Source organism: Halorientalis litorea (genome assembly GCF_023028225.1).
Taxonomy (GTDB): domain Archaea; phylum Halobacteriota; class Halobacteria; order Halobacteriales; family Haloarculaceae; genus Halorientalis; species Halorientalis litorea.
The window spans coordinates 1,319,927-1,427,333 of sequence record NZ_CP095482.1 but is presented as its reverse complement, the minus strand read 5'-3'; the positions used below and the strand labels follow the sequence as shown (position 1 = coordinate 1,427,333).

The 107,407-nt window shown below is 67.6% G+C and carries 122 protein-coding genes, 1 tRNA gene and 1 pseudogene (2 of these 124 cut by a window edge); 52 read left to right on the top strand and 72 right to left on the bottom strand.

Annotated features, from left to right (window positions below):
* Positions 1 to 715, top strand: partial view of a catalase/peroxidase HPI gene (gene katG / locus MUG95_RS07650; RefSeq protein WP_247005380.1) — the 3' end only. It extends 1,457 nt beyond the left edge of the window; the window shows 715 of its 2,172 coding nt (coding positions 1,458-2,172); its start codon lies off the left edge, out of view; its stop codon occupies positions 713 to 715.
* 162 nt (positions 716 to 877) lie between these two features.
* Entirely contained in the window at positions 878 to 1,321 is a 444-nt protein-coding gene (locus tag MUG95_RS07645; protein WP_247005379.1) for a DUF5518 domain-containing protein, read from the top strand.
* On the opposite strand, the pseudogene MUG95_RS07640 reads toward MUG95_RS07645, so the two are convergent.
* Both MUG95_RS07640 and MUG95_RS07635 read right to left on the bottom strand, forming a co-directional pair.
* Positions 1,227 to 1,439 (bottom strand): annotated as a pseudogene (locus MUG95_RS07640) (hypothetical protein); the annotation flags it as partial. The gene MUG95_RS07645 and the pseudogene MUG95_RS07640 overlap by 95 nt on opposite strands.
* Position 1,440: 1 nt before the next feature.
* Entirely contained in the window at positions 1,441 to 1,626 is a 186-nt protein-coding gene (locus MUG95_RS07635) for an FmdB family zinc ribbon protein (protein ID WP_247005378.1), read from the bottom strand.
* A 112-nt stretch (positions 1,627 to 1,738) separates the two neighbouring features.
* Here MUG95_RS07635 and MUG95_RS07630 point away from each other — a divergent pair, with 112 nt between their 5' ends.
* Together MUG95_RS07630 and MUG95_RS07625 are read left to right on the top strand one after the other, a co-directional pair.
* Positions 1,739 to 2,929 (top strand): inorganic phosphate transporter, encoded by a 1,191-nt coding sequence (locus MUG95_RS07630; protein ID WP_247005377.1) that lies wholly within the window; start codon positions 1,739 to 1,741, stop codon positions 2,927 to 2,929.
* Between the two features lie 30 nt (positions 2,930 to 2,959).
* Entirely contained in the window at positions 2,960 to 3,196 is a 237-nt protein-coding gene (locus MUG95_RS07625) for a hypothetical protein (protein ID WP_247005376.1), read from the top strand.
* Between the two features lie 35 nt (positions 3,197 to 3,231).
* Here the strand turns inward: MUG95_RS07625 and MUG95_RS07620 are convergent, their stop codons facing one another.
* Entirely contained in the window at positions 3,232 to 4,638 is a 1,407-nt protein-coding gene (locus tag MUG95_RS07620) for a hemolysin family protein (RefSeq protein ID WP_247005375.1), read from the bottom strand.
* 178 nt (positions 4,639 to 4,816) lie between these two features.
* Here MUG95_RS07620 and MUG95_RS07615 point away from each other — a divergent pair, with 178 nt between their 5' ends.
* The 4 genes from MUG95_RS07615 to MUG95_RS07600 all read left to right on the top strand — a co-directional run bounded on the left by MUG95_RS07615 (position 4,817) and on the right by MUG95_RS07600 (position 6,730).
* Positions 4,817 to 5,074 carry a glutathione S-transferase N-terminal domain-containing protein gene (locus MUG95_RS07615; protein WP_247005374.1) on the top strand — a complete coding sequence of 86 codons (258 nt, stop codon included), beginning with the start codon at positions 4,817 to 4,819 and terminating at the stop codon, positions 5,072 to 5,074.
* Positions 5,074 to 5,598, top strand: a complete 525-nt coding sequence (locus MUG95_RS07610) for a redoxin domain-containing protein (protein ID WP_247005373.1) — start codon at positions 5,074 to 5,076, stop codon at positions 5,596 to 5,598. Before MUG95_RS07615 ends, MUG95_RS07610 begins: the two co-directional genes overlap by 1 nt.
* Before the next feature lie 37 nt (positions 5,599 to 5,635).
* Positions 5,636 to 6,211, top strand: coding sequence for an L-threonylcarbamoyladenylate synthase (locus MUG95_RS07605; protein ID WP_247005371.1), 576 nt, complete (start codon positions 5,636 to 5,638; stop codon positions 6,209 to 6,211).
* Between the two features lie 135 nt (positions 6,212 to 6,346).
* The gene (locus MUG95_RS07600) at positions 6,347 to 6,730 is read left to right on the top strand and encodes a CBS domain-containing protein (RefSeq protein ID WP_247005369.1); all 384 of its coding nucleotides are present in this window, start codon (positions 6,347 to 6,349) and stop codon (positions 6,728 to 6,730) included.
* Positions 6,731 to 6,859: 129 nt separating this feature from the next.
* Here MUG95_RS07600 and citZ read toward each other — a convergent pair whose 3' ends face one another.
* Positions 6,860 to 7,996: a citrate synthase gene (gene citZ, locus MUG95_RS07595; protein WP_247005367.1), complete on the bottom strand. Its 1,137-nt coding sequence runs from the start codon at positions 7,994 to 7,996 to the stop codon at positions 6,860 to 6,862.
* A 201-nt stretch (positions 7,997 to 8,197) separates the two neighbouring features.
* On the opposite strand from citZ, the gene MUG95_RS07590 reads away from it, so the two are divergent.
* On the top strand, positions 8,198 to 9,421 hold the full coding sequence (locus MUG95_RS07590) for a potassium channel family protein (RefSeq protein ID WP_247005365.1): 1,224 nt from the start codon (positions 8,198 to 8,200) through the stop codon (positions 9,419 to 9,421).
* Here the strand turns inward: MUG95_RS07590 and MUG95_RS07585 are convergent.
* Positions 9,418 to 9,678 (bottom strand): DUF7536 family protein, encoded by a 261-nt coding sequence (locus MUG95_RS07585; RefSeq protein WP_247005364.1) that lies wholly within the window; start codon positions 9,676 to 9,678, stop codon positions 9,418 to 9,420. The genes MUG95_RS07590 and MUG95_RS07585 overlap by 4 nt on opposite strands.
* Positions 9,679 to 9,810: 132 nt before the next feature.
* On the opposite strand from MUG95_RS07585, the gene MUG95_RS07580 reads away from it, so the two are divergent.
* Complete coding sequence (locus tag MUG95_RS07580) at positions 9,811 to 10,767, top strand: succinylglutamate desuccinylase/aspartoacylase family protein (protein ID WP_247005362.1); 957 nt, start codon at positions 9,811 to 9,813, stop codon at positions 10,765 to 10,767.
* 6 nt (positions 10,768 to 10,773) lie between these two features.
* On the opposite strand, the gene MUG95_RS07575 is transcribed toward MUG95_RS07580, so the two are convergent.
* Positions 10,774 to 11,001 carry a hypothetical protein gene (locus MUG95_RS07575; RefSeq protein WP_247005360.1) on the bottom strand — a complete coding sequence of 76 codons (228 nt, stop codon included), beginning with the start codon at positions 10,999 to 11,001 and terminating at the stop codon, positions 10,774 to 10,776.
* Positions 11,002 to 11,165: 164 nt separating this feature from the next.
* On the opposite strand from MUG95_RS07575, the gene MUG95_RS07570 reads away from it, so the two are divergent.
* Complete coding sequence (locus tag MUG95_RS07570) at positions 11,166 to 12,452, top strand: binary toxin-like calcium binding domain-containing protein (RefSeq protein ID WP_247005358.1); 1,287 nt, start codon at positions 11,166 to 11,168, stop codon at positions 12,450 to 12,452.
* Between the two features lie 132 nt (positions 12,453 to 12,584).
* A complete protein-coding gene (locus MUG95_RS07565) occupies positions 12,585 to 13,865 on the top strand; it encodes an MFS transporter (protein ID WP_247005356.1) in 1,281 nt (426 codons plus the stop codon).
* On the opposite strand, the gene MUG95_RS07560 is transcribed toward MUG95_RS07565, so the two are convergent.
* Positions 13,843 to 14,592 (bottom strand): HEAT repeat domain-containing protein, encoded by a 750-nt coding sequence (locus MUG95_RS07560; protein ID WP_247005354.1) that lies wholly within the window; start codon positions 14,590 to 14,592, stop codon positions 13,843 to 13,845. The genes MUG95_RS07565 and MUG95_RS07560 overlap by 23 nt on opposite strands.
* Positions 14,593 to 14,707: 115 nt before the next feature.
* On the opposite strand from MUG95_RS07560, the gene MUG95_RS07555 reads away from it, so the two are divergent.
* Together MUG95_RS07555 and uvrB are read left to right on the top strand one after the other, a co-directional pair.
* Positions 14,708 to 16,015 carry an MFS transporter gene (locus MUG95_RS07555; protein WP_247005352.1) on the top strand — a complete coding sequence of 436 codons (1,308 nt, stop codon included), beginning with the start codon at positions 14,708 to 14,710 and terminating at the stop codon, positions 16,013 to 16,015.
* Positions 16,016 to 16,064: 49 nt separating this feature from the next.
* On the top strand, positions 16,065 to 18,119 hold the full coding sequence (gene uvrB, locus MUG95_RS07550; protein ID WP_247005351.1) for an excinuclease ABC subunit UvrB: 2,055 nt from the start codon (positions 16,065 to 16,067) through the stop codon (positions 18,117 to 18,119).
* A 38-nt stretch (positions 18,120 to 18,157) separates the two neighbouring features.
* Here the strand turns inward: uvrB and MUG95_RS07545 are convergent, their stop codons facing one another.
* Entirely contained in the window at positions 18,158 to 18,352 is a 195-nt protein-coding gene (locus MUG95_RS07545; protein ID WP_247005349.1) for a hypothetical protein, read from the bottom strand.
* 228 nt (positions 18,353 to 18,580) lie between these two features.
* On the opposite strand from MUG95_RS07545, the gene MUG95_RS07540 reads away from it, so the two are divergent.
* Together MUG95_RS07540 and MUG95_RS07535 are read left to right on the top strand one after the other, a co-directional pair.
* Positions 18,581 to 19,696 (top strand): sulfite exporter TauE/SafE family protein, encoded by a 1,116-nt coding sequence (locus MUG95_RS07540; RefSeq protein ID WP_372608165.1) that lies wholly within the window; start codon positions 18,581 to 18,583, stop codon positions 19,694 to 19,696.
* A 1-nt stretch (position 19,697) separates the two neighbouring features.
* Entirely contained in the window at positions 19,698 to 20,132 is a 435-nt protein-coding gene (locus MUG95_RS07535) for a universal stress protein (RefSeq protein WP_247005345.1), read from the top strand.
* Positions 20,133 to 20,147: 15 nt separating this feature from the next.
* Here MUG95_RS07535 and MUG95_RS07530 read toward each other — a convergent pair whose 3' ends face one another.
* Both MUG95_RS07530 and MUG95_RS07525 read right to left on the bottom strand, forming a co-directional pair.
* Positions 20,148 to 21,902 carry an excinuclease ABC subunit C gene (locus MUG95_RS07530; protein WP_247005343.1) on the bottom strand — a complete coding sequence of 585 codons (1,755 nt, stop codon included), beginning with the start codon at positions 21,900 to 21,902 and terminating at the stop codon, positions 20,148 to 20,150.
* 39 nt (positions 21,903 to 21,941) lie between these two features.
* The gene (locus MUG95_RS07525) at positions 21,942 to 22,709 is read right to left on the bottom strand and encodes a hypothetical protein (RefSeq protein ID WP_247005340.1); all 768 of its coding nucleotides are present in this window, start codon (positions 22,707 to 22,709) and stop codon (positions 21,942 to 21,944) included.
* A gap of 91 nt (positions 22,710 to 22,800) precedes the next feature.
* Here MUG95_RS07525 and MUG95_RS07520 point away from each other — a divergent pair, with 91 nt between their 5' ends.
* A complete protein-coding gene (locus tag MUG95_RS07520) occupies positions 22,801 to 23,070 on the top strand; it encodes a DUF7967 family protein (RefSeq protein WP_247005338.1) in 270 nt (89 codons plus the stop codon).
* Here the strand turns inward: MUG95_RS07520 and MUG95_RS07515 are convergent, their stop codons facing one another.
* Both MUG95_RS07515 and ligA read right to left on the bottom strand, forming a co-directional pair.
* A complete protein-coding gene (locus MUG95_RS07515) occupies positions 23,071 to 23,520 on the bottom strand; it encodes a MaoC family dehydratase (RefSeq protein WP_247005337.1) in 450 nt (149 codons plus the stop codon). It lies immediately after the preceding gene.
* Between the two features lie 77 nt (positions 23,521 to 23,597).
* Positions 23,598 to 25,682 carry an NAD-dependent DNA ligase LigA gene (gene ligA, locus MUG95_RS07510; protein ID WP_247005335.1) on the bottom strand — a complete coding sequence of 695 codons (2,085 nt, stop codon included), beginning with the start codon at positions 25,680 to 25,682 and terminating at the stop codon, positions 23,598 to 23,600.
* A 266-nt stretch (positions 25,683 to 25,948) separates the two neighbouring features.
* On the opposite strand from ligA, the gene MUG95_RS07505 reads away from it, so the two are divergent.
* Positions 25,949 to 27,034 carry a PAS domain-containing sensor histidine kinase gene (locus tag MUG95_RS07505; RefSeq protein WP_247005333.1) on the top strand — a complete coding sequence of 362 codons (1,086 nt, stop codon included), beginning with the start codon at positions 25,949 to 25,951 and terminating at the stop codon, positions 27,032 to 27,034.
* On the opposite strand, the gene MUG95_RS07500 is transcribed toward MUG95_RS07505, so the two are convergent.
* The 3 genes from MUG95_RS07500 to MUG95_RS07490 form a co-directional block, all read right to left on the bottom strand.
* Entirely contained in the window at positions 27,003 to 28,052 is a 1,050-nt protein-coding gene (locus MUG95_RS07500; protein WP_247005330.1) for a PAS domain-containing sensor histidine kinase, read from the bottom strand. The two genes, MUG95_RS07505 and MUG95_RS07500, sit on opposite strands and share 32 nt — an antisense overlap.
* A 132-nt stretch (positions 28,053 to 28,184) precedes the next feature.
* Entirely contained in the window at positions 28,185 to 29,294 is a 1,110-nt protein-coding gene (locus tag MUG95_RS07495) for a pyridoxal-phosphate-dependent aminotransferase family protein (RefSeq protein ID WP_247010446.1), read from the bottom strand.
* Positions 29,295 to 29,378: 84 nt separating this feature from the next.
* Entirely contained in the window at positions 29,379 to 30,062 is a 684-nt protein-coding gene (locus MUG95_RS07490) for a hypothetical protein (RefSeq protein ID WP_247010445.1), read from the bottom strand.
* Positions 30,063 to 30,196: 134 nt separating this feature from the next.
* On the opposite strand from MUG95_RS07490, the gene MUG95_RS07485 reads away from it, so the two are divergent.
* The 3 genes from MUG95_RS07485 (at position 30,197) to MUG95_RS07475 (ending at position 34,071) form a co-directional block, all read left to right on the top strand.
* Entirely contained in the window at positions 30,197 to 31,489 is a 1,293-nt protein-coding gene (locus MUG95_RS07485; RefSeq protein ID WP_247010444.1) for an O-acetylhomoserine aminocarboxypropyltransferase/cysteine synthase family protein, read from the top strand.
* Positions 31,489 to 32,694 carry a homoserine O-acetyltransferase MetX gene (gene metX / locus MUG95_RS07480; RefSeq protein WP_247010443.1) on the top strand — a complete coding sequence of 402 codons (1,206 nt, stop codon included), beginning with the start codon at positions 31,489 to 31,491 and terminating at the stop codon, positions 32,692 to 32,694. The genes MUG95_RS07485 and metX overlap by 1 nt, the downstream gene beginning before the upstream one ends.
* Positions 32,695 to 32,781: 87 nt before the next feature.
* Complete coding sequence (locus MUG95_RS07475) at positions 32,782 to 34,071, top strand: O-acetylhomoserine aminocarboxypropyltransferase/cysteine synthase family protein (protein WP_247010442.1); 1,290 nt, start codon at positions 32,782 to 32,784, stop codon at positions 34,069 to 34,071.
* Between the two features lie 15 nt (positions 34,072 to 34,086).
* On the opposite strand, the gene MUG95_RS07470 is transcribed toward MUG95_RS07475, so the two are convergent.
* The 3 genes from MUG95_RS07470 to serB form a co-directional block, all read right to left on the bottom strand.
* The gene (locus MUG95_RS07470) at positions 34,087 to 34,797 is read right to left on the bottom strand and encodes an SCP2 sterol-binding domain-containing protein (protein ID WP_247010441.1); all 711 of its coding nucleotides are present in this window, start codon (positions 34,795 to 34,797) and stop codon (positions 34,087 to 34,089) included.
* Between the two features lie 140 nt (positions 34,798 to 34,937).
* A complete protein-coding gene (locus tag MUG95_RS07465) occupies positions 34,938 to 35,276 on the bottom strand; it encodes a nuclear transport factor 2 family protein (RefSeq protein ID WP_247010440.1) in 339 nt (112 codons plus the stop codon).
* 56 nt (positions 35,277 to 35,332) lie between these two features.
* Positions 35,333 to 35,968, bottom strand: coding sequence for a phosphoserine phosphatase SerB (gene serB / locus MUG95_RS07460; protein ID WP_247010439.1), 636 nt, complete (start codon positions 35,966 to 35,968; stop codon positions 35,333 to 35,335).
* Positions 35,969 to 36,070: 102 nt separating this feature from the next.
* Here serB and serA point away from each other — a divergent pair, with 102 nt between their 5' ends.
* Complete coding sequence (gene serA, locus MUG95_RS07455) at positions 36,071 to 37,690, top strand: phosphoglycerate dehydrogenase (protein WP_247010438.1); 1,620 nt, start codon at positions 36,071 to 36,073, stop codon at positions 37,688 to 37,690.
* Here the strand turns inward: serA and MUG95_RS07450 are convergent, their stop codons facing one another.
* Both MUG95_RS07450 and thrC read right to left on the bottom strand, forming a co-directional pair.
* Positions 37,691 to 38,017: a hypothetical protein gene (locus MUG95_RS07450; RefSeq protein WP_247010437.1), complete on the bottom strand. Its 327-nt coding sequence runs from the start codon at positions 38,015 to 38,017 to the stop codon at positions 37,691 to 37,693. It abuts the gene before it with no gap.
* A 77-nt stretch (positions 38,018 to 38,094) separates the two neighbouring features.
* Entirely contained in the window at positions 38,095 to 39,414 is a 1,320-nt protein-coding gene (gene thrC / locus MUG95_RS07445; RefSeq protein WP_247010436.1) for a threonine synthase, read from the bottom strand.
* Positions 39,415 to 39,500: 86 nt separating this feature from the next.
* Between thrC and MUG95_RS07440 the strand changes: the two genes are divergently transcribed.
* On the top strand, positions 39,501 to 40,016 hold the full coding sequence (locus MUG95_RS07440) for a hypothetical protein (RefSeq protein ID WP_247010435.1): 516 nt from the start codon (positions 39,501 to 39,503) through the stop codon (positions 40,014 to 40,016).
* Positions 40,017 to 40,025: 9 nt separating this feature from the next.
* Here the strand turns inward: MUG95_RS07440 and MUG95_RS07435 are convergent, their stop codons facing one another.
* From MUG95_RS07435 to MUG95_RS07380, 12 genes are all read right to left on the bottom strand, one after another.
* Positions 40,026 to 40,412: a helix-turn-helix domain-containing protein gene (locus MUG95_RS07435; protein WP_247010434.1), complete on the bottom strand. Its 387-nt coding sequence runs from the start codon at positions 40,410 to 40,412 to the stop codon at positions 40,026 to 40,028.
* Between the two features lie 69 nt (positions 40,413 to 40,481).
* Positions 40,482 to 41,090 carry a stage II sporulation protein M gene (locus MUG95_RS07430; protein WP_247010433.1) on the bottom strand — a complete coding sequence of 203 codons (609 nt, stop codon included), beginning with the start codon at positions 41,088 to 41,090 and terminating at the stop codon, positions 40,482 to 40,484.
* Positions 41,091 to 41,212: 122 nt separating this feature from the next.
* Complete coding sequence (argF, locus tag MUG95_RS07425; RefSeq protein ID WP_247010432.1) at positions 41,213 to 42,112, bottom strand: ornithine carbamoyltransferase; 900 nt, start codon at positions 42,110 to 42,112, stop codon at positions 41,213 to 41,215.
* A 2-nt stretch (positions 42,113 to 42,114) separates the two neighbouring features.
* Entirely contained in the window at positions 42,115 to 43,200 is a 1,086-nt protein-coding gene (locus MUG95_RS07420; protein ID WP_247010431.1) for a [LysW]-lysine hydrolase, read from the bottom strand.
* Positions 43,197 to 44,336: an aspartate aminotransferase family protein gene (locus MUG95_RS07415; RefSeq protein WP_247010430.1), complete on the bottom strand. Its 1,140-nt coding sequence runs from the start codon at positions 44,334 to 44,336 to the stop codon at positions 43,197 to 43,199. Before MUG95_RS07415 ends, MUG95_RS07420 begins: the two co-directional genes overlap by 4 nt.
* Positions 44,333 to 45,226, bottom strand: a complete 894-nt coding sequence (locus MUG95_RS07410) for an acetylglutamate/acetylaminoadipate kinase (RefSeq protein WP_247010429.1) — start codon at positions 45,224 to 45,226, stop codon at positions 44,333 to 44,335. The genes MUG95_RS07415 and MUG95_RS07410 overlap by 4 nt, the downstream gene beginning before the upstream one ends.
* Before the next feature lie 99 nt (positions 45,227 to 45,325).
* Positions 45,326 to 46,381, bottom strand: coding sequence for an N-acetyl-gamma-glutamyl-phosphate reductase (gene argC, locus MUG95_RS07405; RefSeq protein ID WP_247010428.1), 1,056 nt, complete (start codon positions 46,379 to 46,381; stop codon positions 45,326 to 45,328).
* Positions 46,381 to 47,295 carry a lysine biosynthesis protein LysX gene (gene lysX / locus MUG95_RS07400; protein WP_247010427.1) on the bottom strand — a complete coding sequence of 305 codons (915 nt, stop codon included), beginning with the start codon at positions 47,293 to 47,295 and terminating at the stop codon, positions 46,381 to 46,383. Before lysX ends, argC begins: the two co-directional genes overlap by 1 nt.
* Before the next feature lie 107 nt (positions 47,296 to 47,402).
* Complete coding sequence (gene lysW, locus MUG95_RS07395) at positions 47,403 to 47,567, bottom strand: lysine biosynthesis protein LysW (protein WP_247010426.1); 165 nt, start codon at positions 47,565 to 47,567, stop codon at positions 47,403 to 47,405.
* Positions 47,568 to 47,762: 195 nt separating this feature from the next.
* A complete protein-coding gene (argH, locus tag MUG95_RS07390; protein WP_247010425.1) occupies positions 47,763 to 49,310 on the bottom strand; it encodes an argininosuccinate lyase in 1,548 nt (515 codons plus the stop codon).
* Between the two features lies 1 nt (position 49,311).
* The gene (locus tag MUG95_RS07385) at positions 49,312 to 50,559 is read right to left on the bottom strand and encodes an argininosuccinate synthase (protein WP_247010424.1); all 1,248 of its coding nucleotides are present in this window, start codon (positions 50,557 to 50,559) and stop codon (positions 49,312 to 49,314) included.
* A 243-nt stretch (positions 50,560 to 50,802) separates the two neighbouring features.
* Positions 50,803 to 51,483, bottom strand: a complete 681-nt coding sequence (locus tag MUG95_RS07380; protein ID WP_247010423.1) for a DUF4897 domain-containing protein — start codon at positions 51,481 to 51,483, stop codon at positions 50,803 to 50,805.
* Between the two features lie 95 nt (positions 51,484 to 51,578).
* Here MUG95_RS07380 and MUG95_RS07375 point away from each other — a divergent pair, with 95 nt between their 5' ends.
* The 4 genes from MUG95_RS07375 (at position 51,579) to MUG95_RS07360 (ending at position 53,428) form a co-directional block, all read left to right on the top strand.
* Complete coding sequence (locus MUG95_RS07375) at positions 51,579 to 51,770, top strand: DUF7554 family protein (RefSeq protein WP_247010422.1); 192 nt, start codon at positions 51,579 to 51,581, stop codon at positions 51,768 to 51,770.
* A gap of 70 nt (positions 51,771 to 51,840) precedes the next feature.
* Positions 51,841 to 52,395 carry an AAA family ATPase gene (locus tag MUG95_RS07370; RefSeq protein ID WP_247010421.1) on the top strand — a complete coding sequence of 185 codons (555 nt, stop codon included), beginning with the start codon at positions 51,841 to 51,843 and terminating at the stop codon, positions 52,393 to 52,395.
* Positions 52,392 to 52,823, top strand: a complete 432-nt coding sequence (locus MUG95_RS07365) for an RNA-binding domain-containing protein (protein ID WP_247010420.1) — start codon at positions 52,392 to 52,394, stop codon at positions 52,821 to 52,823. Before MUG95_RS07370 ends, MUG95_RS07365 begins: the two co-directional genes overlap by 4 nt.
* Positions 52,820 to 53,428: an HAD family hydrolase gene (locus MUG95_RS07360; RefSeq protein ID WP_247010419.1), complete on the top strand. Its 609-nt coding sequence runs from the start codon at positions 52,820 to 52,822 to the stop codon at positions 53,426 to 53,428. The genes MUG95_RS07365 and MUG95_RS07360 overlap by 4 nt, the downstream gene beginning before the upstream one ends.
* On the opposite strand, the gene MUG95_RS07355 is transcribed toward MUG95_RS07360, so the two are convergent.
* Positions 53,420 to 54,493, bottom strand: a complete 1,074-nt coding sequence (locus MUG95_RS07355) for a molybdopterin-dependent oxidoreductase (RefSeq protein ID WP_372608197.1) — start codon at positions 54,491 to 54,493, stop codon at positions 53,420 to 53,422. The genes MUG95_RS07360 and MUG95_RS07355 overlap by 9 nt on opposite strands.
* Before the next feature lie 64 nt (positions 54,494 to 54,557).
* The gene (locus MUG95_RS07350; RefSeq protein WP_247010417.1) at positions 54,558 to 55,487 is read right to left on the bottom strand and encodes a lamin tail domain-containing protein; all 930 of its coding nucleotides are present in this window, start codon (positions 55,485 to 55,487) and stop codon (positions 54,558 to 54,560) included.
* Positions 55,488 to 55,573: 86 nt separating this feature from the next.
* Between MUG95_RS07350 and MUG95_RS07345 the strand changes: the two genes are divergently transcribed.
* A complete protein-coding gene (locus tag MUG95_RS07345; protein WP_247010416.1) occupies positions 55,574 to 56,470 on the top strand; it encodes a CBS domain-containing protein in 897 nt (298 codons plus the stop codon).
* Here the strand turns inward: MUG95_RS07345 and MUG95_RS07340 are convergent.
* Positions 56,467 to 57,519 carry a nucleoside recognition domain-containing protein gene (locus MUG95_RS07340; RefSeq protein WP_247010415.1) on the bottom strand — a complete coding sequence of 351 codons (1,053 nt, stop codon included), beginning with the start codon at positions 57,517 to 57,519 and terminating at the stop codon, positions 56,467 to 56,469. The genes MUG95_RS07345 and MUG95_RS07340 overlap by 4 nt on opposite strands.
* Before the next feature lie 115 nt (positions 57,520 to 57,634).
* Between MUG95_RS07340 and MUG95_RS07335 the strand changes: the two genes are divergently transcribed.
* Together MUG95_RS07335 and MUG95_RS07330 are read left to right on the top strand one after the other, a co-directional pair.
* Complete coding sequence (locus tag MUG95_RS07335) at positions 57,635 to 59,350, top strand: PAS domain-containing protein (protein ID WP_247010414.1); 1,716 nt, start codon at positions 57,635 to 57,637, stop codon at positions 59,348 to 59,350.
* Between the two features lie 135 nt (positions 59,351 to 59,485).
* A complete protein-coding gene (locus tag MUG95_RS07330) occupies positions 59,486 to 61,591 on the top strand; it encodes a PAS domain S-box protein (RefSeq protein WP_247010413.1) in 2,106 nt (701 codons plus the stop codon).
* Here MUG95_RS07330 and MUG95_RS07325 read toward each other — a convergent pair.
* Positions 61,588 to 62,145: a magnesium transporter gene (locus MUG95_RS07325; RefSeq protein WP_247010412.1), complete on the bottom strand. Its 558-nt coding sequence runs from the start codon at positions 62,143 to 62,145 to the stop codon at positions 61,588 to 61,590. The genes MUG95_RS07330 and MUG95_RS07325 overlap by 4 nt on opposite strands.
* Positions 62,146 to 62,724 (bottom strand): magnesium transporter, encoded by a 579-nt coding sequence (locus tag MUG95_RS07320; protein WP_247010411.1) that lies wholly within the window; start codon positions 62,722 to 62,724, stop codon positions 62,146 to 62,148.
* A gap of 130 nt (positions 62,725 to 62,854) precedes the next feature.
* Here MUG95_RS07320 and MUG95_RS07315 point away from each other — a divergent pair, with 130 nt between their 5' ends.
* Both MUG95_RS07315 and MUG95_RS07310 read left to right on the top strand, forming a co-directional pair.
* Positions 62,855 to 63,868: an NAD(P)-dependent alcohol dehydrogenase gene (locus MUG95_RS07315; protein ID WP_247010410.1), complete on the top strand. Its 1,014-nt coding sequence runs from the start codon at positions 62,855 to 62,857 to the stop codon at positions 63,866 to 63,868.
* A 31-nt stretch (positions 63,869 to 63,899) separates the two neighbouring features.
* Positions 63,900 to 64,112: a YgaP-like transmembrane domain gene (locus MUG95_RS07310; protein ID WP_247010409.1), complete on the top strand. Its 213-nt coding sequence runs from the start codon at positions 63,900 to 63,902 to the stop codon at positions 64,110 to 64,112.
* Between the two features lie 75 nt (positions 64,113 to 64,187).
* Here the strand turns inward: MUG95_RS07310 and MUG95_RS07305 are convergent, their stop codons facing one another.
* From MUG95_RS07305 to MUG95_RS07295, 3 genes are all read right to left on the bottom strand, one after another.
* Positions 64,188 to 64,808, bottom strand: a complete 621-nt coding sequence (locus MUG95_RS07305; RefSeq protein WP_247010408.1) for a rubrerythrin family protein — start codon at positions 64,806 to 64,808, stop codon at positions 64,188 to 64,190.
* Between the two features lie 8 nt (positions 64,809 to 64,816).
* Positions 64,817 to 65,329 (bottom strand): HPP family protein, encoded by a 513-nt coding sequence (locus MUG95_RS07300; RefSeq protein WP_247010407.1) that lies wholly within the window; start codon positions 65,327 to 65,329, stop codon positions 64,817 to 64,819.
* Positions 65,330 to 65,424: 95 nt separating this feature from the next.
* Positions 65,425 to 66,288, bottom strand: coding sequence for a sulfurtransferase (locus tag MUG95_RS07295; protein WP_247010406.1), 864 nt, complete (start codon positions 66,286 to 66,288; stop codon positions 65,425 to 65,427).
* Between the two features lie 270 nt (positions 66,289 to 66,558).
* Here MUG95_RS07295 and MUG95_RS07290 point away from each other — a divergent pair, with 270 nt between their 5' ends.
* Positions 66,559 to 67,377 (top strand): sulfurtransferase, encoded by an 819-nt coding sequence (locus MUG95_RS07290; RefSeq protein WP_247010405.1) that lies wholly within the window; start codon positions 66,559 to 66,561, stop codon positions 67,375 to 67,377.
* A gap of 66 nt (positions 67,378 to 67,443) precedes the next feature.
* Here MUG95_RS07290 and MUG95_RS07285 read toward each other — a convergent pair whose 3' ends face one another.
* The gene (locus tag MUG95_RS07285) at positions 67,444 to 68,442 is read right to left on the bottom strand and encodes an AI-2E family transporter (RefSeq protein WP_247010404.1); all 999 of its coding nucleotides are present in this window, start codon (positions 68,440 to 68,442) and stop codon (positions 67,444 to 67,446) included.
* 132 nt (positions 68,443 to 68,574) lie between these two features.
* The gene (locus MUG95_RS07280) at positions 68,575 to 69,255 is read right to left on the bottom strand and encodes a class I SAM-dependent methyltransferase (RefSeq protein WP_247010403.1); all 681 of its coding nucleotides are present in this window, start codon (positions 69,253 to 69,255) and stop codon (positions 68,575 to 68,577) included.
* Between the two features lie 81 nt (positions 69,256 to 69,336).
* On the opposite strand from MUG95_RS07280, the gene MUG95_RS07275 reads away from it, so the two are divergent.
* Positions 69,337 to 69,774, top strand: a complete 438-nt coding sequence (locus tag MUG95_RS07275; RefSeq protein ID WP_247010402.1) for a DUF2391 family protein — start codon at positions 69,337 to 69,339, stop codon at positions 69,772 to 69,774.
* A gap of 157 nt (positions 69,775 to 69,931) precedes the next feature.
* On the opposite strand, the gene MUG95_RS07270 is transcribed toward MUG95_RS07275, so the two are convergent.
* The 5 genes from MUG95_RS07270 to MUG95_RS07250 form a co-directional block, all read right to left on the bottom strand.
* On the bottom strand, positions 69,932 to 71,167 hold the full coding sequence (locus MUG95_RS07270; protein ID WP_372608196.1) for an aminotransferase class V-fold PLP-dependent enzyme: 1,236 nt from the start codon (positions 71,165 to 71,167) through the stop codon (positions 69,932 to 69,934).
* Positions 71,168 to 71,304: 137 nt separating this feature from the next.
* Positions 71,305 to 71,706: an acyl-CoA thioesterase gene (locus MUG95_RS07265; RefSeq protein ID WP_247010400.1), complete on the bottom strand. Its 402-nt coding sequence runs from the start codon at positions 71,704 to 71,706 to the stop codon at positions 71,305 to 71,307.
* A gap of 68 nt (positions 71,707 to 71,774) precedes the next feature.
* Positions 71,775 to 72,872: a mandelate racemase/muconate lactonizing enzyme family protein gene (locus tag MUG95_RS07260; protein ID WP_247010399.1), complete on the bottom strand. Its 1,098-nt coding sequence runs from the start codon at positions 72,870 to 72,872 to the stop codon at positions 71,775 to 71,777.
* 72 nt (positions 72,873 to 72,944) lie between these two features.
* Positions 72,945 to 73,238 carry a DUF424 domain-containing protein gene (locus tag MUG95_RS07255; RefSeq protein WP_247010398.1) on the bottom strand — a complete coding sequence of 98 codons (294 nt, stop codon included), beginning with the start codon at positions 73,236 to 73,238 and terminating at the stop codon, positions 72,945 to 72,947.
* A complete protein-coding gene (locus MUG95_RS07250; RefSeq protein WP_247010397.1) occupies positions 73,238 to 73,972 on the bottom strand; it encodes a tetratricopeptide repeat protein in 735 nt (244 codons plus the stop codon). The genes MUG95_RS07255 and MUG95_RS07250 overlap by 1 nt, the downstream gene beginning before the upstream one ends.
* Before the next feature lie 119 nt (positions 73,973 to 74,091).
* Between MUG95_RS07250 and thpR the strand changes: the two genes are divergently transcribed.
* On the top strand, positions 74,092 to 74,649 hold the full coding sequence (gene thpR, locus MUG95_RS07245) for an RNA 2',3'-cyclic phosphodiesterase (protein ID WP_247010396.1): 558 nt from the start codon (positions 74,092 to 74,094) through the stop codon (positions 74,647 to 74,649).
* A gap of 1 nt (position 74,650) precedes the next feature.
* Here the strand turns inward: thpR and MUG95_RS07240 are convergent, their stop codons facing one another.
* Positions 74,651 to 74,911 (bottom strand): DUF7999 family protein, encoded by a 261-nt coding sequence (locus MUG95_RS07240; protein ID WP_247010395.1) that lies wholly within the window; start codon positions 74,909 to 74,911, stop codon positions 74,651 to 74,653.
* A 209-nt stretch (positions 74,912 to 75,120) separates the two neighbouring features.
* Here MUG95_RS07240 and MUG95_RS07235 point away from each other — a divergent pair, with 209 nt between their 5' ends.
* From MUG95_RS07235 to MUG95_RS07220, 4 genes are all read left to right on the top strand, one after another.
* Complete coding sequence (locus tag MUG95_RS07235; RefSeq protein WP_247010394.1) at positions 75,121 to 75,936, top strand: ZIP family metal transporter; 816 nt, start codon at positions 75,121 to 75,123, stop codon at positions 75,934 to 75,936.
* Between the two features lie 357 nt (positions 75,937 to 76,293).
* Positions 76,294 to 76,446 carry a 50S ribosomal protein L39e gene (locus MUG95_RS07230; protein WP_247010393.1) on the top strand — a complete coding sequence of 51 codons (153 nt, stop codon included), beginning with the start codon at positions 76,294 to 76,296 and terminating at the stop codon, positions 76,444 to 76,446.
* Positions 76,446 to 76,721 carry a 50S ribosomal protein L31e gene (locus tag MUG95_RS07225; protein WP_247010392.1) on the top strand — a complete coding sequence of 92 codons (276 nt, stop codon included), beginning with the start codon at positions 76,446 to 76,448 and terminating at the stop codon, positions 76,719 to 76,721. Before MUG95_RS07230 ends, MUG95_RS07225 begins: the two co-directional genes overlap by 1 nt.
* A 2-nt stretch (positions 76,722 to 76,723) precedes the next feature.
* Positions 76,724 to 77,389, top strand: a complete 666-nt coding sequence (locus tag MUG95_RS07220) for a translation initiation factor IF-6 (RefSeq protein ID WP_247010391.1) — start codon at positions 76,724 to 76,726, stop codon at positions 77,387 to 77,389.
* Between the two features lie 12 nt (positions 77,390 to 77,401).
* On the opposite strand, the gene MUG95_RS07215 is transcribed toward MUG95_RS07220, so the two are convergent.
* Entirely contained in the window at positions 77,402 to 77,887 is a 486-nt protein-coding gene (locus MUG95_RS07215; protein WP_247010390.1) for an MOSC domain-containing protein, read from the bottom strand.
* Positions 77,888 to 78,145: 258 nt separating this feature from the next.
* Positions 78,146 to 78,220 (bottom strand) — tRNA-Arg (locus MUG95_RS07210).
* Positions 78,221 to 78,273: 53 nt separating this feature from the next.
* Here MUG95_RS07210 and MUG95_RS07205 point away from each other — a divergent pair.
* Positions 78,274 to 78,558, top strand: a complete 285-nt coding sequence (locus MUG95_RS07205; protein WP_247010389.1) for a hypothetical protein — start codon at positions 78,274 to 78,276, stop codon at positions 78,556 to 78,558.
* Positions 78,559 to 78,597: 39 nt separating this feature from the next.
* The gene (locus MUG95_RS07200; RefSeq protein ID WP_247010388.1) at positions 78,598 to 79,107 is read left to right on the top strand and encodes a 2'-5' RNA ligase family protein; all 510 of its coding nucleotides are present in this window, start codon (positions 78,598 to 78,600) and stop codon (positions 79,105 to 79,107) included.
* Here MUG95_RS07200 and MUG95_RS07195 read toward each other — a convergent pair.
* Positions 79,104 to 81,332, bottom strand: coding sequence for an ATP-dependent DNA helicase (locus MUG95_RS07195; RefSeq protein WP_247010387.1), 2,229 nt, complete (start codon positions 81,330 to 81,332; stop codon positions 79,104 to 79,106). The two genes, MUG95_RS07200 and MUG95_RS07195, sit on opposite strands and share 4 nt — an antisense overlap.
* 78 nt (positions 81,333 to 81,410) lie before the next feature.
* Between MUG95_RS07195 and MUG95_RS07190 the strand changes: the two genes are divergently transcribed.
* On the top strand, positions 81,411 to 82,127 hold the full coding sequence (locus MUG95_RS07190; protein ID WP_247010386.1) for a hypothetical protein: 717 nt from the start codon (positions 81,411 to 81,413) through the stop codon (positions 82,125 to 82,127).
* A gap of 30 nt (positions 82,128 to 82,157) precedes the next feature.
* On the opposite strand, the gene MUG95_RS07185 is transcribed toward MUG95_RS07190, so the two are convergent.
* Positions 82,158 to 83,108, bottom strand: a complete 951-nt coding sequence (locus MUG95_RS07185; RefSeq protein ID WP_247010385.1) for a cation diffusion facilitator family transporter — start codon at positions 83,106 to 83,108, stop codon at positions 82,158 to 82,160.
* Positions 83,109 to 83,217: 109 nt separating this feature from the next.
* Between MUG95_RS07185 and MUG95_RS07180 the strand changes: the two genes are divergently transcribed.
* On the top strand, positions 83,218 to 83,727 hold the full coding sequence (locus tag MUG95_RS07180) for a metallophosphoesterase (protein ID WP_247010384.1): 510 nt from the start codon (positions 83,218 to 83,220) through the stop codon (positions 83,725 to 83,727).
* A 124-nt stretch (positions 83,728 to 83,851) separates the two neighbouring features.
* Here the strand turns inward: MUG95_RS07180 and MUG95_RS07175 are convergent, their stop codons facing one another.
* Positions 83,852 to 84,655 carry an ArsR/SmtB family transcription factor gene (locus tag MUG95_RS07175; protein WP_247010383.1) on the bottom strand — a complete coding sequence of 268 codons (804 nt, stop codon included), beginning with the start codon at positions 84,653 to 84,655 and terminating at the stop codon, positions 83,852 to 83,854.
* Between the two features lie 112 nt (positions 84,656 to 84,767).
* Between MUG95_RS07175 and MUG95_RS16865 the strand changes: the two genes are divergently transcribed.
* The 6 genes from MUG95_RS16865 to MUG95_RS07150 all read left to right on the top strand — a co-directional run bounded on the left by MUG95_RS16865 (position 84,768) and on the right by MUG95_RS07150 (position 89,739).
* Complete coding sequence (locus tag MUG95_RS16865) at positions 84,768 to 84,899, top strand: DUF7859 family protein (RefSeq protein WP_256463872.1); 132 nt, start codon at positions 84,768 to 84,770, stop codon at positions 84,897 to 84,899.
* 60 nt (positions 84,900 to 84,959) lie between these two features.
* The gene (locus MUG95_RS07170; protein WP_247010382.1) at positions 84,960 to 86,048 is read left to right on the top strand and encodes an aminopeptidase; all 1,089 of its coding nucleotides are present in this window, start codon (positions 84,960 to 84,962) and stop codon (positions 86,046 to 86,048) included.
* Between the two features lie 478 nt (positions 86,049 to 86,526).
* A complete protein-coding gene (rpl18a, locus tag MUG95_RS07165; protein WP_247010381.1) occupies positions 86,527 to 86,700 on the top strand; it encodes a 50S ribosomal protein L18Ae in 174 nt (57 codons plus the stop codon).
* Positions 86,697 to 87,170 carry a prefoldin subunit alpha gene (gene pfdA / locus MUG95_RS07160; protein WP_247010380.1) on the top strand — a complete coding sequence of 158 codons (474 nt, stop codon included), beginning with the start codon at positions 86,697 to 86,699 and terminating at the stop codon, positions 87,168 to 87,170. The genes rpl18a and pfdA overlap by 4 nt, the downstream gene beginning before the upstream one ends.
* Positions 87,171 to 87,176: 6 nt before the next feature.
* Positions 87,177 to 88,271, top strand: a complete 1,095-nt coding sequence (gene ftsY, locus MUG95_RS07155; protein WP_247010379.1) for a signal recognition particle-docking protein FtsY — start codon at positions 87,177 to 87,179, stop codon at positions 88,269 to 88,271.
* Positions 88,272 to 88,332: 61 nt separating this feature from the next.
* Positions 88,333 to 89,739 carry a signal recognition particle protein Srp54 gene (locus tag MUG95_RS07150; protein WP_247010378.1) on the top strand — a complete coding sequence of 469 codons (1,407 nt, stop codon included), beginning with the start codon at positions 88,333 to 88,335 and terminating at the stop codon, positions 89,737 to 89,739.
* Between the two features lie 51 nt (positions 89,740 to 89,790).
* Here the strand turns inward: MUG95_RS07150 and MUG95_RS07145 are convergent, their stop codons facing one another.
* The gene (locus tag MUG95_RS07145) at positions 89,791 to 91,098 is read right to left on the bottom strand and encodes a tRNA(Ile)(2)-agmatinylcytidine synthase (RefSeq protein ID WP_247010377.1); all 1,308 of its coding nucleotides are present in this window, start codon (positions 91,096 to 91,098) and stop codon (positions 89,791 to 89,793) included.
* Between the two features lie 147 nt (positions 91,099 to 91,245).
* Between MUG95_RS07145 and MUG95_RS07140 the strand changes: the two genes are divergently transcribed.
* Entirely contained in the window at positions 91,246 to 92,211 is a 966-nt protein-coding gene (locus MUG95_RS07140) for a transcriptional regulator (RefSeq protein ID WP_247010376.1), read from the top strand.
* On the opposite strand, the gene MUG95_RS07135 is transcribed toward MUG95_RS07140, so the two are convergent.
* The 17 genes from MUG95_RS07135 to MUG95_RS07055 all read right to left on the bottom strand — a co-directional run bounded on the left by MUG95_RS07135 (position 92,208) and on the right by MUG95_RS07055 (position 105,494).
* Complete coding sequence (locus MUG95_RS07135; RefSeq protein ID WP_247010375.1) at positions 92,208 to 92,636, bottom strand: CBS domain-containing protein; 429 nt, start codon at positions 92,634 to 92,636, stop codon at positions 92,208 to 92,210. The two genes, MUG95_RS07140 and MUG95_RS07135, sit on opposite strands and share 4 nt — an antisense overlap.
* A gap of 89 nt (positions 92,637 to 92,725) precedes the next feature.
* Positions 92,726 to 92,974 carry a glutathione S-transferase N-terminal domain-containing protein gene (locus MUG95_RS07130; protein WP_247010374.1) on the bottom strand — a complete coding sequence of 83 codons (249 nt, stop codon included), beginning with the start codon at positions 92,972 to 92,974 and terminating at the stop codon, positions 92,726 to 92,728.
* A gap of 81 nt (positions 92,975 to 93,055) precedes the next feature.
* Positions 93,056 to 93,583: an orotate phosphoribosyltransferase gene (gene pyrE / locus MUG95_RS07125; protein WP_247010373.1), complete on the bottom strand. Its 528-nt coding sequence runs from the start codon at positions 93,581 to 93,583 to the stop codon at positions 93,056 to 93,058.
* Positions 93,584 to 93,628: 45 nt separating this feature from the next.
* The gene (locus MUG95_RS07120) at positions 93,629 to 94,657 is read right to left on the bottom strand and encodes a lysylphosphatidylglycerol synthase transmembrane domain-containing protein (RefSeq protein ID WP_247010372.1); all 1,029 of its coding nucleotides are present in this window, start codon (positions 94,655 to 94,657) and stop codon (positions 93,629 to 93,631) included.
* A 1-nt stretch (position 94,658) separates the two neighbouring features.
* Entirely contained in the window at positions 94,659 to 96,191 is a 1,533-nt protein-coding gene (locus MUG95_RS07115) for a sulfatase (protein ID WP_247010371.1), read from the bottom strand.
* Between the two features lie 90 nt (positions 96,192 to 96,281).
* Positions 96,282 to 96,656 (bottom strand): NifU family protein, encoded by a 375-nt coding sequence (locus tag MUG95_RS07110; protein ID WP_247010370.1) that lies wholly within the window; start codon positions 96,654 to 96,656, stop codon positions 96,282 to 96,284.
* A gap of 85 nt (positions 96,657 to 96,741) precedes the next feature.
* Positions 96,742 to 97,062, bottom strand: coding sequence for a DUF5783 family protein (locus tag MUG95_RS07105; protein WP_247010369.1), 321 nt, complete (start codon positions 97,060 to 97,062; stop codon positions 96,742 to 96,744).
* A gap of 144 nt (positions 97,063 to 97,206) precedes the next feature.
* Positions 97,207 to 97,959, bottom strand: coding sequence for a crotonase/enoyl-CoA hydratase family protein (locus tag MUG95_RS07100; protein WP_247010368.1), 753 nt, complete (start codon positions 97,957 to 97,959; stop codon positions 97,207 to 97,209).
* Between the two features lie 145 nt (positions 97,960 to 98,104).
* Positions 98,105 to 98,872: an enoyl-CoA hydratase/isomerase family protein gene (locus MUG95_RS07095; RefSeq protein WP_247010367.1), complete on the bottom strand. Its 768-nt coding sequence runs from the start codon at positions 98,870 to 98,872 to the stop codon at positions 98,105 to 98,107.
* Between the two features lie 96 nt (positions 98,873 to 98,968).
* Positions 98,969 to 99,274, bottom strand: a complete 306-nt coding sequence (locus MUG95_RS07090; RefSeq protein WP_247010366.1) for a hypothetical protein — start codon at positions 99,272 to 99,274, stop codon at positions 98,969 to 98,971.
* Between the two features lie 112 nt (positions 99,275 to 99,386).
* Positions 99,387 to 100,157 (bottom strand): MOSC domain-containing protein, encoded by a 771-nt coding sequence (locus tag MUG95_RS07085; RefSeq protein WP_247010365.1) that lies wholly within the window; start codon positions 100,155 to 100,157, stop codon positions 99,387 to 99,389.
* A 67-nt stretch (positions 100,158 to 100,224) separates the two neighbouring features.
* Positions 100,225 to 100,458 (bottom strand): DUF2249 domain-containing protein, encoded by a 234-nt coding sequence (locus MUG95_RS07080; RefSeq protein WP_247010364.1) that lies wholly within the window; start codon positions 100,456 to 100,458, stop codon positions 100,225 to 100,227.
* Positions 100,459 to 100,736: 278 nt separating this feature from the next.
* On the bottom strand, positions 100,737 to 102,164 hold the full coding sequence (gene recJ / locus MUG95_RS07075; RefSeq protein ID WP_247010363.1) for a RecJ family nuclease: 1,428 nt from the start codon (positions 102,162 to 102,164) through the stop codon (positions 100,737 to 100,739).
* 45 nt (positions 102,165 to 102,209) lie between these two features.
* Positions 102,210 to 102,932 carry a uroporphyrinogen-III synthase gene (locus tag MUG95_RS07070; protein WP_247010362.1) on the bottom strand — a complete coding sequence of 241 codons (723 nt, stop codon included), beginning with the start codon at positions 102,930 to 102,932 and terminating at the stop codon, positions 102,210 to 102,212.
* The gene (cobA, locus tag MUG95_RS07065) at positions 102,929 to 103,729 is read right to left on the bottom strand and encodes a uroporphyrinogen-III C-methyltransferase (RefSeq protein ID WP_247010361.1); all 801 of its coding nucleotides are present in this window, start codon (positions 103,727 to 103,729) and stop codon (positions 102,929 to 102,931) included. The genes MUG95_RS07070 and cobA overlap by 4 nt, the downstream gene beginning before the upstream one ends.
* A 25-nt stretch (positions 103,730 to 103,754) precedes the next feature.
* The gene (gene hemC / locus MUG95_RS07060) at positions 103,755 to 104,855 is read right to left on the bottom strand and encodes a hydroxymethylbilane synthase (RefSeq protein ID WP_247010360.1); all 1,101 of its coding nucleotides are present in this window, start codon (positions 104,853 to 104,855) and stop codon (positions 103,755 to 103,757) included.
* Positions 104,856 to 104,951: 96 nt separating this feature from the next.
* On the bottom strand, positions 104,952 to 105,494 hold the full coding sequence (locus MUG95_RS07055) for a CDP-2,3-bis-(O-geranylgeranyl)-sn-glycerol synthase (protein ID WP_247010359.1): 543 nt from the start codon (positions 105,492 to 105,494) through the stop codon (positions 104,952 to 104,954).
* A gap of 81 nt (positions 105,495 to 105,575) precedes the next feature.
* Here MUG95_RS07055 and MUG95_RS07050 point away from each other — a divergent pair, with 81 nt between their 5' ends.
* Positions 105,576 to 106,409, top strand: coding sequence for a proline dehydrogenase family protein (locus tag MUG95_RS07050; RefSeq protein ID WP_247010358.1), 834 nt, complete (start codon positions 105,576 to 105,578; stop codon positions 106,407 to 106,409).
* A gap of 32 nt (positions 106,410 to 106,441) precedes the next feature.
* On the top strand, positions 106,442 to 107,098 hold the full coding sequence (locus MUG95_RS07045) for a DUF502 domain-containing protein (RefSeq protein ID WP_247010357.1): 657 nt from the start codon (positions 106,442 to 106,444) through the stop codon (positions 107,096 to 107,098).
* A gap of 1 nt (position 107,099) precedes the next feature.
* Here the strand turns inward: MUG95_RS07045 and MUG95_RS07040 are convergent, their stop codons facing one another.
* Positions 107,100 to 107,407, bottom strand: partial view of a branched-chain amino acid transaminase gene (locus MUG95_RS07040; protein ID WP_247010356.1) — the 3' end only. Its footprint extends 622 nt past the window's final position; only the last 308 of its 930 coding nucleotides appear in the window; the start codon falls outside the window, past its right edge — the gene reads right to left on this strand; the stop codon is at positions 107,100 to 107,102.

Genomic DNA, 107,407 nt, shown 5'->3' with positions numbered 1-107,407 from the left:
GAGCTGGGAAGTCAACGAACCTGCGGAGCTCGAGACGGTCCTCGAAACCTACGAAGAGATTCAGGCGGAGTTCAACGAGTCCCGTTCGGACGGGACGCGCGTCTCGCTCGCTGACCTCATCGTGCTGGGCGGGAACGCCGCCGTCGAACAAGCGGCCGCCGAGGCTGGCTACGACGTCGAGGTTCCCTTCGAACCGGGCCGAACGGACGCCACCGCGGAGCAGACCGATGTGGAGTCCTTCGAGGCACTCAAACCGGAGGTCGACGGGTTCCGCAACTACATCGAAGACGACATCGACAGACCGGCCGAGGAAGTGCTGATCGACGAGGCCGACTTGCTCGACCTGACGCCGGACGAGATGACGGCACTCGTCGGCGGGATGCGCGCACTGGGTGCGACTTACCAGAACTCCGACCTCGGTGTCTTGACCGACCAGCCGGGCACGCTGACGAACGACTTCTTCGTCAACCTGCTGGACATGGGCACGGAGTGGCAGCAGTCACCGGAGTCAGACCACGTCTACGAAGGGTACGACCGTGAGACGAGCGAACTGAACTGGCGCGGCACCCGTGTCGACCTCATCTTCGGGTCACACGACGAACTCCGGGCCATCGCAGAAGTCTACGCCTCCGAGGACGGCGAAGAGCAGTTGATCCAAGACTTCGTGGACGCGTGGCGCAAGGTGATGCAGGCCGACCGGTTCGACCTCGAGTAGCGACCACGGCCTTCGATCACCGCTTTCTTCGCGCCGCCCACGTCCGACGGTGCCGCCGTTGCCGTCGCGACGGCAACGCGCCGAAGCCGGCCTACACGACCTGCCCGAGCCAGTCTGCGGCGTTCTCCCAAAATTTTTGTCGATACGTGTCCAACGGATTGTATGGTCCAGCCCTCCCTTCCGGACCCGCGAACGGATACCGGTTGGCGGTACGCCATCGTCGCCGGCGGCCTCGCGGGAACGTACACACTCCTCGAATACTTGCTGTCCACGGGGACGACGCTCCGTCTCAGCCCGGTGGTCTTCGCTGGCCTGCTCGGCGGTCTGCTGTTCGTCGACGCCGACGTTCCGCCCCGCCGGGTCGGCCTGCGGACCGGCCTCGTCGCGTCCGTCCCGCTGGTATGGCCGTTCGTCGACCTCCTCCGGGCGATTCCAGCCTTCACGCAACCACTATGGTTCGACGCCGTCCAGTACGCCGCGGTCGCGGTCGCGGTCGGTCTGTTCGTCCTGTTCACCGTGGTCGTGACACAGGCCGGTGCTGTGGTCGGGGCGTGGCTCGCCGCGAAGGTCGGGCCGGACCGGCCGGCGGCGACCGCAGAGGGATGACATAGCGGTCGAACAGGTCTGTCGAGAGATACCGCTCGCCGGTGTCCGGGAGGACGAAGACGGTCGTTTCCTCGGGGTAGTCGGTGGCGACGTCTATCGCCGCAGCGGCGGCCGTGCCGTCACGTCGCCCGGTCGCTCCAATCGGTCCGCTCGACACGGTAGCCCCCACACTCGGGACAGACCTGCCGGCGCACGCGAAAGCCCGTGTTGCACTGGGTACACTCGTACTCCGCACCGTCGTCGGTCCGGCGGGTGCGTGCTAGCCGTCGCAGTCGCTGTAACACCATCCCATCTCCCTTACGCACTGCTGTGACCCCTTCGGATATAATCCTCCGGGCGCGATTACAGAGCGCGAAAGGACCACCTTCACGAGCGTCCCGGCAGGTTCTTAGGGGTGCTCCCTGTACCGCCGTGGAGATGGTCGCCGCTGGCACAGTCGCCACGTTCCTCGTCGCGGGTGCCGCCAGCCTCTTTATGGCGTGGGCTATCGGTGCCGGGTCCTCCGGGTCGACGCCCTTCGCCCCTGCAGTCGGTGCCAACGCGATTTCGGTGATGCGGGCGGGCTTTTTCGTCGGCATCCTCGGGTTGGCCGGTGCCGTCCTGCAAGGTGCGAACGTCACCGAAGCCGTCGGCCGCGAACTGATACTGAACGTCACGATTTCGCCGACGGCTGCCGTCGTCGCGCTGCTGACGGCCGCGATTCTCGTCGCAATCGGCGTGTTCGCTGGCTACCCCATCGCCACTGCCTTCACCGTCACTGGGGCCGTCGTCGGCGTCGGGTTGGCACTCGGCGGTGACCCGGCGTGGTCCAAGTACGGCGAGATTGCCGCGCTGTGGGCCGCCACGCCGTTCGTCGGCGGCGGCATCGCCTACGGAACTGCCCGGATGCTCAGAAACGAGCGCGTCCCCGAACGCCTCGCAGTGCCCGCGCTCGCGGGCGTCGTCGGGGCCATCCTCGCCAACACGGAGTTCGTCCTGCTCGGGCCGGCGGGCGAGGCCGCCTCGCTCACCGCCGTCGCGACGACTCGCGTGGGCGACGCGATTCCAGCTCTCGGCACGTACGCCGTGGTGACACTGCTTGCGGCACTCGCCGTCGCCGTCGTCCTCTGGTTCGACATTCGGGCGGACGCGGAGGCGGGCCAGCGACACTTCCTGCTCGCGCTCGGCGCGCTGGTCGCGTTCTCGGCCGGCGGGAGTCAGGTCGGCCTCGCGCTGGGACCCCTCCTCCCACTGCTCGACCCCTACAACCTGCCGTTGCCGGCCGTCCTGCTCGGCGGTGGCTTCGGCCTCCTCGTCGGGTCCTGGACCGGCGCGCCCCGGATGATAAAGGCACTCTCACAGGACTACTCGGCACTCGGGCCGCGCCGCTCCATCGCCGCGCTCATCCCCTCCTTCGCCATCGCACAGACGGCCGTGTTCTTCGGCATCCCCGTCTCGTTCAACGAGATAATCGTCTCGGCCATCATCGGCAGCGGGTTCGCCGCCGGCGGCGGCGACGTGAGCGGGAAGAAGATGGGTTACACCGTCCTCGCGTGGATACTCTCGCTCGCGTTGGCGTTCGGCCTCGGCTACGGCGTGTTCACCGCCGTCGACGCGCTCCTCGGGTAGGTTTTTGTCGAACCGTCCCCAACGTCGGCTGTGATTCCCCTCTGTGACACGCCCGGACAGTCCGCCGTCGCCGCGGCCGTCGGCGGCCTCCTCGGCGGCGGGCTCGCGGTGACGTTCGGTCTCGGCGTCACCGTGGCCGTCCTGCTGGCCGGTTTCCTCGCCGGTGCCGGTGACATCCTCGCGCACGTCCTCCGCGGTGACGCACAGTTCCGGGCGGCGGTCACACGCGTCCGCCGGGCCGTCGGCCGCCGTGGCGAACCGCCGTAGGCCGCCAGCAGTCGGCGGTCCGTCGCCGCCGGTACTCAGTCGGTCCGCGCTTCTTCGGACTCGGTGTCCGTCGGCGTGCCCTCTTCGTCCGTCTCTCCGGCGGTGGCGACGCGTTCGACGCGCGCTTTCATGATGCGGGTGTTCTCGACCTGTTCGACGCGGATTTCGACGCCGTCGTACTCGATGTGTTCGCCTTCCTCGACCAGTCGCCCGGCGAGGTTGAAGATGAACCCGGCGATGGTCTCGAACTCCTCGCCCTCGGGGATGTCGATGTCGAGTGCCTCGTTGACCTCCTCGATGTTGACCTCGCCTTTGACGAGGACGGCGTCGTCGCCGACGAACTCGATGGGCTCTTCTTCCTCGCCCTCCAGAATCTCGCCGACGATTTCCTCGGTGAGGTCCTCCATCGTCACCAGTCCCTCCGTCGTCCCGAACTCGTCGATGACGACGACCATGTGCATGCGCTCGTCGCGCATCTCGGCGAGCAACTCGTCGACGTTCTTGGACTCGGGGACGTGCAGGGTCTGCTCGCGCACGTCTTCGAGTTCGAGGTCGCCGTCGACTTCGCCGTATTCGAGGTCACGCACCAAGTCCCGAATGTTGACCGTCCCGATGATGTTGTCCAGACTTCCCTCGTACACCGGGAGGCGCGTGTGACTGCTCTGCACGCACGTCTCGATGGCCTCCTCGATGCTGTCGTCGGCGGACACGGCGGTCATGTCCAACCGCGGGGTCATCACCTCCTTGGCGATGGTGTTGTTGAACCGGAGCGTCCGCTGGAGCATCTGGCGTTCGTCCTCGTCCAGCACGCCCTCGCGCTCGCCCGTCTCGATGATGTCCTGTATCTCCTGTCTGGTGACGTACGACGTCTCGATGGCGGACTGCCCGCCGGTGATGCGGTTGACCTGCTGTGTGAGGAAGTCGAAGACGACGATGAGGGGCCACAGCGTCCGCTCGGCGAACTTCAGCGGGCGGGCGATGGTCAACGCCCACGACTCGGTGTTCTCGACGGCGTAGGATTTGGGCGCGCTCTCGCCGAACAGGAGGACCAGAGCCGTGATGCCGAACGTCGAAGCCAGCACCGCCAGCCCTTGGTCGTCCAGCAGAATCGCCAGCAACCCCGTAGCGATGGACGACATGGCGATGTTGACGAGGTTGTTCCCGACCAGAATCGTCACGAGCAGTCGGTGGGGGTCCTCTTTGAGTCCCTGTAGCGTTCGCGCGCCCGGCGTGCCGTCCTCGACGAGGGCGTCGACGCGGTGTGCTGCGAGCGAGAACATGGCTATCTCTGACGAGGAAAAAAACGCCGAGAGTAGCAACAGCAACAGAATGACGAGGAGGCCAACACCGATAACGAACCCGTCGGTGAGGACCACACCGAACACGTCGGTGGCGAGTGGTATCGTATCGAACCCGACGCCGAGTGCCGAGACTACACCCATTATCGCCGAATTTTGCTACGGGTCGGATTAAGGCTTGTCATAGCCCGAACACGCCACTGTCCCCCGTTTCTGTTCCGGACCGGACGGCGACGAGACGCCACCCGTCGGTCGGTCGCGTTCGTGCGGCGCGTGCGGACGCCCGAAGGCTTACCCTGAACTGTCCCGTACGTACGACCCGATGAGCGACCCATCCATCACCCTCTACCGGTTGCAGGGGTGTCCCTTCTGCGAGCGCGTCGTACGCAAACTGGACGAGTACGACCTCGACTACCGCTCGCGGTTCGTCGAGGCACGCCACTCGAAGCGGGACGTGGTCAAACGCATCTCGGGCAAGCGGACCGTCCCGGCAATCGTCGACGAGCGTACCGGCGTCACGATGTCCGAGAGTGCCAACATCGTCGCGTACCTCGACGGAACGTACGGGGAGGGTGCGTGATGGAACTGGACTTCGAGGTGGTCGACCTCCCGGCGGTCGACCCCCCGGCGGTCGGCGAGCAGGCCCCCGACTTCGAGCGGCCGCTGGTCACCGACGAGTACTGGGAGGACACCGCCCTCTCGGAGTTGACCGCCGAGGGACCGGTCCTGCTCGTCTTCCACCCCATGGACGGCGACTTCCCGACGACGTACATCTGGAACGAGATACGGGACCGCAACTGGGGCCACCGCGAAACTGATGGGACTCTGCAGGTCGTCGGCCTCTCCATCTCCACGCCGTACGAACACAAGACGACCATCGCCCAGCGCGGGATGGACTACCGGCTGTTCTCGGACCCGAAAAACGGCGTCGCCGAGGCCTACGATATCGTCAACGACCTCGACGGGATGGCCGGTATCGAGGAACCCCGACCCGCCGTCTTCCTGCTGAACGAGGACCGCGTGGTCCAGTACGCGTGGGTCGCCGACGAGTGGCCGGACTTCCCGGACTACGACGACATCGAGGCCGCGCTGGCGGACCTGTAGCGACCGACTTTTGCCCGTTCCCGGCCGAGACGGGGGCATGACCGACGTGACCGACGCCGCCGCCGCCCTCGCGGCCGGTGACCTCGTGGTCTACCCGACGGAGACGGTGTACGGCCTCGGCGCGAACGCACTGGACGAAGACGCCGTTTCCCGCGTCTTCGCGGCCAAAGGCCGAGACCGCGAGAAACCCGTCTCGCTCGCGGTCCCCGACGTGGCGACGGCCACCGAGTACACCGCACCGACGGCCCGCGAACGCGAGTTCATGGACGCGTTCCTCCCCGGACCCGTCACCGTCGTCGTCGAGAAACGCGAGATGGTCCCGGACATTCTGACCGCGGGCCGTGACCGCGTGGGCGTTCGGGTTCCGGACCACGACGTCGCCCTGTCGCTCCTCCGCGAGTTCGCGCCTGTCACCGCGACCAGCGCGAACGTCAGCGGCACGGGGAGCGTCCGCGAACTCGACGCCCTCGGCGACCGAATCCGCGACGCCGCCGCGGTTCTGGTCGACGGCGGAGCGACGCCCGGCGGCGGGAGTACCGTCGTGGACGTCTCCGCCAGCGAAGTCATCCGTGAGGGCCCCCTCGCCGACGAGATACACGAGTGGCTCAGCTGACCTGCCGGAACGGACTCCGACCGTCACAGGAGCCGATAGATTTTTAATATAATAATCGTTAATGAAGACAATCGGAAACGGAGCCCGGTAGTACATATGGATGCCGATAGATTAGAAAATCCCGTCCGCAACGTCATGACGAGTCCGGTGCGAACAATCGACTCCGACATGTCGGTGACTGAAGCAGCGCGCATCCTCTGGGACGAGCGTATTGGTGCACTCGTCGTCGAGGGTGACGACGACATCGCTGGCATCGTCACGGAGAGCGACATCGTCCGTGGTGTCTGTGCAGGCCACGACGCCGAGCGTCTCCGCGTGCGCGAACTGATGACCGAGGCCGTCATTACAATCGACCACGACCAGGCTGTCCGAAACGCGAGCGCGCGAATGCAGGACAACAACATCAAGAAACTCCCCGTCGTTGACGACGGAACCTTGGTAGGTATCGTTACCACGACCGACATCGCCGAGTCGCTCGCACCGACTTTCGAAGATGTCCTCGCGGCGTTCGCGGAATGAGCCCGTACCAGGACGACGGTCATTACGCCTCCGCTGCCGTAACTTCGAACGAACAAGTGCCCGCCGTTCGCTTCCTTTCTCCCCGTTTCACCACCTGAAACTGTCCATCCATACCGTCCGCTCGCGTGGTTACCGCTCGTCGACGCTGGGGAACTCGCGGGTGTCCGGGCCGATGTACCGGCCACGGGGGCGGATGAGCCGATTGTCGTCGTACTGTTCGAGGATGTGGGCTATCCAGCCGCCGGCGCGGGACATGGCGAAGATTGGCGTGTAGATGTCGACTGGGATGCCCATCTGGTAGTACGTGGAGGCGGAGTAGAAGTCGACGTTCGGGGCGAGCCCCTTCTCGTCTGCCATCCACTCCTCGATAGCCATCGAGTACTCGTACCAGCGGGGCGTTCCGGCCGCCTCGCCCAGTGCCTTGGACTTCTCGCCGAGGATGCGGGCGCGCGGGTCCTTGACGTTGTAGACGCGGTGGCCGAAGCCGGGGACGCGCTCGCCGGCTTCGAGTTTGTCCTCTGCCCACTCGACGGGGTCTTTGCCGGAGTTGTCGAGTTCGAGCAGGGCCTCCATCACGTCCTGGTTCGCGCCGCCGTGGAGCGACCCGGAGAGCGCGCCGATGCCGCCGGGAATCGCAGAGTGGAGGTCCGCGAGCGTCGAGGAGATGACCATCGAGGAGAACGTCGAGGCGTTCAGGCCGTGGTCGGCGTGCAGGACCAGCGCCATGTCGAACGTCTCGGCGAGCACTTCGTCGGGTTCCTCGCCGTTGAGCATGTAGAGGAAGTTCTCGGCGTGGCCGAGGTCCTCCCGGGGCGCGACGATGTCGTCGCCGTCGCGGGCGCGAGTGAAGGCCGCGATGATGGTCGGCATCTTCGCCGTGATGCGCCGACCCTTCCGGAGGTTGGCCTCGCGGTCCTGCGTGTCGGCACCGGCGTCGGGGTCGTAGGCCGACAGCGCGGAGACGGCCGTTCGGAGCGCGGCCATCGGGTTCTCGTCCTGTGCGGCGAGCGTGCGGACGAGTTCGACCACGTCGTCGTCCAGCGACCGCTCGGTACGCATCGCGTCGGTGAACTCGGCCAGTTCGTCGCTGTCGGGGAGGTGGCCGTGCCACAGCAGGTACAGAACCTCTTCGTAGCTGGCGTCCCGCGCCAAGTCGTCGATGGAGTACCCGCGGTAGACGAGTTGACCTTCGTCACCATCGATGAAGCTGAGTTCCGACTCGGCGACGAGGACACCCTCGAGACCCTTCTTGAGCTCGTCGGACATACCCCCCCGTTGACTACCTTCCGGCAAAAGTATTATCTTCTGTCCCGGAACGCTCGGTGGGTCCACCCCCTCGGGAGTGAACGTATGCCCACCTGCGACGCCTCCCGGCCGACGAATCCCGTGCTGTTCGGACCCGCGCGGACACACCGCGAGGCAGCCACCGGGCAACGTTTTTGAGTCGCGGCCGTGGAGGTAGGGGAGATGGCAGCCGACGATGTGGGGTACGAACCGGTCGGGGTCGTCGAGGTACTGGCGGAGATGAAAGACACCTCCGAACTCCTCATCGACCTCTCGTACTCCGCCGTCCTGTTCGGCAACGAGGAACTCGCAGAGGAGGTGCTGGAACTCGAAGAGCGGATGGACCTCCTCCAGTTGCGCGCCCGGATGAGCCTCCTGATGGCCGCGCGCAATCCCTCGGACGCCGAAGGCCTCGCACCCGTCCTCGGCGTCGTCGGTGCCGCCGAGAAGATATCCGACGCGGCCGGCGACATCGCCAAGATAGTGCTGGAGGACATCGGCCTCCCCGACGCGATGCGTGCGACCCTCCCCGAAGCCGTCGAGACGCTCGTCCGGGCGACCATCGTCCCCGACTCCCCGCTCGCGGGGCGGACGCTCGGCGACATGAACCTCGAAACCGAGACCGGCGTGCGGGCTATCGCCATCCGTCGCCCCGACGGGTGGCTGTTCAACCCCGGCCCGGAGACGACGCTGACCGTCGACGACGTGGTGTTGTTTCGTGGCCCCGAAGCGGGCATTACCGAGGTGTACGCCGACGCGACCGGCGACGCGTACGCCTCCCCGACGGCCCCCGAACCCGCCATCGACGACCTCGAACGGGCGGTCGACTCCATCGTCCACATGAAGAACATGAGCGAACTAGCCGTCGACCTCGCCTACGGCGCGGTGCTATTCGACGCCGCCGACGTGGCCGAGGAGGTGCTGAACCTCGAAGCCGAGGTCGACGCCCTCCAGTCGCGCTTCGAGGCGTGGACGCTGCGGGCGGCCGGCCGCGTCGAAGACCCGGTTTCGCTCCGGGGACTCGTCCGTCTGGCCAACGCCACCGAGGTCATCAGCGACGCCGCGCTCGAAATCAGCGAGGGCGTCCTCCGCGGGTTGGGGACCCATCCCGTCGTCGCGGAGGCGGTCAGAGAGTCCGACGAAGTCATCGTCCGGACCACCGTCGCGGCGGACGCGATGCTCGCCGATACGACGCTCGGCGACGCGATGGTCAAGACGGAGACGGGAATGCGCGTCATCGCCGTCAGGCGTGGACAGGACGGGCCGGACGCCGACACCGGGACCCACGACAGCGGCTGGGTCGTCTCTCCCGGCCCGGAGACGCGACTCCACGGTGGGGACGTTCTCATCGCCAAGGGGACCCGCGACGGGGCCGACCGACTCGCCGCGCTCGCGGCGGCCGGTTAGAGTTCTTTCGAGAGCCGATACGCGCTCACCATCGTCAGCCCCATCGTCAGCAGGCCGCCGAGGCCGACGGCGAGGACGAACGCGAGTCCGACGTAGTACAGTGGTGACCGTCGCACGCCGGGGACGACGACGAAGAAGACGAAGATGGCGACGGTGACGACGAGGCCGGCGACGAACCCGACCCGTGCGTTCCGCTGGACGTTCAGTGCCGCCATGAGTGCGGCCGGCCCGCTCGTGTCGTCGCTGTCGGATGCCACGTCGCGATGTAGGGACCGCCCGCTCAAAATCGCGTCGGTCCGCCCCCTCGTCTCGACACGCCGCTCGCCAGTCCCGGCAGGTGACCGTGCGTATCGAACGGCCTAAGACCGTGGGGCCGCGGCTTCACTGTAATGACTAGCCTCGGTACGGCGAGTGCGGCACCCGGGGAAATCGACACCGGACGGCTGTTCGTCGGCGAGACCCGCGACGGCTCCGACGTCGGCCTCCCCGTCGCCGTCGTCAACGGTGCCGACAGCGGACAGACGCTCTACGTGCAGGCCGCCAGCGACGGCGACGAACTCAACGGCGTCGGCGTCGTCCAGCGGCTCCTCCCCCGTCTCGACCCCGACGACATCGCGGGGACCATCCTGGTCGTCGGCATCGTCAACTACCACGGGTTCCAGGTCGCCGAACACCGCAACCCGGTCGACGACACGAAGATGAACCGGACGTACCCCGGCGACGCGAGGGGCACGTCGAGCGAACGCATCGCGGCCGCGACGTTCGACGCCGCCACCCGCGCGGACCTCGTTCTGGACCTCCATCAGGGGTCGACCTCCCGGATGATAGAGGAGTGCCGCGTCCGGTGTGGGTCCCGTCACCGCCTCCACGACGAGTGTCTCGAACTCGCGAAGGCCTTCGGCTGTGGGTACATCCTGGACCAGAAAGGCCCCGACGGCCAACTCGCCCGCGCTGGCCCCGACGAGGGCATCCCGACCATCGACCCCGAACTCGGCGGGTCGGTCGGGTGGGACGAGCAGTCCATCGAAATCGGTGTCCGGGGCGTGCTGAACGTCCTCGACTACTACGGGTTCACCGACGGTACGCGCGCTCCCGACCCACAGACGCGGGCGACCGGGTTCGAGCAGTACGGCGCGCCGGTCGGTGGCCTCGTCACCGTCCACGCGGAACTGGGCGAACGCGTCACGCGCAACCAACTCCTCTTCGAGGTGACCGACGTGTTCGGCCAGCGCAAGGCCGAGGTCACCGCCGACTCTTCCGGCGTGTTCTGGCGCGCACGCCGCCTTCCACAGGTCTCATCCGGCGAGTACGTCTGTTCGGTCGGTACCAACATCGACACGTACTGACCGCCGTCACTCGGCGAACGGACCCACGGCCGGCCGACTGTCGGTCTCCGTCTCCAGCGCGTATGCGTAGTCCGCCGCCCGGAGCGCGACTATCACGGCGTCCGCCGCCGCGTCGTCGGCGTCGAGGTCGACAGTCTCCAGCGTCTCCTCGAGGTCCCGGCACGTCCTGACGAGGAGATGCGCCCTGTCGCTCTGCGGCGTCTGCCGCCCGCGACCACGGTTCCGGTCTCCCATGGTCGCCCGTTCGGCCTGCAACGACTTGGTAATGGACCGGCTACTATCCCTCTCCGGTGGGTTTGGCCGTGGTGTCGTCCGAGCGGCGAATCACCACACCGCCGGCCGGGAGTCCCGGCGTGTAAACGAAAAATAATTTTGTCCGCGTCGAAACACGGAGAAGTGTGCGAAAAGCGATACCGCTTGCCGTCTGCGTACTGCTGTTACTGGCCGGTTGTGGGGGACTCGACTCACAACTGCCGGGTGACTCTGAACCCGAACCGACCGAGCCCGAGCCGACGAGTACGGACTCGGCGGCACCGGACATATCGACGGACGGAACGGACACGCCGGTAGACGGAACGGAGACCACCGCGACCCCGGAACCGACGCCGACGCCCGGTGACGACGACGGACTCTCCCGAGTAGAAGAGCGCGAACACGGAACCGACCCGACGGTCGCCGACACGGACGGTGACGGCCTGTCCGACGGCGCGGAAGTTGACGAATACGGGACGGACCCGACGGTCGCCGACACGGACGAGGACGGCCTGTCCGACGGCGCGGAAGTTACGGAGCACGGAACCGACCCGACAGTCGCCGACACGGACGGGGACGGGTTCTCGGACAGCGAGGAACTGTCCGAGTACGGGACGGACCCGACGGCAGCCGACACGGACGGGGACGGCCTGACCGACGCCGAAGAGGTGTCCGAGTACGAGACGGACCCGACGACCGCCGACACGGACGGGGACAGTCTGCCCGACGGTGCCGAGGCGGAGATGGCCGACCTGTATCCGGACGCCGACCCGCTCCGCAAGGACATCTTCGTCGAAGTAGATTACACGGAGCGCGTCTCGGACCGCCAGATTCGTGACCTCGAACGGGAGTTCGCGACTGCCCCGGTGTCGAACCCCGACGGGTCGAACGGCATCCAGTTGCACGTCTACTTCGACGACGAACTCACCTGTAGCGAACCGCTGACGCGCGGTTACCCCATCGAGTACGTCTGTGCCGCCGACGGATACACCACCGGTGACCTCGACCAACAGGACGAGAACCCCGAAGTCGTCCGCGGGTCGGACTTCCCGGGGTACTACGACATCCGCATCGTCGGCCAAGTGTCCCGGTCCTCCGGGCGGCAGATGCCCGTCGACGGCGTCGCCTACGGAGGTGAATCACCGCCGCTCGCGTTCGTCGAAGAACAGACGGACGACGAAGTGACGACGGACATCTTCCTCCACGAACTCGGTCACCTGCTCGGCATCGGCGGCCGCTTCCCGGGTGTCGACAGCCGGCGGTACTCCTTCGCCGAGTACCCCAGCGTGATGAACTACAACGCCAACAGCGGGTTCCACGAGTTCGCGACGACGACGCCCGGGTCACGGACCGACTGGGAGATAATCAACGCCTCGCTCGCCGACCGGTTCGACTCACGGGCCATTCTCGACGCGGAAAACGACCGAGACTGAGCGACACCCCGAACTGCGGGTGGGCCGTCGCCGCGCCCGTGACGTTACAATGTTCACCGCTCGCTAACTGTGGCAAACAGTGACAGGCTGAAACCCGCGAGATTTAACACCGTCCACAGCGCACCGCTTTCCGTGCGCATCTGGTCGGACCCGACGAAACGGCGCTGGATAGTGTGGGGGGTGCTGGCCGCGGTGTTCGCGCTCGTCAGCGTCCACCGCCTCTCGACGGCCGTCCTCGCGGAACGACTCACGCGGGCGTTCGACACGTCGGGGGCGGCACTCGGGACGCTCCACGCCTCGTTTTTCTACGTCTACGCCGCGATGCAGTTGCCGGCCGGCATCATCGCGGACCGTCTCGGAAGCCGCCGGTCGGTGACGGGTGGGGCGGTGGTGATGAGCGTCGGCGCGCTCGGGTTCGCGCTCGCCCAGTCGTACGTCGTCGCGTTCGCCGCGCGGGCACTCATCGGGCTGGGAGGGGGGCTGATGTTCATCGCCATCCTGCGGTTCTGTGCGAACTGGTTCCGGCCCGACGAGTTCGCCCGCCTGAGCGGGCTGACGCTCGCCGCCGCCGGCGTCGGCGGAATCCTCGCCACGACGCCGCTGGCCGTCGTCGTCGCCGCCGCCGGGTGGCGACAGACGACGCTCGGCCTCGCAGTCGTCGGGTTCGTGCTGGCACCGCTGGTCTACCTGCTCGCCCGCGACACGCCCGCGGACGCCGGCCTCACCGACATCGACGGCGTCCCGCTCGCCGACACGCCCTCGCTCCGTGGCGTCGCCCGCAACACGGCTCACATCCTCCGGGAGCGCGAGACGTGGATCGTCGGCATCGTGATGCTCTGTGGGACGGGCATCAACATCACCGTCTTCGGCCTCTGGGGCGTCCCCTATCTCGTCCAGACGTACGAGATGACGGTGACACGCGCTTCGACGTACACGCTGTTGGGGAGCGCGGGTATCCTCATCGGCCCCCCGCTCGTCGGGTGGGTGTCCGACCGCACCGGCAACAGGACGCTGTTGATGGCCGTCGGACAAGCGGCTTACACCGCCAGTTTCGGCCTCATCGCCGTGTTCGGCCGCCCGCCGATTGCCGTCGTGGGTATCGCCTTCTTCAGCGCGGGCTTTCTCGCCGGTGCCTACGCGCTGGGCTACACGATAATCAAAGAACGGCACGCGAGCGGAGCGAGCGGTGTGGCGACGGGGGCGGTCAACACGATGGCCTTCACCGGGGCGGCTGTCTTTCCGACGCTCGTCGGGCTGTTGCTCGACGCCTACTGGACCGGCGAAACCATCGGCGGCGCGCGCGTCTACTCCGTGTTCGGGTACCGGTTGGCGTTCGCGCTGGCGACGCTCGCCGGGTTCGTCGCCTTGCTGGCGTCGGTGTGGCTCCACCTCAGGACGCCCAGTAGTCGCTGACCCGCGCCAACCACTCGTCGGCCGCCTCGCGGACGAGTCTCGCCTCGTCCCCCGTTGCGGCCTCCAGCGTCGACCGGACCCGCGGCTCCGGTGACTCGCCCGGCCGCCGGGCGGTGATTGCGAGCCGCCCCAGTGCCGTGACGGCCGCTTCGCGGACCGCCGGCTCCGGTTCGGCACGGTAACACTCCACGAGTGCGTCGACTGCGTCCTCCGACCCGTCGAACCCGAGGTACCGCGCCGCCTCGCGCCGCGCCCCGGCGTCGTCGTCGCTCAGTTGAGTGAGAAATCGCTCGTAGGGCCGTCCCGGCGGTGTCATCCCCTCGACGTGGACGACGGCACCCGTCAGGCGAACGTAGTCCCCGACGTGGACCCGGCGGTCGACGGTCACGGTGTCGAACCGGACCGTCCCGATGCCGACATCGAGCAACGCCTCCTCCCTGGCCGCGTCGAAGTTCACGACCAATCCCTGAAACACGGGCGTCTCGCCCGCGTCCGTCCCGACGCGGCTGACACGCTCGGTGACCGGTTCGACCGTCGCCACGACGGCGGCGAGTTCGAAGTCGCGTTCGGTGCCCACGGCGTCGGGCGTCACCACCGTCGCGGGGTCGTAGACGCGCATCGTCGGGCCGTCGGCGGGGCACAGGCGGACGTGCCGGGTCTCCCGCGGTTCACGGTGGACCGTCCCAGGGTCGATTTCCCGTACCTCCGCGGGGAGGGCGGCCTCCATATCATACGCCACGTGACCGTGCGTAAAAACCGCTGGCGCCGTTACACGCGCTGAGTTTGTGTCGCCGACGCGCGCCGGCCAACCTTTTTGTCGCCGGCCAGCGGTGGCGTGGACGATGCAACTCCGCGCGGACCCGCTCCGGTGGCGATGGGTCGTCTGGGCCGTCCTCGCCACCGCCTTCTTGCTGGTCAGCATCCACCGCCTCTCGACGGCCGTCCTCGCGGCGGACCTCATGCGTGCCTTCGAGACGACCGGAACCGCTCTCGGGACGCTCCACGCCTCGTTTTTCTACGTCTACGCGCCGATGCAAGTGGTCGCGGGCGTCCTCGCCGACCGCCTCGGCATCCGCAAGACGGCGACCATCGGCACCGTCGCGATGAGTGTCGGCGCGCTCGCCTTCGGCCTCGCCGAGTCCTACCCGGTGGCGTTCCTCGCCCGACTGGCCATCGGACTGGGTGCCGGCGTCGTGTTCATCGCCACGATACGGTTCTGTGCGAACTGGTACCGTCCCGGCGAGTTCGCGACGATGAACGGCCTCACCGTCGGGATGTCGGGGCTGGGAGCCATCCTCGCGACGACGCCGCTCGCGCTCGCCGTCGCCGCCCTCGGCGTGCGCGCGTCGATAGTCGGCATCGGCCTCGCCGGCCTCCTCCTCGCCGCCGTCATCTGGGTGTTCGCCCGGGACACCCCCACGGCGGCCGGGTTCGCCCCCCTCAGCGATGTCCAGTCCGCCCCGACGCTGACGCTCCGTGACGTGGGCCGGAACCTCCGGACGGTCCTCACCGAACGCGAGACGTGGCTCGCCGGCCTCGCGCTGTTCACCTCGACGGGCGTCAACCTCACCGTCATCGGCCTGTGGGGCATCCCCTACGTCGCGCAGGTGTACGACCGGTCGGTCACCGTCGCGTCGACGCTCACGTTGCTCGGCAGCGTCGGGTTGTTGCTCGGGCCGCCCCTGCTCGGTCGCCTCTCGGACCGACTGGGTCGCCGGACGGACCTGATGGTCCTCGGGGCAGTCGTCTACACGGCCGCGTTCGCCGTCCCTGCCGTCGTCGTCGACCCACCGCTCCCGGTGGTCGGCCTCGTCTTCTTCGGAGCCTCCGCGCTCACCGGCACGTACGCGCTCGGCTACACCGTCGTCAAGAACCGCCACGGCGCGGCGGCCTCCGGCGTGGCGACCGGCGCGGTCAACGCCATCGGCTTCCTCGGTGCAGCACTGTTCCCGACGGTCATGGGTGCCATCCTCGACGCGTACTGGACCGGCGAGACGGTCGCTGGCGCGCGGGTGTACACGCTGGTCGGCTACCGGGTCATGTTCGCGCTGGCCGCCGCCGCGGGCCTCGTCTCCCTGCTCTGTGTCGCGTACCTGCACCTGCTGACGGCCCGGGGTTCGACGCCGGACCCTGACACCGTGTCAACGTGACCCACTGGACCCGAGTGACACAAGTTCCTCCGGCCCCACCACTCCAGTAATGAGCGACACGAGTCCCCTCTCGCCGGACAGACCCGACGTGGACCGCGATTTCCGCGTCGACGCGCCGTTCGACCCGGCGGGCGACCAACCCGCGGCTATCGAGCAACTGGTCGAGGGCTTCGAGTCGGGGATGGACAAACAGACCCTGCTGGGCGTCACCGGGTCGGGCAAGACCAACACCGTCTCGTGGGTCGTCGAGGAACTGAACCAACCCACGCTCGTCATCGCCCACAACAAGACGCTCGCGGCACAACTGTACGAGGAGTTCCGCGGCCTGTTCCCCGACAACGCCGTCGAGTACTTCGTCTCCTACTACGACTACTACCAACCCGAGGCCTACGTCGAGCAGACGGACAAGTACATCGAGAAGGACGCCTCCATCAACGACGAAATCGACCGTCTCCGCCACTCCGCGACCCGCTCGCTGTTGACCCGCGACGACGTCATCGTGGTCGCCTCCGTCTCCGCCATCTACGGTCTGGGCGACCCGCGGAACTACGTGGACATGAGCCTCCGCATCGAACAGGGCGAACAGATAGCGCGCGACGAGTTACTCGCCCGCCTCGTGGACCTCAACTACGAGCGCAACGACGTGGACTTCACGCAGGGTACCTTCCGGGTGCGGGGCGACACGCTCGAAATCTACCCGATGTACGGTCGCTACGCCGTCCGCGTGGAGTTCTGGGGCGACGAAATCGACCGCCTCCTCAAAATCGACCCCCTAGAGGGGGAAGTCGTGAGTCGGGACCCGGCCGTCCTCGTCCACCCCGCCGAACACTACTCGATTCCCGAGGACCGCCTCGAACGGGCGATGGGCGAAATCGAGGACCTGCTGGCCGACCGCATCCGCTACTTCGAGCGGCAGGGCGACATGGTGGCCGCCCAGCGAATCGAGGAACGCACCACCTTCGACTTGGAGATGCTGGAGGAGACGGGCTACTGTTCGGGCATCGAGAACTACTCCGTCCACCTCTCCGACCGCGAGAGCGGTGAGGCCCCCTACACCCTGCTGGATTACTTCCCCGACGACTTCCTGACCGTGGTCGACGAGTCTCACCAGACCATCCCCCAGATTCGCGGGCAGTTCGAGGGTGACAAGAGCAGGAAGGAGTCGCTGGTCGAGAACGGCTTCCGCCTCCCCACCGCCTTCGACAACCGGCCGCTCACCTTCGATGAGTTCGAGGACAAGACCGACCGCACCCTCTACGTCAGCGCGACGCCGAGCGACTACGAACGCGAGACGAGCGGGCAGGTCGTCGAGCAAATCGTCCGGCCCACCCACCTCGTGGACCCGGCCGTCGAGGTGGCCGACGCGACGGGGCAAGTCGAGGACCTGCTCGACCGTATCGACGAGCGAGTCGAGCACGACGAGCGCGTGCTGGTCACGACGCTCACCAAGCGGATGGCCGAGGACCTCACCGAGTACCTCGAAGAGGCGGGCGTCGACGTGGCCTACATGCACGACGAGACGGACACGCTGGAACGCCACGAACTCGTCCGCTCGCTCCGCCTCGGCGACATCGACGTGCTCGTGGGCATCAACCTCCTGCGTGAGGGACTCGACATCCCGGAGGTGTCCCTCGTGGCGATTCTCGACGCCGACCAGGAGGGCTTTCTCCGCTCGGAGACCACGCTGGTCCAGACGATGGGGCGGGCGGCGCGAAACGTCAACGGCGAGGTGGTGCTGTACGCCGACGCGGTCAGCGGGGCGATGGAGTCGGCCATCGCGGAGACGAACCGCCGCCGCGAGATTCAGCAGGCGTACAACGAGGAACACGGGTTCGAGCCACAGACCATCGAGAAGGCCGTCGGCGAGACGAATCTCCCCGGGTCCAAAACCGACACCGGCGGCGTCTCCGGGATGGACCCCGAGGACGAGGCCGAGGCCGAACGGCTAATCGCGGACCTCGAAGACCGGATGCAGGCGGCCGCCGACAACCTCGAGTTCGAACTCGCCGCGGACATCCGTGACCGCATCCGCGAGGTGCGCGAGGAGTACGAACTGGCCGACGCGGAGGAGGGCGTCGTCCCCGAACCGGCCGAGGAGTTCTGACTACCGGGCGAACGAACGGAACGAACCCGTGGATGGCCTCAGCGTCGACGGCCGGTCCGTGCGGCGACGCGCATCTCGACGTACTTGCGCGACCACGTCCGCGCGTGTCGCTTGAGCCGTCCGAGGAGTCCGCCCGTCTGGTCGGTGGACTCGGGGGACCCCTTCGTATCGTGGAGACCGTCTCTGTGTCCCGTCGCGTCGTCGCGGCCGAGGGGTTCCTCTGGATGGCTCATTCTAGGCAAGAGTTGACACGGGTCTATAATAAATTACGGGGCAATACGTCCGTCTGCGGAGATGTCGCCGGAAGTGAATGCCAACGGTGCGACTGTGCGCGCTCGCGGGCACGGACCCGTGACCGGGAACCGTCGAAAACTGCCGGTTCCGTCCCATGAACGCCAGTCCTCTCCCGACGAACGACAAGACATTTGTACCGGACTTCCCAACCGGCGCGCAATACTCCGATGAGTTCTCCGTCAGCGTCGAGCAGACTTCAGAAGACGTTTCTGAAGTACCAACACGTGTTCGTTTTCGTTGCACCCGCTCTGTTCATCGCCGGCGTGTACTTCGCCGCACCGCTCCCTACCGAGGCCGGGGACGGCTACTGGGTCCGGTACTGGTGGCTGTTCCCCGTCTTCCTGCTGGGGGCGACCATCGTGAACACAGTCGGCATCAGCGGGTCGGCACTGTTCGTGCCCTACCTCATCTTCGTGTTCCCGCTGCTGGTGGGCTATCTCGCGCCCGACACACTCGTGACTGTCCCGCTCACCCCGGAAACTATCGTGAAGGTGGGTCTCATCAGCGAGTCGTTCGGTCTGTCGAGTTCCGCCATCGCGTTCATCCAGTACGGCCTTGTGGACCGACGGCTCGCGCTGACGCTCGTCGGCGGGTCGATTCCGTTCGTCGTCGGCGGTGCCCTGCTCTCGTTCGTCATCCCCGAGCCTATCTTCCACGCCCTGCTGGGATTGGCACTCGTCACGGCGTCGTTCCTCATGTTCAAGGCCGACCTCGGCCACGAGGAACCCGGGGCTGCCGAGGCGGAAGAGACGGCGGCGACGGACGGCGGTGGCTCGCTCCCGGACGACGACAACAAACTCGGTCCGGCGGGCGTCTCGACCGACGGCGAGGGTGTCGTCACCCGGGTCGACCGCGACGGGAGCGACTACTCTTACACGCGCGGGGGGTACCTCGAACGGTTCGCCAACTACAGCATCGGCGGCGTGTTCCAGGGCCTCGCCGGGTTCGGCATCGGCGAACTCGGCATCATCTCGATGCTCCGCACCTCCGTTCCCGTGCGGGTCGCTATCGGGACCAACCACATCGTCGTCGCCTCGACGGCCGTCCTCGCGTCGCTCGTCCACGTCTTCGGCGGCGGCCTCGTCCCCGGCGGCCACGCCATCGACCTCGCGTCGACGCCGTGGAACATGGTCGTCTGGACCGTCCCCGCGACGGTCACCGGCGGGCAGATAGCCCCCTACGTCGCCGCCGTGCTCGACACCGAAGTCATCAAGAAGGGCGTCGGGGTGCTGTTCGCCCTCATCGCCGTCGCGCTGTTCGTCATGGCTAGCGGGGTGGTCTGACGTGTACGACCGTATCCTCTTGCCCGCCGACGGGAGCGAGGGTGTCGCCACGGCCGCGTCCCACGCCGGCCGCGTCGCCGAGCGGTTCGACGCGACGGTTCACGTCCTCTCCGTCGTGGACACACGCAATCGCTTCGAGAGTCCGAGCGTCGGTGTCTCGACGGAGGCGTGGCTGGACGCCGAACGCGAGCGCGCACACGAGGCCGTCGAGGACGCCGTCGCCGCCCTCCCGGACGTGCCCACCGAGACGACGGTGGTCGAGGGCGTCCCGCGGACCGAGATTCTCGACGCTATCGACCGCGTCCCCGCCGACCTCGTGGTCATGGGCACCCACGGCCGAACCGGCATCGACCACTACCTCATCGGGAGCGTCGCGGAGAAAGTCGTCCGCCGGTCGCCGGTGCCCGTGATGACCGTCCGTCTCGGTGCGGACTGACGACACACGCACCGCTCACAGTCGGTCCGTGATTGTCTCGGCCGTCGCCTCGCCGACGCCCTCGACCGCCTGTAAGTCCGACACGGTGGCCGCCCGGACGTTCTCGACGCTCCCGAACCGCCGGAGCAACCGCCTGCGCGTCTCGGGACCGACGCCCGGAACCTCGTCCAACGCCGTCGACACGTCGTCACGGACGGACTGGTGGTACTGGACGGCGAAGCGGTGGGCTTCGTCCCGCACTCGCTGACAGAGGTGGAGATGCGGGGCGTCGGCGGGCCAGTCGTGGGTTCCGGTCGGTGTCACCACCAGTTCCTCCTCCTTCGCCAGCGCGACGGCGGGGACGTCCCATCCCGTCTCCGCCAGCGCGTCTTGTGCCGCGCCGAGTTGCCCCTCGCCGCCGTCTATCAGGAGCAGGTCGGGGTCGGGTCGGTCGTCCCGGTCCGCGACCGCACGCTCGGCGCGCCACCGCACCAGCCCCCGCATGTTCTCGTAGTCGTCGTTGACCTCGGCCAACTTCTTGCGGCGGTAGTCGCTCTTCTCGGGCGTACCGTCGACGAACGTGACGTTGCTCCCGACCACCGCCTGCCCCTGTGCGTGGCTCACGTCGAAGCCCTCGATGCGTTCGACGGCCGCGTCGAGTCCCAGTGCCTCGGCGAGGGCCGCCCCCTCGTCCTGCCGGGGGTCCGTGCCGCGGCGGGCGTTCTTCAGCGCGAGGTCGACGAGTTTGGCCTCCCGGCCCGCACCGGGGACGCGCACCGCGACCCCTTCGGCCCGTAGCCACGCCTCCACCTCGTCGTCCGCCAGCGGTTCGGGGAGCAGGAGTGCCCCGGGCAACTCGCGCTCGGCGTAGTACTGCGCGACGAACGCCGCCAGTACCTGTCCGATTCGGTCGGCCGGCACCCCGTCGCCGCCCGGTGCGGTGAGGCCGTGGCGGTCGCGCTCGACCAACTGCCCCTCTGCGGCGTGGAGGCGCGCGACGGTGGCCGTCTCCCCCTCTATGGCCGCGCCCAGTACGTCGACGGCCCGTTCGTCGCTCCCCTCGGCGGCGACGGCCTCGCCGCCGCCGCCGTGGAACGCCTCGACGGCGGCGAGTCTGTCCCGGAGGTTCGCGGCCCGCTCGAACTCCTCGGCCTGCGCGGCCGCCTCCATCTCCCGGCGCAGCGGGTCGGCGAGGACGCCCGTCTCGCCCGCGAGGAACCGCCGGACGCTCTCGGTGTCCTCGCGGTACGCCTCGCCGCCGATTTCGCCCGTGCAGGGTGCGGTACACAGTCCCACCTCGTAGTCGAGGCAGGGCCGGTCGCGGTTGCGGTACTTGTGGTCCGAACAGCCACGCACGCCGTAGGTCTCCCGCAGGGCTTTCACGACCGTCTCGACCCGGCCCTTGTCGGTGTAGGGACCGAAGACGGTGGCGTCGTCGGCCGGGTCCCGCGTCACCTCGATGCGCGGCACGTCGTGGGCGGTGAGTTGCACCAGCGGGTAGGACTTGTCGTCCTTCAGCCGGACGTTGTACCGGGGCTGGTGGCGTTTGATGAGGTTCGCCTCCAGCAGGAGGGCTTGGGTCTCGGTGTCGGTGACCGCCACGTCGAGGTCTCCCGCGCGTTCGACCATCCGGCGGATGCGCTCGCTTCGGGGGTCTGCATACGACCGCACTCGGTCCCGCAGGTCCACGGCCTTGCCGACGTAGAGCGTCGTGTCGCCGTCGAGAAAGCGGTAGACGCCCGGCTCCGGGGGCAGGTCGTTCGCTCTAGCGCGGACCTCGCTCGGGTCCATCTCGCCGAGTCCGTACGGGCGGTGGCCGTATGTGGGTTTCTACTCCGGCGTGCCGTCCTGCTGGCCGTCGAACGGGTCCTCGCCGCCGTCCGCGCCCGTCCCGCCAGCACCGAGGCCCGTCTCCTCGGTGCCGACACTCGCTCCCGTCTCGCCGGTTGCGGGGCGGTCCGTGTCGGGACTCCGCGCCGCTCCGTCGACCGACGGCGTGGCCTCGCCAGCCCCGCCCGCCGCGGGCGCGACGCCGTCGAGTGCGCGCCGAATCCGGTCGCGCTCGCCCTCGCTGTCCCGCGGTGCCGGAACGTGGATGTCCTCGTCGCCGGCCACCTCGACGACGAGCGTGTGGTCCCGACTCTGGACGAACACGCCGAGCGTGGTCAGCGCGACGACGACACCGAGGCCACCGAGGACGAGCAGTCCCTCGTCGAGATAGCCGAGCATGTCGATGGCCGTCTGCAGGCCTTCGAGCAGGCCGCCGAATTCGAGTCGGACGGTCCCGCTCGAACCGACATCGCCGAGAGTGAACAGCGAGTCGAACTCCGTTGTCAGGCCGATACCGATACCGACCGCACCGACGACGCCGCCTTTGATGGCGTACCTGAGCCATCCCGTCTCGCCGACCATTTCGAGGCCGACAGCCTCGACGTTCGGTCGCTCGACGGCTCGGTAGTTCGTCCCCTCGCCCTCGGGGGTGAACGCGAACACGCGCTGGTCCGTCACGACGACGGCGTTGTCGCCGAGCGGGACTGTCGTTTCGATGTGCTCGCCCTCTCGGAGCCGCTGTCGGGCCTCGTCGCTCCAGCGCGTCATCGCATCCATGTTCTCGCGCCGACATATGAATCTCTCGACCAACACGGACCGAGATACGTGGATACAAAGCCGTGGGTGCCGACCGTCGAGTATGAGCGACGACGACACCGAACGCGTGTGGCTCGTCGAGCGCGACTACAACGACAAGGGTCTCGTCACGCTGGTCTACGCCACTACCGAGGGCGACCGCTGTCTGCAGAGCAACCGCTCCTCGACGATGCTCTCGAGACAGGGCGTCACGGCCGCCCAGACCGTCGAAACGGACCGCCTCGTCCCCGTCGAGGAGGCGGACCTGCGCGACCGCTACGCACACGAGGCGTCGCGGATGGCCGACCGCCACGACCCGGACGACGAGGTGTGACTACGCCCGCCCGACGACGTTGTGCGTGATAAACGACGCCACGCGACGGTCGCCGTCGGCGTACACCGTCCGCCCGAAGTCGACGTATCCCCGGTCGTCGCGGCTCTCGGAGGCTCGCGTGTCGATGACTTCGATGTCAATCGAGAGCGTGTCACCCGGCCGTACCGGGTCGTGCCAGCGCAGGTCGTCCATCCCCATCCCGCCCATGTTCGCCAGCCCCGGGTCGCCCTGCACGAACTCGGTGACGAACAACCGCACGGACAGACACAGCGTGTGGAGACCGCTGGCGACGAGACCCCCGAACATGGAGTCTTTCGCCGCCTCCGGGTCGACGTGGAACGGTTGCGGGTCGAACCGTTCGGCGAAGGTGATGATGTCCTCTTCGGTCAGCGATACCTCGCCGACGGTGAACGTGTCGCCGACTGCCAAGTCCTCGAAGTGGCGCGTCATGGCTCCTCTCCCGGCCCCTCGGAGATAACAGTTTGGAGCGTTCCCCGTACGACTGCCACGGAAGCGGCTGGCCACGCTCAGACCGGGACGCCACGCTCGGCGAGTTCGGCCTCGAACTCCGCCTCGGTCAGCGTCAGAACGCCCGCCGCCTCGGCGTCCTCGCGCTTCGTCGTCCCCGGGTTCTCCCCGACGACGAGGAAGTCGGTGTTGGCCGAGACGCTGCTCGTGGCCGACCCGCCGTGTGCCTCGACGAGGTCCTGTGCCTCGCTCCGGGTGTAACCGTCGAGTGACCCGGTGAACACGAACGTCAGTCCGTCGAGTTCGTCGCCCGTCTCCGTCTCGACTGGCTGTGGGTCGACTCCCTCCTCGCGCAACCGCTCGACCACCGCGCGGTTACGCTCGGAGTCGAAGAACCCCCTGATTTCGCGGGCGACCACCTCGCCGACGTCGTCCACCTCCCGGAGGTCCGCCTCGCTCGCGGCCAGCACCGAGTCGAGGTCACCGAAGGTTCGGGCCAGCGCGCTCGCCGTCGTCGGCCCGACTTCCGGGACGCCGATGGCCGCGAGGAAGTCGTCGAGCGGCGGTTCGCGGGCGGCGTCGAGTTCCGCGAGCAGGTTCGCCGCGCTCTGCTCGCCCCACCCCTCCAGTTCGGTCAGGGCCTCGCGTTCGAGCGTGTAGAGGTCCGGCAGTTCCTCGATGACGCCGGCGTCGAGCAACTGTTCGATTCGCTCCGGCCCGAGGCCGTCGATGTCCAGTCCCGCCCTGCTCGCGTAGTGTTCTATGGCCCGTTCTAACTGTGCGGGACAGGCCAGCCCGCCCGTACAGTAGGCGAGCGGCCCGTCGCGTTCGACCGGACTCTCACAGACCGGACAGCGGTCGGGAAACTCGAAGGAGCCGTCGGCGTGGTCCTCGACGACCTCTTCGACGTCCGGAATCACGTCCCCCGCCCGCTTGACCCGCACCGTGTCGCCGACGGCTACGTTCAACTCGGCTATCTCGGCGGGATTGTGGAGGCTGGCCCGCGAGACGGTGACCCCGCCGACTTCCACGGGGTCGAGCAGAGCGACGGGCGTCAGGCGGCCGGTTCGACCCACCTGTACCACGATGTCGGTCACGCGGGTCACCTCCTTCCGCGCGGGGAACTTGTAGGCGAAGGCCCACCGCGGTGCCCGCGCGGTGGTGCCGAGCAGGTCCCGCGCCTCGTGGTCGTCGACTTTGACGACGACGCCGTCTATCTCGTAGTCGAGTTCGTCTCGACGGGCGAGCAAGTCGTCGCGGTAGTCGATGGCGGCCTCGATGTCGTCGGCCGTCGTGATGTCCTCGGCGACCGGGAGGCCCCACGCGGGGAACTGGCGGAGCTCTGCCCGGTGGGTGTCGGCCCGCTCGCTGGCGGCGAGGACGCCGAAGAAGAACACGGAGAGCGGTCGCTCGGCGGTCACCGACGGGTCGAGCTGTCGGAGCGTTCCGGCGGCGGCGTTCCGAGGGTTGGCGAACGGCTCTTGGCCGCGCTCGACGCGCTCGCGGTTGTGTTCGCGGAAGGCCGCCTTTGGCATGTACACCTCGCCTCGCACGACCAACCGCTCCGGGTGGTCGCCGCGCAACCGCTGGGGGACGGCCCCGATGGTCCGGACGTTTTCGGTCACGTCTTCGCCCTCCTCGCCGTCGCCGCGGGTCGCCGCGCGCTCGAACCTGCCGTCCTCGTAGACCACCTCGACGGAGAGCCCGTCGAACTTCGGCTCGCAGACGTACCGGAGCTCACCCATCCAGTCCGCGTCCGCCAGCCCCTCGCGGACGCGGCGGTCGAACTCGCGGACCTCGTCGGCCTCGCCGCTCTGGTCGATGGAGCGCATCGGCGCGACGTGGGAGACGGTTTCGAGTTCGTCCAACGGTTCGCCGCCGACCCGCCGGGTGGGGCTGTCCTCGGTCTGGATGTCGAACTCGGTTTCGAGCGTTTCGAGACGGGCAAAGAGCGCGTCGTACGTCCGGTCGCCGACGACGGGGTCGTTCTGCACGTAGTAGCGGTAGTCGTGGTATCGGACGGCCTCGCGTAACTGGGCGGCCTGCTCGCGGGCGGCGTCCTCGTCCAGTTCCTCCACAGGGTCGAACTCCGTCGGCGGGTCCGTGACGTAGGGATTGTCCGGCCGGTCCTCCGCTCCTGACATCGTCGGAACCGAGGGACTCCGTCGTTCTAACAGTACCGCCTCGGCCGTCACACCGTGTGGTGCCAGCGGCCCGAACTGCGGCCGGTCTGTTGCGTGGTGGCGTCGCGGCACCGACCACCGAGTGGTGGCGGTTGCCCACGACCTGTTTGTCGATATTGGGCAAGCAGTGGAATTTGGACCAATATACTGGGATTATTCCAGAGATAGAGGACAGAAACTGAAGTAAACCCAAGGACTTATCATTCTGTCGGGGTATCGTTCCGGTTATGGTGCCGCCCGGTAACTCGGCTGACGGGTCCCTCCAACACATCGACGAGAGTCCGGATGTCTTGCTGGCCGCCCTAGAGGGGTCAGATGTCGGGGTGTTCGTTCTCGGGCCCGACTACTCCGTGCGGTGGATAAACGAGGCGACAGAGGAGTACTTCGGCCTCTCCCGGGAAGCGGTCATCGGCACGGACAAGCGGGACCTCATCGAGTCGACGGTCAAGTCGATGTTCGAGCGGCCCGAGCGGTTCGCCGAGACGGTCACCGCCACCTACGACGACAACACCCACGTCCAAGCGTTCGAGTGTCACGTCCTCCCCGACGACCAGCGGGCGGAACGGTGGCTCCTCCACCAGAGTCAACCCATCGAGACGGGCGAACTCGCGGGTGGCCGCATCGAACACTACACCGACATCACCGGCCGCAAGGAGCAGGAGACCGAACTTCGGCAGCAAAACGAACAGCTGTCACAGTTCGCGAGCGTGGTTTCTCACGACCTCCGCAATCCACTGAACGTCGCGATAGCACGACTGGAACTGGCACAGCAACAGTCCGACAACGAGCACCTCGACCCGATGGAGAACGCGCTCGCTCGGATGGAGCGCATCATCGACGACGTTCTGTGGCTGGCCCGCGAAGGACAGGACATCGGAGTGACCGAACCCGTCGCCCTCGACGACGTTGTCGGTGCCGCGTGGGCCATCGTCGCCGACGACGCCGACGGCGCGGAGATACGCCGCCCCGACGCGGGACTGGGGACCATCGAAGCCGACGACGACCGCCTCTGCCAACTCCTCGAGAATCTGTTCCGGAACGCCATCGAACACGGCGACGGTGCCGTGACGGTCACCGTCGGACCGCTCGCGGACGGCTTCTACGTCGAAGACGACGGCCCCGGCATCCCCGAGGCGGAGCGTGCCGACATCTTTACCGCCGGGTACTCGACGGCGGACGGCGGGACCGGGTTCGGCCTCGACATCGTCCAACAGGTCGCCGAGGCCCACGGATGGACGGTCAGCGTGACCGACGGGGACGACGGCGGTGCTCGGTTCGAGATTACTGGCGTCCAGCGGCCGACCGAAGCGTGAGCGTGATGTCGCTGCCGCCGTTCGGCCGGTCGGCGTAGGTCACGTCGCCGCCGTACGCCGTGACTATCCACCGGACGAGCCAGAGTCCGAGTCCGCTCCCGTGGTCGAGCGGCGTGACCGACATTTTCCCGGTGAGAACCTCCCGCTCCGTCTCGGGCAGTCCCGGCCCGTCGTCGCTCACGGTCACGGTAACCTGCCCGTCACCTTCGTGGGCAGTCACTCGAACGTTCGGCGTCGCCGTCCCGGCGTACCGAATCGCGTTGTCGACGAGGGCGGCGAGTGCCCGGTCCAGGTGGCCGCCGGTCATGACCGGCGGCACGTCGTCGACGTCGACGTGAACGTCGGCGCGGTCCGTGAGTGGCACGTCGGCGAGGGCTGTCTCGACCACTCCGTCGAGGTCGGTGGCTGTCAAACTCGGGTCGGCGTCGAGGGCACGCTCGATGTCCCGTGCCTCGGTGCTGGTTCGGTCCAGCGCGAGCGCGCTCTCGTGTACTGCCGCCGCCGTGTCCGCCAACTCCGGGTCGTCGAGCGTTTCGAGTAGCGTCTCGGCGTGGGCCACGAGTGTCTCGACGTGGGAACTGACGTTGTGCTGGAGGACGCGGTTCAACACGGCCAGTTCCCGCTCCTGTCGGATTTCGTCGGTGAGGTCGGTGTACACCGCAAAGCCCCGGTCACCGCCCTGATACGGGATGCCGCGGTAGAGGAGCGTCTGGACACCGTCCTCGGTGTGTCGGTCGACGATGGCGTAGTTCGCTTTCCCCGTGGCCGTCCGCCGGTCGAACCGGTCGCTCTGGGACTGTCGCTCGTTCGGGACGATACGGGCGTTCAGGTCCGTTCCGACAACCTCGTCGGCGTCGACGCCGAAGAGGCGACAGAACGCCTCGTTTACCGTTCGGATAATCGGCGCGCCGTCCTCGAACTCGAACTCGACGATGGCGTCTTGGAGGTTCTCGAACAGATGCCGAAAGCGGCCGGCCTCCGACCCCTGGGAGGGCGTCGAACTCTCGTCTCGGTCCATCGAGAGGGCGTACCCGTTCCGGACACATTACGCCTTCCCAACTAGGAGAAAATTGCGCGCACCCTTCGAAATAAACATTCAGTCGAACCGTATTAGTGGACGAGTGTAGGCAAACGGTCGGTGTCGGTCCGATTACAGTCCGGCCACGTCCTCGATGGCGTCGGTGAGTTCCGCGATGCTCTCGACGGTGTGTTCGCCCATGTGGCCGATGCGGAACGTCTGCTCCCCGATGTCGCCGTACCCGTTCGAGAACACCATGTCGTACTCCTCGGACACTTCCTCGATGGTCGCGGCCACGTCGATGCCCTGCGTGTTCTCGATGCAGGTGACCGTCTGGGACTCGTAGCCCTCCTCGGGGAAGAGGCCGAAGTGTTCGCGTGCCCACTCGCGCGTGTACTCGGCCATGTCACGGTGCCGTTGGTCGCGGGCCTCGTGGCTCTCGTCGAGCATGTGCTTCATCTGCTTGCGGTAGGCGAGCATCAGCGGGATGGCGGGCGTCGAGTGAGTCTGCCCCTTCCGGTCGTAGTAGTCCAGACACCGCTGGAAGCCGCCGTACCACGACGCCGACTCTTTCTCGAGTTCGCGCTCGTAGGCGTCGTCGCTGACCGTACAGACGGCCAGTCCCGGCGGCATGGCGAACGCCTTCTGGACCGAGGTAAAGATGCAGTCGATGTTGTGGGCCTCGATGTCGACGAAATCCCCGCCCAGCGCGGAGATGGCGTCCACGACGAAGTACGTATCCGGGTAGTCGCCCAGCAGGTCACCGATTTCCTCGATGGGGTTGCGTACGCCAGTCGACGTCTCGTTCATCACCATCCCGACGGCGTCGTACCCCTCGTCGCTCGCTTCGAGGGCGTCGCGCACGTCCGCGGGCTTGACCGCCTCGCCCCACTCGTACTCGATTCGGTCCACGTCCTTGCCCAGTCGCTCGGCGACGTTCGCCTGTCGCTCGCTGAAACTGCCGGATGTCGGGACCAGCATGCGGTCCTCGACGAGGTTGAGCGTCGTCGCCTCCCAGAACTCGGTGCCCGACGCGGTGAGGATGATGACCTCCTCGTCGGTGTGGAGGAAGTCCTTCGTGTCCTCCACGATGGTCGTGTAGAGGTCCGTCATCCGGTCCATACGGTGCCCGAACATCGGTTCGGCCATCGCCTCGATGACGTCCTCGCGGACTTCCGTCGGTCCCGGGAGATAGAGCGTCTTGTTCGGATAATCGCCGGTGTATTCCTGTTTCTTGGTCACGGAAACCGCCTCGGTGGGTGGACAATCATGGCGGGAGGTCATGGTAGTTTTGATACCGGTGAGTGCCCGTACTCGGACGACACCCTACTCCTCGACTGCGGCCCCGCTGTCCGGCCCCGTGGTGCCCACCGACTGGTCGGGCCGCCGCTTCCCGGCGGCGTACCCGACACCGACCAGCGGGAGTGCGAACAGCCCGAATATCAACTCTCCGACGACGAACAGCAGTATCTGCCCGACGAGAGTCCCGCCTCGGGCGGCGTCGGTGAGGGCGACCAACGGGAGTGCGAGCAACGCGACGGCCAACGCGTAGCACCCACCCCGGACTGCTCCGAACACGGAGTATTGGCGGGCGAGCCACGCCGTCACGCCGACCCACGCGCCGAGTCCCGCGAGGAGGCCAACCCCGCCGCCACCGACGACGCCGACGACGACGAGTGCGACGAACCCACAGACGACGCCGACGACGGTCAGCGAGTCGTCGATGAGTCCGTCCGGGCCGAAGTAGCGGTCCAGCCAGTCCTCGCCGCCCCCGGAACCGGCCGCCGTGCCGCCGGGGTCGGTGGCCACCGGGTCACCTCGGTCGGTCCCGGTGTCGTCCCCCTCGTCGCTCACTTCCGGGATGCCGAACCCGTCTCCCCAACCCGACCGCCGAGGTTCGCTGCCGTCACCGTCGACGGGCCGGTCGAACTGGGAGTCACAGTGCATACAGTACGTCGCGCGTACCCCGACTGGCTCGCCACACGCCGGACAGCGTGGGTCCGTTACCATCGCGGAGATGTGCGTGAGCCGACAGTATAACGCTTTCCCGGGCCGCCACCGGTAGCGTGTGTGACAATCTCAGTCGCTGAGATATTTGCCGTAACTCGTGGTTATAGATGGCTAGAGATATATGAGTGTCGTACATGACTGATGACACACGACGCTTCGGGACGCGCTGTGTCCACGCCGGGCAGGAGGACCCGGACCCGGCGACGGGCGCGCGCGCCCCACCTATCTACCAGACTACGTCCTACGTTTTCGAGGACGCCGACCACGCGGCGGACCTGTTCGCCTTGGAGGGCGAGGGTAACATCTACTCGCGGTTCCACAACCCTACGGTGCGGATGCTGGAGGACCGGCTCGCGTCGCTGGAGAACGGTGTCGACGCGGTCGCGACCGGAAGCGGCATGGCCGCGCTGGACGCCGCTACTTCGGTGTTGGCCGAGGCCGGCGACAACGTCGTCTCGGCGTCGTCCATCTACGGCGGGACGCACACCTACCTCTCACACAACGCCCGCCGGCGCGGTATCGAGACGCGCTTCGTCGACACGCTCGACTACGCCGCCTACGACGACGCCATCGACGAGCAGACCGCGTACGTCCACTGCGAGACTATCGGCAACCCCTCGCTCGTCACCCCCGACTTCGACGAACTGGCGGCGGTGTGCGACGACAACGACGTGCCGCTGTTCGTCGACAACACGTTCGGGACGCCCGCACTCTGCAACCCGCTCGAGCACGGTGCCGATATCGTCTGGGAGTCGACGACGAAGTGGATTCACGGGTCGGGGACGACCGTCGGCGGCGTCCTCGTCGACGGCGGCTCGTTCCCTTGGGGCGACCATCCCGAACGGTTTCCCGAGGTCGGCGGCCCGAACCCTGCCTTCGACGGCACCGACTTTAGCGAGCACTTCGGCGACCGTGCGTTCGCCGCCGCCGCCCGCTACCGCGCGGTCCGCGCGCTCGGTGACGGCCAGTCGCCGTTCGACGCGTGGCAGACGATGCAGGGCACGGAGACGCTCGCGCTCCGGATGGACCGTCACTGCGAGAACGCGATGGCTGTCGCGGAACACCTCCGGGACCATCCCGCGGTGGCGTGGGTGACCTATCCCGGCCTCGACGACCACGAGACCCACGGCAACGCCAGCGAGTACTTGGACGGCGGCTACGGCGGGATGGTCGCCTTCGGGCTCGACGGTGGCTTCGCGGCCGGCCGGGACTTCTGTGAGTCGGTCGAACTCGGCCAGTTCCTCGCCAACGTCGGCGACGCGAAGACGCTGGTCGTCCACCCTGCCAGCACGACCCACGCCCAACTCTCCGAGGAAGAACAGCGCGCCAGCGGCGTCACGCCCGACCTCGTGCGGCTCTCGGTCGGCATCGAGGACGCCGAGGACATTCTGGCGGACCTCGACCGCGCCATCACGGAGGCCACATAATGGAAGTCGAACGCGAGACGGTGTCGCTTGGCGAGTTCGAGTTCGAGTGCGGCGAGACCATCCCCGACCTCGAACTCAGGTACGAGGCTTACGGCGAGTTCACCGGCGACAACGCGGTCCTCGTCTGTCACGCCCTGACCGGGAGTGCCCACGTCGCGGGCCACCGCGGGGGCGACGGCACGGCGGGACAGGCCCGCGCGTGGTGGGATGACATCGTCGGCCCCGGGAAGGCCATCGACACGACGGAGTACTACGTGGTCTGTGCGAACGTCCCCGGGTCCTGCTACGGGTCCACGGGGCCGGCCAGCGAGAACCCCGAGACGGGCGACCCGTACGGCACGGAGTTCCCCGCCGTCACCGTCGGTGACTGGACGGAGGCCCAGCGACTCCTCTTGGACGAACTGGGCGTTCCGCACCTCCACGCCGTCGTCGGCGGGAGCGTCGGCGGCATGAACGTGCTGGACTGGGCGAAACGCCACCCCGACCACGTCGAACTGCTCGCCCCCATCGCCGCCGCCGCGCGCCTCGACCCGCAGTGTCTCGCGCTGGACGCCATCGCTCGCCGTGCCATCACCACCGACGACGACTGGCAGGGCGGGGAGTACTACGGTACCGGCGCGAAACCGACCGACGGGTTGGCTCTGGCGCGCCAGATCGGCCACGTCATGTACCTCTCGAAGGCGAGCATGGAACAGAAGTTCGGCCGCCGCGCGGCGGGCCGGGACGCCATGCGTTCGTTCCCCGTCGACCCCGCGGGCACGTTCTTCCCGTACCGCGACGTGGAGTCCTACCTCGATTATCAGGCCGAGAAGTTCGTCGAGCGGTTCGACGCCAACTCCTACCTCTACCTGACCCGCGCGATGGACAACTACGACCTCGCGGCCGGGTTCGAGAGCGACGCCGACGCGCTGGCGGCCTTCGACGGCGAGGTGCTGGCGATGTCGTTCACCGGCGACTGGCACTTCACCACCGAACAGGCCGAAGAGTTGGCCGACGCCCTTCGCGAGACGGAGGCGAGCGTCGCCCACCACGTCGTCGAGTCCGACCACGGCCACGACGCGTTCCTCGTCGAACCCGAGAAGGTTGGCCCGCCGCTGTCTGACTTCCTCGCCGACGGCCTCGACGGGAACGCCGTCACCGACACTCGCGAGAGCGACGGCGGAAGTGAGTTCGCGCCCGTCCACACGAGTCTATTCTCGGACTGACCGACGGCACTCGACCGAACGTGTTCACTCGACGCTCTCCATTGGAGACAGCTATATCTCGGCGGCGTGTAAACGCCCAACCTGCACATGTCGGACGACGATTCCATCGAAACCGAGTCACTGCACGTCGGACAGGAGGACCCGGACCCGGCGACGGGCGCGCGCGCCCCGCCCATCTACCAGACCACCTCGTACGTCTTCGAGGACGCCGAGGACGCCGCCGACCAGTTCGCGCTGGCGAAACCGGGCTACATCTACTCGCGGTTGATGAACCCCACCGTCGAGATGTTGCAGGAACGCATCGCGGCCCTCGAAGGCGGGGTGGGGGCCGTCGCCACCGCCTCGGGGATGGGTGCGTTGAACCTCACCGACTTCATCCTCGCCGACGCCGGGGACAACATCGTCACCGCCTCCGCGCTGTACGGTGGCACCTACACGTACTACACGCACACGCTCCCCCGGCAAGGCGTGGAGACACGCTTCGTGGACACGCTGGACTACGAGGCGTACGAGGAGGCCATCGACGAGAACACGAAGTACATCCACTGTGAGACCATCGGCAACCCCGCGCTGGTGACGCCGGACTTCGACCGCCTCGCCTCGATTGCCGAGGACCACGGCATTCCGCTGTTCGTGGACAACACCTTCGCCACGCCCGCGCTGTGTAATCCTATCGAACACGGCGCGAACCTCGTGTGGAACTCCACGACGAAGTGGATTCATGGACACGGGACGACGGTGGGCGGCGTCGTCGTCGACGGGGGCAACTTCGACTGGAGTGCCCACGCCGAGGACTACCCCGAAATCGCACAGGACAACCCCGCGTACCACGGCGTCAACTTCGCCGAGGCGATGGGCGAGCAGGCGTTCACCTATACGGCAATCGCCCGCGGCCTGCGGGACTTGGGTAACCAGCAGTCCCCCTTCGACGCGTGGCAGACGCTCCAAGGCGTCGAGACGCTCCCGACTCGTATGTCCCGCCACTGCGAGAACGCGATGGCCGTCGCTGAGTTCCTGCAGGACCACCCCGAAGTGTCGTGGGTGACCTACCCCGGCCTCGACGACCACGAGACCCACGACAACGCCAGCGAGTACTTGGACGGCGGCTACGGCGGGATGATAACGTTCGGGCTGGAACAGGGCTACGACGCCGCTCGGACGACGGTCGAGTCGACCGAAATCGCCAGCCTGCTGGCAAACGTCGGCGACGCCAAGACGCTCATCATCCACCCGGCGAGTACGACACACCAGCAGTTGACCGACGAGGAGAAAGCGGCCGCCGGCGTCACCGACGACATGGTGCGCCTGTCGGTCGGACTGGAGGGCATCGAGGACATCAAAGCCGACCTCGACCAAGCAATCGAGCAGGCGACCTAAGCGGTCGGGACCGGTTCAAAATCCGAGCATCTTCGAGGTCCACGAGGCCTGCCGGTACGCGAACTGCTGGACAGCGAGCGGCTGTCTGATAGTTTCGTCGACGACGCGGTCCGGAATCGAGGCCTCCGATTCGGCGAAGAGGAACGTCGTCTCTACGTCGGCCGCGAGGTCACCGAGCAGTTGAAGCAGCGTCGGGTACTGGAGGTCCAACCGGCCGTCGGGACTTATCTTCAGGTCGCCGGTCAGGACGGCCGAGGTCGCCGGTCGGCCGTCGATTATCTGTTGCCAGACCGAGCAGGGTGCACGCATGGTCGTCCCCACCTCGCGCTCGTCCGGGTCGTCGAGGAGGTCCACTTCGGGGCAGTTACCGGCTTCGAGGGACACGAACGCGTAAATCGTGTTGTCGTGGATGTGGTCCTCGATCTGATCGAGTAGGTCGCTCGCGATTTCGGGCGTCGACTCCCGGACCTCACCGTCGATGACGGAGGGTGCGTCGTCGAGCGTAATGTCCTGCAGGTCCGCGCGCACGTCGGCCGGCAGGTCGGCCATGACGACCTCCGGGAGGTCGCCGAGTCGCGTCTCCGCCAGCGGCACCTCGGTAATCTTCATCAGCACGTCACCGTTGAATCCGACCCCCCAGTCGGCCCCGATATCGTCAAGTGCGCGGCTCTCGTTGAGTACGGTCTGGTACTCGTCGAGCCACTGTGATGTGGGAAACAGAGTCATGCGAAACTAGTGTCCTACAATACACCGTCTGTATAAAATACCATCGGGTCACCTGAGGTGTCCTTTTTTATAGTAGTACTGGCCGCGGAGCCGAGAACCCCCCAGCGCGCTGGCCGTCGCCCGAGCGGTTGGGAGGCAGGTTACGCGTCGTTGAGGTAGACGGCGATGCGCGTGACGTTCCCGTCGCCGTCGAATTCGAACACGTCGCAGAAGTCCGACTCACCGCCGCCGCCGCTGACGACGCCCTCGGCCATCGTCACCGTCTCGCCGTGGACGCGCGTCGTCGTCTCGTGGGTCGTTCCCGAGAACGAACGGTGTTCCTCCATGTACTCCCGCAGGCCCTCGAAGCCGTGGAGGTCACCGGCGAGTGACTCGTAGACGAACGAGTCGGCGAGGTAGGGCCGCACCCGCTCTAACTCGCCCGTGTCGAGTGCTTGGAAGTACGCGTCGATGGCCTCGTTCCGTGCTGTCTCGTCCATACCGGACTGTCGCGGAACGGCTACTTGAAGCTGTGTACCGGTCGCGGCGGGGGGCTCTACAGCACGCTCTCGGCTTCGAGGACGCCGTGGAGCTCCGACATCGAGAGGACGCTCACGTCACAGGACGGCCCCACGGCCGGTTTCGGGTCGAACCCGACCGACAGTCCGGCGACTTCGAGCATCGGCAGGTCGTTTGCCCCGTCGCCGACGGCGACGGTGTCGTCCATCTCGACGCCCACCGTCTCGGCGAGGTCAGCGAGCGCGTCGTCTTTCGTCCCCTCGATGAGCGGCCCCTCCACCTCGCCGGTCAGTACGTCGTCCGCGACGGGGAGGCGGTTGGCGACGATGGAGTCGACGGCAACACCGGCCTTCTCCAGTGCGCGCTCGACGCCGCGCTCGAAACCGCCTGTGAGGATTGCCGTGTGGTGGCCCGCCTCGTTGAGGGCGTCGATGACCAGCGGGGCGTCCGTTCGGAGAACCACCTCGTCGAAGGCCGCTTCGGCCTTCTGCTGTGATAGGCCCTCCAACAGCGCGCACCGCTCGCGCAGGCTCTCCGCGTAGCCGATTTCGTCGTTCATCGCACGCTCGGTGATGCGTTCCATCTCGTCGGCGACGCCGCACTGCTCGCCGAGCAGGACGGTCATCTCCGAGTCCGAGAGCGTCCCGTCGAAGTCGAAGGCCACGAGTGTCATGGGCGTGGGTTCGCGGCCCGTGGCTTCAAACGCGGTGGTTCGTCCCGGCCGTGTCGCCTCCAACTGGAAAGGGTTATGCCCGGCCGCTGGGATGGTTCGCGCATGAAGATACTCGTCACGGACCCCGTCGCGGACGCTGGTATCCAGCGACTGCGTGCGGCGGGCCACGACGTGGAGACGGCCTACGACGTGGAGGGCGAGGAACTGCTCGACGCGGTGGCGGACGCCAACGCGATGGTCGTCCGCTCGGGCACCGAAGTGACCGAAGCGGTGTTCGAGGCCGCGAACGACCTCGTCATCGTCGGCCGTGCCGGTATCGGCGTCGACAACATCGACATCGACGCCGCGACGGACCACGGCGTCATCGTCGCCAACGCGCCGCAGGGCAACGTCCGCGCGGCGGCCGAACACACCGTCGCGATGACCTTCGCAACCGCTCGCTCCATCCCACAGGCCCACGAACGCCTCCGGGACGGCGAGTGGGCGAAAGGCGAGTTCCTCGGTACGGAAGTCAACGGCAAGACCCTCGGCATCGTCGGCTTGGGTCGCGTCGGGCAGGAAGTCGCCAAGCGACTGGGGAACCTCGGGATGAACCTCGTGGCCTTCGACCCGTACATCAGCGAGGAGCGGGCCGACCAGTTGGGTGCCGACCTCGCCGACGACTTGGCGGACTGTCTCGACCGGGCCGACTTCATCACGGTCCACACGCCCCTGACGCCCGAGACGGAGAACATGCTCGGTGCCGAGGAACTCGCACAACTGGAGGGCGGTTACGTCATCAACTGTGCCCGCGGTGGCATCATCGACGAACCCGCGCTGGCCGAGGCCGTCGAGAGCGGCACCCTCGCCGGTGCGGCCATCGACGTGTTCGCCGAAGAACCCGTCTCGCCCGACAGCCCACTGCTCGACGTCGACGACATCATCGTGACGCCCCACCTCGGCGCGAGTACGGAGGCCGCACAGGAGAACGTCGCCACCTCCATCGCCGACCAGATTCTCTCCGCCTTCCGCGGCGAACCGGTGATGAACGCGCTGAACGCGCCGTCGATGGACGAGTCGGCGTTCCCGCGCGTCCGACCGTACATCGAACTCGCGGACACGGCCGGCAAAATCGCGGTCCAACTGTTCGACGACCGCGTCGAGGAAATCGAGGTGTCCTACGCGGGCGACATCGCCGAGGAGGACCTCGACTTGGTGACCGCGAGCGCGCTCAAGGGCGTCTTCGAGCCGCTGGAGTGGCAGGTCAACGCGGTCAACGCCCCCAGCATCGCCGAGGAGCGCGGTATCGACGTGACCGAATCGAAGAGCCGGTCCTCCGAGGACTTCCAGAGCCTCGTCACCGTCACCGTCCGAAACGACGACGACGAGGTGTCGGTCTGTGGGACCCAGTTCGCCGGCGGCGACCCGCGCATCGTCCGCATCGACGGCTACCGCGTCGACGCCATCCCCCACGGCCACATGCTCGTCGCGCACAACGAAGACGTACCCGGCGTCATCGGCTTCATCGGCTCCACGCTCGGTGACGCCGACGTGAACATCGCGGCGATGTTCAACGCCCGCGAAACCATCGGCGGCGAGGCACTGTCCGTGTACAACCTCGACGACCAGCCGTCGGCCGACCTCTTGCAGGCCCTCACCGACGACGAGCGCATCATCGACGTGAGCCACATCTCTCTCAACGGGGCTGCCGAGGACGACGAGGCCACGGAGTCGGCCGACTGACTACCGCAGAACCGCCCGCACACGTTCGACGACGCCGCCGCGCTCCTCGTTCTCGTCGTCGAACTCTATCGTGACCGCGCTCCCGTCCAGTTCCGTCCGCGCGCCGCGCTCGTCGAGGACGCGCTCGTACTGGTCGATGACGGCCTGTAACTGCCGGTTCCGTCGCGCTACCGTGTGTTCCAGTGCAGCGACCCGCGCCCGCAGGACTGCACGCTCGGTTCCGTACGGGCCACCCTTGGGAAATTCCCCGTGGCCGCCTGCCGTTTCCGCGCCCGCTATGGCGGGCACGACGACCCGCCGCCCGCTCTCCGTGGTATCTGATGGCATAGTCGGAGACGGTGGGTCGCCAGTCACAAATAGCTCAGTCAGACGGCCGACTGACGGCGTGCAGTCCGTCGGTTTCGCTACCGAACGAGGCTCCGCAGGCGGCCGAGCAGTCCCGTCTCGCCGCTCACGCGCTCGCCAGCGAGGTGGCGGAGCACGTCGTCGGTGTCGTTCGGGACGGGTTCGGGGTCGGCCCCGGCCTCGGCGGCGGCGTCGGGGTCTTTGAGCAAGTGGCCGGTCGTGAGACAGACCACGTCCTCGCCCGCGCCGATGTCGCCCGCCTCCCGGAGTTTCCGCAGGCCGGCGACGGACGCCGCCGACGCCGGTTCGACGCCGACGCCCTCGCTCGCCAGCGCGCGCTGTGCCGAGGTAATCTCCTCGTCGGAGACGGCGACTGCAGTGCCGCCCGTCTCCCGGATGCCGGGGAGTGCCTTCGGCGCGTTGACCGGGTTGCCGATGCGGATGGCGGTGGCGATGGTCTCGACGTCTTCCCAGCGGCGGGTGGTCTCGCGGTCCTCCGCGATGGCCTCGACCATCGGTGCGGCACCCTCGGCCTGCACGCCGGTCAGTTTCGGCACGTCGCCCGGCGCGAGCGCGCCGCTCCGGACGAGTTCGCGGAACGCCTTGTAGAGGGCGGCGGTGTTGCCCGCGTTGCCAACCGGGAGGACGATGCGGTCGGGGTACCGTCCCTCGTCCGCGTAGAACCGTTCGAGTATCTCGAAGCCGATGGTCTTCTGCCCCTCCAGTCGGAAGGGGTTGAGCGAGTTCAGGAGGTACGCCTCGCCTCGGTTCGCCAAGTCCTGCACGATGTCGAGACAGGCGTCGAAGTTGCCGTCGACTTCGAGGATGCGCGCCCCGTGGAGGCTGGCCTGAGCGACCTTGCCCGCCGCGACTTTCCCCGAAGGGAGGAGGACGAGCGTCTCCAGTCCGGCGCGCGCCCCGTAGGCCGCCAGTGCCGCCGACGTGTTGCCCGTCGACGCGCAGGCGAGACGGTCCACGCCGACAGCCTGTGCGACGCGGACGCCGACGGTCATCCCGCGGTCCTTGAACGACCCGGTCGGGTTCATCCCCTCGTGTTTGATGCGGAGGTTCCGCACCCCGACTTCGTCTTCCAGCCGCGGGACGTAGTGCAACGGCGTGTCGCCCTCGGGGAGCGTGACGCCCTCCTCGAACGGGAGTGCGTCGCTGTATCGCCAGACACCGCGTCCTTCAAAGTCCTCGAACGTCGGATGGTCGGCGTACCGGACTTCGAGCAGGCTGTCACAGTCGTCGCAGGTGTAGCGCACGTCCGCGAAGGGTGCGAACGTCTCCCCGCACTCGATGCAGGTCAGCCAGACGCCATCAGTCGCGTCGTCGGGGCCCGACTCGGCACCCGAGAGTTCCAGAGCGAGGTCTGCCATTGCCTGACGCGACGGTTTCCGGGCGCAAAAGTGGGTGGGTTTCGGCCCCGCCCAGCCTATAAGACACCTGCCGTCGTCGGTCCGATATGGCCGGGACGCCCGACCCCGCACTCGGAAGCAGTACCGTCACCGCCGCCGTCGCGTGTCTCGTCGCCCTCGCCGTCACGGTCACGCCGCTCGTTCTCGCCGCCCGTGACCGCCTCCCGTCGCCGCGCCGCCTCGCCGCCGTCGGCTGCCTCGCGTACGCCCTCGTCTGTCTCGGGAGTTGGGCCGGGGCGCGCCTCCTCACCGACGCGTTCGTTCGCTCGATGGTCGCGGACCACCTCGTCCTCGCGGGGTTCCTCCTCCTGGGCGCGCTCGTCCTGACGGTCCAAGCCGCGATACCGTTGTACCTGTACGCGAGTGAGCGGCTGTACGCGCCACTCGCCGCGCTGTTCGCAGTGGCCGTCCTCGTCGAGTGGGTGTTTCTCCGGGTTCGGGGCGAGTCGGACCCGCTCGGGCTGTACGCTCTCTTTTTCGGTCCGCTCGTGGCCGCCGCCCTTCTCGTCGTCGGGGTTGCCGAGGTGGGGGTCCGCCGTGCCGTCGCCGCAGTCGGCCGGTGAAACGTGGCCTCAGTCGTCCGCACCGAACTCGTCGATGCGCTCGTGCACGTAGTCGGCCCACTCGTCCAACGTCTCGTGCATCAACTTGCGGGCCGCCGGCATCGGCGTGGCGGTGTACTGGTAGACGTGGCCGCCGCCGTCGAGCAGGCGACGCTCGCGGGCGGCCAGTCCCTTCTCCCGGAGCGTCGAGAGCGAGCGGTTGACGTTGCTCCGGTCGCGGTCGAGCGTGTCCGCCAGTTCTTGGACCGTCCGCTCGGGGTGGTCGAGCAGCGTCAGGTACGTCCGCACTTCGTGGTCCTGTATCCCGAACACGCAGGCCAGCACCTCCTCGAACCCTGGTTCGTCGTCGAGCATCAGGTCCCGGAACCGGTTGGGCTTGGGGTCGACCTCTGCCATTGCCCGCGATTGGGTCGCCACCCGAATAAAACGGGTCGTTACCTGCACCTCACCGTATATTTGCGGCCGTCACCGCACGCCTTCCAGCAACGCCGTCGTGATGTTCGCCTCGATGAACGCGGCTATCGGCACGAGGACGAACGCAAGCACCGTCAGGACGGCGGCCTCCTTGGCCTCCTCGTCTGTCATCACGTCCTCGCGCCGCCCCGTCGCCGCCAGCACGACGTGGTGGCTGAACCGGAACGCCACCGACGCGGCGAACAGGAGGGCCGGGATTTCGAGGACGCCGTGGGGGAGGATACCGACGACGGGCACCAACAGGCCGCCCGTCTCCGCCGTCACGACCACCACGGCACCGACGAGCGCGCCGTTGAACAGGAGGATTGCGGCCGTCAACAGCCCCAACGTCGCGCCGCTGAGCACCAACACGAGGAGCGCGACGGTGTTGTTCAACACGAGAAACGCCGTCGTTATCTCCGGGAACTCCCCGCCGCCTTCGCCACCGAACCCGGCCGTACTCAGTATCGCACTCAACTCGACGAACTGCACGACGATGCCGCCGATGACGCCGCCGACGACGAACAACAGGGCCGAGAGTGCTACGTACCGCCGGTACCCGTACCAGAGGTTGCGAGGGAGGGACCGAACCCACGAGCGATTCAGGGTGTGTCGGCTCATCATCTACCCCTACGACCCCCGGTGGCTTCAGACCGGCGGTCGACTGAAAACTACCCTACTGCTCGCGCAAAAACGTGCGGGGCTCGACAGACGCGCCGCGTCTTTCGGTGGCGAAAAAACCGCTACTGCTCGTGCAACCACGCCAGCAGTCCCTTCTGAGCGTGGAGGCGGTTCTCCGCTTGGTCCCAGACGACGGCGTTCTCGCTTTCGAGGGCGGCGTCGGTGACTTCCTCGCCGCGGTGGGCCGGGAGGCAGTGCATCAGCGACCGGTCCCCGAGCAACTCCGGCGTGACCTGAAAGCCGTCGAAGTCGGCCAGTTTCTGCTCGCGTTCGTCCTCCTGTCCCATGCTGACCCACACGTCCGTGTACACCACGTCCGCGCCGTCGACGGCCGCCTCGGGGTCGGTGGTCGTCGCTGGGGCGTCCCCGATGTCGGCCGCCCTGTCGAGGACAGCGTCGTCGACGCCGTAGCCCGCGGGCGTGGCGACGGTCAGGTCCAACCCGACCATCGCCGCACCGAGGACGAACGACTGACAGACGTTGTTGCCGTCGCCGACCCACACCACGCTGGCGTCGAAACCCATCTGCTCGCGGATGGTCAGCAGGTCCGCGAGTGTCTGGCAGGGGTGGGCGTCGTCGGTCAGTCCGTTGACCACGGGGACGGTGGCGTACTCGGCCAGTTCCACCACGTCGGCGTGGTCGAACACGCGGGCCATCACGAAGTCGACGTACCGCGAGACGGCGCGAGCGGTGTCCTTGATTGGCTCGCCGTGGCCGAGGTGGATGTCGTCCGGGCCGAGGAAGATGGCGTGGCCCCCGAGTTGTGTCATTCCCGTCTCGAAGGAGACGCGGGTCCGGGTCGAGGGCTTCTCGAATATCATGCCCAGCGTCCGGTCCGCGAGCACGTCGTTGCCCGCGCCGGCGTCGTCGGCGTGGGCGGCCTTCAGGTCCGCGGCACGGTCCAGCACCGTCAGTAGTTCCTCGCGCGAGAGGTCGTCGACGTCGACCAGTGAGCGTCCCATCGTTAGTCCTCCAACAGCCGTTCGGCCACACTCTCTAACACGTCGACCGAGCGGTCGAACTCCGAGAGGGGGAGGTGTTCGTTGGGCGCGTGGTCCAAGTCCGAGTCGCCGGGACCGTAGGTCACCATCGGGCAGTCCCACGCCTGCGCGAAGACGTTCATGTCGCTCGTGCCCGTCTTGCGGAGTAGACGGGGGTCGGCACCCTGCTGGCGGATGGCCGCGCGGAAGGCCCGCCCGACTTCCGTCCGGGGGTTCATCATCACGGGTTCGACCTCGTCTTTCCAGTGGATGCGGTCGGCCACGTCGGCGTGTCCCTCCACGATTTCGATGACCTCGCCGGTCGTCATCTCCGGGGGGACCCGCAACTGGAAGGACATGGTGGCCTCCACGGAGAGGCCGTCCTCCGAGAGGCCGCCTTCCAGGTCGGTGGGCTTTGCGGTCACCCGCTCGAAGACGGCCTGCCACTCGTCGGTGGCGAACTCGTCCTCGACGGCCGACCACCACGCGATGGCGTCCTGAATCGCGTTGTTCTCCGGGCGGGAGGTGTGGCCCGACTCGCTGGTGGCGACGAAGGTGCCCGCCACCAACCCGCGGTAGCCGAGCGTGATGCCTTCCCACCCGGACGGCTCGCCGTTGACGACGGCCTCGGGGGCCGACTCGCGGTCCGCGACGAGATAACGGCCGCCCTTCGAGTCGACCTCCTCGCCGACGACGCCGACGAAGGAGGCACCGGTGCGGACGGCGGCGACGGCCATCGCGGCCAGCGGCCCCTTGGCGTCGACGCTCCCGCGGCCCCAGAGTGCGTCCTCGTCGCCGTCCTCGGCCGGGCGAATCTCGACGGGGATGTCGCCGGGGACGGTGTCGATGTGGGAGGTCAGGAGGACGCCGTCGTCGGCGGGTGCCCGGACGTTGCCCACCTCGTCTATCCACACCTCGCGACCGTGGTCCTCGAAGAAGCCCGCCAGTACCTCGGCACACTCGCGTTCCTCGCGCGTGACCGAGGGCGTGTCCACGAGGTCGACGAGCAACTGCCGCGCCTCGCCGCTCACGTCGATGGTGCTCCCGCTGGAGAAGCGTGTCTCGCTCATGACTCGTCCTCCGTCAGCACCGCGGCCAGTGCTTCGACCACCTCGTCGGCGTGGTCCTCCTCGATGGCCAGCGGCGGGAGCAGGCGCACGACGGTCCGGCCCGCGGGGAGCGCGAGGACGCCGTGGTTCAGCGCCAACTCCTTGAGCACGCGGTTCGCGCCGCGCTTTATCTCGATACCTATCATCAGCCCCTCGCCGCGCACCTCGCGCACGTCGTCGCCGAGTTCCTCCGCGAGGCGTTCCTGCAGGTACGCGCCCACGTCGGCGGCGTGGCCCGATAGGTCCTCCTCGACGATGGTCGAGACGGTGGCCTCGGCGGCCGCAGAGACAGTCGCTCCGCCCGAGAACGTCGAGGCGTGGGAGCCGTAGTTCTCGGCTATCCACTCCCGGCACAGCGTCGCGCCGATGGGGAAGCCGTTGCCCAGCCCCTTCGCGCTGGTTATTATGTCGGGGACCACGTCGGTCCACTCCGAGGCCCACAGCGACCCGGTCCGGCCCATCCCGGTCTGTACCTCGTCGAATATCAGGGCCGCGCCGCTGGTCGCCGTCTCGACGCGGGCGGTCTGGAGGAACTCCTTGCTGGCGGGGTTGATGCCGCCTTCCCCTTGGACGGGTTCGACGATGACCGCGGCCGTCTCGTCGTCGACGGCCTCGCTCATGGCCGCGGGGTCGTCGTATGGCACGAACTCCACGTCGCCGATGAGCGGTTCGTAGGGCTTCTTGTACTTGTCCTTCCACGTCGTCGCCAGCGCGCCCATCGTCCGGCCGTGGAAGCCCTGCATCGTGGCGATTATCTTCGAGTTCCCTGTCGCGCTCCGGGCGAACTTCAGGGCCGCCTCGTTGGCCTCGGTCCCGGAGTTACAGAGCCACGTGTAGTCCACGTCGGCGGGCGCGGTGTCGGCGAGCAGTTCGTAGAGGTCCGTCCGGGTCTGGACGGGATAGGAGGCCTGTACGTAGGTCAGGTCCGAGAACTGGTCCCGGACCGCCTCGCCGACGGCGGGGTGGTTGTGCCCCAACGGGACGCAGGCGTAACTCGCGCCCATGTCGAGGTACTCCCGCCCCGAGTCGTCGTACAGGTACGCTCCCTCACCGCGTTCGATCTGAATGGGTTTCTCGTTGAATACGAATCCAGTCATTGTGACTCCTCCAGCGCGCGCTGATACAGGTGTGTCCCGTCGCCGTCGAGTGCCGACAGCACGGGGTCGTCGGCGTTGGCGTCGGCCACGACGACTTCCGGCGCGCCGCCGTCGAGTGCCTCCTCGGCGGCCATCACCTTCCGGCTCATGAACCCCTCCGCCGCGTCTTCGAGGTGGTCCCAGTCCGCACCCGTCTCGACGGCCTCGATGAGCGTGTCGGGGTCGTCCGGGTCGGCGTAGACGCCCGCCACGTCCGTCAGCAGGACGAGCGTGGCGTCCAACGCCCCCGCGATGGCCGCCGCCGAGCGGTCGGCGTCGGTGTTGACGGGGACGATTTCCGCTCGCGACTCCCCGCCGTCGCCGCTCGCGCTGTCCGAGGCACTCCGTGCCTCGCGCCCGTCATCAGCACCAGCCATCGGCGGACTGGCGACGGGCGTGTACCCGTCGGCCAGAAGCGAATCTAGCAGGTCCCCGTTGACTTCCTTGATAGTGCCCGAGTGGTCGCCGCGGCGAATCTTGCGCTTGCCGTCTTCGACCACGCGGACCGCCGACTTCCGGGGGCCGTGGAGGAGTTTCCCGTCGACGCCGTTCAGGCCGACGGCGTCCACGCCGAGGCTCTGGAGGCCCGCGACGAGTTGCGTGTTCAGGTGGCCGAACACCATCTCGAACACCTCCATCGTCTCCGCGTCGGTGAACCGACCGACGACGCCGCTCGGCGTCTCGACGTACTCGGGTTCGATGCCCAACCGCTCCAGCGTCTCGTCGACGGCCGTCGACCCGCCGTGGACGACGACGACGTCTTCGCCGTCCTCGGACAGTGACGCCACGTCCGAGAGCGCGCCCGCGGGGTCGACCGCGCGGGCACCGCCGACTTTGACGACGACGGTCACGCGAGCCACCTCCGGTGGCGAACGTGACGACGACAGTCACAGCCAGCGAACGTCCGTACGTCGGAATGTCTCTCGATAGTCATGGAAATATCACTCCGGTTACGGGGCACCGACGGGGTGTAGACCTGCGATGTCAAGTCCCGCCGTCTCCTCCAAGTCGAGCGCGACGTTGGCGGCGTGGACCGCTTGTCCCGCGGACCCTTTCATCATGTTGTCGATGGCCGAGAACACGACGAGGCGTTTGTTCCCGGGGTCCAACTCGAACCCGACCTCCGCACGGTTGGTGCCCGCGACGGACTTCGGTTCGGGGTAGCGGTAGACGCCGCCGCCACCGGCAACGAGGTCCACGAACGGTTCGTCCTCGTACTGGCCGCGGTAGGCTCCCCAGAGGTCGCCCTTCGATACGGGGCCGTCGGGGAAGACGTGACACGTCGCGCTCGCGCCGCGAATCATGTCCACCGCGTGGACGGTGAAGGACACGTCGAGGCCGAGGAACTGCTCGATTTCGGCCTCGTGGCGGTGGCCCGTCGGCGCGTAGGGGCGGACGACGCCGCTCCGCTCGGGGTGGCTGGAGGCTTCGCCGCCACCGGCACCACCTTCGCTGGACCCGACTTTCACGTCGACGACGACCTGCTCGTCGCCCGAGAGGACGCCCTCCTCCAACAGCGGGAGCAACCCGAGGATGGTCGCGGTGGCGTTACACCCGCCGGAGGCGACGAGGTCCGCTCCCCGCAGGTTCTCCCGGTTGAGTTCGGGCAGGGCGTACTCGGCCTCGGCGAGTAGTTCGGGCCGCGAGTGGCCGTCGTACCACTCGTCGTACTGTGCTTCGGTGTCCAACCGGAAGTCCGCCGAGAGGTCGACGACGGTCCCGGCGGCGTCACGGAACTCGTCTATCTGCTCCATCGAGACGCCGTGGGGGGTCGCCGCGAACAGCACGTCGACCGAGTCGAGGTCGTCCGGGTCCGAGAACCGCAGGTCCATCCCGCGCAGGTTGGGATGTTGGTGGCCGACGGTCTTGTTGGTCTTCGAGCGACTGGTGGCTTGGACCACCTCGAACTCCGGGTGCTTGTACAGCAACCGCAGGAGTTCGCCGCCGGTGAAGCCGCTCCCGCCGACGACGGAGGCCGTCAGCGAGGGTTCGCCGTTCGCGGACATCAGCGGTCGACCTCCGCACCGACGCTCTCGGCTTTGTCTTCTAGCCAGTCCACGACGCGGGCGGGCACGTCCACGTCGCTCGCGTCGTTCAGTGCCTTGAACTCGACGGTGTGGTTGACCTCGTGGACGGTGTACCGCGGGCCAGACTCCGTCTGGCTGCTTCCCGACTCGCCGTCGGGAACGTCCTCGGTTTCCATCAGGTCCACGCCGAGCAGGCCGCCACCGACCGCCGTCGAGGCGCGCTCGACTAACTCGCGAGCCTCCTCGTCGAGGCCGAACTCGTCGGTTTCGGCCCCCTTCGCGGCGTTGGTTATCCAGTGGTCAGACGAGCGGACCATCGCGGCGACTGGTGTGCCGTCCGTCGCCAGCACGCGGATGTCCTCGCCGCCCTTCTCGACGTACTCCTGCACGTAGAACACCTTGTGCTCGTAGTGGCCCAGCGTCTCCTTGTGTTCGAGGATGGCCTCGGCGGCGTTGCGGTTGTCGATTTTGGCCATCAGGCGGCCCCACGACCCGACGACGGGCTTGAGGACGCAGGGATAGCCGAAGGCCTCGATGGCCTCAAGCGCGGCGTCTTTGGTGAACGCCACCGTCGTCTCGGGCGTCGGGACGCCCGCCCCGGCGAGCGCGAGGCTGTTCTTCGCCTTGTCGGCACACACCTGTGCCGTCTCGGGGCTGTTGACGACGGGGATACCGTACGCCTCGACGAACTGGGTGGCGTAGATACTCCGGCTCGTGGCGAGACAGCGGTCGACCACGAGGTCCACGTCCGCGAAGGCCGCGGGTGGGTCCGTCAGGCCGAACTGCTGGCGGCGCACGTCGATTTTTGTCACCTCGTGGCCACGGTCACGAAGTTCCGAGAGGAGGAGCTTCTCGTCTTTCCGGATGCGGGAGTAGAGGATGCCGATGTTCACGCGAATCCCTCCGTGTACGTGTGAGCCGATGACGGCTCCGTGCGTCGTGTCGTCATCCTACCACCGGCCGCGCGTCGCGGCCAAAGCCCCGTCGCCCGTCGACACGTTCACTCCCCCCAGTCCTCTTCCAGCTCGGGGGCCGTCTCCAGCACCGCGGGGTCCGTGTCGACGACTTCCAGTTCCGCACCGCAGGTCGCACAGTCGACAATCTCTCCGACTTCGAGGTCGTCGTGCAGGGACACCTCGGCCCCGCACTCGATGCAGTCCGTCATGGTACTCCCACCTCACGGTCGTTCGCACTTAAACCCTTCGGAATTGTCGAAGAAAGTTAACGACACAAACTACCGTCTAAGCACGTCAAGAGCGAACATCGGGACGTTTCACGATTTCTGTATCATGAATTTGGTAATTAATCCCCTCGCGGGGATGGTGGTGGTACCGCCACCGGTCGCCCGCGCCGTCGTCGCTCAGACATACGTGGCCACCTCCTCGCGGAGCAGTTCGGCGGCGTCGGCCACCCGTTCGCGCCGTCCCCCGAGTTCCTCCCGGGCCGCCGCGATGCCGTCCTCGGCGGCCGACAGTTGCACCTCGACGGCAGCGGGTGCCGGACCGCCGGCCGAGTCGCGACTCGCGACGCTCTCGGCCGGGTCGAGTGCCGCCTCGACGGCCTCGCGGCTCACGAGTTGCCCCGCCTCGCTCGCCGCCTCCGAAGTCTCGCTCTCCTCGCGCTCCACGTACGCCGACAGCGACTCGCCGAGTACCTCCTCGGCGGCCGCCGCCAGCGTCTCGTAGCCGGGGTCGACCGACCGCTCGGCCGCGAGCGCGACCACCTCGTGTGCCGTCCGGAAGGGGACACCGGCCTTCGCCAGCAGGTCCGCGACGCCCGTCGCCGTGGAGAACCCGGCACTGGCCTCCGCCGCCAGCACGTCGTCGTTCCACTCGGCCGTCGCCACCGCACCGGCCGCGACTTCGGTCGCCTCGACGGCCGAATCGACCGCCGCCCACCCGTGCCCGGTGGCCCGCTGGAGGTCACGGTTGTACGCGCGCGGCAACCCCTTCAGTGTCGTCAGCAGGCCCGACACCGCCGCGTGAGCGTCGCCCGCGCGTGCCCGGACCAACTCCAGCGTGTCCGGGTTCTTCTTCTGGGGCATGATGGAGGACGTCGAGGCGTAGTCGTCCGAGAGCGTCACGTAGTCGTCGTTGGCGAACGCCACGAAGTCCTCGCTGAGGCCCGAGAGCGTCGTCGTCAGGTTCGAGAGTGCCGTCGTCGCCTCCAGCAAGAAGTCCCGCGCGGAGGCGGCGTCCATCGAGTTCGAGAGGACGGAATCGAACCCGAGCAACGCAGCCGTGCGTTCGCGGTCGATGTCGAACGGCGTCCCCGCGAACGCGGCCGCACCCAGCGGCGAGCGGTTCGTCCGGTCGGAGGCGTCGAGCAACCGCTCCGTGTCCCGGGCCAGTGCGCGCTCGTAACTCAGCAGGTAGTGCGCCACCGTGGTCGGTTGTGCGTACTGGCGGTGGGTGAACCCGGGCATCACCGTCTCGGTGTGGTCGCGCGCCGCCGCCAGCAGTTCCTCGCGTGCCCCGACCACCGTCTCGACGGCGTCGAGCAGGTCCCCGCGCAGACGGTATCGGATACAGGTCGCCACCTCGTCGTTGCGCGAGCGGGCGGTGTGCATCCGTCCACCCCGGGGACCGACCCGTTCGATGACCGCCGTTTCGATGGCGGCGTGGATGTCCTCCCCGTCGGGTAACGCGTCGTGGCCGGCCGCCTCCACGTCGTCCAGCGCGGACAGAATCGCGCCCGCGTCCGCCTCGTCGACGATACCCTGCTCGGCAAGCATCACGACGTGGGCGCGGTCTACGGCGAGGTCCGCCGCGAAGATGCGCTCGTCGTCGGCGAGCGAGGAGAGGAACCCACGGGCGGGACCGCCCGAAAAGCGGTCCCGGCGGACCACGTCGCCGGACTCGCCACTGTCGGCCCCGTCTGCCCCGCCGTCCGTGGGTCCGTCGGTCATATCACTCGTAGTCGATGATTCCCGCGTCGGCCGCGGCGTCGTCGGCGGCCTCGGTCACCTTGTTCGCCAACCGCTCCTGGAAGCCGTGGTACTTGGCGACGCCCGTCGCGTCGGCCTGTTCGATGTCGTCGGTGACGGCCTCGGTGTTGAACGAGGCCTGCCCCTCCGCGTAGCAGGCGTAGGGACTCTCGCGGCCGACCGGCTGGGCCTGTCCACCCTGCAGTTTGACCGTCACCGTGCCGGTCACGCGCTGCTGTGTCTCCTCGATGAACCCTTCCAGCGCGCTGAACAGGGGCGCGTTCACGAGGCCCTGATAGCCCTTCTCCGCCCACTCTTGATCGATGCCCTGCTTGAAACTCCGCTCTTCCTTCGTGAGTACCAACCCTTCGAGAGCCTCGTGGGCGGCCAGCAGGACCGTCGCGGCGGGGTGTTCGTAGTTCTCCCGGACCTTCAGCCCGAGCATGCGGTCCTCCATCGTGTCGGTCCGCCCGACGCCGTGGGCACCGGCGCGCTCGTTGAGGTGGCCGATGAGGGTCACGGCGTCCATCGACTCGCCGTCGACGGCGACGGCCTCACCCTGCTCGAAGGTGAGTTCGAGCAGTTCGGCGTCCTCCTCGCCGGGTTCGGCGGTCCAGTCGTATATCTCCTCCCCGGGGACGTGTGCGGGGTCTTCGAGTTCCGACCCCTCGACCGACCGGCTCCAGAGGTTCGTGTCGATGCTCCAGCGGCCGCCGTCTCCACCCTCGACGGGCAGGTCCTTCTCGGCGGCGTACTCCTGTTCCCACTCGCGGGTCAGGCCGAGTTCGCGGACGGGCGCGTGGACGTTCAGGTCCGAGTCCCGCCAGACCGTCTCGAAGCGCAACTGGTCGTTCCCCTTCCCGGTACAGCCGTGGGCGAGCGCGGTACAGCCCTGCTCTTCGGCCACGTCGAGGATGGCCTGTGCGATGACCGGCCGGGCGAGTGCCGTCCCGAGCGGGTAGCCCTGGTAGGTGGCGTTGGCCTTCACGGCGTCGAGGCACAACTCCGCGAACTCGTCTTTGGCGTCCACGACGTAGCTGTCGAGGCCGAGTGCCGCCGCCGTCTCCTCGGCTTCGTCGAACTCCTCTTCGGGTTGGCCGACGTCGACGGTGACGCCGATGACGTCGTCGTAGCCGTACTCTTCTTTCAGCAGCGGTACACAGACTGTGGTGTCGAGCCCGCCCGAGAAGGCGAGCGCGACCGTTCCGTTCGTGTCGTCGGTAGCTGGCATGTGTGGTGTGTGTTGTAGGGTGGTTCGTGGCCGTCCGGAACCAGTGGGTGGACGGTTCGAGACTGGACAACTGTACGATGAAAGGGAATGTAGGCGGGCCTAACGGCCCGGTCGTCGGCGTCGTCGGAGAAAGGTCGGGGCGGACACGCGGCTCGTGACTGCCTGTACACCGCTTTGCCGGGTCCGCGTCATGTACCCGGAAGTAACCGGAGTCGTCTATTAAAACCTTCCGAGACGCGTCGGCTACCGTCTCCGCCGGGCGAGTGCGGCGAGCGCGACCAGCGACAGGGGGGCCGCCGCGATACCGAACCCGGAACCGCCCCCGGAACTCGCGTCCGTCGTCGGGGTCGCTACTACCTCGAACCCAGAGAGAGTCGTCCCGGCCTCCCACGTCGCCGTCGCGTCGTCCCGCGCGGTCGGTTCGGGTGTCACGCTCGTCAACTCGTAGCCGTCCGGGGCGACGACCCGGACCGGCCGGTCGGACTCGAACCCGCTCGCGAACGGTTCCGTGACGGTCACGTCGTCGTCCGTGACGGCCGCCAGTCCCTCCCACGTGACCGACAGCTCGACGACGCCCGTGTTCTCGGCCGTTCGAGTCGAGAGCGACGCGTCGGTGACGCGCATCTCGCGCCCGGTCTCGTTCGCGGCGTCGCGTGCGACCCGGCTCATCCGGGTCCGGAACTGCTCCGTGAACCGCTCTTTGGTGGCCCGGTCGTCCGCGAGGTCACGGAACGCGTCGCGCTCGGTCTCGCTCCCGAGGTCGTAGGTGAGGACCAGCGTCACCTCGGCCGTTCCGTTCGCGTCGAGCGCGATATCGACCCCCTCGGTCGGTGTCTCCTGTGTCGCCGCTCCGACGGGGCCGACCGCCGCGAGGAGGAGTGCTGTGACGACGATTCCGGCGACGGCGTGGTCTGTGTCGAACATGTGTGGTGCAGAAGAGTACTGGGTTTCGTCCCCCGTTTCATAGCCTTTGTTGCCGGGCCACAACCCCTTTCACGTCACCCGACGGACCGATAGCCATGGACAGTCGTGCCGCACTCGATGTCGACGACCTGCTGAAAATCGTGCTCCTGTTAGTCGTCGTCTGGATAGTGCTGGAAATCGTCGGCGAGTTCTTCGAACTCGTCGCCGGCCTGCTCGGCCCCCTCCAGCCGGTGCTCGGCCTCCTCATCGTCGTCCTCATCGTCCTCTACTTCCTCGACCGCATCTGAGGCGGCTACGGGCCGAGCGGTTCCCCGCGAGCCACAGCCCTTAAGCGCGGCTCCCGACTACTCCGGGGCAATGACCGTCATCGGGACCGTCGGGTTACCGGGCAGTGGCAAGGGTGAGGCCGCCGCCGTCGCGCGCGACCTCGACATCCCCGTCGTGACGATGGGCGATGTCATCCGGCAGGAGTGCCGCGACAGGGGGTTGGACCCCGCACAGCACCACGGCGAGGTCGCACAGCGACTCCGCGAGGAGGACGGCCCCGCCGCCGTCGCACAGCGATCCCTCCCGATGCTCGAATCCGAACTCGACCACGCCGACACCGTCCTCGTCGACGGCCTCCGGTCGGACGTGGAACTCGACGCGTTCCGCGAGCGGTTCGGCGAGGAGTTCGTCCTCGTGAGTATCGAGGCCCCCTTCGAGACGCGACGGGAGCGACTCGACGACCGGGGCCGCGACGACCCGGACACCGAGAGCCTCGAAGAACGCGACGAGCGCGAACTCGGGTTCGGGATGGGCGAAGTGATGGACAGGGCGGACGTGACGATAGAGAACACCGACAGCCTCGACCGGTTCCGCGAGCAGATACGCGCGCTCGTGCGAGAGGGACCTGGCGCGCTCGAAGCATGATATACAGCGTCGACGTTCAGGTGACGGCCCCGGTCAACGACACCGAGGTCACCGAACGGGTCCGCGACGCGATACTGAACCTCTTCCCGAACGCCGAAATCGAGGAACGGCCGGGTGAACTCCTCGCCGAGACCCACGACTTGGAGGCGTTCTCCGAACACCTCCACAGACAGGAGATACTCGACGCCGCCCGCAACGTGTTCCTCGAGAACCGCGAGGGCGACACGCTCGCCTTCGACCTGAAGAAGCAGGCGGCCTTCGAGGACGTGGTCACCTTCGCCGTCGGCAACCCGAGCGAACTCGGCGACCTGCACGTTCGCGTTCGGGTCGAGGAACCCGACGTGGCGACGTACATCGAACACGTCGCGCCGCCGACGGAGGAGGGCCGCCCCGTCGACTTGGACGACGCCAGCGGCGACGACCGATGACGACGGCGGTCTTCTTCGCGCTCGAAGGGACGCTCCTCACGCGCACCGACTCCCGCGAAGCCGTGGTCCGGACGGCTCTCGACGAGACACTCGGGGCGGCCCCGGACGCCCTCGTGACGGCCTACTTCGAGGCGTTCGCGGCGCGGGCCGACGCCCTCGACCCGGAACCACACCGGGCCGGGATGGCCGCCGTCGCCGCGCAGGCCGACGGCAACCCAACCATAGACGACCTGCTGTCGGCACTCCGTGCGGCGGACGCGGACGCGATGCGTGTGCCGGAAGGCGCGCACGACGCGCTCGCGACGCTGGGAACCGACGCCCACCTCGGCGTCCTCACGAACGGCGACCGGGCGTGGACGCTCGACCGCATCGCGGCCCACGACCTGCCGATACAGACGGTGGTGACGGCCGCCGAGGCCGGGGCGCGCAAGCCCGACCCCGCGCCCTTCGAGTTGGCCCGTGACCGCGTCGCCGCCGACGAGTACGTGCTGGTCGGCGACGACTACGAGCGCGACGTGGAGGGTGCCCGCGCGGCCGGGTTCGTCCCGATACACTACGAGGAGTCGGGGCCGAACTTCTGGAAGACGCTCGACGCCCTAGCCTAGGCCGCTGACGTGGATTGCGACCCACTGGCCGAGGTCCTGTCGCCGCGTCAGTTCCACGCTGTCGACCCACTTGACCCACTGGAAGCCGCGCCGCCCCGGTGCGACCAATCGCAGGGGATAGCCGTGGCCGTGCGAGAGCGGTTCCCCGTCGACGTGCGTGGCGAGCAAGGCGTCGCGGGCCTCCTCGAGCGGGAGACTCCACCGGTAGCCCGTGACCGACCGGAACCTGACCCACCGGGCCTCGTCTGTCGGCTCCACTTGGTCGAGCAGGTCACCCACCCGGACGCCGTGCCAGTCGTGGTCCGAGTACCACCCGCTCGTACAGTCGAGCGTGGCGCGCTCGCGCTCCTCGCCGACTGTGGTTCCGACGAGGGTATCGTACGTAACCGACCGCGGCTGCTCGACTTCGCCGGTCACCGAGAGTGCCCAGTCGCCGGCGTCGATGGGGTCGGGGTCGTCGGCGACCCAACTCGTCACGGGGAACTCGTTGCCGGCGTCGCTCCCGTCCTCCTTCGACCCCGTGAACCGCCGGTCCGCTCCCGGCAGCGAGAGCGCGTCGCTCACGGCACCCTGTACCCGCCACGCCAGCGCGCCGGTACCTACGAGGGCAATGTACTGGAGGCTCGTCCGCCGTGCCTCGACGCCCGCTGTCGAGGGCAGGCGGAAGCGGTGTCTGAGGTGCCACAGCAGGACGGGAACGACCGACACGCCGAGCACCATGTGGCCGAACAGGAGCGGCCAGCCCGCGACTCGAACCGGGCCGGCGAGTGCCCAGACGACGCCGGTACCGAGCGCGGCGAGCGCGAGCGTTCCCAGCAGTATCGAGACGGGCGTGCCGCCGTCCCAGCGTGCGGTGTCGGTCACCCGGTGGCGGACCCGCCGGAACTTGAACAGGAGGAGGCCGACCAGCGTGAACCCCGCGATGGCGTGGAGGACGAACAGCCACGCACCGTCGGGCGTCCCGACGGTCAGACTCACCAGTCCCGACCCGACCTCGAAGCCGACGAGAGCGAGGATAGACCAGTCCACCAGTCGCGGCGGCGGTGCCAGTCGCGCGAGTGCCACGCGCATTACCCGTGCTACGGGCTCCGTGTGCTTGACTCGCACGGTCCACGCCGCACCGAGCGGGTCAGTACCCGCGCTCCGCCCGCACCGTCCCGTTCCGGTCCCGGACGGTCACGGTGTCGCCGTCGTTGTTCCAGACGGGCGAACTGGCTCCCCAGTAGCGGTCACTGGCTGTGTCGGCCCCCCTCCCGGTGTGGAGCGTGAGGTGCTCGCCGGGCGCGAGCGTCGTCCCGTCGGGGAACCGATAGCTGTGGTCGGCCGCGTCGGTGACCGTCCACCCCGAGAGGTCGAGCGTCGCGTCGCCGCGGTTCTCGAAGACGACGTACTCGTCGTTCAGGTTCTCCCCGTCTCGGCCCGCGGCGTCGGCGTGGACGCGGACCACGGTGAGGCCGCCGCTCCCGTCGGCGACGGGCGTCGCGTCGGTCGCACAGGACCACAGACCGGTCGCGTTCGCCCGCGCGGTGTCCTCGGTGGCGTAGAACCGCTCGGACTCGGCGAAGGTGCTGTCGTAGACGCGGCCGTGACCCGTGGCGACCAGCGCGTAGTTGAGGTTCTCGCCGTCCCGGACGACGTACGCGAGCAGGCGACCGTAGTAGCCCCGGCGGTCCGCCTGCGGGTCGAGGCGGAGCGTCACGTCCTCGCCCAGCGTTCGCTCGGTCAGAAAGCGGGTGGCGTCGTGGCCCGCCTCCCGGAGACAGTCCCGCCCCGCGGTGGTGTTGGGGACGCCCTCGAACTCCGCCGGGTCGTTCTCGACGTGTGTTTCGGGCGTGTCCACGCCCAGCAGGCGGACGGTGTCGGTCGTCCCGTTCTCGTACCGCACCTCCACCGTGTCGCCGTCGACGACGGTGACCACGGAGACGGACAGCGTCGCGCCGTCGGCGGCCCCCGTCTCGTCCGTGCCGCCCCCATCGCCCGGTGATTCCACTGGCAGACCGGCACAGCCGCTAACGAGACAGAGGAGCGCGACGGCCGCGACGCCGAGGGTCCGAGTCACTCGTTATCCGGTTCGCGCGGGCGAACTTCAATCCGCTGGCCCGGGACCCAAAGACATAGGCGCGATGGTGCGGAGTATAGACAGTAATGCTCGTCCCCGTTACCATCTCCGAGGTGATGAGTCCCGAGGTGTCGACGGTCGGCCCCGACGTGTCGGCGACCGACGTGGCAACGCGACTCTTCGAGGAGGACATCGGGTCCGTCGTCGTCGTCCGCGACGGCGCGCCCGTCGGCATCGTCACCGAGTCGGACATGGTCCGCCTGCTCGCACAGGGGAACGACGCCGCGGGCGTGACCGCCGCGGACTGCATGTCCGCACCGCCGATTACTATCGACCGCCACGAATCTCTCGAACTCGCCGTCGAGCGCCTGCGCGAACACGGCATCAAGAAGTTGCCCGTCACCGACGGCGACGAACTCGTCGGCATCCTCACCACGACGGACCTCTCGTACTACCTCCCGCACCTGACCCGGCGCGCCGGCCAGCAGGCCAGCGGTGCCGAACGCCACGAGCGCGCTCGCGTCGATACCGCCTACGAGGAGGACGACTGGGAGTTCGAGAGCGTCGGCGAGCGCGCGGACCACATCGACGTCGGCGACGTGGTGCGGTTCTCGAAGACCCTCGACGGGGCGGACGTGGACGCCTTCGCGGCCGCCAGCGGCGACACCAACCGCCTCCACCTCGACGCCGACTACGCCGAGGGCACCCGCTTCGGCCGCCGCATCGCCCACGGCACGCTGGTCGCCGGCGTCGTCAGTGCCGCGCTGGCCCGCCTGCCGGGCCTCATCGTCTACCTCTCACAGGACGTGAGCTACCTCGGGCCGGTCGACATCGGCGACCGAGTGACCGCCATCTGTGAGGTGGTCGAGGAACTGGGGAACGAACGCTACCGGCTGACGACGGCCGTCTTCGACGGCGAGGGCCGGGAAGTCATCGACGGCGAAGCCGTCGTCATCGCGGACCCGATTCCCGAGACGGCCTAAGGCACCAACAACACCGCGAGTGCCACCGCGATGAACCCCATCTTCAACACCGTGTTGACGAGGATGACTTTCGAGCCGAACTCCGCCCCCCAGATGCCGTACTGGAAGGGGATGGAGCGTTTGAACGTCGAGACGGCGAAGGAGACGATGCCGCCGACGAGCATCGTGGCGACGGCGGCGCGGGCGGTGAACGTGCCGTTCTCGACCAGCGGGGCGATGAACACCGCGCCGCTGGTGGTGTCGACGGCGAAGACGCCGACGGCGGGGACGGCGGCGGGCGGGAGGCCGAGCGCGCCGGTCAGCGGCGTCACCAGTGCCGCCACGTCGGGCAGCGGCCGGCCGGCGGCGTCGGTGAGGGCGGCGGCGAGTTCGACGTTGTACTCCACCAGCAGAGCCACGAGGACGTAGACGCCCGCGAGTCGCGGGAGGATGTCCCACACTTTCTCGACGGTCGACTCCCCGGCGGCCCGGAACTTCTCGCGGGTCGAAGTGGGCGTGTCGTCGGCGGACTGTTGGTCCGCCGTCCCGCCGTCCGTGACGCCCGGCGCGTCCGTGTCGGCGTCGACGGTGGTGTCGACGTTCTCCTCGGAGAGCAGGACGAACCCGGCGAGGACGCCGGTGAGCGTGATGCAGAGCGCGATGGCGGCCCGCGCGCCGACGTACATGAGGCCGACCTGCAACCCGAGGATGGGAATCAGGACGGGGCCGTAGAAGGTGAAGATGTGCTGTGCGAACCCGAAGACGGTGTTCATCGTCACCGCCACGAGCGTCGCTCGGTCGTCGAGCAGGCCAGACTCCCGGTACTCCGCGAGCATTCCGTAGCCCGCGGTGGGTGACGCCGTGGTCGTCAAGATGGCCGTCCCCACTTCCGGCGGGAGGTTCGCGGGGCGGGTCAGCGGTTTGGCCAGTGCCGTGATGCGGTCGACGGCACCGAACTCGATGGCGACGTTCGCGAGGCCGACGCCGACGGCGATGGCGACGGCGATTTTCAGCACGCGGAGTGCCACCTCCCCGAGGACCGCTGTCAGCGAGGGCGGAACCGCGACCATGTGGACCGACGTACGGCACTCGGCGGCAAAGCCCTGACTATCTCGGGCGGTGAACGGCCGATGCCGACCTGTAACAGCGGGAAACTATTTCATTCGCCGACCAATACCACGGTGTATGCAAGAAATGTCCACGGACCGAATCGAGGTCTGTCTCGTGGACACCACGCTGGCGGCGGCCGAACTGGCGGCGACAGCCGAGTCGCTGTCCGTCGTCGCTGTCGACGGTGCCACCGCGGCACGCGAGTGGGCGACGGACGTCTCGGCGGGGTGCTTCGTGACTGGCGGCGACGCCGCCACCGTGGCGGCACTCATGGAGGCCGACAGCGAGTTGCCCGTCCTCGTGTTCGCGGACCCGGCGGACGGACTGACCGAGCAGGCACTCGCCGCCGGTGCGACGGACGTAGTCGCCGCGGTCGGACCCGACCGCCTCACACGCCTCGCCCACCGCATCGAGTCCGTGGCCGGACGCGACGAGCGCCTCGACTGGCTCGCGAGTGCCGTCGAGGGGTCGATGGACGGCATCGCGATTCTCGACACCGACGGCACCTACCAGTACGCCAACGACGCACACGCGGCCATCTACGGGTTCGACGACCCGGCGGAGATGGTCGGGCTGAACTGGCGCGACTGTTACTGGCCCGACGAGCGCGAGCGGTTCGAGACGACGGTGATGCCGACGGTCCGTGAGACTGGGTGGTGGCGTGGCGACGCCGTCGGCCGGCGGACCGACGGCGAGTCCTTCCCGCAGGACCTCTCGCTGGCCCGCCTCGACCGCGGCGGCATCGTCTGCGTCGTGCGGGACACCACCGACCGGACGGAGCGGCGACGGCAGTTGCGGGAGGAAACGGAGTTCACCGAGAGCGTCTTGGACGCCCTGCCGGACCTGTTCTACGTCCTCGACGAGGCGGGGACGTTCGAGCGCTGGAACGACCGCCTCTGTGAGGTGACGGGCTACACCGACGAGGAACTCGACGACATGAGCGCGCTCGAAGTCATCCCCTCGGAATACCGGGAGGAGATAGCGACGGCGATGAGTTCCATCTACCGGGAGGAGACGACGGAAACGCGGCGGGCCGCGGTCCTCACGAAACAGGGCGAGCGCATCCCCTACGAGTTCAACGGGACGTGGGTGACCGACGCCGACGGAAACGTCATCGGCCTCGCTGGGACTGGCCGCGACGTCACGAGCCAGCAACTCCGGCGACAGTGGCTGTCCGTGCTCTCGAACATCCTCCGACACAACGTCCGCAACCAACTCTCGGTCGTGCAGGCGAACGCCGACTATGCGGCCTCGCTGACCACCGACGACGACGTACACACCGCGCTCGACCGAATCATGTCGGCGTCGCGCAGTCTCGTCGACGTGAGCGACAGCGCGCAACTCGCCGAGTCGGTGCTCCGGACCGACCGCTCCGAACGCGGCGAAATCGACCTCGTCGCGGCAGTCGAGACCGCTATCGAGGACGCGGACCTCGACGGCGTGACGGTCCGGACGAGCCTCCCACCAAGTGTCACGGTCATCGCCACGGAGTCCGTCTCCGTCGCCGTCCGCAACCTCCTCGAACGGGCCAGAGACGCCGACTCGGACCCGACAGTCAAGGTCCGCATCACACCGGGGGCCGAACGGGTCTACGTCGGCGTCAGCGACGGGGCCGGTATCCCCGACCACGAGCGGCGCGTCCTGACGGCCGGCCGCGACACGACCCTCCAGCACGGCACCGACATCGACCTCTGGCTCGTCAACTGGGTCGTCACCGTCTCCGGCGGCGACCTGCACATCCGCGGCGACGGGACCGACGACGAAGTCGTCCTCTCGTTCCCGATGGCCTGACCGACGAGCAAGGTCCCGGACGGGCAGTCCACAGGACCTCGGACTCTCGCGACGGTGGGCGAGACAGCACGACGAGGCCACTCACGACCCGTAATAGCGTGAAGATACTTTATCGGTTTAGCAGTATCAGTAGTCATGCAGGAGACGTCCACGGACCGAATCGAGGTCTGTCTCGTGGACACCGCGCTGTCGGCGACGGACCTGACCACCGGTTCGCTGTCGGCCGCCGCGGTCGACAGTATCGGCGACGTACACGACCTGATAGCGACGGCGTCGGTCGACTGTTTCGTGACCGACTTCGAGGACGGCACGACTGTCGAGGCACTCACGGCCGCGTACCCGGACCGCCCCCTCCTCGTGTTCGCCGACCCGGCCGACGGCGTGGCCGAGCGCGCACTGGCCGCTGGCGCGACGGACGTGGTGGCCGCGGTCGGTCCCGACCGGCTGACACGGCTCGCGAACCGTGCCGAGGCCGCCGTCGAATTGGCACGGACGCGGACGGCTCACGAGACGGTCCGAGCGCGGTTCGAGGCACTCACCGAGAACGCGCCGTTCGCCGTCGTCACCATCGACGAGAACAGCGCCATCCAGTACGCCAGCGACGGGACAGAGACGGTACTGGGGTACGACCCTGCGGCCGTCGTCGGTGACGAGTTGACCGAGATGATGCCCGAGCGGTTCCACGAGAGCCACTTCGACGCCATCAGTCAGTACCTCGAAAGCGGCGACCGCAGTTTGGACTGGGACTGGATCGAACTCCCCGGCGAGCATCGCGACGGCCACGAGATACCGCTCGGTATCTCGTTCGGCGAGCGTAAGACGGAGAACGGACGCCTCTTCACCGCCATCCTCCGGGACATCACCGACCAGCGGACGCGACAGGCACAACTCGACCGGCTGGCGACGGCCGTCGAGGGGTCGATGGACGGCATCGCGATTCTCGACGAGGACGACGAGTACCGTTACGTCAACGAAGCCCACGCCGACGTGTACGGGTTCGAGCGTCCCGAGGAGATGGTCGGGCTGAAATGGCGGGAGTGCTACGGCCCGGACGAGCGCGAGCGGTTCGAGGAGACCGTGATGTCGGAACTCGCCGCCACGGGACGGTGGCGTGGCGAGGCGACCGGCCAGCGCGCCGACGGCGAGACGTTCCCGCAGGAAGTCTCGCTCACGCGACTGGACGACGGCGGCATCGTCTGTGTCGTCCGGGACATTAGCGACCGGGTCGCACGCCGCGAGCAGTTGCGGGATGAGAGGGAGTTCACCGAGAGCGTCCTGAACGCGCTACCGGACCTGTTCTACGTCCTCGACGAGGCTGGCAGCTTCCAGCGGTGGAACGACCGTCTCCGCGAAGTGACGGGCTACACCGACGAGGAACTCGACGGGATGGGGGCACTGGAAGTCGTCCCGACGGAGGACCGCGAGGACATCGCCGAGGCGATAACGAACATCCACCGCGACGGGACGACCGAAGTCAGGCGGTCGGCTATCCTCACGAAACAGGGCGAGCGCATCCCCTACGAACTCAACGGGACGGACCTGACTGACGCCGACGGAAACGTCATCGGGCTGGCCGGAACTGGCCGCGATATCACGGACCAGCAACTCCGCGAACAGCGGCTCTCGGTCCTCTCACGGGTCCTTCGGCACAACGTCCGCAACCAACTCACCGTCGTGAATACCAACGCCGACTACGCCGCCTCCGCCGTCGACGACGACGGGGCACTGGCCGCGCTCGACCGAGTTCTCGACGCGTCCAAGGCACTCGCCGAGGTGAGCGACAACGCCCAGCGCGCCCAGTCGGTGTTGCGAGGCGGAACCAACCGGTCCGAGGTCGACCTCGTGTCGGCTGTCGACACCGCACTCGCCGACGCGGACGCGGACGGCACGGACATCCGAACGTCGCTGCCCGAACGCGCGCCGGCCATCGCCGTCGAGTCCGTCGCCGTGGCAGTCGTCGAACTCGTGGAGAACGCCGCCGAACACACCGACAGCGACACGGTCAAGGTCCGAGTCACCCGGGGTGGTGACCGGGTTTACCTCAGCGTCGCCGACGACGGACCCGGCATTCCCGACAACGTTCGGGACGTGCTGACGGCCGGCCGTGAGACGAAACTGCAACACGCGACCGGTATCGGTCTCTGGCTCGTCAACTGGGTCGTCACCGCTTCCGGCGGCGACGTACAGTTCCGCGGCGGCGACGACGGCGGCGAAGTCGTCCTCCGATTCCCGTCGGCCTAAATCAGCAGGCGGACCACGAGGACGAGGACGACCACGCCCAGCACGTCACAGACGTTCGTGACCACCGGTATCACCACGTCGTCCGGGTCCAAGCCGAACCGATAGGCGGCGTACGTCGCCGTCAGCGTCACGACGACGGCCAACAGCGCGAGTACCGCACCGCTGGCGAGCGCGACGGCGACGACGGCGTGGAGCGGGAGTGCCGTTCCACCCACGACCGTCTGAATCAGCCACGCACCGGCCCCGACGACGGGAAAGAGTGTGACGGCCAACGCCACCGTCGCCACGGCGTTCCCGACCAGCAACTCGTCGTCGGGTTCGAAAGAGAGCAGGCCGAGGTGGACCACCGTCGAGAGACGGGCCGCGAGGATGCTCCCGAGGTTCCCCGCCATCCCGATGGTGACCGGCACGAGGACCAGCAGCGACGGGTAGCGAAGTAGCGTCGCCTCGAAACTGTCGAGGACGAGGCCGCTCCCGAGCTCGATGACGGTCAGCACCAGCAGCACGGGGAGCATCGTGCGCATGATGTGCCACGGATGCCAGCGCGACTCCATCTACACGCCACCCAACAGGAGGACGAACCGCGTAGCGAGCAGTAACATGGCGATACCCACTACGTCGCCCGTCGTGGTGACGACTGGTCCGGCCAGCGTATCCGGGTTGATGCCCCGTCGGTACCCGACGAACACCACCCCGACGACGGCCGCCGTCAGCACGAACCCCGAGAGGAACCCGGCGACGACGGCGATGGCGACGAGCGTTCCGAGCGGTGCGACCGGCCGCGCGAGGACGAACAGGAGGGTGAACCCGGCGACGGCCGCGAAGAGACTGACGAGGACGCCGTTCGCCATCGCGGCGGCGACTGCCCCCCGGAGTCGCTCGTTACCTCCGGTAAAGCGTGGCTCTATCAACCCCTGATGGAGTGCCGACCCGAGGCGCGCGCCCAGCGACCCGTAGACGTTCCCGCGCGTGGCCAGCAGGGCCGGAACGAGCAAGAGGAGACCGGGAACGGCGGTGAGTTCCGCCTCCATCCCGCCGAGGACGACGCCCGCGAACAGGCCACCAACGGCACTGACCAGCAACACCGGGAGTGCTTCCCGGTAGGCCTCGCGGGCCACCTCGCCGACGGTCATTGGCGGGCCAACGCCCCCGGGGACCAAAAAATGACCGCGACAGAACGGGGCAAGGCAATTGTGGCCCCACTCCTAACGGCGCGGCTATGTCACTCGCTATCGACTCGGTGCCACTCGGAGGGAACCGCTGATGCAGGCCGTTCGTTTTCACGGCCCCGGAGAGGGATTGCGGGTCGAGACGGTCGCCCGCCCGGACCCCGGGCCGGGCGAACTGCTGGTTGAGGTTGCGGCCTGTGGGCTCTGTCACTCCGACCTGCACATCATGGACGGCGACTTACCACTCACGCCGCCACAGACGCTCGGCCACGAGACGACCGGGACGGTGGTCGAGACGGGCGCGGGCGTCGACCACGTCGGACCCGGGACGGACGTCGCCGTCTTCGGCGGGTGGGGCTGTGGCCACTGCCGGGTCTGCACCCGCGGCGAGGACCAACTCTGTAACCTCATGTCGTGGCAGGGCATCGGTACCGACGGCGGCCTCGCCGAGTACCTGCTGGTGCCCGACCCGCGGTACGTCCTGCCCATCCCCGAGTTGGACCCGGTGGCGGCCGTGCCGCTGACCGACGCTGCACTCACGCCCTACCGGGCGGTGCGTCGCGCCCGCGAGCACATCCACCCGGCCGATACCGTCGTCATCGTCGGCGTCGGCGGCCTCGGACAGTACGGCGTCCAGTTCGCGGCGATGACGGGTGCGACGGTCATCGCCGCCGACGTGGACGACCGGAAACTCGAACTCGCGGCCGAACTGGGCGCGGACGTGACGGTGAACACGACCACCCAACGCCTCCCGAGCGTGGTCCGCAGCGAGAGCGACGGCGGCGGTGCGGCCGTCGCAATCGACTTCGTTGGCAAAGACGAGACGCTACAGGCCTGTGGGAACGTCCTCGGGACCGGCGGCCACCTCTACATCGTCGGCATCGGCGGCGGCTCCTTCGAACTCTCGTTCAACCCGCTGTTCGGGAGCGAACTCACCGCTACCAACGTCTTCTGGGGGAGCATCAACGAACTCCGGGACGTGTTGGACCTCGCTCGCGACGGCCGCCTCGATACGGGTATCGAGCGCGTCGGCTTCGACGAGGTGGCCGACGCCTACGACCGCCTCGAACACGGTGACATCGAGCGTCGGGCGGTCCTCGTGCCCTGAGAACTAAGACAGAACGCGCCCAAACGGTCGTATGGTCTCGAAGAACGTCGGCGGCATCGACCGCATCGGCCGCGCACTGCTCGCAGTCGTCCTGACAGTCGTCGCAGTCGGCGCGCTCCGGGAGGAGAAGCGGACGACGGGGCTACTCGCCACCGTCGGTGCCCTCGCGTTCGGGTTCAACGCGACGACGTGTTTCTGTGGCGGCAACGCCCTGCTCGGCATCGACACGACGAGCGAGGAGTGAGCAGAGTCCGACGGCCGCGCCACACGTCGGTAGCCGCAGGGCTGGCGTGGTGCCGCTCCCGCCCGAGCCGACAGCTCAGCAGACGGGCTTGGGGTTCACGCCCAGCGATTCGAGCGTCTCGAAGTACTCGTCGTAGGCCGCCCCGACCGCACCGCTCCCGGCGTCCGTCGCCAAGTCGGAACGCTCGCCGTCCGCGTGGGCGGCGACTGCCGCCGCACCCTCGTCGAGTGTGCCTTCGACGGTATCACGAACGTCACGGAGGGTGCTCGCTGTCTGTGGGCTGGCCTGTCCGACGAAGAAGCCGACCGCCTGTCCGACCTTCTTCTCGGTGACGAGTGCCCAGCCGACGTACCCAGCGAGGCGTTCGACGGTCGTATCGAGGTCCCGGAGGTACGTCTGGATGGCCGGCGGTTCGCCGGGGTCGTGGTCGCCGAGTTCGCCCGCGAGGACGCCGTACTGCTCGCCCGCGAGGTCGGCAGCGTCCGCGAACGTCTCGCTCGCGTCGTCGCTCTCCTCGTCGGCCCACGTCTCGAACGTCTCGGCGGCGTGGTGGAAACTGTCGGCCACGGCCGCCAGCACCGAATTCTCGTCCATGTCGCCGCCGGTGTCGGCGTACAGCGACTTCGAGGCACCGAGGCGTGAGAGTTCGGTCTGTCGGTCGGTCCGGACGGTGTCGAGGAACTCGTCTGCGTCCATACACTGTGCTACGCCGCCATCCGGTTTGTAAGCATCGTCACCCGGGCGGCGAGTGCGGTCGTCGCGGCGTCGGCCGCGAGGAGACAGGCGACGGCGACGAGGACGACCACGCTCTCACGGACCGTCGGGAGGATGCCGAGCGCGACGATGAGCGTCGTCGCACACGCCGGTGGGTGGACTCGGTCGGTGACGAGCATCCCGGCGGTGGTCAGCCCCACTGACACCACCCCGCTGGCCCCGAGGCGAGCCGTCGGCACCGAGAACGCCCCGAGGTCCGCAGTGACGGTCAGTCCCGGTGCCAGCGCGTGATACGCGAGCAGGCCGGCGACGACCACGATGGCGTGCCCGCCGAGGACCACGTCCGGCGTGACGACTGCCCGCTCGCGTGCGGTGGCGAGCGCGTACGCCGACGGCCCGAGACTGGGGAAGACGAACGGCAGGCCGGTGACGACGGCGACCACCGCCGTCACGGCCAACAGGACCGTGGCACGAACGGTCACCCGGGCGACGCGCGTCTCCATCGGTCGACCGTCGTGGTCCGAGACAGAAGTGACTGTTCGTCCAGTTCCGAAAGAAACGGTGGTGGTCGGGAGCGAGGCCGCCTCCTGCACTTCGTTTAGTCGTCGGCCTCGCCCTTCTCTATCGGCGCGCCGACCAGATTGCCCCACTCGGTCCAGGACCCGTCGTAGTTGATGGTGTCCTCGTAGCCGAGCAGTTCGTGGAGCGCGAACCAGGCGACCGAGGAGCGTTCGCCGATGCGGCAGTAGGCGACGGTGGTGCTGTCGCCGTCGATGCCTTCCTCGGCGTAGAGGGCCTCGATTTCGTCGGCGTCCTTGAACGTGCCGTCGTCGTTCGTGACGGCGGCCCACGAGATGTTGCGCGCGCCGGGGATGTGGCCGCCGCGCTGGGCCGTCTCCTGCAGGCCCGGGGGCGCGAGAATCTCGCCGGAGAACTCCTCGGGCGAGCGAACGTCCACGAGCGGAACGCCGCGCTCGATAGCGTTCTCGACATCTTCGCGGTAGGCGCGGATTGACTCGCGCGGGCCGGAGGCTTCGTAGTCCACGGCCGAGAAGTCCGGACCCTCGTCCGTGAGGGGGTAGTCGTTCTCGACCCAGTACTCGCGGCCGCCGTCGAGCAGTTTCACGTCGTCGTGGCCGTAGTACTTGAACTGCCAGTAGGTGTAGGCCGCGAACCAGTTGGCGTTGTCACCGTAGAGGACGACGCTCGAATCCTCGCTGATGCCGTGGCTGCCCATCCGCTCCTCGAACTCCTCTTTCGAGAGGATGTCGCGAGTCGTCTGGTCCTGCAGGTCCGTCTCCCAGTTGAAGCCGATGGCTCCCGGGGCGTGGCTCTCGTCGTACAGTTCGGTGTCCACGTCCACCTCGACCAGTCGGTGGGCCGGGTCGTCGCTCTGGAACTCGTCGAGTCGGTCCTCGACCCACTCCGGTGAGACGAGGACGTCTTTGGCGTACTCAGTCATAGTGCGTCCATCCATACGACGACCAGCCATATAGTCCTACGAGTGGCGGCACGTTCGGCCTCTCATCCCCCATACAGGCATAATTTGCCGCGGGTTCTGCGGCGGTCCGTCGCCGAGGACCGGAACAGGCACGGGAGAGACTGCGTGGGCCGTTGTAGCCGGTGGACGCGACGGTGGACCGGTTCGCTCGCGGTCATGTGGCAACACTTGCCTCCACCTCCGACCGGCCGAGACGGAAACGTTTGAACGGACGGCCACGTAGGGGTCACTATGAGCGATGTCGTCGTTCCGGCGGACTGGGTGGCCGAGCGGTTGGACGAGGTTGCCGTCGTGGACGTGCGGGACGCGTGGGAGTTCGACAGCATCGGCCACGTCCCCGGGGCGGTGAACGTCCCGTTCGACGAGTTCCGGGCGGGCGACGACGCCGAGGCGGGGATGCTCCCCGGCGGGCAGGCGTTCGCGGACCTGTGTTCTGCGGCGGGCATCTCCCGCGAGGACCACGTCGTCGCCTACGACGACATGCACGGCGTCTTCGCGGCTCGCTTTCTCGTCACCGCGGAGTTGTACGGCCACGACCCGGCGAAGCTCCACTTGCTGGACGGTGACTTCTCCTCGTGGCGACTCGAACACGAGACGACGAGTGACGCCACCGCCGTCGAACCGACGACCTACGAGGTGTCCGACCCGGCCACCACCGACACGCCGCTGGTGGACGCCGACGAGGTGGCGGCAGTCTCCGACCGCGTGACGACCGAGGGGGAGGACGCCCGGACCGTCATCGTAGACACCCGGGAGGGCTGGGAGTACGAGGAGGGACACATCCCGGGCGCGGTTCAGTTGGACTGGCGGGAACTGGTCGACGACGAGACGCGGGGACTCAAGTCCCGTGCGACGCTGGAGTCGGTCCTCGAAGCACGCGGTATCACTCGCGACCGACGGGTACTGTTGTACTGCAACACCGCGCGCCGCATCAGCCACACCTACACCGTCCTCCGGCACCTCGGGTACGACGACCTCGCCTTCTACGAGGGGAGTCTGACCGAGTGGGAGGCGGAAGGGCGGGCAGTACGTGAGGGCGAGGCCGAGTGACCGCAGGGAACGAGGCCGAATCAGCGAGCGGGGAACGGAGTGACCCGCGAGCAGCGACCCTCGCTCTCACTCCCCCGATGGCGTGCCGCCGGTCTCGGTGTTGAGAATCGCGCCCGCCTCCAGCAGGTACGCGATGACGAGCGGACCCGCGATGAAACCGACGAGACCGACGGTGAGAACGCCGCCGGTGAAGCCGACGAAGTAGAGACTTCCCGGCATCCCGGCGGTCAGCGACGCCAAGCGCGGCCGGATGAGCGCGTCGGGGAGGAACCCGACGAGGACCAACCCGAGCGTCAACACGAGGATTGCCGCGGCGGTGTCACCGGCGACGACCTGATAGGCGGCGAGCGCGACGACGACGGCACTCGGGCCGACGACGGGGACGAACTGGAGGATGCCGGCGAGGACGGCGAGAACCAACGACGACTCGTACCCGAGGACGGCGAACACGGGGTAGGCGATGCAGAAGGTGGCGAAGGCCGTCGCCGCCTGCAACACGTACAGCGCGTTCAGCGTCGCGCGCGTCCGCTCGTGGAACGCGAGTACCACGTCGTGATACACCGCCGGGACGAGTGCCAACACCGCCCGCCTGATGTCACGGGGACGTAACAGGAGCGCGTACACCAGCAGCACGAACAGCGTCGCCTTCAGTGCCAGCACCGGCGCGGCACTGGCCAGTTCGACGGCGAGTTGTGTGACGCCGCGCTGGATGGTTACGAAGGCGTCACTCACGTCGACGACGTACTCGAACCCGAACGCCTCCACCGGCACCTGTGCGGGGAGACTCCGGATGAACTCGAGGAACGAACTCCGCCGCACGTACAGCGCGCCGAAGATGGGGACGATAGCGACGACCGCAGCCACGAGGCCGACGAGCGACGCGACTGCGGCCGACACCCGCCGGGAGCGGCCGTGGGTGACCAACCACCGCCGCACCGGATAGAGGACGTACGCGACGGTGATGGCGAAGAACACCGTCGCCATCACTTCCGCGAGAACGACCGCCGCGACGACGGCCGTGATACTGAACAGGACGAGCAGCACACGGCGGCGGTCCGGTGGCACACCGCCACCTACTCGACCGTGACGCAAAACCCTTTCCGAGGGATATATCACGCTGCCGATACCACTCCGGTCGTGTGGTGACGACTCTCACTATCCGCCATCTGCATACGAAACTAGGGGGTCGGAACCAAGTCAACAGACGACGCCAACAGTGAGGAGAGTGCCGAACTCTCGGTATCGCTCCACCATGGCAGCGCGTGTCTCCCAGTCTTCGGTTGGAAACGCATCGGCGGGCGGTATCTCCGTTTCCCGGTCGGGTATCCGGTCCTGTCCGGCGACGTGCAAGCCAGCCGACTCGAACGCCGCGCGGTACTCGCTCGCACTCCAGCGAGTCATCGGGACGCCGACCATCTCGGGCCAGTGGTGAGAGTGGACGTTCTCCTCGTAGAAGTTCACGGCGCAGTAGAACGTGCCGCCCGGCCGGAGGACGCGGCGGAGTTCCCGGAGCGCGGCGTGGGGGTCGGTAGCGTAGTAGAACGCCTCCATCGAGAAGCAGTGGTCGACGCTGTCGGTGGCGAGCGGGAGATGTTCGAAGTCGCCGACGAGGTACGTCACCCGCGGGTCGTCGGTGTAGCCGCGGGCGTTGCGTGCCATCTCCGGCGCGGCGTCCAGTCCGTAGACCCGCCCCGCGTCTTCGGTCGCTCGGAGTGCCCGGCCGGCGTAGCCGCTCCCACAACCCAAATCGAGGACGGTGTCGCCGGGTTCGACCGGCATCCGCGCCAGCGCGTGCTTTGCGGTGTGCCAGTGCCGCTCCTCCATGCCCTTGTCGCGGCCCGCTGCCGCCCACCGGTCGAACTCCTCTGGCGCGCCCATGTCCACGGGAAGCGGCTACCGCGGCAAAACGGGTTCGGTGCGGACCGGGGCGGTTTTGTGCTGCCGCCGACAGGAGTAGGTATGAGCAGACGACGGTACCGCGTCGCCGACACCGCCCAGCAGACGGTCGGTGGGTTCCTGCTCGCGGGACCGTTCGTCGTCACCGAAGAAGTGTGGGTCCTCGCCGCGCAGATGAGTACCGCCCACACGCTCGCCGTCGTCGCCATCGTCTTCAGCATCGGCTACGGCGCGCTGTACAAGGCCGACGCCACCCGCGACATCGACCGGGAGGCCGAGGTCGGTGGCATCCCCATCCGTTTCATCTCGCTGATGGTCGTCGCGTACGGGTCGGTCACCGTTCTCGCCGTCGCCCTCACCGCACCGACGACGTTTCTGGTGAACGGCGAAATCCTCACCGACCCGACCACCACGAGCGTCGCCCTGACGACTGCCAGAGCCGTCGCCGTCGGAGCCATCTTCAGCGTCGTCGGCGCGGCGACGGCCGACTCCGTCTTCTGACCCATCTTTTTCCCGCTCGGGTTCGCGCTCCGCGCGAACCGCTCGCGGCAAAACCATGGGTGAAAAAGGCCGCGAGCGCACCGCCGGTGCGCTCGCGGGTGCTGTGCTCGTACCGCTACCGCGCGAGCAGTGCGACGGGTCGCGGAACCGCACCCCTTCACGCGAACAACTGCCGTGCCTCGTCCAGCGCGTTCACGAGTTTGTCGACTTCTTCTCTCGTGTTGTAGATGTAGAACGACGCCCGGGCGGAGGCGGCGACGCCCAGTTTGTCGTGGAGCGGCTGCGTGCAGTGGTCGCCGGCGCGGACGGCGACGGCGAACTCGTTGAGGATTTCGGAGGTGTCGTGGGCGTGGACCACATCGAGGTTGAACGCGACGAGTGCCGCGCGGTCGTCGCCCGGCGGACCGTAGATGTCGATGTCCTCGAACTCCGAGAGTCGGTCGTAGGCGTACTCGCTCAGCCGCGTCCCGTGGCGGTGGACGGCCTCCATGCCGATGTCGTCGAGGTAGTCACACGCCTCTGCGAGGGCGATACCCTGCGCAATCGGCGGGGTACCCGCCTCGAACTTCCAAGGCAGCTCGTTCCACGTAGCGTCCTCGAAGGTAACCTTCCGAATCATCTCCCCACCGTAGAGGTACGGCTGCATCTCGTCTAGGACGTGCTCTTTCCCGTACAGGACACCGATACCGGTCGGACCGCACATCTTGTGCCCGGAGAAGGCGAAGAAATCGACGTCCAACTCCGACACGTCGACGGGCATGTGCGGCACCGACTGACAGCCGTCGGCGAATATCAACGCGTCGTGGTCGTGGGCGAGGTCGGCGAGGTCCGCGATGGGGTTGACGGTCCCCAGCGTGTTCGAGACGTGGACCACGGACAGCATCTCCGTATCGTCGGTGACCAACTCGCGGGCGTGGTCCATGTCGAGGTACCCCTCGTCGTCGACTCTGATGTACTTCACCTCGGCACCGGTTCGCTTGGCGATCTGTTGCCACGTCACCAACGACGCGTGGTGTTCCATCTCCGTGAGCACAACCTCGTCGCCGGGGCCGAGTTCAGAGAGGCCCCACGCGTAGGCAACGGTGTTCAACGACTCGGTGGCGTTCTTGTTGAAGACGATCTCCTCGCGGCCCTCGGCCCCGATGAACTCGGCGACCCGGTCGTGGGCGTCCTCGTAGGCGATGGAGGCCTCCTGTGAGAGTTGGTGGAGGCCGCGGTGGACGTTCGCGTTGTAGTTGTGGTAGTAGTCGACGATGCTATCGACCACCTGGTCCGGCGTCTGACTCGTCGCGGCGTTGTCCAGATACACCAACTGCTCGCCGCCGAACTCCCGCTGTAGAATCGGGAAGTCCGCGCGGACCTGTTCGGTGTCCAGCGGTGCTGACTCGGGGATTCCCATTACTCACACGGAGGGACTACGGACGGAACATTCCTTCGGTTACGGCGACCGGAACTAGTCGAATGTGGTTTCTCCCGTCGCCTCGCGGGACCGCGTGGCAGCACGTCACCGGGTGACCCATACCGGACGACTCAGGCGAGGCCGGGTTCGAAGTCTCGGATAGCCTCGCGCCACGTCTCCGGCAGGGGTGCCGGCTCCTCGTCGTCCATGTAGACTTGTGTCGTCTCGGCGGTGGCGACGGCTTCGCCGTCGGCCCGCACCTCGTAGGTGAACGTGAGACTCGACGTGCCCATCTCGCTGGCACGGACGGCGACGGTGAGGTCTTGGCCGTAAGTGATGGGGGCGTCGTAGGTGAGTTCCTGATGGACGAGGACGAACGTCCTGCTCCCGACGGTGTCGGCGAGCACCTCGTCCATGTACTCGATGCGGGCCTGTTCGAGGTAGGTCCCGTAGACGGCGTTGTTGACGTGGTCCCACGGGTCCAAATCACGGAAGCGAACCGCCATGTCGGCGACGAACGCGAACTCGTCCATATCGGGAGGGGACGGTCACCGAGCCTCTCCCTTACGATTCCGGGTCGGTGTGAGACTCGGTGCCAGCGTCACCCGTCGAGATACTCGGGGGCGATGTCGACGCCCAAGCCCGGCCCGTCCGGCGGCGTGACGACGCCGTCGTCGTGGTCGATAGTGTCGGTCAGCAGGAAGTCACGAACCTCGGGCGTCCACGGTGGTTCGTTCGGGAACTCACACCACGGCGAGTCGTTGGCGGCCATGACGTGGAGGTTGGCGACGAAGCCGACGCCGTTGGTCCACGTGTGCGGGACGTACTCCAGGCCGTGCTGGCGGGCCATCGCCGCTACCTCGTTCGCGCGCTTGATGCCCGTGGCGAGGGCGGCGTCCGGTTGTAACACGTCGAGCGAGCCCTGTTTCACGAACTCCCGGAAGTGATGGATGCCGTCGTTGAACTCCCCGCCGGCGATGGGCACGTCCACGGCCTCGCGGAGACGGGCGTAGCCGTCGTAGTCCCGTCGGGGGAGCGGTTCCTCCAGCCACCGGACGTTCCCCACCTCCTCCAGTCCGCGGGCGAAGTCGAGTGCCTCGCGGAACGACCACTGCCGTTCGTCCTCCATCACACGCACCGCCCACCCCTTGTTGGCGTCGACCATCAGCGGCAGGTCCGGGAAAGCGTCGCGCACCGCGCGCACGATGTCGATGTGGTCGGGGTCGGTCACGCGGAGTTTGACCGCACCGAACCCCGCGTCTACGGCGTCGGCGACGTACTCGATTCGTTCCTCGGCGGGTTTCACCTCGCCGGTGGAGGCGTACACCGGTATCTCGCTCTCCGTCCCTCCGAGGAGTTCGTAGACGGGTTTGCCCGCGTCCTTGCCGATGATGTCCCAGAGTGCTATCTCGACGCCCCACGGCCGCGGACCGAGGAGATGGAAACTCTCCAGTCGTCGGAGGATGCCTTCCACGTCTCGCGGGTCCTCGCCGAGCAAGAAATACGAGAGCGGGTCGGCGAAGTCGAGGCCGCCGGCGAAACTCGGCATCGCGCCGTAGCCGGTAATCCCCGCGTCGGTTTCGACTTCGAAGAGGGCCACCTCGTGGGTGCCCTGCGGATAGCCCGGAATCCACGTCGGCCGGAAACTCCCCTCGGCGACGTACTCCAAGTCGTGTTGTGTGACACCAGTTATCTGCATACGTTCACCCCACTCGGGGAACACAAAAGCGTTCAGCCGGGGGTGTTAGGCCGCTCAAGTGACCGCGGGAGGTCACCCCATCCGCAGCAACTGGGCGTGGCGCGTGCCCTCGATGTCGAGGACGTTCTCCTCCTCGACGAAGCCGTGTTCGACCGCCAGCGCGACCGATTCGGTGCCGACGATGTTGGCGACCGCACACTGTGCGAGGCTCTCGACGACTGCCTCCTCGCCGACCTGTTCGCCGTCGTAGAAGTCCGCCTCGACGGTCAGCGAGACGGGGCCGTCCTCGAACGTCTCCCCGAGGACATCCGGGTCACACACCGAGACGAGCGTTCCCTCGTCGGTCGACCGTTCGTTCAGGAGCATCACTCGCTGACGAGTTCTTCCTCGGCCTGCTGGCGACGCTCCTCCGCCTCTTGGGCGACCTCTTCGGCCCGTTCGTGCTTCCCGAGTTCTTCGAGCGCGCGCGCCTTCTCTTCGAGGATGTCGACGCTCCGGTGGCCGAGGCGGATGGCGTTGTCGAAGGAGTTCAGCGCGTCCTCTGCGAGGCCCCGCTCCAGCAGGAAGAAGCCGCGGTTGTACCACGCGCGGGCGAACCGCTCGTCGAGTTCGACGGCGCGTTCGGCGTGTTCGAGTGCCTGCTCGGAGCGGCCCGACTCCCAGAGGGCGTACGCGAGGTTCGTCTCGGCGGTGGCGGCGTACTCGCTCGAATCGTCGATGTCCAACGCCTCGCGGTACGCGCCGATTGCGAGGTCGTACTCCTCGATTTCGGCGTGGGCGACGCCCTTGTTGACCCACGCCTCCTGTTCGATACCCTCGTCCTCGGCGAAGCGGGCGGTCCGCTCGAAGGCGTCGGCGGCCTGCTCGAAGCGGTGAATCTGCATGTAGTTCAACGCCACGTCGAGCAACTGTTCGGCGTCGACCTCCTCGCTGGCGAGGTTCCGGTCGTCGAGCATGTCCGTGACGACGCGTGCGTCGACGGGGTCTACCTTGTCGGGGTCGACCGCGAGTTCCGGCGGGTCGAGGTCGAACTCCTCGAACTCGTCGGGCAGCCCCTGCCCGCTGGAGAACTCGTGGTCGTCGCGCTCTCGGTCTGTCATACGCCCGGATTGGTCGGGCACGGGGTTAAGGGCTACGTCCACGGGACGAGCACCGGAAATCGACCCCGCAGACGGCCGCCCGGCGGTGGATTCAAGCGGGCGACGGGCGAACGAGACTCATGGGCAAGCGGCTGTTCGTCAGCGTCGACCTCGACGGGCTGGCCGAGGAGGTGGCGGCGGTACAGGACCTGTTCGGGGACCTGCTGGGTCTGAAGGTCACCGACCCCGAGCAGGCACACGTCACGCTGAAGTTCCTCGGGGAGACGGACCCCGACCGGACGGACGAGGTGGTCGCGGCCCTCGAACGGGCGGTCGAGGCGTCGGGCGTCGACCCCTTCCGTGCCGAGTTCGGTGGCCTCGGCGTGTTCCCGTCGCTCGACTACATCAGCGTCGTCTGGCTGGGCGTCCGGGACGGGGACGCGGAACTGACGCGACTCCACGAGGCCATCGAGCCACGGCTGGTCGACCTCGGCTTCGACGAGGAAGCACACGAGTTCACGCCACACGTCACGCTCGCACGGATGGACCACGCGGGCGGAAAAGAGCGAGTGCAGACGCTGGTCCGCGAGCGCGACCCGACGGTGGGACACCTGCAGGTGTCGGAGATTCGCCTGACCGAGAGCCAGCTGGCCGCCGACGGTCCGACGTACTCGACGCTCGCCCGGGTCGGCCTGTGAGTCAGTCCGCGCCGAACGGTTCGAGCGGCGTGGCGGGCAGCAGTCGCGTGACCGTCGGTACCTCACCGCTCCGCAGTTCGAGTTGGACCCGACTGCCGGGGGCGAGCGTCTTGAGCCGCTCCCGGAGCAGTTCGTCGGCGAACCGCGATACCTCGTAGGTGTCCCCGGTGGCCGCCTCGCGAACGGTCAGTCGCCCGGTGTCGTCCATCGCCTCGGTCACGGTGAACGTCCTTCCAGAAGAACTCGACTTTGCTTTTGACATCACTTACTGTTATCCAGAACAAATAAATAAATGTCAGGTACTAGGGCCGTGATGTTACTATAACACCCTTCACACGCGGTCAGTGACTAAGGACGTTTAATGTCGGACCGCGGCCGCCGAGTTCCGGCCACCGGTCCCGTGGGTTTAGGCCAGCCGAAATAATCAGATTCGCGATGATTCTTATGCCCGCGCACACACAGCGTCGATATATGGGCTTGCTAGCCAACCTAGTGCTGGTGTTCGTTGCCGGATTCGTAACCGCGCTGGCGACGGGGTTGGGCGCGCTCCCGTTCTTCTTCATCGAGGACGTGAGCGACCGGTTGCAGGTAGTGCTGTGGGGGTTGGCGTCGGGCATCATGGTCTCTGCGTCCGTGTTCGGGTTGGTGATGGAGGGGTTGGCGGAGGCCGACGGACAGTTCGACGTGTGGTTGATGGTCGGCGGGTTGCTCGCGGGCGTCGTGTTGGTCGTCGTCGCGAACCGCCTCATCTCCGACCATCACTTCGACCCGAAGGAGTACGCGGAGGCGGACTTCCAGAAACTCGTGTTGATACTCGGGGTGCTGACGGTCCACAGCTTCCCGGAGGGTGTCGCCGTCGGCGTCTCCTTCGCCGAACTGAACCTCGCCGGCGGCCTCACGCTCGGCCCGTTCGTCGTCCCCATCCTCGCACTGTTTATGACTATCGCCATCTCCATCCACAACATCCCCGAAGGCGTCGCCATCTCCATTCCGCTGCAGTCGATGGGCGTCTCCCCGCCGCGGATGGTCTGGTGGGCCGTCTTCTCCAGTCTCCCCCAGCCAATCGGTGCGGTGTTGGCCTTCGCGTTCGTCCGCATCGCTCGTGACTTCTTGCCCGCCGGCTTCGGGTTCGCCGCGGGCGCGATGGTGTTTCTCGTCCTCACCGAGTTCATCCCCGAAGCACTCGACCGCGGCGCGGGACTCCCGGGCCGCGGCTACCGCGAACTCGTCTCCGGCCTCGTCGTCGGCATCGTGGTGATGGTGCCACTGGCGTTCCTCGGCGGGTAGCGGGCGCGGTGGCTGGCGGGTACGGAGTGCGGTCGCTGTCGCGGTGCGGGGGCGGGTGGCGCGGGAGCGGACGCGCACAGCACCCGCGAGCGCACCAGTGGCGCGCTCGCGGCCTTTTTCGCCCACGTTCGCAAGAGCGAAGCTCTTGCGCAGTCGTCCGAAAGGCGAGGCCTTTCGGGATGACGAGAGACGCCGTCCGGCGTCTCTCGAACCACCCACCAGAAATCTCCGATTTCTGGGGACGTTTTTGTCATCGGGGTTCCCGCAGCGAACGAAGTGAGCGAGGAAACCCCGACTCGAAAAAGGTGGGTGCGAAAGAACACAAATTTAAGCCGCGGCGAGGTAGAGACTTGCACTATGGGTAAGAAGTCGAAGGCGAAGAAGAAGCGACTCGCCAAACTCGACCGACAGAACTCGCGGATGCCCGCGTGGGTCATGATGAAGACGGACCGCGACGTGACGCGCAACCACAAGCGCCGCAACTGGCGGCGGAGCGACACTGACGAATAATGAGCGCAAGCGACTTCGAGGAGCGAGTCATCACCGTCCCGCTCCGTGACGCGAAGGCAGAGGCAAAGCACAAGCGTGCGGACAAGGCCATGACGCTCCTCCGCGAGCACTTGGCCAAGAACTTCAGCGTCTCGGAAGACGAGGTTCGACTCGACCCCTCTATCAACGAGGCTATCTGGGAACAGGGTCGCAAGAAACCGCCGAGCAAGCTCCGGGTCCGTGCGGCCCGCTTCGAGGAAGAGGGCGAGAGCGTCGTCGAAGCCGAGACGGCGTAACTTTGCTTCGCGCCGCCTTCTCCGGGTCGTCGTACATCGGTGTCTTCGCACGGGCTACCGACGACTGCCTGCTCGTCCGGCCCGACATCGACGCCGACCGCCGTGCGGACTGCGCCGAGGAACTCGGCGTCCCAGCAGTCGCTACTACCGTCGGCGGGTCCGGCACAGTCGGCGCGCTCGCAGTCGGCAACAGCAACGGATTGGTGGTCAGTAGCCGCGTGACTGACCGGGAACGCGAGCGAATCAGCGACGCCGTGGACTCCCCGGTCACCGAACTGCCGGGCCGGATTACCGCTGCCGGGAACGTCGTCCTCGCCAACGACACCGGCGCGTACGTCCACCCGGACCTCTCCGAGGCAGCGGTCGAGGCTGTCGAAGACGGCCTCGACGTTCCCGTCGAACGCGGGACGCTCGCCACCGTCCAGACGGTCGGTACCGCCGCCGTCGCGACGAACCGCGGCGTCCTCTGTCACCCGAAATCGACCGACGAGGAACTGGACTTTCTAGAGGAGCTACTCGGCGTCCCCGCGGACATCGGGACGATAAACTACGGCGGCCCGCTGGTCGGGTCCGGCCTCCTCGCCAACGAACACGGCTACGTCGTCGGCGAGGACACGACCGGGCCGGAACTGGGACGCATCGAGAACGCGCTCGGCTACATCGACTGACCCCGGGTCCGCCTACAGGACTTCCACGGTATCGCCGACGCTGACGGCCCCCGTCTCGACGATTCTGGCGTTCAACCCGCCGCGGTGAACCAGCGCGCTCAGTACGCCGTCCTCGGTAATCGACTCCAGATACGCGCAGGGTTCACAGAGTTCGACGCCCTCACAGACCACCTCGCCGAGTCGGAACCGCTCGTCCAGGAGGTGGTTGACGGCGACGTTCCGCGTCACCACGTTCCGGCGGTGCGCGCCGGGGTCGAGTTCGATGCCCTCGTCGCGTTCGACGACTTCGAGTGCTTCGGCCTCGATGAGCGTGAGCGCGCGGTCTGCCGGCGGCAGTCCGCGCCCGTCATCGCCGTTCCACGACCCCGCTTGGTCGAAGTAGCGGTCACCCCGCAACCCCTTGCCTGCGACGGCCTCGACGCGCTCCCGTGCCTGCATATCGTCGCCCGCTTCCGGTGCGACGTAGAGCCCTTCGATGCGTTTGTCTCCGGTCGTCATAGCGTAGCACCACGGGGCGGAGGCCCAAAAACAGTACCCGTCAACTCCCGGCCCGTAGCGGCGGAAAGATACGTCCGCATCACGCGTGCCGACATTCACGCTGTCCACAGTTGCGCAACTCTTCGGGAGTGTTTTAATTGCGGGCTGTCGTGGTGTGCGAGCATCCGCGCGCCATCGGTACGCGGTTCTCGCGCATTTTTCGCCCACGTTTTTTCGCGAGTGGTGCGCCGAAGGTGCGCCCGAGCGGAAAAAGGTGGACGGGCACGATGGGATTCGAACCCACGGCCATCGGATTAGAAGTCCGACGCTCTGTCCGGACTGAGCTACGTGCCCTCACCCCGTGGTTGGACAGGTCGGACAAAAAGAGACGGGATTCACCTCGCCGTATGACACAGCAGCCGTGTTGGCTGGATGGTAGTGGACGGCCGGGAGACCCGCTCGAACCCGTGGTTTTATTTTCGGGACTGGGTAACGTGGATGCAGGGATGGCGAACGTTACCAAGCGGAAGGTGAGGAACCTCTTCATCTTCCTGGGGTTGGGGTTGTTCTGGCTGATGGTGGTGTTCGAGGGGTTAGCGCAGTACTTCTCGATAACACTCTCGCTGTTGCCGCTCCAGTTGGTACTGCTTGGCTTCGTGGCGGCCGGGCTGTTGTTCATCTCGAAGTTCTGAGGGACAATCCCTTTGGCTCGCCCGGCCGCGAGTACTGACGTGTACAGTCTGAACGCTCCGGTTCCCTCGGCCGTCGCCGCGCTCGCGGCGGACCTCGCGACGGACTTGCCCGGTGCGGCGGTCCGAGCGCGTGGCGAACACACGCTCAACGTCAAACGACTCGGCGGTGGGGACCACGCCGAGTACGCCCGCTACGAGGCGGCGGTTCGGGACGTGCTGACCGGAATCGACCCCGTGTCGATCCGCGTGCCCGGTATCGGTGTCTTCGAGGACGTGCCCATCGGTTCCGAACCCATCGTCTACCTGCGCATCGAGAGTCCCGCCCTCGTCGCCATCCACGAACGCCTCTGTGAGCGGTTCGACCCAGTCGACGACATCGAGGGGGACGACTACACGCCGCACGTCACCGTTGCGCGCGGCGGAGACGTAGAGCCTGCCCGTGCGGTGGCCGCCCGCGAAATCGACCCCATCGAGTGGACTGTCGAGGAACTGGTGTTCTGGGACGCAAAGCGTGGCCAGACGGTCAGCCGACTCTCGCTCCCCAGCTAGGGCGTCGGCGGGTCGCCGCCGTAGGCGTCCATGTCGGTGTAGAAGTTGAGCATGGCGAAGCGGAGTTTCTCCGGGTCGATGTCTATCATCTCCCGGCGTTCCTCCGGGGGGAACGTCTCGCGGACGGTGTACTCGCCCATCTCGCGTTCGCCGAGCGTCGTGTAGCGTTTGTCGACGAGAATCCGGGAGCCGAAGTCCGTCGGGGAGCGCACGACGCGGCCGAGTGCCTGTCGAGTCTTGCGCACCGTCGGAATCTCGACGGCGTACTCCCACCCGGCGTCCGCGGTGCCCGACCGCTCGTCGGCACCGTCCGCGACGCCGAAACTCTCGTCGTAGGCCGCCTGCACGGCCTCCATCCGGTCGTCGAGGTGCGGATACGGAACGCCGACGACCACGACGGTCCGGGCGTCGTCGTCGTCGAAGCTGACACCCTCGGCCAGCGTCCCCCACAGCGAGGTGAACAGTGCCGCGTCGTCGTGGTCGGTGAACCGCTCGCGCAGGTCCTTGGCGCGGACGCCGGGTTCGTCGAGGAAACACGTCGCGTCCACGTCCGTCCGGTCGTGGTAGCGTTCGGCCTCGCTGTAACTCGGGAAGAAGGCGAGCGTGTTTCCGGGCGTGAACGCGATGGCGTCTTCGAGTGTCCCCGTGACTGTCGCCTGTACGCCGGGGTCGTCGCGCTCGCTGGCGAACAGGGCGGGAGCCTCGACGGCGTACGTCCGGCGACGCTCCTCCGGGAACTGCGCGCCGTAGGCCATCGTCTCGGGGTCGTCCAGTCCGAGTACGTCCTCGGTCACGTCGAACGGCCGCAACGTCGCGCTCATCAGCACCGACGCGTGGAGCGTGTCGAACAGCGAGCGGGTCACCTGCTCGGGGATACAGGTGTACAGTTCCGCGCGGCCGTACACCTCGCCGTCTCCCGTGCCACCCCGCCCGTCGCTACCACCGCCTCTGCGGCGGACGCCGACGACGGGGTAGCGTCCGGCGTCGGTCCCCTCGTCCATCCACGTCGCGAGGAACTGTGCGGCCTGCAGCGTCTGACACTCCTGTCGGGTGCTCGTCTCGCCGTCCTTGTACGCCTCCTCGTACTGCTCGTCGAGGGCACGGCCGAACGTGAGCGCGCGGTCGATGTCCTGCTCGATGCCCGGGCCGGTGTAGGCCTGCAGGAAGGCGAGTGTCAGGTCGTCACGCCCCTCCTCGTTGGCGATTGTGAGGTCGTACCAGTCCTCGCCGACGGCCTCCCGCTCCCCGAACGCGAAGGCGTCGTCGTACGTCTCGACCAGTGCCGTCCGGAAGGCGTCGACGACGTTGGCGGCCGCGTCCGCACCCGGGCCGTCCTGTTCGGACAGTTCGTCGAGCGCGCTGTCCAGCGTCGTCTCGGTGAGCGTCCGAGTGGCGTGGTCACGCGCCGCGTCCTCGACGTTGTGGGCCTCGTCGAACACCGCGACGATGTCCTCGGGGTCACGGCCGAGCCACCGGAAGAAGTGTTCGCGCACCGCCGGGTCGAGCAGGTGGTTGTAGTTACAGACCACGAGGTCGACGCCCTCCATCCCTTCCTTGAGGAGTTCGTAGCCGCAGAACCCCTCCATCTCGGCGTACTCGTAGATGTCTTCGGGGTCGCGCACGTCCGCGAACAGCCAGTCGTAGAACTCGTCGGTGTCGGCGGTCAGGTTCTCGTAGTAGTACTCGCAGGTGTTGCCCTCCTCGCGTAGCTGTTCGAGTTCGTCCTCGACGGCGTCGAGTTCGTCCATCACCGCCTGTCGTGCTTCGGCAGCCTCCTCGTCGCCCGCCTGACTCTCCGTCAGGAGGTCCGACTGGCGGCGTTCGAGGTCGGCGCGGTCGGCTTCGGCCTCGACCACGTCACGGGTCGTGTCCCGGAGGGCCTGACACTCCTCGTAGCCCACGTCGATGTGGCACATCGACCCTTTCCCGCGGAACACGACCGTCCGGATGGACTCCTGTCGGGTGATGGCGCGGGCCTCTTCGATGAACTGCCGGGTCTGCTGGTGGACGTTCGTCGTGATGACGACGGTCTTGTCCGTCTCGCGGGCGTGTTCGAGTGCCGGGACGAGTGCCGCGAGCGTCTTTCCGGTCCCGGTCGCCCCCTCGAACAGCACGTCCGCCCCGTCCCCGAGGGCGTCGGAGATGCGCGACATGGCGTCGCGCTGGTGGTCGTACGCCTCCTCGTAGGGGAAAAACCGCATGTAGCCGTCGTCCTGTGTCGCCACGTCGGTATCTTCTTCCCTCGTGAACAAAAATCCTCGCAGTCCGTCAGACGTATCACCTTCGCTCGCTAGCACGTAACAATGCGTCGGGCACTCGCGGTCGCCTGTTGTGCGGTGCTCGTCGTCCTCTCGGGGTGTTCGTTCGGCGGGTTCGGGGCCACGGCGGACGCCGGGACGCCGACACTCACACCCGCACCGACCCCGACAGCGGACGGGCCGGCGGCCGGGTTCGGCCCGACAGCCGACGGCGAAATAGCCGCCACTCGACTGGCGTCGGTCCACGCCGCCACGTTCTCGGACACGAACTACACGCTCACGGTCGACCGGGGCCCCACAACGCGGACCGTCCGTGTCGCGGGGAACCGCTCGCTCACACGCGGCGGCGAGCGAACGACCTACCGGTCAGGTGACCGCCGGTTCGTCCGGGTTCGGACGGGCGACACGGCCCGGACCGCCGTCCGGTCCCGGGAGCGCGACCCGCCGACGGGGGCGTCGTTGCTCGCCACCAATCGGACGCTGACGGTCACCGAGCGAATCCGACGCGACGGTGGGACACGGTACGTCCTGACGGCGAGTGCGACCTACGAGAACGGTTCTGGGCCCGCACCGTACCTCCGCGTCGTCGCCGACGAGCGGGGGCGGGTGCTGGCGTACAGCAAGCGCGTCTACCGGCGGGGCGTCGGCGTGGAAGTCGTCGAGTCGTTCACGCTGTCGGCCGTCGGCGAGACGACGGTGGCGACGCCGTCGTGGGTTGTCCCACTCCGATACGTGGTGCCCGGGAACGGAACCGACGGATGAAGCGACGCGGGTCACACCGCGTGGGTGCGGTCAGAGTTCGGGTTCGATATACACCTTCCGGACGTGTTCGTCCGTCTCGATGAGTGCCGCCTCGATGTCGGTGATGCGGCCGTCGATGGCCTCGGTCGCCAGTTCCTTCTCGAAGGCCACGTCGGCGGTGACCAGCAGGCGGCCCGGGCCGAAGTAGACGGTCCGGAAGTCGACGAGTTCGGTCACGCCCTCCCACTCGGCCACCACGTCACGGAGTTTCTGTTCCTCGGGAGCCGGCAGGCTCTCGCCGAGCAGGAGCCGCTTGTTCTCCCACGCCAGCGCGATGGCGAAGCCCATCAGCATGATACCGATTATCAGCGCGGAGGCGGCGTCGTAGATGTGGTTGCCGGTCGTCCGAGTGAGGAAGACGCCGAACAGGGCGATGCCCGCGCCGGAGAGGGCGATGAAGTCCTCGGTGAGCGCGGTCAGCGTCGTCACGTCGGAGGTGTGTCTGAACGCCTCGCGGTAGCCGTCCCAGTCGTGTACGTCCATCTGTCGCCGTATCTCGTCGTTGGCCTTCTTGAACGCGTAGAGTTCGAAGGCGATGGCCCCGAGGAGGACGACGTAGTTGACGAACACGGCGTCGAAGACGACGTCGGTGAACGGGAGTGTCGCCGTCCGCGGCCCGCCGTGACCGCCGTGAACGATGGCGTTGTAGCCGTGTTTCGCGGCCTCCCACCCGGCGATGCCGAACAGCATCACCGACACGAGGAAACTGTAGAAAAACTGTGCCTTCCCGTAGCCGAAGGGGTGTCGCTGGTCGGCGTCCCGGCCCCCGTACCGGATGCCAACCAAGAGGAACACTTGGTTGCCGGTGTCGGAGATGGAGTGGTACGTCTCCGAGAGCATCGCCGGGCTTCCGGTCAGCAGGAAGCCGACGAACTTCAACACAGCTATCGCGCCGTTGGCGACGAGGGCGGCGATGACGACACCGGTACTGTTGCCAGCCATCACCGGACGGACCGGCGGCAGCGACAAAGGAGTTCTGGGTACGGCCGACTGGTGGCACCACCCGGCCCGAAGCCACGGGGTCTTTGCCCCGGCCCACGTACGACCGGGCATGCTCACCGTCGTCTCCGATACGCACAGCCGTGACGGCCACCGGCTGACCGGGCGCACCCTCGACGCCGTCCGTGACGCCGAGTTCGTCGTCCACGCGGGCGACTTCGTGACCGAGTCGGTACTCGACGCCTTCCTCGCCGAGGCCGGCGCGTTCGCCGGCGTTACCGGAAACAACGACACGCCGGCGGTCCGGGACCGCCTTCCGGCACAGCGCGTCGTCGAGAGCGAGGGAATTCGGCTGGTCGTCGTCCACGGCCACGAACACTCGGAGACGGCACTCTCGCTGCTCGGGCGACAGGAGGACGCGGACGTGGTCGTCTTCGGGCACTCGCACAGACCCGGCGTCCACGACGCCGACGGGCCGACGCTCCTCAATCCGGGGAGTCACGCACAGCCACGGCAGTACAGACCGGCACACGCAGAACTCGAACGCGACGGGGACGGAATCGTCGGGCGCTTGGTGGAGCCAGCGGGGACAGTCTTCGAACGGTTTCGGGTGGAGACGTAGCGCGCCCGTACGCGGAGGGCCGAAGCGGGCAGGCAACTGACACGGGAGTGGCCCGCCTGAGACGGGCGCACTCGTTCCTACACGGGTGAGAATAAAGTAGTCGACGGAGACTCAAACAGCCGTTTTACCTACGGAGGTACCAGACGCCACCGACCAGTGCCATCGCGGTCAGTCCGCCGAGGAAGAACACGAGCCCCGGCGGGAGCGACAGCGCGGTGTCCGTGGCGGCCTCGGTCGCCATCTGCGTCGTCTCGGCGTCCGGGACTTCGGTCGCGAGTGCCTCCCTCGCCGTCTCCGTCGCCGCCTCGGCGGCTTCCGTCGTCTCCGCCGGCGTCTCGGTTTCGGCGTCCATGGCGCCGACGCCCCCGCCGTCACCACCCTCCGGGGTCGGCGTCGGACTCTCGGTTGGCGTGTCCGTCGCGGCCGCGGGGGCGGCCCCGCTGTCGCCGCCGGCACCGCTCTGGGCACCGAAGCCGATGAGCGTCCCGATACCGCCGCCGAACACCTCCTGAACGGCGACGCTCGCCAGCGCGAGGATACCGAGACTGGAGAGCAACCGCGAGAGCGCGGCCCGGATGCCGGTCGACTGCTCCTCGTTGCCGGCGAAGATGACCAGCGGTTGGTCGGCAGGGGCGTACACGTTCATCTCGCGCCCCTTCTCGGAGTACATCGTGTCGATGACCTCGATGGCACCGGCCTCTTGGAGTTTGTTCAGGTGGTACTGCGCGTTCTGTAGCGACGTGTCCACGCGCTCGGCGAGTTCCGCGGGTGGGGCCGGGTCGTCGTGGAGTTCCGACAGCAACTCCCGACCCGTCTCGGCGGTCAGGGCGGAGAGCACGTCGTCGGCGGCCTCGGAGTCGACGCCGATGACGCGCGGGTCGGCCTCGTCGGCCGCTGACGTGTCCGGTTCGGAGGGCAACAGCGACATCGTTCGGCCCGTTCACGAGCGAGCGGTATCAATTTTGTCACCTGCGATAGGACGGCCTCGCGCCCCGTCCGACCCCGAAACGTCTTTGCCGTCTCACGGGCAACTCGGAGGTATGCCCGATGCCGTCATGGCGTCTATCGTCGTTCTGATGCTCCTGTTCGTCTTCGCCGTCTACCTGTTCCTCCGGCGGGTCGCAACCGGGTTCAAGGAGGGCGTCGAGCAGGCTCAAGACAGCAGAAAGTAGCCCGCATCCGGTCCCTGCCGCGTCCGAAAACTGTTACCCCGCCCCAGTCCACGTATCCGTATGGACCCACGGATTCGCGAACACGCGCAGGTACTCGCCGACGCAATCGACCTGAGCGAGGGTGATAATCTCGTCGTCAAGTCCGAACCGGTCGCCGACGACCTCGTCGTCGCCATCTTCGAAATCGCCGGCGACCGCGGTGCCAACCCGCTCGCGGTGCGAACCAACCGCGGCGGCCGCGCCATCCGCGGCTACCTCCGGGCCGCCGACGAGGCGGACGTCGAGTTCGAGACGCCGCCACACGAGCAGGCACTCGTGGAGGCGGCCGACTGTCACATCGCCATCCGAGCGGACGAGAACGTCACCGAACTTGACGACGTGGACAGCGAGGTCAACTCGGCCTACCAGCAGGCGCACAGCCCCATTCTCGACGAGCGACTGACCGACCGCTGGACGCTGACACAGCACCCGACGCCCGCCAGCGCCCAACTCGCCGAGATGAGTACGGAGGCCTACGAGAACTTCGTCTACGACGCCATCCTCAAAGACTGGGACGAACAGCGCGCGTTCCAGGAACACATGGTCGACATCCTCGACGAGGGCGAGGAAGTCCGCATCGTCTCGGGCGAGACGACGGACGTGACGATGTCCATCGCCGGGAACCCGGCCATCAACGACACGAACGTCCACAACATCCCCGGCGGCGAGGTGTTCACCGCGCCCGTCCCCGACTCCGTGGCGGGGGAAGTCCTGTTCGACAAGCCGGTCTACCGGAACGGCAAGGAGGTCATCGACGCCCGCCTCGTCTTCGAGGACGGCGAAGTGGTCGAACACGGCGCGTCGAAAAACGAGGCGGTACTCACGAGCATCCTCGACACCGACCCCGGCGCGCGCCGCCTCGGGGAGTTGGGCATCGGGATGAACCGCGACATCGACCAGTTCACCTACAACATGCTGTTCGACGAGAAGATGGGCGATACGGTCCACATGGCCGTCGGCCGGGCCTACGAGGACACGGTCGGCGAGGGCAACGAGCAGAACCAGAGTGCCCAGCACGTCGACATGATCGTCGACATGAGCGAAGACTCGCGCATCGAGGTCGACGGCGAAGTCGTGCAGGAAGACGGTGTGTTCGTGTTCGAAGAGTAGCGAGGCCGACCGCAGGGAGGCCTCGAACCGGAGCGGCGAGCGGAGCGAGCCGTGAAGCTATGGAGTGCGTGACACGACCGCAGGGAGGCCTCGAACCGGAGCGGCGAGCGGAGCGAGCCGTGACGCAACGAAGAAACGACTGACATCGGAGGCACGAAGTGGAGAGCCGAGCGACGCGAGCCATCAAGGAAGCTAGGACAGTTGCAGTCGCGGTCGCCGCGGCGGTGGTTGTGGTAGCGGTCGCGGATGCGGTCCCGCCGGCATCCGCGCGCCGCTGGCGCGCGGTTCACTGCTGGGGAGCGGAGCGAGGCGCGACCGAAGGGAGTGCCTCGGACGGCGAACGGCGGAGCCGTGAGCCAGCGAGCCAGCAGGTCGTTTTGTACTAAATTTTGGAGGAGGGGTCGCGGCAGAGCCGCGACCCGACGAAGTAAAATTTAGATGGGCAAGGTTCTTCCCCGTCGCTCTCGGATTGATGGGCATGACCGAGTTTACCGTGAGTGGTCGCTGGCAGGCACGCGACGGCTGGGAGAGCTTCGAGAAGACGCTCGACGCACCGAACGAGGACGTTGCGGTCGAGCACACCTACGCCGAGTTCGGCTCGAAACACGGCCTCAAGCGTACGCAGGTCGAAGTGGACGAGGTGGCGGCATGAGCCTCGGTGGCGGCGGTGGCGGTGGCGGCGGACAGCTCCAACAGCTCGCCGAGGAGATTCAGGCGCTCGAAGAGGAGAAAGAAGCCATCGAGGAAGAAGTCGAGGACCTGCAGGACGAGAAACTCGAAATCGACGAGGCCGTCGAGGCCATCGAGACGCTCGGCACCGGCGACACCGTGCAGGTGCCGCTGGGCGGCGACGCCTACGTCCGCGCGGAAGTGCAGGACATCGACGAGATAATCGTCAGCCTCGGCGGCGGGTACGCGGCCGAGCGCGAACAGGACGACGCCATCGGGACCCTCGAACGCAAGAAAGAGACCATCGACGAGCGCATCGAGGAGCTGCGCTCGGAGATTGCGGAAATCGAGTCCGAGAGCGAGGAACTCGAACAGAAGGCCCAGCAGATGCAACAGCAGCAGATGCAACAGCAGATGGGACAGCTCCAGCAGCAGGCCGACGACGAAGAGTAAGGGGTCATGTTCGACGGACTGAAAGACAAGCTGAACAACTTCAAAAGCGACGTCGAGGAGGAAGCCACTGAAGACGGCGAACCGGAGAGCGAAGCCGCCGACGGAGACGCCGCGGAACCCGAGACCGAGGCACCCGAACCGGAGGTGGCGGACGCGCCGGACGCCGGCGACGAGACGGAGACAGCCACGGCGGACGCCGACGCGGATGAAGACCGCGGGTTGATGGAGCGGGCGAAACTCGCCGCGACGGGTCAAACCGTCATCGAGGCCGAGGACCTCGACGACCCGCTCGAGGACTTGGAACTCGCCTTGCTCTCCTCGGACGTGGAGATGGGCGTTGCTCAAGAGATACTGACGGGCATCCGCGAGAACCTCGTCGGGGAGACCCGCGCGCAGGTTCAGACGGCGGGGCAACTCGTCGAAGAGGCACTCCACGACGCGCTGGTCGACGTCATCAGCGTCGGCCAGTTCGACTTCGAGGAGCGAATCACGGACGCCGACAAGCCCGTTACCATCGTCTTCACCGGCGTCAACGGCGTCGGGAAGACGACGACCATCGCCAAACTCTCACAGTACCTCGAAGAGCGAGGTTACTCGACGGTGTTGGCGAACGGCGACACGTACCGCGCCGGGGCCAACGAGCAACTCCAGCAACACGCCGACGCGCTGGACCGGAAACTCATCTCCCACGAGCAGGGGTCGGACCCGGCGGCGGTCATCTACGACGCCGTCGAGTACGCCGAGGCCCACGACGTGGACGTGGTGCTGGGCGACACGGCCGGGCGACTCCACACCAGCAACGACCTGATGGACCAACTGGCCAAAATCGACCGCGTCATCGACCCCGATATGACGCTGTTCGTGGACGAGGCCGTCGCGGGGCAGGACGCCGTCAACCGCGCCGAGGAGTTCGACGACGCGGCCGCAATCGACGGCGCGGTGCTGACGAAGGCCGACGCCGACCCGCAAGGCGGCGCGGCCATCTCCATCGCCCACGTCACGGGCAAGCCGATTCTCTTCCTGGGGACCGGGCAAGACTACGACGACATCGAGCGGTTCGACCCCGAGGTCATCGTCTCGCGCCTGTTGGGCGAGGAGTGACCGGCCGCGGGTCACAGAAAAAGGCTTTACCGCCTCCGTGGTCTATCTCGGGTAACTGACTATGGTACTCGACAATCTCGGGAGTTCGCTTCGGGGGACGCTGGACGACCTCAGGGGGAAGACCCGCATCGACGAGGAAGACGTCGAGAACGTCGTCAAGGAGATACAGCGGTCGCTGTTGCAGGCCGACGTAGACACGGAACTGGTGATGGAGTTGTCCGACTCCATCGAGACGCGGGCTCTAGAGGAGGAACCGCCCGAGAGCACGTCCGCCCGTGACTGGGTGTTGCGCGTCGTCTACGAGGAGCTAGTCGGTCTCATCGGCGAGTCGACGGAACTCCCGCTGGAACCACAGACTATCCTGCTCGCGGGGCTGTACGGGTCCGGGAAGACCACCACAGCCGCGAAGATGGCGTGGTGGTTCTCGAAGAAGGGCCTGCGCCCGGCGGTCATCCAGACCGACACCGACCGCCCCGGTGCCTACGACCAGGCCAAGCAGATGGCCGACAACGCCGAGGTGGACTTCTACGGCGACCCGGACGAGGACAACCCGGTGACCATCGCCGAGGAGGGACTGGCGGCGACGGCCGACGCCGACGTGCGCATCGTCGACACGGCCGGTCGTGACGGTCTCAACGAGGAACTCATCGACCAGATAGAGCGCATCGACGACGCCGTTGACCCCGACCGGAACCTGCTGGTCATCGACGCCGCGATGGGTCAGTCCGCGAAGGACCAGGCCCGTGAGTTCGAGGACTCCATCGGTATCGATGGCGTCGCCATCACGAAACTCGACGGGACGGCGAAAGGTGGCGGCGCGCTCGCGGCGGTCAACGAGACGGGGTCCTCCATCGCGTTCCTCGGGACGGGCGAGACGGTCAAGGACATCGAGCGGTTCGAGCCGTCGGGCTTCATCTCCCGACTGCTCGGGATGGGCGACCTCAAACAGCTCACCGAGCGCGTCGAGCGCGCGATGGAGGAGACCGAAGACGAGGAAGACTGGGACCCCGAGCAGATGATGGAGGGGCAGTTCACCCTGCGGGACATGCGCCACCAGATGTCCGCGATGGACAAGATGGGGCCGCTCGACCAAGTGATGGACATGATTCCGGGGATGGGCGGCGGCCTGATGGACCAACTGCCCGACAACGCGATGGACGTGACCAAAGACCGGATGCGGGACTTCGAGGTCATCATGGACTCGATGACCGACGAGGAGCTAGAGAACCCCCGCTCCATCGGGCAGAGTCGCATGAAACGCATCGCCAGAGGCTCGGGCAAACCCGAGGACCGCATCCGGGAACTGCTCGAACAGCACCGCATGATGTCGAAGACGCTCGATCAGTTCCAAGGGATGGGCGACGCCGACATGGAGCGGATGATGCAGAAGATGCAACAGGGTGGCGGCCCCGGCGGCCCCGGCGGAATGGGCGGCATGGGCGGCGGTGGCGGCCCGTTCGGCGACTGACGACGCGTCTCTCCTCCACTCGTGCCGAACGCGAGCGACCAGCCCCGGCCCTCAGCGTTCCGGGTGTGTCGGCGCGTCGAACCCGCCCCTGACGAGCGGTTTGGCGACGTGGCGGCGGGCACAGGGCGGCACTTCGTACCACCCACGTTCGAGTTCGCGTTCGACTGGCACCGCGACTTTACCGTCCGCGCTCGTCCCGCAGTCCCGACAGCGATAGCCTGCGTCTGCTCCCGCACTCTCCATCGACCGGCCACAGTCCGGGCAGTCGGGCGTCGCCGGTTCGGTCGTCCGCAACTCCCGCACGGCGAACTTCTCTAACTTGAGCGTTCCGTCGCTCACCTCGCCGCAGACGGTCACTCTGTCGCCGACCCGGAGCGCGCGCACCCGCTCGCGGAACCGCTTGGTCGGCTCGAAGGCCACGCACGGGAGCGACTCGGTGCGGTCGGCCTCGGGGAACCCCAGCGACACGAACACGTGGCCGCCCTCGCGTGTCTCCGGCGGCCCGACCACCTCGCCGGACAGTCGGTAGGCCCGGCCGTCGGTCACGTCCGCGGGGGGAGCGCGCCCGAGGTGGGCGTCGGTCCCTTGGTTCGTGACGAACAGGGCGCGTCGCTCGACGGTTTCGCTCTCGATGGCGCGGGCCGCCTCCTGCACCGTCTCGGCGTCGTCGCCGCGAATCCCGTGGAGGACCGGGCCGGGCGTGTTCGGGACGCAGACGGCGTCGCCCTCGCCCCGGTCCACGGTGTCCCAGATGGCTGGGTAGAACGCCTCGGCGACGGCGAACACCGCATCACGGTCCACGTCGCGGGTCGTGCCCCAGCGGTCGCGCTCGCGGTACGTGATGCACTCGTAGGTCCAATCGGTCGGCCAGTCCGGGGGTGCGCGTTCGCCCATGCCTGCCCACGCGCCGGCGGCGGCCGTCGCGCCGACGAGTCCCTGTCCGGTCCCCCAGCCGCGGTGGCGATAACCACCGTCGTCGAGGGACTGCCGGACAGCCTCGCGGTCGAGGTACTCGCGGACGGCGCGCCGGGACACCGACCGGACCCACTCGGGGTCGTCGCCGAGCGCGTCGTCGGTGACGACGACGCCGGGGTTGGTGCGCTCGTCCGCGCGCTCGGCCAGCCTCTCTACGAGGTCGGTGGCGAGCGCGAAGGTGCGGTCCGCCGGGAGGTCACAGTGGACTGCCAGCGCGGCGTTCCCCCGTGTCTTGTGTTCGACGGCGGGGTTCAGGCGAACGAGGAGGCGGCGCGACACCGACCCGCCCGCCTCGCGGACGCGCGCTGCCAGCAGGGCGGCGGCGTAGGTGGTACACATCCCTCGCGTGCGGGAGTCGGTGTCGTCCAGTCCGACGATGGTCACGGCTGGCGGTTGGCGACCCCCCCAGTAACGCGTTTCGGGCCGGTCGTCGTATATGAATCTACCGCCGGCCGATACCGGAAACCGCCCGACGTGGCCCCTCCCGGCCGTCAGAAACGTTTTATACGAGGAACGGCTATATCCTCCCTGATGTCACGATCCGCACTGGTCGGCAACGTCACCGCGATGATGCGGGACGCGGGGTTTCTCGTGAGCGACCGGTGTGCGATTCGCCCCAAGAGTTTCGACGTCGCCGCGCGGCGCGGCGAGGACACCGTCCTGTTGAAGATACTCGGGAATATCGACGCCTTCAACGCCGCGACGGGTGCCGAGATGCGCCGCCTCGGCGAGTATCTGGAGGCGACGCCGCTGGTCGTGGGACTCAGAACCCGCGACGAGGAACTCAAACCCGGCGTCGTCTACTTCCGCCACGGCGTGCCGGTCCTCTCGCCCGACACCGCGATGGACCTGTTCGTCGAGGAGGTGCCGCCGCTCATCTACGCCGCGCCCGGCGGCCTGTACGTCAACATCGACAGCGAGATACTGGCCGACGTGCGCCAGGACCGCGACTGGTCGCTCGGCCGCCTCGCGCAGGAACTCGGCGTCTCCCGACGTACCGTCTCGAAGTACGAGGACGGGATGGACGCCTCCGTCGAAGTCGCCGCGCAACTCGAGGACCTCTTCGAGGCACCGCTGACCGCGCCGGTCGACGTACTGGACGACGACGACGCCGTCCACGACGACGAACCGACGCCGGAGGACCCCGACCCCGAACCCGAGGACGAACCGGTCGTCGCCGTCCTCACGCGCGTCGGTTTCGATGTCCACCCGACCGAACGCGCCCCCTTCCGCACCATCAGCGAGGACGAACGCCGCGAGTCGCGGATGCTCACCGGCCACTCCGAGTTCACCGAGACGGCCGAAAAGCGCGCCCGCATCATGTCCTCGGTGGGGCACGTCACCGAGACCACGTCCATCTACGTCGTCGACCGCGCGCCGCGCGAATCGGTCGACGGCACCGCTATCATCGAACGCGAGGAGATAGAGCGCGTCTCCGATGTCGAGGACCTCAAGGACCTCATCAAAGAGCGGGCCGACGAACCGAACCCTGCCTAGCCGTCGTTGCGCGCCTCGTGTCGAGGCCGTCCGTCGTCGACTAGTTCCGGGATGTGGTGTGTGAGGTCTTTCGTCGTCACGACACCGACGAGGTCACCGTTCTCGACGACCGGGAGCCGTCGGACCGAGTGCGCCTTCATCCGCTCGGCTGCGGTCACGACCGACTCGTCGCTCGCTATCGTCACGACTGGCGTCGACATGATGTCGCTCAGTGCCACCGCCGAGAGGTCGGCCCCTTCGCTGACGACCTCGAAGATGTCCGACTTCGTCACGATACCCTTCAAGTCTCCCGTCTCCTCATCGACGGCCACGATCGACCCGATATCGTGACGAGTGAACTCCGTGACTGCCGCCGTGACCGGGACGCTACTCGGCCCCGACCGGACAGCCTTCTCCATCACGTCGGATACGTGGGTCTCTGTCATACCGGCACACGGTCCCCGCGGGGGTTAAATTTGCCGGGTCTTTCGTTGTATCTAACAACAGTGGCTGTGTGGGGCCGCCGCCGGCAGAATCAGTTTCCGTACGTCTCTTCGAGGTAGGCGACGATGTCGTCGCTCTCGGGCATTCCCTCGACGTCGTGGTCCGGGTCGACGAGGACGGGCACGCCGGTTTGCCCGCTGACGGCCTCGACCTCGGTGCGTTCGCTGTGGCTCCGGGGCACCATGTGTGACTCGTAGTCGAGTCCGAGTTCGTCGAGTTTCTTCGTCACTTTCGCGCAGTACGGACAGCCCTCTAGCTCGTAGAGTTCGAGATTCGGCATCGGCGTGCTGTAGACTCTCCGACGGTATGAGCGTTCTGACTGTGTGCGCGTGTCACACAGCCTCCGTTACCCAAAGGACGGTCAGTCTTCGGCGTCCGCCAGCAGGTCCGCGGCGGTCAACAGCGATTCCAACTCGATGTCGTGGTCGGCCAGTCGCTCGCTCGCCCCCTCCTGCCTGTCCACGACGACCAGCACGCGGTTCACCGTCGCGCCCGCCGCCCGCAGGGCTTCGACGGCGTCGACGGCACTCTGGCCGGTCGTGGCGATGTCCTCCAGCACGACGACTTCCTCGCCCTCGACCAACTCGCCCTCGATGCGGTTCCCGGTGCCGTACTCCTTCGCCTGTTTGCGGGCGATGACGTAGGGCTGGCCGGTTTCGACGCTCGTGACGGCTACCAGCGGGACGGCCCCCAACGCGACACCGGCGAGCGTCGCGTCACCGACGCGCTCGGCGAACGCGTCGGCGATGAGGTCCAGACAGTGGGGGTCCGTCTCGAAGACGTACTTGTCGACGTAGTAGTCCGACGTGCCCCCGTGTGAGAGCTCGAACTCGCCGAACTTCACGGCGTCTGCGGCCCGGAGCGCGTCGATGAGTTCCTGGTTGGTCATGTCTCGACTCCGGGTCCGGCGTGACTAATACCCGCCGGAACGCGCTCACGACCGCCGGATGACGTACAACGTCGCGATGCCGCCCGCGGCGATGGCGAACCAGTAACTCGCGACGCGGTAGACCAGCGCGACGGCGTAGGCTTCGGCGGCGGTGAACGCCGTCAGCGCGACGAGCAAGGCGACCAGTGCCGCCTCGACACCCCCCAGTCCACCGGGCGAGGGGACGATGCCGGCGACGGTACTCGCCGGGACGATGAACAGGACGAGCAACAGCCCGATGGGCAGGTCGATGGTCTGCCCGGCGAAGTACAGCGGGAGCGCGAAGAAGACCCAGCCGAGATACGAGAACGCGAGAGCCCGCACCAGTGCCCGCGGTTCGCTGGCGATGCGGTCGAAGGCACTACCGAGGTCGGCGAGTCGCTCCCGGACCCCGGCGAGGGTGGCTCGCGGGAGACGGCGGACCACGGGCGCGACGACGCGGAGGAAGCCCGACGAGAGTCGCTCGCGGAACCGCCAGCCGGCCACCGTGACGGCGGGAACGCCGACGGCCAGCGCGAGTAGTCCCATCGCCAGCGGGCGGGCCGCCGCCGGGAGCGAGGCGTCCCAGAGCAGCCACCCCATGCCGACGGCCGCGAAGCTGAAGAACGGAAAGAGGTTCAGCAGGTCGGCCGTGACGACGCTGGCGAGGCTCTCCTCGTAACTGGCCTCGGTGTCCCGCGAGAGGACGTACGCGATGAACGGCTCGCCCCCCGCCTGTCCCAGCGGCGTGACGTAGTTGGCGAACGTCGCCGCGAAGTACGTCCCGACGAGTCGGCGGAACGACTCCTCGATACCAGCCACGCCGAGGACGACGTGCCACGCCTTCCCCCACGCCACGAGACAGAGGGCCGTCGAGAGACAGCCCAGTACCAGCCAGCGGTACTCGGCGTCGGAGAACACGGCCGCGAGGTTCTCCGTCCCGATACCGACGGCAAAGAGGACGAGGACGACGCCGGCGACGACGAAGCCGAGGAGGATTTGGGCGAGCGTCCGGCGGTCCACGAACGCCACCAGCGACCGGTCTGTGTCGGTCACGTCAGTCGATGTACCCCAAGTCGCGGAGCCTGTCTTTCGCCTCGCCACCCATGTCCGAGAGCACGTCCTCGTCGTCGACGGCGCGCCACTCGCCGCCGACGCCCTCCTCGAATGCCGACAGTGCCCGCTCGGTCGCTTCGACCGCCTCGTCCCCGTCGCCGGCTCGGTTCGCAGTCTCGCCGGCGTCCTCGTCGAGGCGATATCCCTCGTCCGGGATGCGTTCGTTGCGGATGTACTTGGCGTCGGGGCGGCGGGCCGCACGCATCCGCGAGTAGAACCGCGAGTTCGTGTCGAGTTCGATGCCCGCGTCGCTGGCTTTCCCCTCTAGCTGTCGGAGTTCGACGACCGGCTGGTGGTACTCGACGAACCCGTACTGTCCGCGGTCGATGGCGTCGTCGCCGAGCGTCGCGTCGCTGGCCGAGAAATCGCGGTGGGTGTCGGCGAGCAACGACCGCGCCGGGTCGAGGTCGACGCCGCCGTCGCTCGCGTCGACGCCCGCGTGGTCCAAGACGGTGTGATAGAGGTCGAGCAGTTCGACCGTCGTCCCCTCGTCGCGCGCGCCGCCCTCCACGTCGGGGTGTTTGACCATGAGCGGGACGTTCACCAGCGGGTCGTAGATGCAGAACTCGTGGCCGTACAGGTCGTGTTCGCCGTGGAGTTCGCCGTGGTCGGCACAGACGACGACCAGCGTGTCGTCCCACAACTCGCGGGACTTGAGCCAGCCGAACAGCCGACTCAGTTGGTCGTCCATGTGCCGTATCTCGGCATCGTACAGCCCCCGAATGTCGTCCCACTCCTCGTCGTCTATCGATCGCGCGCCGCAGTTGAAATCCTTGGAGTTCTGACAGACTGCCGTGGAGTCGACGCCCGGCGCGAACTCCTCGCGGTACTCCTCGGGCGGGTGGTAGGGCAGGTGGGCGTCCATCAGGTTGATGAACGCGAAGAAAGGGTCGTCGTCGCTGGCGGCGTCGGCGACGAACTCCCGGGTCCGGTCGATGACGGCGGGCGTCTTCGTGTCGCCACCCTCGCCCGACGCCAGATACTCGTGGGCCTTGTTGCCCATCTTCACGAGCCAATCCGCGACGCTGCGGAGACGGTCGTTGTCGTTCATCGTCTTCCACGCCGTCGCCAGCGGCCCCGAGAGCAGGTCGCCGGGCATTATCTGGAAGAAGTTGTCCTGCTCGTCGAACCCGTCGGTGAGGTGGGTGTAGGGGGTAATCCACGCGTTCGAGGAGTAACAGGCCGTCCGGTAGCCCGACGCCGACAGCGACTCGGCGAGGGTGGTCGCCCCCTCCAGATAGGGGTTCTCCTGTGTCGCGCCGTGTTCGCTCGGGTAGAGGCCGGTGAACAGCGAGGCGTGGACCGGGAGGGTCCACGGTGCCGGCGCGACAGCCTGCTCGTACGTCGTCGCCTCCGCGGCGAAGTCGGCGAGCGCGGGCGTCGTCTCCCGGTCGTACCCGTAGACCGAGAGGTGGTCCTTGCGAACCGTGTCCAACACGACGAACAGGACGTTCGACGCCTCGGTGGTACTCATTACGCTACCCCCCGAAGTCCACCGGGTTAAAGACCCTGCTTTCGGGGGAGTGTCCACTCCATCTGCGAGAAAAACCGAGAGAGGGTGACCTCAGAACGGGGCTTCGGGGCCTTCGTCGTCGTCCGCGTCGCCACTGCTGCTTTCGTGGCCGGGGAAGGAGGGACTCATGCTGCCGCCGGACATCCCTTCGCTGCCGCCCGTGTCGCCGCCCGTGTTGGCGTGGACCTTTTCGATTTCGGGTATCTCGTCGACCATCCGCGTCTTGATGGCTTGGATGGTCATCGGGGAGATGCCGCAACCGGAACACGCGCCACCCAGTTGGATGGACACTTCGCCCGTCTCGCGGTCGAGGTCCTGAATCGCCGCACTGCCGCCGTGCATTTCAATCTGCGGGAAGTTCCGACGCAGGAAGTTGCCTACCTGCTCGCGGAGTTCGTCGCCGCCGTCCTCGGTTTCGGTGCTCATGGTACTATCGGATACGTGGTCGTCCTGCTTAGACCTTTGGACTCACAAGTTCGGGTCGCGTAACTGTCAGTCGTTACGTCGCCGGTCACGCCTCGAACCCGAACACCGACTGCAACTCCGCCTCCAACTCGTCCTCGTAGCGGTCCATGAGTTCCTCGAACTTCTCCTCGGCGACGACGACGCCCTGTAACCGGTCGTAGGGGTTCTCGGGCAACTCGACGCGGAACTGCCCGTCGCCCTCGTAGAACGGTTCGGACTCGTTGAGGACGAACTGGTCGATGGCGTGGACGAGTTCGGAGTCGTAGCGGTCGTTCATCGTCTCGAAGGCACTCTTGTAGGCCCGCTGGAGTTCCGGGAAGTAGTTGGCGTACTTGTCCTCGAACTGCTCGGGGTCGAAGTCGCTCATTACGCATTAGTTGGCCACTGCGGACAAAAGTCGGACGGTCCCCTGCCGACGCTGCGGCGGTTTCGTATCGCGTGACGCGGTTTATCATCACACGAGCAGTCAGCCACCCGGAACACGGAAAGACACCGTGAGAACGGCTGTCGCCTACGATTCTGGGTCTTCCACTCCCGTACCGCCTCGACCTTCGCCACCGGCGAAGCGGTCGGCCCCCTCCCTCGCCGTCTCCATCGCCCGGGACCCGTGCCACGCCTCGATTTTCAGCCCGCGCTCCAGTGGCTCCCCGAGGCCGTCGTACACCGCCGCGCGGTCCGTGCGAACGGTCTCCTGTGGGAACTGAGCTATCACCTCGGCCAGTTCGACGGCCGTGTCGAGGGCCTCGCCCTCGGGTGCGAGGCGGTTCACTAGACCCCACTCCTTGGCCGTCTCGGCGTCGAGTGCCCGCCCCGTCAGAATCAAGTCGAGTGCTCGACTGAGGCCGACGACCCGCGGAAGCCGCTGGGTGCCGCCGTCGACCAACGGGACGCCGAAGCGACGCTCGAAACAGCCGAACTCCGCCGTCCGGGCGGCGACCCGGAGGTCACACCACAGTGCCATCTCGATGCCGCCGGCGACGCAGTGTCCCTCGACAGCCGCCACTGTCGGCTTCGAGACCGACAGCCGTGAGAAGCCGAGGTACCCCTCCGGGTCGTCCTCCAAGTCCATCGCCTTCAGGTCCGCGCCCGCCGAGAACGTCCCGCCCGCGCCCGTGAGGACGCCGACGAGTGCGTCCTCGTCCTCGTCGAACCGCTCCCACGCATCGCGCAGTGCGAGTGCCGTCTCCCGGTCGACTGCGTTGCGCCGCTCCGGGCGGTCCACCGTGACGATAGCGACCGGTCCACGCCGTTCGTACTCGACCATACCACCCGTTCTGACCCGACTCGGAAAGTATCTCGGGAGAAACGACTCCTGACCCACGGAACCGCACGACAGCACGTCGTCCTGTGGGAAGTCGAGTCGCAAAACGTACACCGGATACCGCTATACAGAACTACCTGCCGCTCTCCTATCGCCCTTCGAACTCGGGTTCGTTGTCGCCCATGAACGCGGAGATGCCCTCCATCACGTCCGAGGTCTGGAACATCCGCTCCTGCTCGCGGGCTTCGAGGTCGAGTTGCTCTTCGAGCGAGTTGCTGTTCGAGCGCAGGACGAGACGGCGAACGGACGCCAGCGCGCGGGTCGGGCCGTTGGCGAGGCCGGTGGCGCGCTCGCGGACGCGCGAATCGAGGTCCCCCGTCACTTCGGTGAACAGGCCCAACTCTTCGGCTTCCTCGGCGCCGAGGACCTCCGCCGAGAGCAGGAGGTCCATCGCTTTCTGGGCCCCGACGAGGCGGGGGAGGATGTACGTCGCCCCGGAGTCGGCGGTCAACCCGAGCCGTGTGAACAGGAACCCGATGGTGGCGTCTTCGCTCGCGTACACGAGGTCGCAGGCGGTGGCGATGGACGCCCCTGCCCCGACCGCAGGCCCGCGGACCTTGGCGACGACCGGCACCTCGGCGGTCATGATGGCCTGTACCGCCGAGTGAAAGCCGTTGTCGATTGCCTCGGCGGTCGGCACGTCCGCGGCCGACCCGAGGTCCGCACCCGCACAGAAGGCGTCACCGGCACCGGTCAGGACGAGTGCGCGCACGTCGTCCGCGGCAGCGAGGTCCTCGACCGCCTCCGCGAGGTCCTGCATCGCCTCGTGGGCGACCGCGTTCCGGCGTTCGGGGTTCGAGATGGTTATCGTAGCGAACGGTTCCTCGTCGTCGCGCTCGGTCAGTATTTCTGCCATGTGCTACCGACTCTGTAACACGGCATAAGTGCTTTCGAACCGCTCGTGGTTCCCGTCCGGTTGTTTCGCCGTGGTTCCCGGTCCGCGACACCGCCGTCACTCGACGACGTAGGACTGGAGGTCCCCGCGGGTCCGCACGTCGACGAAGTGGTGACGCGTCCCGTCGCCGACGTCGCCGACGAACGAGTGCGCGCCGCCAGTCTCCTCGGCCCCGTACACCTCCCCGGCAGCCCGGACGTCCCGCGCGTCGAGACGCTCCCGGACCGACGCCGGGAGGTCGCCCTCGGCGTCGACCACGAGAATCCGGTCGGTGAAGCTCTTCGCGAGGAACGCGTCCTCGACCCCGTCACACTCACAGAGGCGGTCGGCGAACGCACGGAGGTCGGATTCCCGGTCGGTCATAGTTCGAACTCGGGCGACGCTTCGACAAGCCCCTGGCCACGAATATGTTCGACCCGCTGGCTCGACGGGTCGCGAGTCGTCGCCCGTTTGCCGAGCATCGCCCGGCGGCAACTCACTCGCCGATGACCGAGACCGAATCGCCGACGCGGAGCGTCTCGCCCCGATGAGCGGGCGGGACCGAGGTGAGTATCGTCACCGTGTAGTGGTGGTCGAAGGCCGCCTCGTCGGCCCACTCCGGGAACGTCTCCCGGCGTCGCTCGACGAACCGCTCGCGGAACTCCGGCGTCGCCGCCCCGGTATCGGGGTCACGCTGGGGGACGACACACCGCCCGCACGGCGTGACGCCCTCGAACCGCACGCCGCCGATTTCGAAGGCCGGCGCGTCGTCGCCGACGAACCGGTCCTCCCAGAACGCGGGAACGCCCGACACCTCGACGTTCGACCGGAGCCGTCGCCGCACGCCCGCGACGGTCAGGTCGTCGAACCACGACGCGACGGTCCGAACCGTCGCCGTGCTGACGACTGACGGTCCCATCCCCCGCCGGTCGACGTAGCCGAGCGACGTGTCGCGGGCCAGCGTCAACTCCGCGTCGAAGAACTCGCCGAACCACTCCGCGGCCGCGTCCCGGTCCGCCTCCAAGTCGAAGCTCACGGTTTCGGACTCCGTTTCGGCCGTCACCGTCCGGGTGCTGGGGTCGTACTCCGTCCTCAGGTCGTGGACGCGAGGGGTTCGCTTTCCGTTTATTACTTCCTCCGCCGCGTCGAAGAGCGCGAACTCCCGGTCGTGGGCCAGCGTTCCGCCGTCCAGTATCGCCGCTTCGTCGACGGCTACCCCGTCGAGTCCCTTCACCGGGTACACTCTGAGCGTTTCGAGACGTGCCATCGGTTCTCTCAAGCGGCCCGAACTACGTGGCGATACCGTCATAGTCCTTCCGTGCGGCACGGCGACCTCACTTCTTCGGCAGTGTCGCGATGAACTCCTCTGGGCCGACCCTGTCGACGGTGTAGCCCTCGGCGTCGAAAGCGGGCACCTCCGCGCTCAGCTGGTGGTAGAGCGGGGTCGGTTCGTGGTCGTTTATCAGCGTCAGTGCCTCGCCGCTCTCCAACCGCTCGAAGGCGTCGAATATCTTCGGATGCCGTTGCGGCGGCGGGACCTCGCGCAGGTCGAGTCGTTCGTCGTCCATGCCACCGTCACGTCCGCCCCGACGGGTGGTAGCGGTTGTTCCGAAGATGTCCCGCCCGGGGCCGAGGACCCCGCGCGTAACCGACCGGTCGCTATCGGCTGGCCGTCCCGCGACGGGCCGCGGTCGCTGACGCCCGGCGTGCACTGCCGAAATCGACCGGTCTCACCAGCACCCGGCATATTACGTATCGCGATTATTGGTTTATCGTACCGACACAGCGGCGTCATTCCCCTTATCAGAACCAAGCAGTAACGTGCCCGAAAGCGTCGAAAACGCCGCTATCCGAGTTGTTCGCCGACGATGGCGTCGGCCTCTGCGATGAACTCCTGTTCGCGGCCCGCCGGAATCGTCGCTCCGGCCGCCACGTCGTGGCCGCCGCCGCCACCGCCGACTGCCGCCGACGCCTCGCCCATCACGACGGAGAGGTCTAACCCCTGCCCGACGAGGCGGCCGGTACCGCGCGCGGACACCTTCGTCTCCTCGTCGTTCTTCCGGGCGAAGGCCACGATGGGGACGTTCGAGTCGACGCCCTCGGTTCCGACGGCCATCCCTGCCACGATGCCGACGATGGTTTCCCGAATCTCGTCGCCAGCGTCGAACCACTGGAGGTGGTCCTCGCGGGTGACGCCCTCGGCTTTGACCCGTTCGAGGCCCTCCGAGAGGTTCCGTCGGTGGTTCTGGAGGAGGCGGCGCGCGCGTTCGAGCGCGTCGGTTCGGTCGCCGAGACAGACCGCGAGGCCCACGTCCGCACGTTCGTAGCGGGCGGTGGCGTTCAGCAGGGTCGAGAACTCGCTCGCGTCACGCAGTTCCGTCCCGCTCTCCTCGTCCAACAGCGTGTACGTCGTCCCGACGAGGCCGTCCACCTTCTCGGCGGGGACGCCCCGTTCGAGCGCGCGCTGTACGAGAGCACTGGCGACGGTCTGGCGTTCCGCGTCGGTCAGGTCGACCCAGCGTCGCCAGTCGCCCTCCGCCCGCAGGTCGAGTCCCAATCCGTCCAGAAACTGAATCGCACCGGACTCGTCGTTCGAGACGCCCGGTATCTGGACCTCGCTCGCGTATTCGAGCAACTTCGGCAACGGCCGGGTCTGTTTCCCGTAGAACGCGAGGTCCGTCCCCTCTTCGAGGACGCCGGCCTCGACGCCCTCCGCGACGATGCGGGCGTTCGTCCCGACGAGTTCGCCGCCGGTCGCCTGCATGTCGCCGACGGCACCCACCACCGCGAGTGCCGCGAGGTCACGGTTGGCCGTATCGGGGGTAGTGTCCTGTTCCTCGGCGAGAGCGCGCGCGAGGACGTAACTCGCCCCTGCCCCCGATAGCTCCGATGCACCGTCGATGCCGACCAACAGCGGGTTGAGGTGATACTCCGTCTCGGCCTCGGCGGGTTGGTGGTGGTCTGCGATGACCGGCGTGAAATCGCCGGCCGCCTCGTGGCTGGCGATCGCGTCCAGTTGCCCGCTCCCGAAGTCCGTGAACAGCACCGTGTCGTACTCGCGGGCGGCGATGGACGCGATTTCGGCGTCGTCCAACTGCTTTTTGAACACCGTCTCGAACGGGATGTCGGCGCGTTCGAGCGCGGTCGCCGCGATGGCGGCACTGGTCAGTCCGTCGGCGTCGATGTGGGAGGCGAGCAGTACGGACTCCGCCGCCCGGAGCCGTGCCGCACACGCTCGCGCCGTCTCGTCTAAGTCGGGGACTGGCCCAGCCATCTCACTCGTACGTGGCGCGGTTCGAGATTTAAACCTCCGGTCGCGCTACTCCGCGGCGGCGAGCGTCGCGCGGGCAAGCGACTCGAAGTCGGCCCGCTCGGGAACCACGTCCACGTCGATACCGTGAGCGGCCGCCGTCTCCCGCGTCGGGTCACCGATGGTGCCGACGGCGGCGTCGTTCAGACCCGCGAGCGCGTCCTCGCGGACGCCGCGCTCTGTCGCGGCCGCGAGGAAGTTCTCGACGGTCATCGAGGAGGTAAAGAGTGCGGCGTCCAGTTCGCCCGCCGCGGCCCGGTCCGCCGACTCGCCGGCTCCATCCGGCCGGGTGAGCCGGTAGAGGACCGTCTCGTGAACGTACGCCCCGGCGTCGTTCAGCCCGTCGGTCAACACGTCGCTCCCGTGGTCGCTCCGGGCGACTTCGACCCGCGCACCGTCGACTCTGCCTTCGAGGGTCGAAACGATGCCGCCGGAGGAGAACTCCTCGGGCACCACGTCGACGGCGTAGCCCGCCGCCCGGAGCGCGTCGGCGGTCGGGTCACCGATCGCACAGACGGTCGTCGTCTGCGCGTCCCAGCCTTCGGCCTCTGCGAGTTCCGCACCTGTCTTGCTAGTCAGTACGGCGAAGTCGGCGTCCTCGCGGGGGCACACCCCGGTGGGGTCGACTTCGAGCATCGGGTCGGGGACGGGCGTCGCGCCCAGCGATTCGAGCAACGCGACTGCGTCGTCGAGTCGCTCGTCGGCGGGCCGGAAGACGGCGACGGTGGTCACTGTTCGTCCTCCCCGTTCTCGGAGCCGTAATCGTTGCCGAGGAAGGTAAGAACGCGCTGGCGTTCCCGTGCAACGTCGCCGATGACGGTGACCGCCGGCGGTTCGATGCCCGCCTCGTCACGGGCGTCGACGATGGTGTCGAGGGTGCCGGTGGCGACCCGCTGGTCGGGCCACGTTCCGCGCTCGACCAGTGCGACTGGCGTCTCGGGGTCCATCCCGGCCGACCGCAACTCCGCGGTGTAGTCGGGCAGTTTCCCGACACCCATCAGGACGACGATGGTGCCCCCCGTCGCGGCCAGTGCCTCCCAGTCGACCGCCGACTCGGGTTTCGTGGGGTCCTCGTGGCCGGTGACGAACGACACCGAGGAGGCGTGGTCCCGGTGTGTCACGGGGATGCCGGCGACGCCCGGGCCCGCGATGGCCGAGGTGACGCCCGGAACCACCTCGAAGGGGACACCGTGCTTGGCCAGATACACCATCTCCTCGCCGCCACGCCCGAACACGAACGGGTCGCCGCCCTTCAGCCGTGCGACTGTCTTGCCTTCGTAGGCGAGTTCCTCCATCCGCTCGTTCGTGTACTGCTGGGATGTTCGCTCGCCGCGGGCGCGCTTGCCCACGTCCTCGCGTCGCTCCTCGGGGACCATCTCGATGATGTCCGGGCCGGGGAGTTTGTCGTGGAGCACTACGTCCGCCTCCTCCAGCAAGCGGCGGGCCTTCACCGTCATGAGGTCCGGGTCGCCGGGGCCGCTCCCGACGAGGTAGACGCGGCCGGGTGCGATGTCAGCGTCGTCGGTCATGATAGCGGGCGTGGGGTCCGGGGGGTCAAGAGTCCTCCCGTTTGGCCTCGTCCGGTTCCGCACGTTTCGCCGCCGCGATGAGGTCCGCCGCGCCCTCGTCGGCCAGCTCGGCCGCCATGTCGCGGGCCGCACGCCGGTGGTGTTCGACCGGCAAGTCACGCGTGGCCCGCACTTCCTCCTCACCGTCACGGCTCAGCACTCGGACGGCCGTGTGGACGACGCTCCCCTGCACGACGGCGTTGACGCCGATGGGAGCCACACAGCCGCCGCCGAGTTCGTCGAGGACCGTTCGTTCGACGGTGGTCGCGGTCCGGGTCGGCGCGTGGTCGAGCGTGCCGCGTATCGACTCCGCGAGGTCGCCGTCGAGTGCCGTCACCGCCAGCGCGCCCTGCCCCGGTGCGGGGACGAACTGGTCGGCTGGGAGTCGCTCGGTCTCGACGTGGTGGAGCAGGCCCGCCCGTTCGAGTCCCGCCTCGGCGAGGACGATGCCGTCGTACGCCGTCTCAACCTCCCGTTCGAGTGCAGTCCGCTCGATTTCACGGAGGCCGTCGAACCACTCCTCGAGCGACCGCTCGAACGTCGCCGCGTCCGCCTCGCCCTCCGCGGCGTCGAGGCGGCGTTCGTGTTCCTGCTGGAGTGTGGGCGCGAGCAGTTTCTCGATGCGCGTGTCGACGTTGCCCCGGAGCGGTTGCACGTCGAGGTCCGGCCGCTCGGCCAACAGCTGTGCCTGCCGCCGGAGGCTGGACGTGCCGACCGTCGCGCCCTCGGGCAGGTCCGCCAGGGCCGTCCCGTCGGGCGTGACCAACACGTCCACGGCCGTGGCGCGTTCCGGAACGCCCGCGACGACCAACGCCGCCGGCATCTCGGTTGGCATGTCTTTCATGGAGTGTACCGCCGCGTCGAGGTCACCGTCGATGACCTCCTCGTCGAGTGCCCGGACGAACGCCCCGGTCTTCCCGAGCCGGTGGATGAGTTCGTCCTGCAACTGGTCGCCCGTCGTCTCGACCTCCACGAGTTCGACCGCGTGACGCCGCCCGTCGAGTGCCTCCTTGACGGTCGCCGCCTGCCGGAGTGCGAGGTCGGACCCCCGGGTCGCCAGCCTGAGCGTCCCGCCGCGAGTAGTCATACCTCCCCCTCGTCGGTCAGGGGTGAAAAGCACACCAGTTCGCCACTGCGAGGCCGCACCTTCGTCACCCACCGGTGCCGTGCCGTGCGCTCTTCCTCACCACGGCTCGCTCTTCAGCGAGAGTTTGTACGCGAGCAGGTTCGTACTGACGTGGAGGACGGGCGTCACGACCAGCACGGTCACGAGAACCGGGGGCGTGAACGTCGCGAGGACCCACCCCGGGGCGGCCACGGCAGTCAGGGCGAGGGACCCGACCACGAGGTCCAACTGGTCGAGGCCGGGGAAGGCCGCGCCGCGTTCGCGTCCCGTTCGCCGCTTGAGAAACGACGCCGCGATGTCACCGAGCAACGCCCCCGTCGGGAGTGCGACGACGGCGGCCGCCGGAAACGCCGGAAGCCCGGCCAACGGCCCGCCGACGGCCGTCCGAATCGCGTTCAGCGCGAGCGCGAGGACGACACCCGCGGCGATGCCCCCGACGGTCCCCCGCCACGTCTTGCCGTCCCCCAACAGCCGACGCCCGTGCCACGTCCGGCCGCCGTCGATGGGCGGACCGCCGCCGACGAGGACGGCGGCGTTGTTGGGGACGTAGGCGGGCAGCATGACCCAGAACGCCACCGCGAGTACCCCGACGATGTCCATGCCGGGGAGTCACGTTCCGCTCCCTTAATCGCCCCGCCTTGCGGGCAACAGACTCAGGATGACAGGGGACTTACATCCAGTATGCTCCCGCCGATAGCGAGTCGGTTCGTCGCCGGTGAGTCCGACGCCGCCGCACTGGAACGCGCCCGACGGCTGAACGACCGGGGCGTCGGTGCGATTCTCAACCTGCTGGGCGAACACTACGACCGCCCCGAGCGGGCCGGCGCGGACGCCGACACCTACGAGCGACTGGTCGGCGACATCGGGCGGACGGACCTCGACGCCTGCGTCTCGGTCAAACCGTCGCAACTTGGCCTCGACGCCGGCGCGGACACCTTTCGCCGCACGCTCTCGCGTGTCGTGGACCGCGCCGACGAGGCAGGCGTGTTCGTCTGGATAGACATGGAGGACCACACGACGACGGACGCGACGCTCGACGCCTTCGAGGCGGAGACGCGGCGACACGGCGGCACCGTCGGCGTCTGCCTGCAGGCGAACCTCCGGCGGACCCGCGCGGACCTCGAACGACTCGCGGGCTTGCCGGGGAAGGTGCGACTGGTCAAGGGGGCCTACGACGAACCCGCCGAGATAGCCTACACCGACCACCAACGGGTCAACGAGGCCTACCGCGACCACCTCGGGTACCTGTTCCGGGCGTTCGACGGCGGCGTCGCCGTGGGGAGTCACGACCCGGCGATGATAGAACACGCACGCGGCCTCCACGACGAGTACGGGACGGACTTCGAGATACAGATGTTGATGGGAGTCCGCGAGGACGCCCAGTTCGAACTCGCGCGCGAGTTCGACGTGTATCAGTACGCCCCGTACGGTTCGCGGTGGCTGTCGTACTTCTACCGTCGGGTAGCGGAACGCAAGGAGAACCTCGCGTTCGCGGTTCGGGCAATCGTCAATTAAACGTAGGTGGGACAAAAATCCCGAGACACTACATGGCCGCGCTGAAACGGGATATCGCGAGCGGACTCATCGTTCTCCTGCCACTCATCGTAACTGCCTACATCGTCGCCGTCATCTACAACCAACTCGCGGCGGTGCCAGTCCCCATCGAGTACCGCCCGTTGCGCGTGCTGCTCACGTTGGTCGTGTTCTTCCTTCTCGTCCTCTCGATCGGCTACCTCGGGCGGACCGCCTTCGGCGACGTCATCGAGGAAGTGCTCGACAACTTGGTGAACCGACTCCCCGGTCTCCGTGTCGTCTACAACGCTTCGAAGATGGCCGTCGAAACCGCCGTTTCCGGGACTGAAGAACTCCAGACGCCGGTCAAAATCGAAACGTGGAACGGGATGCGGATGACCGCGTTCAAGACCGGCAAAACGACCGAGGACGGCCGCGACGTGATTTTCCTCCCGACCGCCCCGAACATCACCACCGGGTTCGTCATCGAAGTCGAGTCCGACGACTACACCGAAACCGACGAGAGCGTTGAGGACGCGCTCACGCGCATCCTCAGTGCCGGGTTCGGCGAATCGAGCGACGACGGCATCTCCATCAACGTGACGGACGAACTCACCGGCGACGGCGAACAGACCGACGGTGACGCGACGGCCGAGGACGGCACCGGTGCCCCGGAGGCGGACGACGACTAACTCAGACGTAGTGGAACCAGTCCTCGTACTCGTCGGTCCGCCGGTCGATGACCTCGAAGAACTTCGACTGAATCTCGTCGGTGACCGGCCCCTTCGTGCCCGCACCGATTTCGGTGTCGTCGACGGTGCGGATGGGCGTGACTTCCGCGGCGGTGCCGCTGAAGAACAGTTCGTCGGCGGTGTACAGTTCGCCCCGTGAGATGGTCGCGCCGTCGTGGACGGTGTACCCGAGGTCCTCGGCCAGCGTGATGACCGTCTGGCGCGTGATACCGTCGAGGATGGACTCGGCGAGGCCAGTCGTGTAGATCT

What these genes read in the sequence shown, in the direction of transcription:
- MUG95_RS07645 (WP_247005379.1), top strand. Translation starts at nt 878, where the DNA reads ATGGTCCAGCCCTCCCTTCCGGACCCGCGAACGGATACCGGTTGGCGG.
- MUG95_RS07630 (WP_247005377.1), top strand. Translation starts at nt 1,739, where the DNA reads ATGGTCGCCGCTGGCACAGTCGCCACGTTCCTCGTCGCGGGTGCCGCC.
- MUG95_RS07620 (WP_247005375.1), bottom strand. Translation starts at nt 4,638, where the DNA reads ATGGGTGTAGTCTCGGCACTCGGCGTCGGGTTCGATACGATACCACTC.
- MUG95_RS07615 (WP_247005374.1), top strand. Translation starts at nt 4,817, where the DNA reads ATGAGCGACCCATCCATCACCCTCTACCGGTTGCAGGGGTGTCCCTTC.
- MUG95_RS07610 (WP_247005373.1), top strand. Translation starts at nt 5,074, where the DNA reads ATGGAACTGGACTTCGAGGTGGTCGACCTCCCGGCGGTCGACCCCCCG.
- MUG95_RS07605 (WP_247005371.1), top strand. Translation starts at nt 5,636, where the DNA reads ATGACCGACGTGACCGACGCCGCCGCCGCCCTCGCGGCCGGTGACCTC.
- MUG95_RS07600 (WP_247005369.1), top strand. Translation starts at nt 6,347, where the DNA reads ATGACGAGTCCGGTGCGAACAATCGACTCCGACATGTCGGTGACTGAA.
- citZ (WP_247005367.1), bottom strand. Translation starts at nt 7,996, where the DNA reads ATGTCCGACGAGCTCAAGAAGGGTCTCGAGGGTGTCCTCGTCGCCGAG.
- MUG95_RS07590 (WP_247005365.1), top strand. Translation starts at nt 8,198, where the DNA reads ATGGCAGCCGACGATGTGGGGTACGAACCGGTCGGGGTCGTCGAGGTA.
- MUG95_RS07580 (WP_247005362.1), top strand. Translation starts at nt 9,811, where the DNA reads ATGACTAGCCTCGGTACGGCGAGTGCGGCACCCGGGGAAATCGACACC.
- MUG95_RS07575 (WP_247005360.1), bottom strand. Translation starts at nt 11,001, where the DNA reads ATGGGAGACCGGAACCGTGGTCGCGGGCGGCAGACGCCGCAGAGCGAC.
- MUG95_RS07560 (WP_247005354.1), bottom strand. Translation starts at nt 14,592, where the DNA reads ATGGAGGCCGCCCTCCCCGCGGAGGTACGGGAAATCGACCCTGGGACG.
- MUG95_RS07555 (WP_247005352.1), top strand. Translation starts at nt 14,708, where the DNA reads ATGCAACTCCGCGCGGACCCGCTCCGGTGGCGATGGGTCGTCTGGGCC.
- uvrB (WP_247005351.1), top strand. Translation starts at nt 16,065, where the DNA reads ATGAGCGACACGAGTCCCCTCTCGCCGGACAGACCCGACGTGGACCGC.
- MUG95_RS07545 (WP_247005349.1), bottom strand. Translation starts at nt 18,352, where the DNA reads ATGAGCCATCCAGAGGAACCCCTCGGCCGCGACGACGCGACGGGACAC.
- MUG95_RS07540 (WP_372608165.1), top strand. Translation starts at nt 18,581, where the DNA reads ATGAGTTCTCCGTCAGCGTCGAGCAGACTTCAGAAGACGTTTCTGAAG.
- MUG95_RS07530 (WP_247005343.1), bottom strand. Translation starts at nt 21,902, where the DNA reads ATGGACCCGAGCGAGGTCCGCGCTAGAGCGAACGACCTGCCCCCGGAG.
- MUG95_RS07525 (WP_247005340.1), bottom strand. Translation starts at nt 22,709, where the DNA reads ATGACGCGCTGGAGCGACGAGGCCCGACAGCGGCTCCGAGAGGGCGAG.
- MUG95_RS07520 (WP_247005338.1), top strand. Translation starts at nt 22,801, where the DNA reads ATGAGCGACGACGACACCGAACGCGTGTGGCTCGTCGAGCGCGACTAC.
- MUG95_RS07515 (WP_247005337.1), bottom strand. Translation starts at nt 23,520, where the DNA reads ATGACGCGCCACTTCGAGGACTTGGCAGTCGGCGACACGTTCACCGTC.
- ligA (WP_247005335.1), bottom strand. Translation starts at nt 25,682, where the DNA reads ATGTCAGGAGCGGAGGACCGGCCGGACAATCCCTACGTCACGGACCCG.
- MUG95_RS07505 (WP_247005333.1), top strand. Translation starts at nt 25,949, where the DNA reads ATGGTGCCGCCCGGTAACTCGGCTGACGGGTCCCTCCAACACATCGAC.
- MUG95_RS07500 (WP_247005330.1), bottom strand. Translation starts at nt 28,052, where the DNA reads ATGGACCGAGACGAGAGTTCGACGCCCTCCCAGGGGTCGGAGGCCGGC.
- MUG95_RS07490 (WP_247010445.1), bottom strand. Translation starts at nt 30,062, where the DNA reads ATGGTAACGGACCCACGCTGTCCGGCGTGTGGCGAGCCAGTCGGGGTA.
- MUG95_RS07485 (WP_247010444.1), top strand. Translation starts at nt 30,197, where the DNA reads ATGACTGATGACACACGACGCTTCGGGACGCGCTGTGTCCACGCCGGG.
- metX (WP_247010443.1), top strand. Translation starts at nt 31,489, where the DNA reads ATGGAAGTCGAACGCGAGACGGTGTCGCTTGGCGAGTTCGAGTTCGAG.
- MUG95_RS07475 (WP_247010442.1), top strand. Translation starts at nt 32,782, where the DNA reads ATGTCGGACGACGATTCCATCGAAACCGAGTCACTGCACGTCGGACAG.
- MUG95_RS07470 (WP_247010441.1), bottom strand. Translation starts at nt 34,797, where the DNA reads ATGACTCTGTTTCCCACATCACAGTGGCTCGACGAGTACCAGACCGTA.
- MUG95_RS07465 (WP_247010440.1), bottom strand. Translation starts at nt 35,276, where the DNA reads ATGGACGAGACAGCACGGAACGAGGCCATCGACGCGTACTTCCAAGCA.
- serB (WP_247010439.1), bottom strand. Translation starts at nt 35,968, where the DNA reads ATGACACTCGTGGCCTTCGACTTCGACGGGACGCTCTCGGACTCGGAG.
- serA (WP_247010438.1), top strand. Translation starts at nt 36,071, where the DNA reads ATGAAGATACTCGTCACGGACCCCGTCGCGGACGCTGGTATCCAGCGA.
- MUG95_RS07450 (WP_247010437.1), bottom strand. Translation starts at nt 38,017, where the DNA reads ATGCCATCAGATACCACGGAGAGCGGGCGGCGGGTCGTCGTGCCCGCC.
- thrC (WP_247010436.1), bottom strand. Translation starts at nt 39,414, where the DNA reads ATGGCAGACCTCGCTCTGGAACTCTCGGGTGCCGAGTCGGGCCCCGAC.
- MUG95_RS07440 (WP_247010435.1), top strand. Translation starts at nt 39,501, where the DNA reads ATGGCCGGGACGCCCGACCCCGCACTCGGAAGCAGTACCGTCACCGCC.
- MUG95_RS07435 (WP_247010434.1), bottom strand. Translation starts at nt 40,412, where the DNA reads ATGGCAGAGGTCGACCCCAAGCCCAACCGGTTCCGGGACCTGATGCTC.
- MUG95_RS07430 (WP_247010433.1), bottom strand. Translation starts at nt 41,090, where the DNA reads ATGAGCCGACACACCCTGAATCGCTCGTGGGTTCGGTCCCTCCCTCGC.
- argF (WP_247010432.1), bottom strand. Translation starts at nt 42,112, where the DNA reads ATGGGACGCTCACTGGTCGACGTCGACGACCTCTCGCGCGAGGAACTA.
- MUG95_RS07420 (WP_247010431.1), bottom strand. Translation starts at nt 43,200, where the DNA reads ATGAGCGAGACACGCTTCTCCAGCGGGAGCACCATCGACGTGAGCGGC.
- MUG95_RS07415 (WP_247010430.1), bottom strand. Translation starts at nt 44,336, where the DNA reads ATGACTGGATTCGTATTCAACGAGAAACCCATTCAGATCGAACGCGGT.
- argC (WP_247010428.1), bottom strand. Translation starts at nt 46,381, where the DNA reads ATGTCCGCGAACGGCGAACCCTCGCTGACGGCCTCCGTCGTCGGCGGG.
- lysW (WP_247010426.1), bottom strand. Translation starts at nt 47,567, where the DNA reads ATGACGGACTGCATCGAGTGCGGGGCCGAGGTGTCCCTGCACGACGAC.
- argH (WP_247010425.1), bottom strand. Translation starts at nt 49,310, where the DNA reads ATGACCGACGGACCCACGGACGGCGGGGCAGACGGGGCCGACAGTGGC.
- MUG95_RS07385 (WP_247010424.1), bottom strand. Translation starts at nt 50,559, where the DNA reads ATGCCAGCTACCGACGACACGAACGGAACGGTCGCGCTCGCCTTCTCG.
- MUG95_RS07380 (WP_247010423.1), bottom strand. Translation starts at nt 51,483, where the DNA reads ATGTTCGACACAGACCACGCCGTCGCCGGAATCGTCGTCACAGCACTC.
- MUG95_RS07375 (WP_247010422.1), top strand. Translation starts at nt 51,579, where the DNA reads ATGGACAGTCGTGCCGCACTCGATGTCGACGACCTGCTGAAAATCGTG.
- MUG95_RS07370 (WP_247010421.1), top strand. Translation starts at nt 51,841, where the DNA reads ATGACCGTCATCGGGACCGTCGGGTTACCGGGCAGTGGCAAGGGTGAG.
- MUG95_RS07365 (WP_247010420.1), top strand. Translation starts at nt 52,392, where the DNA reads ATGATATACAGCGTCGACGTTCAGGTGACGGCCCCGGTCAACGACACC.
- MUG95_RS07360 (WP_247010419.1), top strand. Translation starts at nt 52,820, where the DNA reads ATGACGACGGCGGTCTTCTTCGCGCTCGAAGGGACGCTCCTCACGCGC.
- MUG95_RS07345 (WP_247010416.1), top strand. Translation starts at nt 55,574, where the DNA reads ATGCTCGTCCCCGTTACCATCTCCGAGGTGATGAGTCCCGAGGTGTCG.
- MUG95_RS07340 (WP_247010415.1), bottom strand. Translation starts at nt 57,519, where the DNA reads ATGGTCGCGGTTCCGCCCTCGCTGACAGCGGTCCTCGGGGAGGTGGCA.
- MUG95_RS07335 (WP_247010414.1), top strand. Translation starts at nt 57,635, where the DNA reads ATGCAAGAAATGTCCACGGACCGAATCGAGGTCTGTCTCGTGGACACC.
- MUG95_RS07330 (WP_247010413.1), top strand. Translation starts at nt 59,486, where the DNA reads ATGCAGGAGACGTCCACGGACCGAATCGAGGTCTGTCTCGTGGACACC.
- MUG95_RS07325 (WP_247010412.1), bottom strand. Translation starts at nt 62,145, where the DNA reads ATGGAGTCGCGCTGGCATCCGTGGCACATCATGCGCACGATGCTCCCC.
- MUG95_RS07320 (WP_247010411.1), bottom strand. Translation starts at nt 62,724, where the DNA reads ATGACCGTCGGCGAGGTGGCCCGCGAGGCCTACCGGGAAGCACTCCCG.
- MUG95_RS07315 (WP_247010410.1), top strand. Translation starts at nt 62,855, where the DNA reads ATGCAGGCCGTTCGTTTTCACGGCCCCGGAGAGGGATTGCGGGTCGAG.
- MUG95_RS07310 (WP_247010409.1), top strand. Translation starts at nt 63,900, where the DNA reads ATGGTCTCGAAGAACGTCGGCGGCATCGACCGCATCGGCCGCGCACTG.
- MUG95_RS07305 (WP_247010408.1), bottom strand. Translation starts at nt 64,808, where the DNA reads ATGGACGCAGACGAGTTCCTCGACACCGTCCGGACCGACCGACAGACC.
- MUG95_RS07300 (WP_247010407.1), bottom strand. Translation starts at nt 65,329, where the DNA reads ATGGAGACGCGCGTCGCCCGGGTGACCGTTCGTGCCACGGTCCTGTTG.
- MUG95_RS07295 (WP_247010406.1), bottom strand. Translation starts at nt 66,288, where the DNA reads ATGACTGAGTACGCCAAAGACGTCCTCGTCTCACCGGAGTGGGTCGAG.
- MUG95_RS07290 (WP_247010405.1), top strand. Translation starts at nt 66,559, where the DNA reads ATGAGCGATGTCGTCGTTCCGGCGGACTGGGTGGCCGAGCGGTTGGAC.
- MUG95_RS07280 (WP_247010403.1), bottom strand. Translation starts at nt 69,255, where the DNA reads ATGGGCGCGCCAGAGGAGTTCGACCGGTGGGCGGCAGCGGGCCGCGAC.
- MUG95_RS07275 (WP_247010402.1), top strand. Translation starts at nt 69,337, where the DNA reads ATGAGCAGACGACGGTACCGCGTCGCCGACACCGCCCAGCAGACGGTC.
- MUG95_RS07265 (WP_247010400.1), bottom strand. Translation starts at nt 71,706, where the DNA reads ATGGACGAGTTCGCGTTCGTCGCCGACATGGCGGTTCGCTTCCGTGAT.
- MUG95_RS07260 (WP_247010399.1), bottom strand. Translation starts at nt 72,872, where the DNA reads ATGCAGATAACTGGTGTCACACAACACGACTTGGAGTACGTCGCCGAG.
- MUG95_RS07255 (WP_247010398.1), bottom strand. Translation starts at nt 73,238, where the DNA reads ATGCTCCTGAACGAACGGTCGACCGACGAGGGAACGCTCGTCTCGGTG.
- MUG95_RS07250 (WP_247010397.1), bottom strand. Translation starts at nt 73,972, where the DNA reads ATGACAGACCGAGAGCGCGACGACCACGAGTTCTCCAGCGGGCAGGGG.
- thpR (WP_247010396.1), top strand. Translation starts at nt 74,092, where the DNA reads ATGGGCAAGCGGCTGTTCGTCAGCGTCGACCTCGACGGGCTGGCCGAG.
- MUG95_RS07240 (WP_247010395.1), bottom strand. Translation starts at nt 74,911, where the DNA reads ATGTCAAAAGCAAAGTCGAGTTCTTCTGGAAGGACGTTCACCGTGACC.
- MUG95_RS07235 (WP_247010394.1), top strand. Translation starts at nt 75,121, where the DNA reads ATGGGCTTGCTAGCCAACCTAGTGCTGGTGTTCGTTGCCGGATTCGTA.
- MUG95_RS07230 (WP_247010393.1), top strand. Translation starts at nt 76,294, where the DNA reads ATGGGTAAGAAGTCGAAGGCGAAGAAGAAGCGACTCGCCAAACTCGAC.
- MUG95_RS07225 (WP_247010392.1), top strand. Translation starts at nt 76,446, where the DNA reads ATGAGCGCAAGCGACTTCGAGGAGCGAGTCATCACCGTCCCGCTCCGT.
- MUG95_RS07215 (WP_247010390.1), bottom strand. Translation starts at nt 77,887, where the DNA reads ATGACGACCGGAGACAAACGCATCGAAGGGCTCTACGTCGCACCGGAA.
- MUG95_RS07205 (WP_247010389.1), top strand. Translation starts at nt 78,274, where the DNA reads ATGACACAGCAGCCGTGTTGGCTGGATGGTAGTGGACGGCCGGGAGAC.
- MUG95_RS07190 (WP_247010386.1), top strand. Translation starts at nt 81,411, where the DNA reads ATGCGTCGGGCACTCGCGGTCGCCTGTTGTGCGGTGCTCGTCGTCCTC.
- MUG95_RS07185 (WP_247010385.1), bottom strand. Translation starts at nt 83,108, where the DNA reads ATGGCTGGCAACAGTACCGGTGTCGTCATCGCCGCCCTCGTCGCCAAC.
- MUG95_RS07180 (WP_247010384.1), top strand. Translation starts at nt 83,218, where the DNA reads ATGCTCACCGTCGTCTCCGATACGCACAGCCGTGACGGCCACCGGCTG.
- MUG95_RS07175 (WP_247010383.1), bottom strand. Translation starts at nt 84,655, where the DNA reads ATGTCGCTGTTGCCCTCCGAACCGGACACGTCAGCGGCCGACGAGGCC.
- MUG95_RS16865 (WP_256463872.1), top strand. Translation starts at nt 84,768, where the DNA reads ATGCCCGATGCCGTCATGGCGTCTATCGTCGTTCTGATGCTCCTGTTC.
- MUG95_RS07170 (WP_247010382.1), top strand. Translation starts at nt 84,960, where the DNA reads ATGGACCCACGGATTCGCGAACACGCGCAGGTACTCGCCGACGCAATC.
- rpl18a (WP_247010381.1), top strand. Translation starts at nt 86,527, where the DNA reads ATGACCGAGTTTACCGTGAGTGGTCGCTGGCAGGCACGCGACGGCTGG.
- pfdA (WP_247010380.1), top strand. Translation starts at nt 86,697, where the DNA reads ATGAGCCTCGGTGGCGGCGGTGGCGGTGGCGGCGGACAGCTCCAACAG.
- ftsY (WP_247010379.1), top strand. Translation starts at nt 87,177, where the DNA reads ATGTTCGACGGACTGAAAGACAAGCTGAACAACTTCAAAAGCGACGTC.
- MUG95_RS07150 (WP_247010378.1), top strand. Translation starts at nt 88,333, where the DNA reads ATGGTACTCGACAATCTCGGGAGTTCGCTTCGGGGGACGCTGGACGAC.
- MUG95_RS07140 (WP_247010376.1), top strand. Translation starts at nt 91,246, where the DNA reads ATGTCACGATCCGCACTGGTCGGCAACGTCACCGCGATGATGCGGGAC.
- MUG95_RS07135 (WP_247010375.1), bottom strand. Translation starts at nt 92,636, where the DNA reads ATGACAGAGACCCACGTATCCGACGTGATGGAGAAGGCTGTCCGGTCG.
- MUG95_RS07130 (WP_247010374.1), bottom strand. Translation starts at nt 92,974, where the DNA reads ATGCCGAATCTCGAACTCTACGAGCTAGAGGGCTGTCCGTACTGCGCG.
- pyrE (WP_247010373.1), bottom strand. Translation starts at nt 93,583, where the DNA reads ATGACCAACCAGGAACTCATCGACGCGCTCCGGGCCGCAGACGCCGTG.
- MUG95_RS07115 (WP_247010371.1), bottom strand. Translation starts at nt 96,191, where the DNA reads ATGAGTACCACCGAGGCGTCGAACGTCCTGTTCGTCGTGTTGGACACG.
- MUG95_RS07110 (WP_247010370.1), bottom strand. Translation starts at nt 96,656, where the DNA reads ATGAGCACCGAAACCGAGGACGGCGGCGACGAACTCCGCGAGCAGGTA.
- MUG95_RS07105 (WP_247010369.1), bottom strand. Translation starts at nt 97,062, where the DNA reads ATGAGCGACTTCGACCCCGAGCAGTTCGAGGACAAGTACGCCAACTAC.
- MUG95_RS07100 (WP_247010368.1), bottom strand. Translation starts at nt 97,959, where the DNA reads ATGGTCGAGTACGAACGGCGTGGACCGGTCGCTATCGTCACGGTGGAC.
- MUG95_RS07095 (WP_247010367.1), bottom strand. Translation starts at nt 98,872, where the DNA reads ATGGCAGAAATACTGACCGAGCGCGACGACGAGGAACCGTTCGCTACG.
- MUG95_RS07090 (WP_247010366.1), bottom strand. Translation starts at nt 99,274, where the DNA reads ATGACCGACCGGGAATCCGACCTCCGTGCGTTCGCCGACCGCCTCTGT.
- MUG95_RS07085 (WP_247010365.1), bottom strand. Translation starts at nt 100,157, where the DNA reads ATGGCACGTCTCGAAACGCTCAGAGTGTACCCGGTGAAGGGACTCGAC.
- MUG95_RS07080 (WP_247010364.1), bottom strand. Translation starts at nt 100,458, where the DNA reads ATGGACGACGAACGACTCGACCTGCGCGAGGTCCCGCCGCCGCAACGG.
- recJ (WP_247010363.1), bottom strand. Translation starts at nt 102,164, where the DNA reads ATGGCTGGGCCAGTCCCCGACTTAGACGAGACGGCGCGAGCGTGTGCG.
- cobA (WP_247010361.1), bottom strand. Translation starts at nt 103,729, where the DNA reads ATGACCGACGACGCTGACATCGCACCCGGCCGCGTCTACCTCGTCGGG.
- hemC (WP_247010360.1), bottom strand. Translation starts at nt 104,855, where the DNA reads ATGACTACTCGCGGCGGGACGCTCAGGCTGGCGACCCGGGGGTCCGAC.
- MUG95_RS07055 (WP_247010359.1), bottom strand. Translation starts at nt 105,494, where the DNA reads ATGGACATCGTCGGGGTACTCGCGGTGGCGTTCTGGGTCATGCTGCCC.
- MUG95_RS07050 (WP_247010358.1), top strand. Translation starts at nt 105,576, where the DNA reads ATGCTCCCGCCGATAGCGAGTCGGTTCGTCGCCGGTGAGTCCGACGCC.
- MUG95_RS07045 (WP_247010357.1), top strand. Translation starts at nt 106,442, where the DNA reads ATGGCCGCGCTGAAACGGGATATCGCGAGCGGACTCATCGTTCTCCTG.